Consider the following 115,343-nt stretch of genomic DNA (forward strand, 5'->3'; position numbering starts at 1 on the left):
TTGAACGCGTTCCAGATCGCGTTCGAGGGCCGCCTGAACCCGACCAACCACTGACCAATTCAACAATCCAGATCAGCCGTTAACTTGACACTCCCGATTACACGACGGCGACAGGGACAGAGCCGACATGCGCGCCTCACGGTCAGTCGGCGCGTGGTGGTGTTCGAGTGCTCGGTCGGTCCCCGAGACCGGTGCGATTTGCCGTGACAAGACCGGTCTCATAGGCGACGACGACGAGTTGGGCGCGGTCGCGGGCGTTGAGCTTGGTGAGTAGCCGGCCGACATGTGATTTTACGGTGGCTTGGCTGAGTGTGAGGTGCGCGGCGATGTCGGTGTTGGACAGGCCGCGTGCGATCAGTATCAGGATCTGGCGTTCGCGTTCGGTCACCCCGGTCAGTGTGCGGTGGAACGTGCGGGATGGACGGGGCTGTGCGCCGAACGCGGCGATGAGTCGTCGGGTGACGCTGGGGGCGAGCAGCGCGTCGCCGGCGGCGACCACTCGGAGGGCGGCGAGCAGGTCGGCGGCGCTGGTGTCTTTGAGCAGGAAGCCGCTGGCGCCGGCGCGCAGCGCGCCGTAGACGTATTCGTCGAGGTCGAAGGTGGTGAGGATGAGCACGCGGGTGTCGTCGGTCTTGGCGCAGATCTGTTCGGTGGCTTCGATGCCGGTCATGTCGGGCATGCGGATGTCCATCAGGACCACGTCAGGGCGTTGGGCGAATGCCAGCTGGACGGCTTCGCGGCCGGTGCCGGCCTCGCCGACCACGGCGAAGCCGGGGGTGGTGTCCAGCAGGATGCGGAAGCTGTCACGAAGCAGCGTCTGGTCATCGGCGATGAGTACGCGGATCGGGTCGGTCACGGCTGTCCATCCTGGCCCGACGGGCGGTACGGAATGCAAGCGGACAACGCGAACCCGCCGGTAGGGTGCGGCCCAGCCTGCACGTTGCCGCCGTATGCGGCGACCCGCTCGCGCATGCCGCGCAGCCCGTGCCCGGTTCCGCCGGGTGCCACGGCGGCGGTGCCGTTGTCGACTACTCGGACGGTGACCGAGTCCGCACCGGCCTCGACGCTGACCGTGCACCCGGTGGCTTTCGCGTGCCGGATCACGTTGGTCAACGCCTCCTGCACGACGCGGTACACGACGAGCCGGACTCCGGCCGGCGGTGCCGCCGCGGCCACGAGGTTCAACTCCACCTGGATGCCGGTCTGCTCGGCGCGGTCGGCCAGCGCACGCAGGTCCTCGTCGGAACCCGACGGCATGGCGGGATCCAGGTCCGCGCGGAGCAAGCCTACGGCGCGGCGCATCTCCACGAGCGCTTCCCGGCTGGCGGTCTCGATGACCTCCAGGGCCGTCATGCTTTCCTCAGGCCGTACCGCAGCGACGTGGCGGGCAACGCTGGCCTTCATCGCGATCATGCTCAAGCTGTGTGCCACGGTGTCGTGCATGTCGCGGGCGATGCGTAGCCGCTCCTCCGTTACCGCCCGCGCGGTCCGCTCGTCGGCGATGCGCTCCGTGAGGTGCCGCCGGTGCCGAACCACCCAACCCACCAGCCATGGGACCGCGACCGCCGGCATCGCCACCAGCGGCGCCGCCGGCCACAGCAAACCGAGCGCGACGGCACCGCCGAGCCCTGTGGCCAGCATCGGAACCGACCGGGACGGCGGCATTCCCACCGCTACCGAATACTGGATCAGCGCTACGGCAGCGCACAGGACCGGTGCGGCGTACGGCGGTATCACCCCGCAGGCCAACACGGCGGCGGACGCGGTCAGCGTCACCAAGGCGGCGGGCAGCGGCCACCGGTTGCGGACCGCGACCGGCACGGATACCGCACACACCAGCAGCCACTGCCACCAGGATGGTCGGCCGGCCTCCTGCGCCGCGACCCCGCACACCGCCAGAACGGCGACGGCGGCCGCTGCGTCGACGACCTGCCACCGCATCCGGATCACGTCGCCAAGGTTACCGAGCGCGACCGGTGTTGCCGTCCGACTCAGGGTGCTCATCCCCTGGTAGCAGCTGGGCGCCGAGGCTCAGCCTGGCAACGCTGCCACGGATTGGTGTCCTGGCCGGATGTGCCGTGCCGCGGTGTCGCGGGAGAGTCGATGGCATGATCACGGCGACAGTCGACCGGCAACACACCGCCGAGCCTCATCACGAACGGATCTTCACCTTCCCCGGCCCGTGGTTGGGCGGCGTGTCCCTCATCATCGGGCCGTGCCTGCTGCTCGCCGGCACACTCCTGCGGCTCGGCGTCCCGTTCTTCTTCCCGCACCAACTCGCTGCGTACCAGCGGCAACCCACGCTGATCAGTACCGCGTACGCGATCTTCCTCGCCGGCACCATCGCGCTTTGGCCGGGCATCGTCGTGGTCGCCACACAGGTCGGCGTCACCCGGCCGGCCTGGGCGCTGTGGGGTGGCGGCATGGTGATGTTCGGCCTGTTCGCCCGCGCCTTCCACTACGGCGTCAACACGTTCGCCTTCGCCCTGGTCGACAGCGCGGGCCTGAGCACCGCCACACACGCCGTCAGCTCCTACTACGCCTACCGGGAATGGGTCGTGTCCAGCTTCACCTTCGCCGTGATGCTGGGCTGGATCGTCCTGGCCATCGGGTGTTTCCTGTCTCGCACCCTACGTCTGCTACCGGCCGTCGCGTTGGCGCTGATGTCCGGTCTGATGGTGGGGGTTCTCAAGGGAAGCACGTGGGCCTCGGCCGTCCAGGTCGCCGGCCTTGCCGTGGCTTTCGTACCACTCGGCGTCACGTTCCTGCGCGGGGCCGATATTCCACCATCACGCGTGCTCTGGCGGACGGTACCGCTGCTCCTGCTGTTCGCCCTCGGTTCGGTCGTCCTCGGGCAGCTCGGCTGACGTCGCTTGGCCCGACAGCGTGCATCGACCTGCGGCTCGCCGGGAACGGTTGACCTTCACCCCGGGTCAAGGGGCATGGTCGTGGGTGTGCACGACAACGGGTTGCTGACGATCGGGGCGTTCGCCCGCCGGTCCTGGCTGTCGACGCGCGCCCTGCGCCTGTACGAACAGCAGGGGCTGCTGGTGCCGGCGCTCGTCGACGAGCGGACCGGATATCGCTGGTACCGGCCCGGGCAGCTCGGGACCGCGCGGCTCGTGGCGCGGCTGCGGCGGCTCGACATGCCGCTGGCCCGCATCGCCGAGATCGTCGCGGCGAGCGAGCGGGACCCGCGGGCCGCGGCGGCGCTGCTGGACGCGTACTGGACCGACGAGGAGTACCGGGTGGCGGCGCGGCGCGAACTGGTCGGGCACCTGCGGATTCGGTTGCTCGGCGAGGAAGGGAGTCTGGAGATGTACGAGGTGCAGGTGCGTGAAGTGCCCGAGCAGACGGTGCTCACGGAGCAGCGGCACGTGCGGGTGCAGGACCTGCCGGCCTGGATCGATGCGGCGGTCGGGCGGCTGGTCAAGGCGGCGGCCGGGCACGGCGACGGCATGGCCGGGCCGTGCTTCATCATCTATCACGGCGAGGTCAACGAGGAGAGCGACGGGCCGGTCGAGATCTGCCTGCCGGTCGCGCCCGACCCGAACCGGGCGCTGGAGGCGGCGGTGCGCGTAGAGCCGGCGCATCGGGAGGCGTACACCCGCATCACCAAGGCGCAGGTGGCCTTCCCGCAGATCCTGTCGGCGTTCGACGCGGTGCGGGTGTGGGCCGAGCGGGAGGGCGCGCAGCCGACCGCGGCGCCGCGGGAGGTGTACTTCGCCGACTTCGTCAACGCCGCCCCGGGCGACCTGGTGTGCGACGTATCGCAGCCGATCGAGTAGCGCCGGGTGGGCCGGCCGGTTCGCGCTAGCGGCGGACGCCGCGGACGTCCCACATCCAGACGCCGCCGGTGAGCCGGCCGGGGCCGAACAGCGCGTCGAGCAGGGCGCGCTGCGGGGCGACGGCCGCCTCCGGCGGGGCGAGGATCAGGGCGGTGTGCCAGTAGCCGAGGTCGGCCGCCGCCCGGTCCCGGTCCGCGGCGGTGACGGCCGCCGGCGGCGTGCGCAGCAGCCCGTCGAGGAACCGCCGCGGCGGCCCGACGACCGCGTGCCGGCCAGTGACGCCGCCCTCGGGGCCGAGGAAGTAGCCGTGCGAGAGGCGCAGGTCCAGGCCGGTGGCGGTCGACCACTGCAGCGCCGTCCAGTGCTCGAAGTCGGCGAGTGGCACCACGAGTACCGAATCATCCGCCGCCACATAGGGCCGCCACGCGCCGGTGGTGATGAAGGCCGGCACCGCCGGGCGGTCGAACACCAGCGTCGGCGTCGGCGCCGCCGGCAGCAGGACGGCGGCGACCAGGCCAGCGGTCAGCACCCGCGAGGGGAGCCGGGCCGCGGCGACGGCCAGCGCGGCGATCGGCGCGAGGGCCCACGTGGCGACCTCGCCGAGCCGGGTCGGCAGCAGCGTGTCGAACAGCGGCAGGCGGGCCAGCAGCGCATAGGGGCCGGGGATCCCGGTGGCGCGGCCGCGGACGGTGAGCTCGGTGCCCAGCGACAGCACGAGGAACAGCGCCCCGGTCAGTGCCAGGGAGCGCACCAGCCGGTCGCGCCATCGCCAGGCGACGAACGCGGCCGCGGCGAGCATGAGCGGCCAGCCGAAGTACGCGTGCTGCTCGGCGGAGAAGCCGGGCGCCGGCGGGAACTCGCTGAGCCGGACCACGACCGAGTTGCGGGAGAACGAGGTGACGCCGAGCAGGTCGGTGTGGAACGCGGTCATCTGCTGCTCGCCGCCGCGGTAGGCGCCGGTGCCGAAGAACTGCCACCACAGCGGATATGCGAGGACGAGCAGCGACGCGCCCGCGGCGACGGCGAGGCCGGGCAGGATCGGTCGCCACCGCGGGCCGCGCCACAGCAGCAGGAACACCCCGATCGCGAGCGCGGCGATGAACAGCGTCTCCTCGTTGACGAAGACCTGCCACACGATGAGCGCGGCGAGGATGAGCCCGTCGCGGACGAACCGGCGCGAGTCGAACAGCCGCACGACCCGCCACGCGATGACCGGCACGAGGAACTGCGCGGTGAGGTTGGGGTGGAAGGTGGCGTGGTTGACGACGCTGGGCGCGAAGCCGCCGACCAGCCCGCCGACCCACGCCGCCGGCCGGGAGTCCACGACGTGTCTGGACAGGAGCCAATACCAAGCCGCGGCGGTACCGGCCAGGGCCGCGACGATCAGCACGTCGAACGCGACGCCGGGGCCGAGCAGCCAGGTCACCGGCGCCATCGGGATCCCGAGGCCGAACTGGGTGGTGTTCGCCATCGCGTTGACCCCGACGGGCGCGTTCAGCCGGTCGATGAGCAGCGGGTTGCCGAGGTGGTGCAGGATGCGGGCGGCGTAGGCGAGGTGGTACTCCGCCTGGATGCGGTCCCCCGGCGTGTACGGCAGCCGCTGCCCGGGGTGGGCGAGCAGCCGCCCGCACAGCACGACCGCCGCGAGCAGGTAGCTCGCGACGGCCAGGGCGTCGGCGCGGCGGCCGCCCGGGCGGACCCGGGCGGTCGGGTGCACCCGCGCGGTCAGGGCGTCCAGAGCCACGGCGTCGTCGTGGTCACGGCGCGCAGGCCGAGCCGCTGCAGGATCGGGGCGCTGTCGTCGGAGGCGTCGACCCAGAGGTACCGGATGCCCCGCTCGACCGCGATGCGCGCCCGCTGCGCCACGAGCGCCCGGTAGATGCCCCGGCCGCGCAGCCCGAACAGGGTGGAGCCGCCCCACAGCGACGCAAACTCGGTGCCCGGCAGCACGACCAGCCACGCGGTGGACACGACGGTGGCGCCGGCCTCGGCGACGAGTACGACGATGTCGTCGGGCCCGGAGGCGATGCGGGCGGCAAGGTCGTCGGCGAGCCACGACCAGTCCGAGCCCCACACCTCCGACTGCAGGTCGGCGATGCGTCGCAGGTCGTCCGGCGCGGTGGTGGCGCGGATGCGCACGCCGTCGGGCGCGACGCCGGCGTCGACGAGGTCGGCGGCGAACCCGACGACGACGGTCTCGGCCGGTGCGGACGCGAAGCCGGCGGCCTCGAGGCGCTCAGGCAGGTCGGGCCGGTCGTGACCGTACGTCTTCCACTCGAAGGGGAGGCCCTTGGCGGCGAAGAATTCCACGGCCCGGGCGATGAGCGCGTCGAGCTCGTCGCCGGGCACCCCGTCGAGGTGCTGCCCGAACACGATCCCACGGGCCGGCGTGGCGACCCGCAGGACGGGCCCGTCCCAGGAGGGGGCCCAGTTGTCCGGGAGGCGGTCGGCCACGGTGCCGCGGACCTGTTCGTCGTGCAGGCGCAGCAGCTCTCGGGCGTCGGTCATCACGCGGAGTTTAGCGGGTTGTTGATCGCCGTGCGGTAGTCACACCCCCCGCGTGACCACCGCACGGTGAGTCGATTGTCCCTCCGGGCGGGTGCCGGGGCACTCCCCAGTCCTGGTGACGGGCCCTGCGGCGGAATCGGTGGGGCTTCTGGGGGCACCGCCGCCTCCAGCGCCCGCACAGACCGTCCTTGACGCCGGCCGTGGCCGATCCTGAACGTTGCCTCGGATGGAACCGTACTGAAGTACATGAGTCCGCCGATGGATCCCATCCGTGCCGAGGCACTCTTCGCGTCACCATTGCAACCGTCGGCCAGCCCCACGCCGGCTCAGATCCGAGCGGCCGTCGCGGCGAGCCTTCTCCGCCACGGCGTTCTGGGCTGCGCGACGGTCGTCGCTGCCGAGTTCGGCGATCACCCCGACCAGGCCGTCCGGCGCATGTCCTGGGTCCTCACCGTGATCCCCACGGCCTATGCCGGCGTTGCGCGGCGCGGGCGGCCGGCCCACTCCGCCTTGAGCGCCGTCCAACGTGCCCGACCTCGGCAATGACCGGCCAGGCTCGACCACCTGGGTCCTGGTCGCCAGTAGCGGCCGTTCCGCACACGTCCGAGGAGATCCCAGAACTTGATGCCAAGATCTTCGATCTTATCCCGTCGTTGGTCCGTTGATGATGCCGAGGCGGTGATGTCCCCGGCCAGACAGGCAGCCTGGGCATAGCCGCGTCGACCGGGAACTGTTAGGTGATAACAATGGCCCCTGCTCCGCACACCCTCAGGAACCAGCCGACCCGACGAGACGCCAGGTCTGGTGGGGATTCGGGGCGGCGGGATCGGCGTCCCACTGCTGGATGGCGGTGCCGTCGGCCGTGCCGCCGTCACGGACGTCGAGCAGGTAGTGGTTGGTCAGGTTCGCTATGGAGTAGCGCCCGCCACCAGCCGACGTGAAGCACCAGGACTGGTTGGAGTTGCCCCAGAAGTACTCCCACTGCTGCATCTGGACGCCGTCCGTCCACGTTCCGTCCGGATTGTCGAGCGCCTTACCGGACTTCACGTTGATGAGATGGAAGCAGCCCGATTGTGACTCGGCGATACGCCACAGTTGGGCGGGTCCCGTATTGCCGCTGAGAACGATCATCGCGCCGTCGGCGGTGGCAGCGTCGGCCACGCCCACCCATTTGCCGCTCGTGGCGGCAATCCGGACAACCAGCCCGTCGCGCGGCGCCACGGTCGTCTCGATGGGCGGTGCGGCCGGTGGGTTCGAGGTGACCGGTGAGCGCGGTGCCGCCAGGCCGGACGACTGCGGATTGCCCGGCGACCGAGCGGTCGCAGGTGCGGCCGCCGAGGAGGGTCCGCCCACAAGGGGGGAGCCGGCACGGGGTGTTCCGGTGTCATCGTTGAACGTCGGCGCCGGGGCCCGCCCGTCGAGGACGTGCACGGTGCCGTAAGGCCGGACAGTGATCGGCGGCGAGAGGTCGTCGTGACCCTCGTCGATCAGCGTCTCCAGCACGCGGGGGCGGTCCAGATTGTACGGCCAGGTATTGCGGTACCGCTCGTCGGCCGGATTGGCCAGCGTTTCCTCCCGCTCTGCCAGGAAGGCCTTGAGCCATGCATGCTCGGACACTGTGCCGGGCTCGCCGCCGGCACGCTTGGTGGCCCGGTACCGGATCGCGGGGAGTGCATCGGGATTCGACGTGTTGCCGTGCTGAAGAATCGTGTCGTAGATGACCGCGACGCCCAGTGCCGTGGTCAGGCCGAGGTCGGTGGAGATTTTCATGGCCGGCGTGTAGTACAGGTTCTCCAGGACATCGTCCTGGGCCTGCCGGAACCTGGGGTCCTGGCTGGCAAGGCGCCAAGCGTCGGGTAGTCCGGCCAGCGCGTCGATCGCCGGGCTGTTCTCGTTGCGCAGCGTCGTCAGCGTGGCCAGATAGGTGCGGGACAGAGTGTTGGAACCCACCCTCGCGGTGTAGGTCTGTATCACCTCAAGGGCCTCACCGCCGGCCGTCGAGAAGTCCCCTGTGCCCAGCACGTATCCGTGCGCGTCGAACTGGTTGACCACGCGGGCGTACTGCGGAACGAGCGTGTCGTGCATCAGGACGCTACGAAGCTGCTCGATAACCGCGCGTTGTTCGGCGGTGATCGTGAGTCGACCGCCGAGCCTGCTCACCGCGACGAACGCCACGCCCGCCACGATCGCCAGCACGACTGGCAACAGGAACAGGGTGGATGGACGACGGGGTCGTGCCGCCGGCTGGTCCTGGGTCACCCGATCTCCTCGCCTCGAATCTCTGCCGCCGCAGCGCACGTCGAAACGCTCCCAGACCTTCGGCCGCGGCCCGGAGGAGTGCGGCGGCCGGTCCGGCTCCGACAAGATGATGACAGACCGTGGGTTTGCGTGTCTGGGGAGCGGTTCGCGGGAAGTTCGGCAAGCCGGCGCGAGTCGGCGCCGGCGGTCGAACCGGAGCCACCGAAACCTGCCGGCGTTGCGTTCAGCGGCCCTGGCCCGGCCGTCGGCGAGCACGCCCTGTCGGAGGCGACCGCCACGTGTGACCGTGTTGCAGGACTTCCCACAAGATCACCGGATGGCCGCGCGCCACGAACATGAACTTGACGGCCTGGCCAGTCGTTAAAGGGAGGGTCGACGGAATTCATCGCGGGGTGTGAAATCCTCTGTGTGGTCGTACAAACCGTGCCCACGGCACGACGCGCAACCCGACCCGACTGCCGCGCTGCAGGCAAAGGAGCTGAGCGTAGATGGGATCGAACCACCGATCCGGCGAGGCCATGACACACATCCCGGACCAGATCGACCTGTACCTCACCGGTGCGCTCAACACCGAGGAGGAGGAACGGTTCGAGGAGCACCTGCTGCTCTGCGCGGCCTGCCGGGAACAGGCGGATCGCGCCAGTGAGATCGCCGCTGCGGTGGCCGCCCTTCCGGCTGACGTGGTGGCGGAGCTCGAATGGTCGGGTGTGACCGCTCCCCCTACGACCGCCGACCGCCCGGCTCGACCGGCCACGACCCCGCGTGCAGTGTCGGCTACCAGGCCCGCAGCCCGCCGCCCGCCGGGCCGACCCGGCTCGCGCGGACGCCGGGCGCTCAGTTACGCGGCGGCGCTGCTCGTCGGCGCCGTCCTGGGCGTCGGTGGCATGTTCCTCTACCCAGGGCCCGACGAGGACCGGGTCTCGGTGGGCAGCCAGTCCACCACCGACACTCGCGGTCAGTTCTCCGTGACCACGACCGCACGCGCCGGCAACGCCGACGTCCGGGCGGTCGCGGTGGGGCTGCGCCCCGGGGAGGAATACGACCTGATCGCCGTCGGTCTGGACGGACGCAACTACGTCGCGGCGCACGGAGTGGCCGCGGGCGGCCCGCAGACCATCGTCGGTTCCATTCCGGTAACGCGGGACCAGATCCGTTTCTTCGCGCTGACTCAGGGTGATCTGCTGATGGTCACAGCCGGCTCCTGATGCCCGGTCCGGCCGCACACCGGCGGGATTGAACGGTCCGTGAGTGTCAATCGTTGTGGGCACTGTGGCAGATCGGACATCAGGAAGCATGGTCGTGGTACCGGGCGGCAGTGGGCGGCAGCCGGCACACATGGCCGAGGACAAGCTCGCCCGCCTGCACGCCTCGTTCCGCGAGCCACTGACCGGCTACGTGACCGGACTGCTGTTCGGCGACCGCCCCACAGCCGAAGACATCGTGCAGGAGACCTTCACCAGAGCCTGGCGACACCTCAGCCAACACGACGTGACCGACGTCGCCGTACTGCGCCCATGGCTCTACACCGTGGCCCGGCACCTGGTCATCGACACCCTGCGAGCACGACGCGTCCGACCCTCCGAAGTCACCATGGACAAACTCGGACCGGTCGCCTCCACCAACGACGACGTCGCCCGCATGGTCGAGACCGACCGAATGCACCGGGCACTGCTGAAACTCTCGCCCGATCACCGCACAGTCCTCATCGAACTGTACTTCCACGACCGATCCTTCGAAGAAATCGCCCAACGCCACGGCATACCCGTCGGCACCGTACGCTCCCGCAGCCACTACGCCAAACGCGCCCTCCGAGCCGTCCTGGACGAGCAGCCCGGCTGACACAACTCCCACCACGGCGTGGTGGAGCCGGTCACCAGGTTTCGGCTGGCCGGGCAGATGCCGCTGCACGTGCGGTCGTGGATGTGCCGGTGCGGCACCGTCCATGACCGCGACGCCAACGCGGCCCGCAACCTTCTGGCCGCCGGGCTGGCGGTGACAGCTTGCGGAGCTGATGTAAGACCTCAACGGGAGTCCTCCCGGACGGGGCGACCGGCGGTGAAGCAGGAAAACCCAAGGGCGACCACGGGAATTTCCGTCCTTTAGGGCGGGAAGGATTTCAAGAGGGCTGTCCCGTCTCGGAGGGTGGCGGGGCCGCCGCGCAAGGGGCCGGTCGTCGACCGGCGGCCGCGGGCTGGACCGCAGTGCGCAACCGGACCAAGCCGGCGAGCGTGCTTTGCCGGAAGAACCGTTGGAACAGGAAGAAGACCAGCAGCGGTACCACCATCAACACCAGCGCGCCGGGTGCGATCATGTTGACTACTCCCATCGAATTTCGCCGGCATGCGACTCGAGTGTTGGGGCCCGACGACGGCGCACACCAGAGGCGACCGCCACGTGTGACCGTGTTGCAAGACGCCTCACAAGATCACCGGATGACAGCGCGTCACGGACATGAACGTGGCGCCCTGGCCGGTCGTTCAAACGAAGAACGCGCTACGTCGGCCACGACCACGTGTCTCGAGACACCGCTCGCCGACGTGGTGGCCTCATCGGCCAGCGGCGTGCGGGCCTGGCTGCGCGCGATCGCCGCCCAACTGCGCGCCAGCGCCATGGCGGTTGCGCTGGTGATCTTGTGAGGCATCTTGCAGAACCTTCACACGTCGTGGCCACCACTGGTGCACGGGCGGCGTCGCAGCCAACACTCGTCTGACACGACACGCACGCGACAGGGAGGTGGATGCGCGACAGCGCAGTGCGTGTCCCGCAGGCCGGCCGCGCGGCAGCCCACCTTGGTTCAGAGAGGACCCGCGATGACACCATCCTGGAAGACGCAATCCTCGGCGACGCCCGCAAGCTTCGACTCCACCGACGCCCCGCTCGGCCTGGTGCCCTGCCCCGCCGACGGTGAAGCACCACTCGATGCCGCGCCGTGCCTCATCGAACGCAAAAGGTACTGACCACGCCAGGATCTCCATGGCGGTCCGCGCGGCGTCCCGGCTCCCGATCTCAGACTTCCTCGCGCACACACCGAGAATCGCCGACGGCTGACGAACATGCCGTCAAGGGACTCTCGCATTGAACGGGAATCCGAGTTCTCCCGTTTCGCTATTGCTGGAGACTGACTGAAATTTTTGCGCGAGAGAAACGTGACCCGCGAACCAAAGGTTCAATCCTGTGATGTAAATAACCTCGGATCGAATTGCCTGAACGGCAAGGCGTTCGCGATTGACAATACGATACGGTCCACTCCATGTTCGGTGCGTCCCAACGGTTGATCGCCAACCGATACCTGCTTCTCGAGCTGATCGGGGAGGGCGGTATGGGTCGCATCTGGCGCGCTCATGACACCGTCCTCCGGCGAGTTGTCGCGATCAAGGAGTTGGTACCGCCACACGGCCTGACCGAGGACGAACGGCGGGACATGCAGGACCGAAGTCTCCGCGAGGCGCGGGCAATCGCGCAGCTCGACCACACCAACGTGGTGCGCATCTTCGATGTGATTCGACATGGCGACGACCCGTGGATCGTCATGGAACTGATACCCTCCCGCTCACTGCACCAGCTGATCAATAGCGAAGGACCCATGCAACCGTCCCGCGTGGCCGAGATCGGGCTGGGCGTACTCGCGGCGTTGCGGGCGGCACACCGGGCCGGCGTCCTGCATCTCGATGTCAAACCGGCGAATGTGCTGATCGCGGATGACGGCCGAATGGTACTGACCGACTTCGGGCTGGCGAGAATCTCCGGCGACTCGAGCGTCACGAAAACCGGACTCATTCTCGGTTCGCCGTCTTACATCTCGCCGGAACGGGCAAGCGACGGCATCCTCGGTCCGCCGTCGGACCTTTGGTCGCTCGGCGCGACCCTGTACGCCGCCGTTGAGGGCCGGCCACCATACGTTCGGTCGTCGGCGATCGCGACACTCGCCGCACTCGCCACCGAGCCGCCGCGGCCACCGGAACAGGCGGGGCCGTTGACTCCGCTGCTAGAAGGTCTGCTACGTAAGGATCCGGAAGAACGCATCAGCCCGCAGACCGCGGAGGAACTTCTGCGCCGGGCCGCAGGGCAGGCCCAGAGCAAGCCTGCCGCTGTTGCGGTTGGCCCTGCTGACCGCGCATCCGCCGACCCAGCCGCTGGCGTCGACGCGCGCGTCGAGGAAAAGACGGTTCCCTCTGCCACGAAGGACCATCAGAAGGGCCTCGTACCTTCCCCGCGCCGGAGACGGCTGATCGTCGGCTCGGCCGTGCTGATCCTGCTCGCCGCCATACTGGCGCTGCCTCTGATCAACAGAAGCTCCGCACACTGGGAGAGGCCGCCCCACGTGGGCGTCATCCCGAACGGCGTGGTTGGCGCGTCGCCAAGGTCTGAGCCGGGGACCACGTCCCACACGACAGCAACGAACACGGCCGCTTCCGGATCGCCCGGACGGCCGGGCGCTACGGGGATACCGTCCGATTCATCCGGAAAGCCGGCGGTACCGTCGACGAAGCCGGGCGGTCCCTCCGCGACGCACCAACCGGTAGTCGTGACGACCGGATCAGCAACCAGTGGACTGCCGGAGTACGAGATCTTCGGTATCGGCAGCATGAAGTGCATGGATATCCCGAATGGGAGCACCAGCGACGGGGTGCCGTTACAGATCGTTGATTGCCACCGGACACCGTGGCAGTTATGGACTTTCCCGTCGGATGGGACCATCCGCTCGCTCGGCAGGTGTCTGGACGTCCTCGGGGGTTCTACTCGCGACGGTGCGACGGTGACGATGTCCGCCTGCACCGGCGCCCCGTCGCAGCAGTTCATGCTGAACCGGGCCAATGACCTGGTCAACGTCCAAGCCGACAAGTGCGTCGACGCAAAGGACCGCGCAACCGTCAACTTCACCAAGTTGCAGATCTGGAGCTGCAGCGGTGCGGACAACCAGAAGTGGCACCTCGACTGATCGGCCTACCCGGTCCCGCGCCCAGCCTGATGCTCATGCCGGTGAGGTGACCCGGGCTCGCATCGGAGCCGTACCGCCTGGACCTCGACGACGGCGACCTCGACCTGCTGGCCGCGCAGGCACGGGCACACCACAGTCTTGGCAACGTCTACTCAGCTCGCGCACTGAACATCCCCGAACAGTGCCGTGCCCACCTGCTCGAGGCCGTCGCGCTGTTCGGCGAATGCGGCGATGTGCTCAACCAGGCCCACGCTCACCTGAGATGCGCGCACATCGACGCGCCCGGCGGCGCCGACGACGAGCAGTACCATCTGCGGGAGGCCCTGCGGCTGTACCACTCGCTGGAACGGACCGGGTACAGGGACGCACCGGACTACATCGCGATCGCGTACGTACGGCTCCGGGACTACCACAAGGCGCTGTCGTACGAACTCGCCGCGCTCGATCTGCTGCGCCGCTCCGGCGACCGGCACCGCGAGGCGTGTGCGTGGTCGCAACTCGGTGACATCCGGCGTCGATGCCGTGACCCGCCCCCGAGCCGCCGAACCGGGAGCCGTCAACCGAACGTCAACGTGGCGTTGATCCGCCGTAGACAACTCGATCCTACGTTTCCGTCGCGTAACACATCCGATCAGGGAGGCGGACCGGAGCTGCCGGAAGGCGACGACGAGGGCTGGATCCCTGATGCTCTACCGATCGGTCAACGCCCGGGTACGGGTCGTTCGGGCGGACACGGATCGAGATGTGCACCAAGGTGAACGCGGGGTTGGCGGCACAGACACGGAGGCATGATGGTCGTGGTACCGGGCGGCAGTGGGCGGCAGCCGGCACACATGGCCGAGGACAAGCTCGCCCGCCTGCACGCCTCGTTCCGCGAGCCACTGACCGGCTACGTGACCGGACTGCTGTTCGGCGACCGCCCCACAGCCGAAGACATCGTGCAGGAGACCTTCACCAGAGCCTGGCGACACCTCAGCCAACACGACGTGACCGACGTCGCCGTACTGCGCCCATGGCTCTACACCGTGGCCCGGCACCTGGTCATCGACACCCTGCGAGCACGACGCGTCCGACCCTCCGAAGTCACCATGGACAAACTCGGACCGGTCGCCTCCACCAACGACGACGTCGCCCGCATGGTCGAGACCGACCGAATGCACCGGGCACTGCTGAAACTCTCGCCCGATCACCGCACAGTCCTCATCGAACTGTACTTCCACGACCGATCCTTCGAAGAAATCGCCCAACGCCACGGCATACCCGTCGGCACCGTACGCTCCCGCAGCCACTACGCCAAACGCGCCCTCCGGACCGTCCTGGACGAGCAATCCGGCTGACACAACTCCCAGCCTGACGCCCACCCACCTCACAGGCCCAGATGCGAGCGCAACGCCAACTTGGCGTAGTAACTTCGCGACTTGATCGTGCCGACCGCCACCCCGAACTCCTCCGCCACCTCAGCCACCATGCGGCCCCGGTAGTACAACTCGACGAGCACCACGCGGTGCTCAGGACTCAGCCGCAGCAACGCGGCCCGCACAGCCTGCGTGGTCAACATGCTGTCGATGTCGCCGTCAGTCACCACCGCCCGATGCAGGTCGTCGACCAGAACCTCGGCCGGCCGGGCCCGACGCATCCGCAGCACATCGATGACCAGCCGCCGAGCCACGGTGTACAACCACGGAGCGAACGATCCGACGTCCAGATCCTCGTGCGCGACCAGGTACTGCCAAGCCCGCAGGAACGTCTCCTGGACGATGTCCTCCGCCAACCGGACATCACCGAGAGTGAGCTTCGCGACATAGGTCGTCAGCGGCTTGGCACACCTACTGTGCAGATCGCTCAACCGATCGTCAACGGTCGCCGCCGATGGTTGGACGGCCCTGCCGGACGCTGTGATCATCCGCTTCCCCACATCCTCTGCTGCCGCGGTAGGGCTACCGCCCTGGCCAGCGAGGCGGTCCATCGTTGAAACGAATGGCTCTCGGCCTCCGTTCGAACCGGCGGCGATTCCCTGCGGAAGTATTCGCATGCGCGGCAGAGGAACGGCGGCGCGTGCTGCGCCTGTCGAGCCCGGCACGGGCGGAAGCCGGTTGCGCGGACCCCGCCGGCCCGGGGGGGGCCGACGCTGGTGGCGAACGCAGGGTGGCGCCGCACACCGGACGCCGACCGGAGTCGGGTGTCCGGTGTCCGATCAATCTCAACCGACTCGGAGCAGCTGCCAGGTCTGGTTGGCGTCGGGCATCGCCGGATCCGCACCCCACTGCTGAATCGCCGTACCGTCGTTGCGGCCGCCGTCGCGCAGGTCCAGCAGCGTGCCCGCGGCGAGGTTGCGGATCGAGTACCACCCCGCGCCTACCGGCTGGAAACACCAGGCCTGGTTGATGTTGCCGGCGAACGCGGTCCATTGCTGCATCTGTTCACCGTCCACGCTGGAGCCGTCCGGATTGTCCAGTGCCTTACCGGAACGCACGTTGATGAGGCCGAAGCAGCCCTCACCGGCCGCGATGAGCCGCCACTGCTGAGCGGTCGCCGAGGTGTCGCTCGATGAGACGATCAATGCGCCGTCCGAAGTGGAGCCCCGCGACACGCCGACGGAATCGCCACTCGCCTGGCTCACCACGCGGACCACCATCCCCGCCGCCGGCGCGATGATCCGGACCGTGGCCAGCGGGGTGGTACGCGTCGGCTGCGGCGTGGGGCTGACGGTTCTCGAACCGGCCGGAGTTGGCCGCACGCCGGTCGATTCGGGACTGGGCGCGGTCGCCGGCGGTGTCGGGGACGGCTCGCGCAGTACCGTCTGCTCCCCCGGCGTCTTGGACGGGACGTCACCGGCCGAGGTGTCCGCCGGCGACGACGCGGGCACGGGTTCCAGCGGCACGCCGGTCGTGTCGGCGGTGGGCGCGCCGGAGGTGGTCGCCTCGGCGGAGGAAGGCAGCGCCGATCGCCACCACGGACCGATGGCGGCGAACACCACGGTCACTGCCATCGGCATGACGACCCCCCTGACGAGGGTCCACCCCCACGCCCGGCCGAGCCGCCGAGCCGGCGGTGGCCCCTCATGCCCGGCCTCGTCAGGCCGGCCCTCGCTCAACAGGTCCGAATACGGCGGCCAGTAGTGAGCACGCTGCCATTCACCCGCCTCCTCGTCCACGGGTGCTCCTTCCTTGCCGGATTACCAACACAACGTCGGCACTCGCGCCTAGGTTCAATCGGCCCTACTCGACTTGGCGTCACGCCGTGTTCACTACCCCGAAGACCTCGCCGGAGGCCCGAACCAGGGCAAAGAAACGCACGTACCGCGACGCGACCGGCACGGTACCAACGATGATCATGGGGCCGTGCGACCCCGATGCCGGCCTATGAGCCAATGAGCATGATGCCGGGGCCCGCGCGTCCCGGTCCCTGGTCCGCCGGGTCGATCAGGCGGGATCTGTTCGAGGTCGGCCACGGTTTGCGCCGGGAGGGACGCGACTCGAACAGCGATCTCGCTGTGCAGGTCGGCCGCCGTCCGGCACGCGCCGCAGTGGAACAGGTGCGCCTCGAACCGCGAGTGTACGGGGGCGGGCAGGGCACCCGTCAGGTAAAGATCGACCTGCCCGAAGAGGTGGGCGTCGCGCCAGACGATCCCGTTGTACGGCCCCATGTCCGGTGTTCTCCCTGCAACGAAGGTGCATTCCGGGGGTCTGAGCCAGGTCCGGCCGAACCGGGCTCTGGCCGAGACGAGAGCGACGGCAGTCGGCTGAGGCCGCGGCGGTCTGCGTCACCGCCCGGCTCGCCGCCGGGTTCACCCTGATACGTCAAGGGATGGCCGTCGACGGCGAACCCGATCGGTTCGATCATCCGGACATCTGCGACCGGTACGGCGGGGCCGGTACGGCGCAGTCGGGCGAGCAGCTCGTCGGAGCCTGCGCGACGGCCGGCGCCCAGGTCCGCGAGGTAGACCCGTGACCGCCCAGCCACCGGTTCGACGTCGAGGACCTTGAACCGGCTGCCCGGGGCGAAGATCGCCACCGGCACCCCGTCGCGGACAGTGGCGTCCAAGCGGCGCGCCACCATGGACCAGATGACGTACTCGACCTCCGCGGCCGGATTGACCGTCGAGGTGAGCTGGACCTCGACGAATCCCGGCTCGGTGAGCTCCAGCCCCGGCGTGTAGGCATCGGCGCGGCCGCCGGCCGACGCGAACACCGGCCCGAACACCACCGGCAACTGCCCGAGCGCCAGGACCGCGCCGGTGCCGATGACGGCTGCGGGCGGCCCCCATCGTCCGTCCGCGTCGGCAGGGGCGGCGAGCCCTGCACCACGCAGGTATTCGTTGACGCCCAACCGAACACCGGCGCCGCAGGCCCGGAGTGCGACCAGTTCGGGGGCCGGATCGTCAGTGACCCCGGCACGCCGCCGTGCCTCGCGCAATCCGGTGGCGTGCCGGTGGAACTCGGGGCCCAGCGCATCGACGAGCGCGGCCTGAAACTCGGCTTCGCCGCCGCCGTCAATGACGGGCTGCGGCAAGAACGCCACCGGCTCGGATGGACTCGTGACTCGTACGGGCGCCGGCATCGTCGACCGGGCCGCCAGGTCCGCGAGGCCAACGGCGGCGCAGCCCGCCGGCACGACCGGCCCGACCGGCAGGGACGGCGAGCCGGGCCGGTAGGCGTCGAAGCCGGCCGCGGCGAGCAGGATCCCGGTCGCCGTGAGGGCGAGCGGACCGGCCGAGGCGTAGACCGTCGATCCCCACGCAATGGCCAGGTCCGCCAGCAACTCCGCTGGTCGGGGGCCCTGCGGGCCGGTGAGCACCAAGGGCTGCTCGCCGGGTCCGAGCACAGCGGTGAGCAGATCGGCGAATTCGTAGACGCTGATCGCCGTGCCACCGACGAGGAACCCCTTCCGGCCGATGGCGACCTCGACGACCGCGCCCGCCGCGGCGGGCGCGAAGCCGAACGCCTCGATCCCTTCGAGAAAGGACCAGCCCGCGACGGTGGCCCGGCCAGGGACGGCGCGGCGCCCGGTCGTGAACGGACCTGACGGCACGCCCGGCGGGCCGACCGGCTGGTCATCGCCGACGGCGGGGAGGCCGACGGCGTCGACGGGAACAACAGCGTCGACGGGAGCGACGCCGCCGCCGGGCGCGACCGGAGCCAACCGCCAGCCCGTCCGGCCGAGCACGGGTACGGCCGAGCTCAGCCGCACCGGCAGAACGTCGAGTTCGCCCGGCTCGGTGCCCGCCGGAACCGCTCCCGGTAGCAGCACCAGGCGGGATGCCGGGTCGAGTCGCCGGCTCGCCACCGCCCGGAGCACCTCCTCGGCCGGTACGGGCCGGCCACACCCGCCGACGAAGATCGTCGCGTTGTCCGGCTCCCGGGGGAGGGTGCCGACCACCCCGGCCTGTCCCGGCCGGAGGCCCGGCGGGAGCAGCCACAGCCCGGCAGGCACGGGATGGGCGACCAGGACCGCCTCGACCTGGCGATCCGGCATGGGCAGCGCCGGCCAGCGCGGCCGCGGAGACCAGGGCGGTTCGTTGAGGTCTTCGCCCGGACCGGCGCCGTCGAACCCGTACCACCCCGCCGGCCACCGTCCGGCGTCCGGGCCGCGACCGGCTGCCGCGGCTGATTCCGGCACCGAGACGCAGGTGCCGTCGGAGGCGACGGTGACCGGGCCGAGCGAGCCGATGACGCGCGCACCGAATTGCCAGGCCATGCGCCGGATGCCCGCCTGCCGCGCGGCCCGGTCCGGACCCGCGCCGAGTAGGACGAGCCTGAACCCGTCCCCGGTCGGTTCCAGTTCGGCCACGACGGAAGTGATCAGATCGAAGACGGTGTCCCGAGCCGTGATCTCTGGTGCGGTCACGATGACCGTCTCCCGGTGTGCGCGCCCGAGTGCCGAGGCGACAGCCCGCAACGCACCGGCAGGACTGCGGTCGGTACGCAGCAACAGCGCTCCGGCCAGCGGCTCGACGTGGGCGACGGGCGGGCGGGAGGTCACCGGCTCGCCCCGGCCGCCGTCACCACGGCCGCCCCGTTTCCACCGCGGTCACCGCTGCCACGGCCTGGTGGACCGCGATGGTGTCGATCGGATCCGCCCGGTACCCGGCGGCCCGGATGTGCCATAGGAAGTCGGCCTCCGGCGCCACGGCATACGTACGCAAGTAGTAGGCGACACCGTCCGACCAGACCCATGTGCCGTCCGACCGGCACGTCATCGGTACCACGCCGTGCCCGCTGCCGAGAACGTCGTCCATGACGGCGTCGGTGGCGAGCACCGGGCTGCCGCCGGACAGGAACGCCAGCACCTTGCCGCGCTCGGGCTCGTCGAGACGCTCCCGATCGGAGGCGAAACCGGGCTGCACCCCCGGATCGAAGAGCCTCGCCACCCGAGGCCGGACCGACGTGACCGGGTCGGCCCCGGAGCGACCGGCCCAGACCAGCACCGCGCTGGCGAGTGCCGCGCGCTGGTACGACGGCAGCCGGTCCGCCTCGGCGAAGACCTCCACCTGCGGGGTGCGCTCGCCGGCGTGCACGAGGACCTCCTGCAACCTGGCCGCGATCAGAGCGAGCAGATCCCCATCGGCCGTGGCCTGAATCAGGACCACGCGCCTCGGTGGTGGCCACCCGGACGGCCGGTCCGGCGACCGCCAGACCCGCCATACCGCGCGGGCCGTGCCTTCGGACTCCAGCTCGATCACCTCGGCACAGGTGCGGTCGACCTCGTCAAGACCATCGGTGCCGTCAGGCCCGGCCGGACCGGTGAGCGGATATTCGTCCGCCACCGCCGGTGGCGGTTCGGCGCTGAACACGACAGGCGGGATGCCCGGCCGGGCACCCGCCCGCACGACCGGCGGGACCGAGCCGATGGCCGCCCGAAGCAGCTCGACGTCCGCGTCGGCCAGGGGAATCCGCACCGTCTGGGCCGCATACCCAATCATCGCCGCGACGTCGCCGGTCGCCCCTCGCACGAGCTGGTCGCGTGCGGCACAGAGCAGTTCGTCGGGCACCCATCCGGCGAGGCGTAGCAGCAGCTGATGGAACGCGGCAACCGCCACATCCGCCTCCCGGGACCAGGACTCCGCGAAATCTCGCAGTCCCTACTTCGTTATGCCGGCCGCAAAAGTTCACGTGCGGGCGAAGAATCACTGAACTCGACGACTCGCGGGAGCGTCGTAGTACAAGCACGACTCGACCGGCAGGGGGAATCGTATGGGGATCGTTCGTCGAATCCGTGCTCGCGCCGCAACTGCCTGCGCCGCGACAGGACTCGCGGCCGGACTGAGCATGGTCACCGCCATCCCGGCCGCCGCCGACGACGCGCCGCCCGCCCTTCCCTCGGCGATCAACGGGTGCGTCGGCCCGTCCCCGGTACGGGACGGCGGACAGGTGTCCTGGCCCCTCGCGAGGATGGCCCCGTACCAGGCGTGGTCGCTCAGCCGGGGAAAGGGCGTGGTCGTCGCGATCCTCGACTCCGGCGTCAGCAGCGCCGCGGTCGGCCTGGCCGGAGCCGTCGCGGCTGGTAAGGATGTCGTCACCGGCGGGCCCGCCCAGTCGGACTGCCTTGGTCGCGGTACCGCGCTGGCCGCCATCGTTGCCGCCCGGCCGACGTCCGGCACGGGCGTCGTCGGGATGGCCCCCGAGGCCACCGTGCTGCCGATCCGCATCATCAACCCGCAGGGCAAGGTCACCACAAAAGCCATCAGCGACGGCGTCAACGCCGCGGTGGACGCCGGCGCCGACATCATTCTCCTCGGCACCGGCGACGTGACCAACGCCCAAGCGCTGCGCGACGCGGTCGCGCGGGCAGCCGGCCGGAACATCCTCGTGGTCGCACCGGTCAACGACGGGCCGTCGAACCTTCCGGGACAGCCGCCGCCGGCGTGGTACCCCGCCGCGTATCCGGAAGTCCTCGCCGTGGGTGGCGTCGGCCCCGACGGACGGGCCACCACATCGACCGGTGCCGCCAGCGAACCGGACGTGCTGGCACCCGGGGTGGGCGCCGTCGTGCCCGGCCCCACCGGGCCCGGCCAGTACTCGGTGGGCGGGACGGCGATCGCCGCCGCGTACGCCGCCGGCGCGGCGGCGCTGGTCCGCGCGTACTACCCGGACCTGACGGCCGCCGAGGTGACGCGGCGCCTTCTCGTGACCGCCGAACGCCCGCCGCACGCGGTGGCCGGCACCATCGACCCGTACGCGGCGGTGTCGATGATCGAACCCGACGAGGCGACGCGGACGGTGCACAGGGACGCCAACCCCGTCTCCGTCGCGCTGAGGCCGCCGGCCGACCCCGCGATCGCGCGGGCCCGGCTGGTCTCCATCGCCGTCGCGGTGACGACCGTCCTGAGCGCCGTTCTGCTGTGGACCTGGCGCGCCCGGCGGGCCCGCACGAGATAGCCGACCGCGCACTACCGGCCGGCGAGGTCCACGGGTGGGCTGGCCGGGGTGCCGGGCTCGACGTACGGCGTCTGGATCACCCGGCTCCCGCGGCGGGTGCACAGCAGCGCACGGCCCGGGGGGAGGATCCTCGGTTTGGTGTTGCCCAGCAGCGGGCCCTCGCCAGGCGGGCAGGAGAGCACCACGTCCGGGCTGTTGGTCTCCTGGAGCCGCCGGATGAACGGATCCATGGACATCCGCATCGCGCCGGCGGCCGCCCGGGTCAGCACGACGTGGAAGCCGATGTCGGTGCCCTGTGCCAGGTACGGGATCAGCGGCAGCAGGGGGCTTTCGTGCCCGCCGAGCATGTCGTAGTCGTCGACGAGCAGGTAGAGCCGCGGCCCGGACCACCAGTCCCGGGCCCGCAGCTGTTCCGGCGTGACGTCCGTGCCCGGCATCCGGAGCTTGAGCCCTTCGATGGCCTGTGCGACCGTGCTCCTCGCCGAATCGACCGAGACCGAGTACCCGAGACGGTAGGGCTCGGGTACCCCGTCGAACAAGGTTCGCCGGAAGTCCACGATCATCAGGCGTACCTCCTTCGGGGTGAAGCGCCGCACGAGCGAATCGGCCACGTACCGCAGCAGACTTGTCTTGCCGCTCTGGACATCTCCGAGCGCGGTGAGGTGCGGCAGCTCCTCGAAGTCGTGCCACACCGACTCCAGCCGCTCCTCGTCGATGCCGATCGGCAGCCGCACGTCCCCCTCGGCCATGGGCAGGTCGCGGGCGGGGAGCACGGCGGGCAGGGTGCGCACCCGCGGCGCCGGGGCACCGTCCCAGAAGTCCCGTGCCGCGGCGGCGAGGGCCCGCGAGCCGTCTGCGACGCTGGCCGGGTCGGCGACGCCGTCGATGCGTGGCAACGCACCGAGGAAGTGGGTCTTCTGTGCGGTGAGCCCCCGGCCCGGAAGGTGCGGGACGGTGGCCGCCGCCCGCAGGTCGATCGCCGAGTCGACCGGATCACCGAGCCGCAGTTCCAGCCGGGTGCCGATCTGGTCCCGCATGCCGTGGTGGACCTCCGACCAGCGGGCCGCAGTCAGCAGCAGGTGGACGCCGAAGTTGAGGCCGCGCGCGACGATCTGCCGGATCGCCGTGTCCGCCGCCTCGAACTCCTGCCGGAGGGTGAACCAGCCGTCCACGACGAGGAACACATCGCCATGGGGATCGTCGACGAGGCCAGCGGCTCGCTGACGACGGTACGCCGCCATGCTGTCGATGCCCTGGGTCGCGAACCGCCGCTCCCGGTCGGCGATCAGGGCACTCACCTCGGCCACGGTACGGATCACCCGGTCGGCGTCCAGCCGACCGGCGACGCTACCGACGTGCGGCAGGTCGCTGATCGCGGACAGCGTGCCGCCGCCGAAGTCGAGGCAGTAGAACTGCACCTCGCGCGGGCTGTGCGTCAGCGCCAGCGCACAGATCAACGTGCGCAGCAGCGTGGACTTGCCGCTCTGCGGCCCACCGGCGATACCCAGGTGCCCACCGATGCCGGAAAGATCCGCGACAAGCAGTTCCCGGGCCTGTTCGAACGGCTTGTCCACGAACCCGACCGGCACCGCCAGCGCGCTGTTGCCGGGCCAGCCCACCGCGCGCAGCCCGGCCTCGGGGTCCGGGGCCAGCGCGGGCAACAGATGGTCCAGGGTGGGTGGCCGGTGCAGGGGCGGCAACCAGACCTGGTGGGCGGGCGGGCCCTGGTCGACCAACTGCGCGGCGACCACCTGGAGCACACTGGGCGTACGCTCTTCCTCCGCGCCGGGCAGCTCCGGCGGGTCGGCCGGTTGGCCTGCTTCCGGATGTCCGGAACCGTCCGCCTCCGGGTAGGGGGTGTGCTGCAGCCGGAACGGGACGACCTGGCGCTGGACGACCGCCGGGTCGAGCCGCTTATGCTTCGGCCGGTGCGGCCCGGAGACATAGGCCGCCTTGAAGCGGATCAGCGACGACACATCTGTCCGTAGGTACCCGTGTCCGGGCTGAGACGGGAGCTCGTGGGCATCGGGCACGCCGATGGCGGTGCGGGACTCGATGGCGGAGAACGTACGCAAGCCGATCCGGTACGACAGGTGGGTCTCCAGCGCTGCGATCCGGCCGTCGTCCAGGCGCTGGCTCGCCAGCAGCAGATGCACCGCAAGCGACCGGCCGAGTCGGCCGATCATCACGAAGAGGTCAATGAAGTCGCGGTGCGTGGCCAGAAGCTCGCTGAACTCGTCCACCACCACGAACAGCGTCGGCAACGCGTCCAATTGCTGGCCCTGTCCCCGGGCGCGCTCGTACTCCAGCACCGAGGTGAAGCCGCCGGCCTGGCGCAGCAGTTCCTGCCGGCGGACCAGCTCGCCGTGCAGCGCGTCCTGCATCCGGCCGACCAGCGCCGCCTCGTCGGCGAGGTTGGTGATGACGGCCGAGGTGTGCGGCAGCTTGTCCAGGCCGAGGAAGGTGGCCCCACCCTTGAAATCGACCAGGACGAAGTTGAGGATCTCTGAGGAGTGGGTCATCGCCAGGCCCAGCACGATGGTCCGCAGCAGTTCGCTCTTGCCAGAGCCGGTGGCGCCGATGAGCATGCCGTGCGGTCCCATGCCGCCGAGTGCCGATTCCTTGATGTCGAGTTCGACCGGCCCCCCTTCGGCGTCGATGCCGATCGGGATCCGCAGCCGGCGCGCGGCTGGCCGGGCCGCCCACGCCTGCGTCAGGTCGAGGTTGCTCAGGTCGGCGACGCCCAGCAGCGCACCGAGGTCGAAGTCGGTGGTCAGCGCCTCCGCGGCCGGCTCGGTGGTGATGCTCAGCCGGTACGGCGACAGGATCTGCGCGACGGTACGGGCCTCCGCGGCGGTCAGCTGGTCCGGCCGGGCCAGGTTCGATCGGACCTCGCGCCCCACCTGGTCGTGCTTGACCTGCTCCAGGCCGGACTCGCTGAGGTCGGCCCAGAGCAGACCCCGGGGCACCGTCGAGGGCGGCGTGCCCAGATCGACCAGGACCGCGTTGCGGTAGCCGCCGGCCATCATGCGGGACCCGGCGGGTATCCGGCCGTCGTCGCAGATGACCACCACGAAGGGCTCGTCGCGGCTGGGGGAGGCGCCCTGTTCCCATCGGGGTCTGGCCAGGAACTCCTGACCCAGCAGGCGCTCCACGGCGTCCATGCTCTCGGCGGCGAGCCGGGCCGGCCCGGCCGCGTCCTGTTCGGTCGGATGCTGCACGTGCGGCATCCATTTGATCCACTCCCACGCTCCAGTCGCCGCGTCGGAGAGGCAGAGCGCGATGACGACCTCCTCGGGGGCGTGGAACGTCGCGACCTGCGTGACCAATGCCCGTGCGAACGCGCGCCGTCGCTCGCTGTCGCCGGTGATCCGGATCTGGTGGAAGCCGGGCAGGAACAGTGCCACCGGGAGATCGTCGATCGCGGTATAGGCGTTGATGAACCGCCGCAGCGCCTTCGCCGACAGCGGCTCCAGGTCCTCGATCGGCTTCGTCTGCAGCGGCGCCATCCGGGTGGCCAACCGCTGCCGCCCGGTGCCCACCCGGACCTCGAGAAAGTCCGGGTGGCTCGGGCGGCGCTCCCACCGCCGGGTGGTGAACGCCACCGACCACAGCGCCGACGGGTCGGGATGCCGCCAGTCGGTCGCCTCCCGCTGCTGCTCGATGGATCTGCGGACGCGTTTGCGCTGCTGGGACAGGTAGCGCAGGTAGTCGCGCCGATCGCCGCCCATGCGATGCTTGCGCTCCCCTGCGCTCACCGCCAGCTGACCGACGACCATGCCGAGCATGGCGACGCCCATCAACCCGGCCATGACAAAGGTGAGCGCTCCCCGGCCGCCGCCGATGAACATCATCACCATGACGCTGGACATCAGCATCATCGGCAGGATCGTCATGACGCTGCGCAGGCCGCCGGGGGTGACCTCGGGCAGCGCCGGCGGCTCCTGAAGGCTGATCTCGCCCGTAGGCATCTCCGGCCCGGTTCGCCGCACCGGGCGACGGAACACGACGGTGCTCACGCTCACCTCCATACCAGCGCCCCCTGGGACGCCGTCTTGCTTACAACGCTCGGTGGCGCTGTGGCGGTCACCGCAATGCGAAATTTTGTTTCCGCGGATGAACCCGAGGCGGATTCCTGCGTTGTCTAGGCATGACTGTCGCGGCGACGGGCGAGATGTGCCGCCTCACCGTCTGCGGGCCGGCCCGCCAGGTGGAGGTGGCGGTACCCGTTCACGTGGTCGTGTCCGACCTCCTGCCGGTCCTGGTCGAGCACCTGGGCGAGAACCTGGTCGAGACGGGCCTGCTGCACGGCGGTTGGGTGCTGCAGCGCCTCGGCGCCGCCCCGTTCGATCAGGAGTCGACCATCGCCGCGCTGGGCTTGCACGACGGCGACGTGGTCCATCTGCGACCCAGGTCGGAGCAGATCCCGCCGGTCGACTTCGACGATCTCATCGACGGGATCGCCACCGGCGTGCAGCAGCGTTCCGGCCGCTGGAAGCCGGCGCTGACCCGACGGGCCGCCCTGGCGGCGGCCGCCGTCCTGCTCGGCACCGGCGTGGTTGTGGTCGCCCTCCCCGGGCATCCCCCGCACCGGGCCCTCGCCGCCGGTGTGCTCGCGCTCACTTGTCTCATCGGATCCCTCGTCGCCACGTTCGCCCTCGGTGACAAGCCGTTCGGCGTCGCCTTCACCGGCGCTGCCGTCGCGTACGCCGGGCTCGCGGGGATACTCGCGGCCGATCCGCGCGGCGGCGTGGTGGGCCTGCGGGTGGACGGGCCGGCCCTGTTCACCGGATCGGTGGCGATGCTGGCCACCGCCAGCATCGCCGCGCTGACGATCGCCGCCCGCCCGCTGCTGCTCGCCGTGATCACGGCCGCCCTGCTGACCGTGGGGGCAGCGGCGCTGGGCACCTTCGCCGACCTCACCAGGACAGCGGCAGCCTCCGCGCTGCTGGTGGCGTCCACACTGGCCACGATGCTCGTGCCCGTACTGGCCTTCCGGCTCGCCGGCCTCCGGTTGGCGCCGCTGCCGACCCAGCCCGAGCACCTCCAGGAGGAACTCGATCCCATCCCGAGCACCACGCTGCTGACCCAGGCCGCGGCCGCTGACCAGCTGATGAGCGCGCTGTACACCGGGCTCGCCGTCCCGACAGCCGCGGCCGTCGTGATCGTCGGCATGGCCCCGGGTTGGGCACCGGCCACCCTGGCCGGGCTGGTCGCGCTGGTCCGTTGCCTCGCCGCCCGTCCGATGACCAGCGCGTGGCACCGGCTGGCCCAACTGCTACCCGCAGCGGCCGGCGCCGTCACCCTCGCCCTCGCGTGGGCGGCGTCCGTCTCCCCGCTGTACCGCGCCGCCGGACCGGTGCTCGCCGTACCGCTCGGCGCAGTGCTGCTCTTCCTGATCGCCCGGATCATGCCCGGCCGTCGCCCCACCCCGTACTGGGGTCGCGCCGGCGACCTCCTGCAAACGATCGCCGCCAGCGCGATCCTTCCGGTTTTCCTCGCCGTGCTGAACGTGTACGGCTTCGCCCGTGGCATCGGCGGCTGAGCCCGGTGCAGTCGAGACGAGACCAGGTACAGGCCCAGTCCTACATGCTGGGCCGGCTCACGGCCGCACTCGTCATGGCCGAGCCTGAGGCGCTGGAGAACCCCCATCGGCGCATCCTCACCGGCATGGTCGCCGGGCTGCTGATCGGCGGCCTCATCATGGGCGGGTTCGTGGTCTTCGGCATCCTGAAGCCGGGGGGTGCCAATCAATGGCAGCAGCCGGAGACGCTCATCGTCGAGAAGGAGACCGGTGGCCGGTTCGTGCTGCTCGACGGCCAGCTCCGGCCGGTCTACAACTACACGTCCGCGGCCCTGATCTTCGGCAAGCGGCCCGCTCTGGTGACAGTGTCCGCGGCATCTCTGAAGTCCGTTTCCCGGGGTATGCCGATCGGCATCGTCGGCGCGCCCGACGCACCGCCTGACCCTGCCGGACTGGCGGATCTCGAGTGGAGCGTCTGCGCCCTTGCCGGGACCGACCAGACCGGGGCGACGCAGACCGGAACCCTCCTCATCCTGACCCGGGGTGGCGGCGCTACGCCGGTCGAGGACAACAGCGGCTTCACCGTCACCGCGCCTGGCGGCCGGGTCTTCCTGATCTGGAACGGTCAACGGTTCGCGCTGACGCAGCCGTGGATCCCACGTGTGCTCGGCTACGCCGCGGCGGCACCCCCGGTATCGGCCGACTGGCTCAACCAACTGCCGCCCGGACCGGACATCACGCCCCTCGACGTCGTCGGCCGAGGGGAGGCGGGCCCGGTCGTCGACGGCCGGCCCGCCACTGTCGGACAGGTCTTCGTCGTCCGCGTGGTCGGCGTCCCCGACCGGTACTTCCTGCTGCTCCGCGACGGTCTGAGCCCGATCGGCGCGACGGCGGTCGCGCTGGTGCTCGGGGACCCGGACACCGGCAAGGCGTATGCCGGCTCACCGGTGCGTCCGGTGGAGCTGACCGCGGGCGGGCTCGCCCAGCTGCCGGTGTCGCGGCAGCAGCCGCTCCCGGCCGGGCTGCCCCAGCAACCGCCGGCCCAGGCGGTCCTGCCGGTGAACCAGACGTGGTGCATACGACGGTCCACACCGGACGGTCCGGCCGTGGTGACCATGCAAGCCACCCCGACCGTCACGGTGGCCGGGGACTCGCAGAACATCAGCCGGACCGAGCAGACCGCGACCGCCGTGCTGGCGGCGCCTGGTGTCGGCGGACTGGTTCGCCAGGGCCGCGCCGGGCAGGCGGGCGGGACGAGCTACTTCCTCGTCACCGACGCCGGGGTGAAGTTCCCGATCGGCACCGCGGACGCGGCGAAGGCGCTCGGCTACTCCCTCGAACAGTCCCGGACGGTGCCAGCCGCGCTGCTGTCCCTGCTGCCGACCGGTCCGGTTCTGGACCTCATCCCGGCGACGAGGTGATTCGACCAGCATGCGAGTGACTCCTCTGACGCCTGAAGGCGTCAGCTTCTCAGGCCGCGCGAGCGGCCTGACGGGCAAGCCCTGCCCGGAGAATTCGCGTGGGGGTGACGTCGCGGGTCCGGTGACGGCCGTGGTCGGCGGCGGATCTGGTACATCCACGCGATGCGCCGCGCACCCGGTAGGCGAAAGCTGGGCGGATGGGTGTTCGACGGCAATGGAGCGCCGACATGTCCGCCTGCCTACCGGGCTGGCCCGGCTACGGCTTGACCACGGTGTTCACCGAACAGCATGGGTCTATTGACGTGTACGCGGCCGATCTCGCCCCTCCGGCGTCTACGCCATGACGGTGCGGCAGCGGCCGTGACGGTACCCCGATCGCCGCCGGACATCGTCGACGATTGTCGATGCGATGGATTGGTATCTTCACGCGATCCGCCACATCGCTCGACGCAGTTGACTCGGCCTGGAACCAGCCGGTCCCACTCCACGAGGAGTTCGCGATGCCAGGACCGCGCGGGCCGGGCGCCAGTAGTTACGAGCGTTACGAATCAACCAGGAGGTGCACCCACGATGGGCCACGCCACCCACCCGCCGGAGACCGACCTGATCGTGCCGCTACCCGATGGCGAGCACTGGGACCCGCACACAATCCATACCCACTACTTCAGTTTCTCGATCCCCGAGGCGCGGATCGGCGCCTTCCTCTACGTCCGCTACCAGCCGGCATTCCCACTGTCCCAAGGGGGCGTGGCGATCTTCCGCGGGACTGACAACATCCACAGCCTGGACATCGATCACCTCGACTACGAGATCACGATGCCGTGGCCCCACATCGACGGAAACATCATCACGACCGCGAATGGACTGCGCATCGAGTTCGTCGAGCCAGGGCAAGTTGTGCGCGTCAGCTACGCCAGCACCGACGGGCAGACGAAGTTCGATATCACCCAGACCGCACTGACGCCGTTACTCGTACGCGGCCACGTCATGCCAGGCGAGGAGAACCACCGCGACGACCTGGGCCGCGTGCCCGGCGGCAGCGAGCAGTTCATGCACTGCACCGGTCAGCTGGAGCTCCACGGCGAGCACTACGACATCGACTGCCACGCACCGCGGGATCGATCGTGGCGTCAGGTACGCAAGGAGACGCAGGGCGGAGTGCCGGTTCCCCCTGTGGGATGGTCCCCGATGTACTTCGGCCCGGACCTGATCTTCAACCAGATCAGCTTCGAAGCGCCAGACACCGACCCGGAGTGGCTGGGCGTCTACGAGATGCCTGAGGGCGTGCCGACGCACCACTTCGCCTGGCTGCACACCAACGGCGAGACCAAGCAAATCACCCGGGTTCGCCGCAACGTACTGGAACGGCAGCCGCACACCTTCGCGTCACTGCGCCAGCAGATCGAGGCCGAGGACGAGGACGGCCGGATCTACCGGTTCGCCGGGGAAGCGATCGCGACGGCGACACTCCCCGCCTGGCCCAACGTGTCCCTCCACGACAGCGTCTACCGGTGGGAGGACGAGCAGGGCCGGGTGACCCACTCCACCTACCAGGAGGTCTGGTTCGACCGCTATCAGCGCGCGGTCAAGGCACGCAGCCGCCGGACAGCCCAGGACTGACAGGAGAGAACTCGTGGCACTGGCCAACAAGGACCCGCAAGAGCTCAGCGACAACCTGCGGCGCTGGCTCGCAGCACAGCTACCCGAAGCGACAGCCATCTCCATCGACAATCTCGATGTACCCAGCGCCAGCGGAATGTCGAACACGACGGTGCTGTTCACCGCCTCCTGGTCGAACGGCGAGACGTCGTCGACCCAGGAGCTCGTCGCACGCATCGCACCCGACGGCCCAGCGATCTTCAAGGATTCCGACCTCGGCAAGGAAGCCATCGTCATGAAGGCCCTGGCCAGCATCGGGCAGCCGGTGCCCACCGTACGTTGGGTCGAGGAGGACTCCACCGCGTTGGGGGCTCCCTTCCTCGTGATGGAGCGTGCGAGCGGGAGGGTCCCGGCGGACGACCCGCCGTTCACGGCCACCGGTTGGGTGCTCGAACTCTCCGACGAGCAGCAGCTACGCTTGTGCACGGCGTCGCTCGAGGCACTGGCCGCCATCCACAACGCCGATTGGAAAGATCTCGGGCTCGGATTCCTTGCCCCGCCGGACGGCACGGACGTCTTCGACGCCGAGCTCGCGAAGTGGCGCGAGTTCTACGACTGGGCTCGCGGTGCCGAGGTCAACCCGACCATCGAGGCGGGCTTCGCCTGGCTTGACGCCCACCGACCCGATGACCGGCGCGAGCCCGTGCTCAACTGGGGCGACGCGCGCATCGGCAACATGATGTTCGGCGATGACCTCGCGGTGAACGCGATCCTCGACTGGGAAATGGTGGGCCTCGGGCACCCCGACATCGAGTTGGCCTGGTGGCTGTTCATCTTGCGCCACCACACGGAAGGAATCGGCCTGCCCGTGCCGTCAGGCTTCCCCACCAGGGACCAGGTCGTCGCCATCTATGAGAAGGCCTCCGGCCGCACCATCGACCACCTTGACTACTACGAGGCCTGGGCCGGGGTACGCCTGGCGATCCTCATGCACCGCGCCGGCAACCTGATGATCGATCTCGGCTTTCTTCCCCCGGACGCGCCGATGAGATTCAACAACCCCGCCAGTCAACTGCTCGCCAAACTCATCGGCGCCGAGCCGCCCATTGGTTCAGTCCAGACTTTCATCGGTAATCGCGGATGAGTCAGCCGGCCGCGCCCCGGGGTCCGGCGCCAGCTGCGCCGGGCCGGACCGGAGATCTTCCGAAGGCGCTGCATCGGTATTTGATCACTCGCCCTGGAGTGCATACTCCTGCAGGAGTGCATACGCCATGGTGGCTGCCTTTGCGATGAGGCGCTCTATCCGCGCCTGGGCCTGCCCCGGCGCGGACTCCATGGCGTGACGCGCCTGGTCGTCGAGTGCCTTGAGCACCCATCTGCTCGATGGGGACAGATCCGGATGACCCGTGATCCGGCCGCCCCGCCACATCCTCGACCATTCGGGCAGGAGCATCGGTGGGCGAGGGATGCGAACCTTCCACCGTGACCCAGATTCGGATCTGCTGCCCGCCGGATCCTGCCGTCGGTGTCGCCGTGGGTCCGGCGACCCGGGCGGCGACATCGAAGGACACGATGCCTGCCGGAAGGTTGCGTATCGCCAGCCGGCGGCGGACCAGCAGATCCAAAGCCGCGAGAACCTTGCGTTCGGCGCGAACTCGCCGGGCGTGCGGTCATCGGCCGGCGTTGCGCTTCCCTCGCCCTCGGTCCGGACCACCAGCGGCGGACCACCGTTGAGGTACTGGCGCACCGCGGCGGTTGCGAGGTCGTCGGCCAGCCGTCGCACCCGCGGCCGGCTCCCCAGCTCCACCAGCCCGTGCGCGGGGTCCCGTGCCGACGATACCCCGGGACCACGGCGACGCGGCGGACAAAGCCGTCCGGACCATGTCAAGCCCCGCCACCGCCCAACGCTGTCACCCTCGACACCCTTGATGCGCCGGCCGGGGATCAGCGTACCGATCACCGCCGCGTGGCACGCCAAAGAAGACCTCCTCGACCTGCTCGCCACCGCCCGTACCCACCCGGACCGGGAACAGGTCCGCGACCTGCTGCACCGGTTCTACCGCCGCTGCGCCGACGCCGACCTCCCCGAACTGGAGCGCCTGGCCACGACCGTCGAAACGTGGTGGCCCGAGATCCTGGCGTTCCTGCACACCGGGATCACCAACGCCGGCTCCGAAGGCACCAACCGGGTCATCAAAACCATCGCCCGCGACGCCTACGGCTTCCGCAACCCCTTCAACCAGCGCCTACGAACCCGAACCGCCACCACCCCGCAAAGCCCGCGGGCATCTCGACCCCCGCTAACTTCGTAGAGCCGGTAAAGTCCCGATCTGCGACGAGGTCCACACCCGCGGCCACGGCCGCTACGACATCCGCCGTCTGCAGGTCCTCACCGTCGCCCCGGCGATCGGCCTGGACTTCCCGCACGCCGTACAAGCCAACGCCAGAGGCCCCCGACGCCCGCTGCGCCTCCTCGGCCTACTGACATAGCGCAAAGCGGTCAAATATCTACCTTGCAGAGGCCCTGATCGACTGGCTGACCGCGCGCGACCAGGCCTGGCGCGACGCGGCCCGGTTCGACGCCATCCGACATGTGCACAACCTTCAAATTCGCGGTGCGCCGAGGCTGAGCACGCCCCGACCGTCAGTCGTCACAGTGACCTTCGGACCAGTTCGGCGGTCTTCACTCTGCCGGTGCCTTCCGATACGGGCCGGTTTAACCTTCGACAAACCAAATCCTCCCGGATCAGAAGGCACTTTCGCGTTCACGGACCACGAAATGGGCAGCCCTAACGAGAAGCTGGGGTTAACGAAAGGCCGAGGTTAAAGATACAACCACTGACTGCATCGCCAATCTGAATTGTCCCACCATGAGGTGCAAAGCTGCATCTTCACGCCGTAATCGCTCCAGTAGCTAGCGGAGTTAGAACTCCCATCGGAGTCGGCCCCCAAATACACGTCGTATTGACCGCCCCAACTGTATCGCATAGTGACGACGAGAACTGCCTTTCGGCCGTCCCAAGAGCCGTTATAGACCCAGGTCCAGAGGTGAGCGCCATTTCCGGGGCAAGTGTCGGCTTGAGCTTGATTATTGCCATCAAACGAATAGATTGTGGCGACGTAACAACCGCCCGCTGCCGCAGGGGAGGCGGGCAACGCGGCCAGGCCAGTTGCGGCCACCAGCGATGCCAGCGCCACTCCGATTCTGACAAACGGCTTTCTGCTGAGGATTTTCACGACGGTAGTCCAATCTTCTGAAGTCTTTCGTGTTTCGCATTGTCGCTCGCCACGTGCATGGGCGGGGGGCTGCCACGACGTAGCCTATGTGGTTCTTGGCATTGGGGATCACGTGGCGAGATTTAGTGCGATGTAACGGATCCAATCACGCCGTCACGGCGGGGTCGGCTGATTGTTTCCGATCAGTGGCTTTGCATTCCTATTGCGTATTGCCCCAACTTACTGTACGTAAATGGACCTGGGAAACGTAAACACCACCACCACCCTCCTCGTAAGTCGCAGAATTTGAACTCCCATCTGAATCCGCCCGAGCCGTCCTTTCGGTCGTGCCGAGTGCCATGCTCCCGCAGGTGCCGATCGCCGCACTGCCAATGCTCAGGGGGAGTTCCTCGGAACGGCGCTGCCGCGCCTCTCGCCATGCGAGACGGCTGCTCACATCCTTCCTGGAGTAGATTGGCTGGATCTAGATTTGCGCTATTTAACTGCGTCGGGTGGTGCGGCGAATCGCGTGAACGTACCAACTCGCCGCATCGACCGTCATTGACCACAGCCGGCTGGACCAGCGCGACGGCGTGGGACGCAAGCAGTCGGGGACGGCTCGTGCGGCCGGCGGTTGCCGCACCGCCATGGCGTGGGCGCAGGCGGCGGCCAGATCGGCCGCCTACGCGTCAGCCAACCCGTGCTGTTCGATCCACCGCGTTCCTGTCAAGCACTCGCCTACCACCAGGTATCAGGTGCGCGGTGATCGCGTGGAAGTACCAGATCCGCCGCCGACCACGGCCGCCACACCGCCGTTGCCATGACGACGCCAGCTGCTGGCCGCAGCGGCTTGTGTCTGGGTGTTGCCGGCTGTTGTGACATCTTGCTTCGACAACAACATGATCTACGAGAGCTACGGACATCTATCGCCAGAGTCCACAGTGGACGCCAGCCAATCTCAGACCCCGCCAAAGTTCGAAGAGCCGGCAACGTCATCGGCGAAGTCGATCGCCTCGGCGAGTGAAACACCCACGGGGATGTACGGTGGCAGGCGTTCTGGTGTGTTGAGCCAGGTCAACAGCGCGTGCAGGCCACGGACCATACTCACCCCGACCGTGAACTGAGGAGATACGGTCAGCGGCCGACCGGGATCACGGTTGATGACATGAAGCTTCGGCCGCGGACTCATCGGGCACCTGCTGCCACATGCGGGCGGGCCGCGCGACGAGTTCCTGCGCTCGACGCATCCCGGGCCAACGGCCGTCGGGTCGACGTCCTTGAAGACCTCCTGGAAGCCCGCGCCACTCGGCCAGTGGCGGCTCGGCCAGGACCGGCGACGAGCGCGCGCCCCCACCCGAACCATCCGACCGACCGCGCACCGCATGATCGGGCTCGGACGAAGGCTGGAATGCCGGGGGCGACGGGGGCTCAGCATCCTGGGGAGGGACATCCCCCAACGGCTGCGCGTCCTGATCCGGCAGGTGCTCGACCGAAGCGTCCGCGTCCGCATCAGCCTCGACGATGTCCTTTGCCGATGGCTGTTCCAGCACCGCATCAGGCGCGGGAGCCAACTGCGGCGCTACCGCGTCATCGACGGACCGCGCAGCCACCTCCATCGCCTCCCGTCGGCACGTGTTCCGGACGCGGCGGCGGGAGCGCCGTGGGCAGCAACCGGCCGAGCAACCCGTCATCTCCGCTGCTTCGCCAGCAACTCCTCGGCCCAGTCCGTCCTCCGCCCAGCCCGGTACCGGTGCCAACCGTCCCACGCCTCCACGACGCCGTCCGGGAAGAGCTCGACATCTCCGACCGGGACGATGACCTCCAACCCGTCCCACGACACTGCGGCCGCGAACGGCAAGGCATGTTCTGACCGAGACGTGGTCGCGCCCGACCAGACGATCCGAACCGAGGAGATCTGCGGCTTCGCGAGCAGCTGCCACAGTGCCCGCGCGACCTGCCCGTGGTCGGTCAGCAGCGGATCGACAGTAATCGTGAGCCGGTCGCGGTCGATCGGAACACGCAGCAGCGACCCTGGCAGCGCCGTGCCCGCGGGCTGCAGCACCAACCCCGCCGGGGTACGGCGCACCGCCAGGCTAGCGGACTCCACCTCGATCTGCGGCGGTATGTTGAATAGCAATCGCTCCCAGCGGAACGGTGGAAACCAGGACCACCCACCAATGTCGCGTGACGCCGACCCGACGAGATCGCGGATGCCCAGCGCCCGCCGCAACGCCGCATCATCCAGAACCTGTGTCCCGAGATCGGTCCGGACGCCCTCGGGCGACACCATTTGCCAACCGGTCTCCGAGCGCAGCCCACCGTCCTGTTCGGACACCGACCCGAACCGCACCGGCCGGATTACCAGCACCCCCGCATGGAGGCTGGCATCGGCGGCGGCCGCATCCCAGGCGGCGAGCACGGCGGCCCGGTCGGCCCGCAGCAGCGCGGCGAGCGCGGCGGCCCGGTCGCCCCGCAGCAGCGCGGCGAGCGCGGCGGCCCGGTCGCCCCGCAGCAGCGCGGCGAGGGACTGCCGCTGCCCGTCGGGCGGCGGCGCCAGGACGATGAACAGACCCGGGTAGCCAGCGGCAACCGCGTCGTACGCCGCCCACACCGGCCCGGTGCGCCGGGACCCCACCCACAGCGTGTGGCCGGCACCCGTCACCCCGGCGATCATCGGCGGCGGCCACGCGGTCTGCGCCCAGAGTTGGGCGACCTGTTCACGGGCGAACCCGGCATCGGCCGGGAGGAGGTCGAGCAACTCATCCCGTTCGGCCGGGCCGGCGGGTTCGTCGCCAGCCAGCAGGTGCTGCCCCGCCAGCTGCTGACGCTGCGGAATCGGGTGGTCAGGGTCAGCGGCGACGTCGGCCAGCGCGAGGATCAGCCGGAGCCTGGCCTGGAGGACACCCAGGTCCAGATCCCCGCCCCAGAACGGCAGCCTGACGTACACCTCGCCGTCGAGCCGCATCTGGGTCAGGTGTCCGGTGACGTACGGGCTTGGCTTCCTCTCGGCGCCGGGGTAGTACCGGCTACCGGTTGGGGACGCCAACCTCAGCAGGGCGTCCTCGTGAGCGTCGATCAGCTGGATGAACCGCTTCACCAGGTCGGCGTCGTGTATGAAGTCCCGGGCGCTCACAAGCATCTCGAACCCGGTCGGCAACACCACGCCGCCCGCCAGCTGGATGATCGCCAGCGTCAAGGCCACGTCGGCGTGGTGGCGTCGGCTCAGTAGCGGCGACGCCAGCATGGCCTCTGTCTGGCCGTGCCCCGGCCGGACGAGCAGGGACCAGTTATCGGTGTCGTCCGGGTATGTCCGCCCCGATACCGGCGCGCGGAGTCCAAGCCGGTGCAGGTCGGACAGGATGGCGTCCAGCCGGTCGGGCTCCGGCACGGTGAACATGATCCTGAGCGCGTGCCCGCGCTCCGAGTCGCCCGGCTGCGGGATCAGCGACACGTCCAGCGCGGACTGCTCGGCGACCCAGGTCACCAGTTCCCCGCTGGTCGCCTGCACCTCGGTATCGGTATCGGTCAGGTCGCGGGCCAAACGTCCGCCCGGTGTCGTCGCGTACCCGAGGTCGGCCACGTCGCTCTGAAGCGCCTGCCAGGTGCCGCCGTAGACAACGAGGTCGTACCGGTGAGGCAGGACTTGAGCGCCGACCGTGGGCACGAACACGGTACGGACCTTGTTCAAGAACAGCACCCGGTTCAAGGAGCGCGCACGAAGGCTGGCCAGCGCCGCTTCGTCAAAGACCGCGCCGTCGGCCGGAACGATCCGTACCGGCCGCGTCTCGTCACGCAGCTCGTCCAGCGGCGAAACGTCAACTCCGCCATCGCCGACGTGTAGGAACAACGTGCGCAGATCCGTCCGGTTCTGGGCCACCCAGCGGCTGCCCGTCTCCGCCAGCGGACGAGCGGCCGAGGCCCACTGCCCGGCCGGCGCCGGTTCCGTTCCAGCGGTCGCAGCTCGCTCCTCGTCCCCGTCGGACATCGATGGCACAGAGGGCGGCGGTTCGACGACCGGCCTACGCAGCGGTTCAGCGGTCACGGACGGAGTCGCTGCCGGGACGGGGGGCGCACGTGGTGGCGGTGGCTCGGGCGAAGACTGGGATGCTGGGGCCAAGATCGGGCTGAACAACTCCTCGGCCAGCCGGGCATCGCCCGGCGGCGGGGAGTCGGTGCGCGGTGGCGCGTCGGTCGCGGCGGCCGATGGGGCATGCTCCGTCCGGGGTGGCTGGTACGGAGGGGGCGAGGGGGGCTGCGACGGGTTCGTCGCGTCGTGGTCCGAGTCGGGTGCCGGCGGCCGGCTGGACCGCTCGCGCTGCCGGTCTGCGGATGGCTGCTGGAGGTTGCGCAGTGCCGGCAGGTAATGGTTTGTCGTCTGCAGCAGGTGGAGGGCGCGGGCGGGCACGCCGACGGGCACGCCGACACGGTTTCTCGTGAAGTCATACACGTGGATCTCCACGTCCAGCAGGCGCGGCGCCATCTGCAGCAACGCATCGAACGGGGCGGTGTTCCACTCGCCCGGCGTGCGCAGCACCGCCAGGAACGCGAAGTAGGCGGCCCGGTCCCCGGCCCAGTCTCCGGCCCAGTCTCTGGCCATCTCCAACAGGAGCTGGGTCTGGATGTCGTCCGGGCTGCCGCCACCCCGGACGTGCTCGTCCAGCCGCTCAGCCAGGTAGGCGCGCAACTGCGCGGGGTTGTCCATCGCCGCTATCCGCGCCACCGACGCCGGCGTGGCGTCCCCCAGGTGTTCCACCTCATCAGCGGCCGCGGCGAGCACCGACGCGAACCAGCAGTCCCCGTCCGGCGCCACCCATTGTCCGTACCGGCCCGCCACGGCCAACGCCTCCCGCTGCGGCTGGTTCAGCTCGTTCGGATCATCCGGCACCGCGTACCGCTGCACCGTGCCGCCTACCCTGAGTGGTACGGGCAGCTGCCCCGGCCGGAAGTCATCCAGCACGCTGCGCAGGATGTCCGCGAGGTTCGCGTCGTCCTGGTGTATCACCAGTCCAGCGACGTCGGCCGCGTCGACCCGGCGACCGATCCCGGCGGGCAGCGACTCGCTGTCCCGGACGCCCGTCGCCTGTGCCAGCAAGCCCCGCAGCGTCGCCGGGTCCGCCCGCTCGATGAGCTGATCGACATCGTTAGCCGCGACCCACACACCCGCACTCGGGCTGACCGCGTCGGGACGCACCGCCGCGTCCCAGAGGATCGACACATTCCAGCGCTGCGGCGTGCGCGTCCGCCCCTGCGCGTCCAAGACCGTCCGTACGGGCCTCGCCTGACCTGTCAGCAGTCCGGCCAACTCGCCGACCGGTACCGTAGTGACCACCTGCATCCGCGTGACCTGGCGCTCCAGCAGGAGCCGCAGCTCGTCCGCGGTCACCCCGGCGTAGTCCTCGGCCACGTCCGGCGCCTCGAGCACGTCTCCCCAGGTGCGCGCAGCCGGGCGGGAACTCGTTGCCGTGTCCTGCGAGCTGGGCGGCACCGCCGAACCGGCCACACCTTCGGCCAGCGGCGACTCGGCCAGGACCGACGACGAGCGCACGCGCAATGCCGGCAGGAAGTGCCCGCCAACCAGGACGAGATGCAGCGCCGGGCCGTCCCCCATCCCGTAGCGCACCACCCTCCCATCGGCTCCGATGACGTGCAGCCGCACCCCGAGTTGCGCGGCGAGCCGGTGCAGATCGGGCCGCCAGAGCTGCGCGGCGAGCCGGTGCAGATCGGGCCGCCATCCGAGGCCAGCAGCGGCGTGCAACCGGTCGTTGGTCCCCGGCACCGCAGTGACGCTCATCGTGGCGACCTCCCGCACCCGCCGTGTGGCGTCGCCGGCGTCCTGGGCCGCGCGGATGACAGCCTGCGCGAACGCCTCGGGTCCGGGCTCGATCCAGCCCGCGAAGCGCCCCAGCCCGGCCAGCGTGTCGTCCTGGGCATGGCTGAGCCTGGCGTCTGCCGGGATCGGTCGGGGCGCATCGGTGCGCAACGCCGGCAGGAAGCGCCCACCAACCCGGACGAGATGCAGCGCCGGGCCGTCCCCCATCCCGTAGACCTCCACCCCCCCATCGGCTCCGATGACGTGCAGCGGCACCCCGAGCTGCGCGGCGAGCCCGTCCAGGTCGGGCTGCCCGACCAGGACGGCGGCGGCGTGCAACCCGGCGGCGGCGTGCAACCCGGTGGCGGCGTTCCATGGCACCGCAGTGACAGCCGTCCCGCCGACCTCCTGGGCCGCGCGGATGACAGCCTGCGCGAACGCGTCGGGTCCGGGCTCGATCCAGCCCGCGAAGCGCCCCAGCCCGGCGAGCGCGCGGTCCTGGGCGCGGCTGAGCCCGGCGTCTGCCGGGATCGGTCGGATGCGCAACGCCGGCAGGAAGCGCTCGCCGACCCGGACGAGATGCAGCGCCGGGCCGTCCCCCATCCCGTAGTACTCCGCCCTCCCATCGGCTCCGATGACGTGTAGCGGCACCCCGAGCTGCGCGGCGAGCCCGTCCAGGTCGGGCTGCTCGCCCAGGCCGGCGGCGGCGTGCAACCCGGCGGCGGCGTTCCATGGCACCTCAGTGACAGTCATCCCAGCGATCTGACGCACCCGTGGTGTGGGTTCGCCGACGTCCTGCGCCGCGCGGATGACAGCCTGCGCGAACGCGTCGCGTCCCGGCTCGATCCAGCCCGCGAAGCGCCCCAGCCGGGCGAGCGCGCGGTCCTGGGCGTGGCTGAGTTGCTCGACCGCCTCCGTCAACCACCCCAGCGACTCGCTGCGGTGGCGACGGGCGGCGCCGATCGCGGCGTCGAGATCACCCTCCCCCGCCCGGTACTGCCCGACCTTGTCGGCCACGATCAGGTCACGGGAGCGCACAAGCCAACCACCCCCAACCTCGCGGGTGGCCACCATCATCCCCACCGCCAGCAGACGGTCGACGAAGGCCCCAGCCAGCCTTGCGTCCGCCTCGACGGCAACCACCAGCTGCCAGTCCTGCCACGCCGACTCGTTCGCCTCGACCAACCGGTCAACGAACCCCTTCGGACCAAGCCGCACCGGCCCACCGTCGCCAACGGTCCCGTCCTCGCGCACCCCACCCGCGAAAACACGCACGACCCCACCCGCATCGGGCCACACCCACGACGGGTGCTCGGCGGAGATCGAATGGCGTGGTCTGGTCCGCACGACAACGGACCGTCGAAGCTGCTCGTGCGTCAAGCCCTCGCGGTGGATGGTGGGAAGCTCGTCCGCTCGGGAGGCGGTACTGAACTTGATGAACTGGCGCCACTCATCTTTGGTGAATGCTCCCGGCGGATAGGCCAAATTGATAATGGGCTCAAGAGTCGCGGCAAGTACATGGGCGGGCCGCTGGTCGACGGCCTCCGTTCCGGCATTGAACCGTCCACCGTCTCCCTCACCCTCCACGATCACCTCGATGCCGCGGCCACCGAGCTCGGATTCCTCAACCGCGCGCCCGTAAATCCGTTCCACCAGCGCGGTCCACCCCCGCCACCCGTTATCGGGTCGCTCGCTTCCTGCCGGGACCGGAATCAACTCACCGATTTCGGCTGGCGTGGCCGGCGCGGCGTGCTGCAGCGTGTCGATGATCCCGTCGAGACTTGCGATGGCACTAGCTTCGTCTGGTTGCACGTCGCCGGCGTGCCGTGCCGTCTCCCGAAGCGGACGCAGCGCGTCGATGAGGGCCTGAACCTTCGGACTCCAGACGATCGGGGCGGGATCGCTGATCGGGGCGACCAAGCGGATGCGCCCAATGACGGTGGCGAACACATCGTCCGTGCCGAGCCTCGCCCGCCCGTGGTCCGGGCGCCAATACAGCACCCGCAATGCGGCGACGAGCCGGTAGGCCAGGACCGTCCACGATCTCGTCGGGGCCTCAGTCCCGGTGACCGCTGCCGGGTCGTCGGTCAGGCCCTCACGCCGGAACGCGGTTCGAACCACCTCGGCGACCGTCTCGACGGTGGCGTCGACATCTCCGGGGGACAGGGTCTCCCAGTATTGGGGGCTTCGGATTTCGAACAACGCCAGCGGGTGACCAACGATAGTGTCATCAAGACTGAGGTACGCATCCTCCATCCCTACCGCTTCGGACGGGGAGAGCGGGCGCCGCGGCGCCTTCTTCAGGGCCGCGAGGAGGACCTCCCCATGTGTCGGCGGGTCCTGGCCCGCGCCGGACACTGAGAGGACCAGGTCAAGCAGATCGTCGGGATGTTGTTCACGGCCGACAGAAGGCCGCGACACGGCCCGGCGCTGTCCCTCGGTCAGATCGGGCTCGTGCCAGCGGTAATGCGCCACGAGGAAATCGATGATCTCATCGGTGCGGGAATCGAAGAAATCCCGCACCGGCTCGGGCAGCGCTGAGAGCATTTCCGGAAAGGAGGTCCGGGGCGCCAGGCAAAACCCATTCTTCAAAATATCTCCGCTGTCGTGCGCATGCAAACGGGCCGCCAGGATGGTGTAGAGCAGTACGCCATACCCCCGCACTGCATCAAGGGCGCTTTCGTCCGGAGCCCGCACGACCAGGTCGGCCAACACGTGCATGGAATCGTCGGCCGGCAACGGCCAGCCGCGCCGCCAGTTGAGGTAGCGCGAGGCGAGGTCATCGGCGAAGACGGCCCCTTGCCCGACCGAAAAAGCCGCAGAGTAGTAAGGCGGTAGGCGGTTCGGCGTGTTCAGCCAGGTCAACAGCGCATACAGGCCACGCACCATGCTGACCCCGACCGTCACCTGAAGATTGACCGCCGGCGGCCGACCGGGATCGGGATCAACGACGGTGGCCGCTTTCCCGTGCTCGCTGACGGTGTAACCATTCTCTTCCCGGAAGATGTCGCTGAGCCGCATTCCGCCAGGGACCTCCGACACACGGGACAGACGACCTCGGATGTCGGCGACGACGGCAGCCACCTCGCGCCACAGTGGACGACCAAGATGCTCTTCGCCGGGCAGGATCGCCGCCGGCGGCGTAACAATCTCCAGCCCAGGGCGAAGTTCATACTCCCCGATAGCGGCACCCGAGCCTTCTGCCAGCTTTTGGAATAGATCGGCGTGACCCCAAAGCCCTCGCTCGATGTCGTGATAGTGCGCAATGTTGTCGTATACAATCTGCACCCCGGTCTGAAGATGCTCCACGAGGTCCGCCTCGTCAGGCGAATAATCTGGATCGAACTCGAGTAGGTACTTGCTCTCTTCGGTCTCCGTTCCCACGGCGCCGCCGGGTAGCTCCGCAAGTCCGTCGCGGTTGATAATGCGCATCGCGATGGCGTTGGCGTAGTCGCGGATGTTGTGCAGCCGGTGCGATCCCGTGGTGACCAGGTCCCGCCAGTCGGCATACACGTCGGCCTCGTCGAGGTCACGCAGACCGCGGGCCCGGCTCTGCCGCGAAACGTCGGGGTGGCCGTTGACGGCGTCCGTCAACATCCCAAGCGACTCATTGCGGTAGCCACGGGCGGCGCCAACCGCGACATCAAGATCACCCGCCGGGTACTCCCGGACCCGGTCGGCCGCAGTCAGGTCACGGGCCCGCACACGCCACCCACCCTCACCGTCGCGGGCGGCCACCATCATCCCCACCGCCAGCAAACCGTCGACGAAGGCCGGCGCCAGCCGCGCATCCGCCTCGACGGCAACCACCAGCTCCCAGTCCTCCCACTCCGACTCGTTCGCCACGACCAACCGATCAACGAACTCCCCCGGACCAAGCCGCGGCGACCCCGCGGCATCGACCAGGCCGCCCTCGTTCATCCTGTCCGCCGAAACGCGCGTCATCCCATCCGCACCGGGCGCAATCCGCGACGCTTCGGCTTCGGCCGCGAGGGGTACAGGGGTGGGGCTGCTGGCTGTGCTGGTGGAGGCGCCCACCGGCACCGGATCCGGAACCCGCGACGGGTCCGGTGACGGCGTCGGCGTAGGCGACCGGGTCGGGGCGAAGTCATTCGGCTTCTGCGGCACCGGCACCACATGACCAAGATCCTCATGGCGGACCCGCCGCGCCCACGCCACCAACTCCACACCATCACCCGACGTACGGGAACGCACCTCCCCACCCCCGGACAACGACCGCACAAACACCGTCCACCCACCACCACCCGACCCCTCCGGCACCACCACGATCAAACCGGACGCGGCAAGCCGACCAGCGAACGTCGCCCCCGAACCATCCACCACCGGCAACACCACCACTGGAGCACCATCCACACCACCACCCTCAACCGTCCGAGCCGACAACCAGCTCGCATACCCATCCGGCCCGACCGGACCATCCCCAACCACCAACACACCATTTCGCACCACACCCTCAGCTACCGCCGATCCCCGACCCAGCACAGCAACCAGGCGGTACGCCTCCATCAACGCCGGGTTGTCGTACTCCACCCGCGCCGCCATCACCAACGGCGAACCCGACCCTCCGTCGAAACCATCCATACCGAACTGACCGAGACCATCCATACCGTCCGATACACCGTCACCCGAGATGATTGCGAGTTCTGGGTTGTCTTGACCGAGGACGGGTTGGTCATCCCGCACCACCCCACCAAGCAACCCCGGCGACGGCTCACGCCGAAGCACACCCTGCGGAGACGGAGGCCGCGGCGCATTCACGACCGGATCCCGGCCCGCCGCAGCGCCCAGAGATATCGACTTATCGGCATTCATGATGTGGACGGCGGCGATGGTCAGCACGGGCGCCCGTTGTGCCAGCTGCTCCTTGGTCAGCAACTCCACGTTGGCGTACTTCGGGTCGCCGATAGCGAACATCTGCAGTCCGCCGATCAGAACCGCGCGGACGTAGCCGAGGTGGAGGTCGGTCAACTGCAGTAGGACCCCGCCCACGCGGCGCACCTCCTGCCACAGGGCGGCGAGTCGGTCGGTGCGCGACGCCGGGTCGGCCAGCCAGGGATCCATGGCCGTGTCGGGCGGGGCCTGCTGCTGGATGAGGTGCGGCATCGCGCGCTGGTACAGCGCTTCATCCACGCCGGTGAACCGCCGGGCTCCTCGGTCCAGGCCGAGCGGTAGCGCGAGGAGCCCGCTCATCATGTGCTGGTCGCGAACCCGCGCCTGGGTCAACACCGGCACGTGGGCGGTGTCGGCACTACGGCGCGGCAACGTCAGTGGCGCCAGCTTTTGCATGATCCGACTCCACCGTACCGTCTGCTCGTGCAGCACGCGCCGGGCGTCGGGCCGGCTCGGCTCGTCCAGCAGCGCGATGACCAGCTCGGCGATCGCGTCGAACTCGGCACGCGCCTCGGATAGGCGCTGCTCGATCAGTTCACGAACTGTTCTCGGGCGCACGGGACCGCGGTCCATCTGTTCCAGCACCGGCAAGCGGGCGGACAGCTGGTCCTCGATCGCCGCCGCGACTGCTCGGCTCAACCACAGCAGCCCGGCGACGGTCGGGACGTTGGCGCGCACGTGCTGGTTGACCGCCGCCGCAGCACACGTGTTGAGGAAGAACTGTTCCTCCGCCCCGACAGCGGCGTAACGGGCCTCCCCAAGCAGCGGGCTGGCCAGAATTCGCTTGAACAGCGGGTCCGCGGCAAGCTCGGCGCGAGAAGCCGCATTGAGATTCAACAGCGCCAGGCGAGCCAACCGCCGCGGCAGCGGTTCGTCGCTGCGGTAACCGATGCTGGCCATGACGGCGAGTTGCGCCGGTGGCGGCTCGGCGTGCAGGTCGAGGGCGGCCTCGGTCAACACCTCGATGACTCGGCCCGGGGCCACCGATTCGAGTTCGCGCAGGTCATGCCGGTATGCCGGGACCGGGGTGTTGCGCACCCGCACCCGGGCGATGCGAGTGGGCACGGCGGACACCGCCAGCAACAGGTCATGGACCAAGGCGGTCACCTCACCGCGCAGCGGTGCCGGCAGGCCCGCCACGACGCCGTCCACCTGGGCGACGGCATCGCGCATGCCCCCAGACAGCGCCTGGTCCAGGTAGTCGACGTTCTCATCATCGCCGGCGTGGGCGGTCAGCTCGTCCACGAGCGCCCGAATGCGGGCGGGGGACACGGCCAGGTGGGCAAAGCCGCCCACCGCGCCCAGGTACCTGTCGACGAACGAGCCGGCATCAAACCGCGGTCTGCGCGTCAGATCCCTGTGGTTGCCCTCGGCCGGTCTGCCGCCGACCGGTGCCACGGGGCCGCCCCGGTCATCCACAGTGGACCTTGCGCCTGGTCGCCGCCCGCCGGTGTAGGCCCGCGGTGGCCGGGTCGACAGCGGTGGCTGGGCTGACAGCGATGGGGACGGCGGCGCTGGCGCAGGTGGCGGCGATTCCCCTGGCGCCCGCGCCGACACCTGCCCAACCGGATCAATGTGACTTGGGGGATTAGCATCCTCGGACACGTACTCGACCGAGGTGTCCGCGTCGGCTGGGGCGGCGGAGGGGTCGGTCGGATCACCGAGCGCCCCAGGAGCCGAGGCCAGCGGCGCCACATCCAGCTCGCCGGTGCCGATGCTGAACGCCGCCTGGGCAGCTTCGGTTGTCCCGGGCTGGTTTGCCTCCTTCTCGGGATGCGAGGACTGCGGTGATGGCGGCGAATGGGCTGACGGCGGCGGGTCCGATTGAGGTGGCTGGTAAGGCTGGGGTGGCTGATGTGATGGCGGTGGCCGGTGCGGAGGCGTCGATGCACTATCGCCTCCCGCCGACGTCACCCCCGGACCAGCCGACGGCCCTTTAGGACGCGCCACCACCCACCACCCGAAATCCAACGACCACAACACCAAAAGGTCGTCGTCCGTACGATCCTCCGCCGGGTCATAAAGCTGGAAGAGCCCGTCGGGCTGGACCACCGCCGCCCGCTCCCGACCATCCCGACCTCCGAACCAGATCCGCGAACCCACCGGCAAATTCCGCGGCGGCTCGTCAGCCTCAACCGGATCCGACACCACCAGATCCCGCATACCAGCAAACTCATCCCTCACCCGCAACGCCCGCCGCTGCATCGTCAACCCGCGGAACGCATCGGCCTCGCCCCGGTGCTCCTCACCAACCAACTCCCCCTGCCCCGGCCCACCCGAACGGGCATGCGGATGCTGCAACCACAACAACGACCGGTACGAATGAGACCCGGACGGCAACGGCGGACCAACCGACCCAGACGGAGGCGGCGGCGGAGGCGGCGGCGGATCAACCGGCGTCCACGCAACGTGCTCAGTCGGCAGACCGCCGCCGTTTCCATCGCCCGCCGCATCGGAGTCACTGCGCTGATGCTCCTCAGGCTTTTTCCTAAGCGAATGACTCAACGCAGACCCAGAGGACGGACCAGCAACCGGCGGCAACCCGGACGACCGCCGGAGCGGACTGCCAGACACAGCGGCGGAAGACGTCCCGCCTTCGGCCAACGTCCGACTCAACCTCAACGGAATCGACGGCGAAGATGGGAAAGCCGGATCGACCGACCTCTGTCCACCATGTCCAGCGGCCAATGGTGGCTGAGCCGACTGGGGCGGCGGGGCCGACCGGGTCGCGTCGGAGTCCTGGCCGGGTGCCTGCGGGCTGGTCCGGTCGGCGGCTGGTCGCTGGTCCCGACGGGTCGACCATGGCCACAACGTCCCGAACGTGTCTGTCCAGGTGCGCGTGGGCGGGCGGGAACTCGTTGCCGTGTCCCGCGGGCTGGTGCTGGAAGCCGGCGGCGGAGGTGGAGCCGGATCAACCGGCGTCCGCTCAACGTGCTCAGCGACTGACGGTGGTGGCGGGGCTGACGGCGGTGTCTGTTGCGGAGGGGCCGACGGGGTCGCGACGGGGCTTGGGACGGGTGCCTGCGGGCTGGCCACGGGCGTGTCGGGCACTGCCCGTGATGGCGGCCGCCCGGAAGACTCGGGCACTGGCCGGGTCGCCTCCTGGCGCGGCCGGACCCGGGTAGGCATCAGATGGTCCATCTGACTGGGGGCAAGCACCAGGATGTGTGTCCAGCCCGGAGACACAACCGCCCTGCCGACTCCCTCGGAAAGCGTCGAAAGTTCGACACGAACGCTGCCGCCCGACAGCTCAGTCGCCCACCGGAAAATCCGGTTCAGGACTGCGTAGTAGAACTGACCCGCCCTATCGTGGTACTGCCCCGGCGTTCGAAGACTCCCGGCAAACTCGTCGATAGTGACCATGTGGTCCCGGCCGTCATGGAACCCGTATTCCCTCAGGTCCAGCGGCCCGCCCTCGCCGAGCCTCGGCCCACCCTCGCCGGGCATGAACCGCGGGGCCATTCGCTGCACAACATGACCCACGAATGTCCGCAACGCGACCGGGTTGTCCATCGACCCCGGACTCGGAGCCGGCAGATGAGGCGCCCGTGCCGCCAGCTCCCGTGCCACCAGCCGCATCGCCTCGGTGACTGTCTCCGGCGTGACCGTCACAATAGTCGCCGCGAACGCACAATCACCGCCGCCCGGAACATCACCCACCTGCAGACCGTTCGCCCCCAGCCACTCCTGCTGGTAAGGCCCCGGCGCGTACAAGCCATCAGGCAACGCGCGAGAGTGCGGGTTGGGCCGGCCCTGCTCATTCGGGACCTGCCACCACCACGGCGGCGGCGGCGGAACATCCTGCGAGGACGGAGCCGGAACGGGCGGCGAGACAGCCGCCTCGTCGCCGTCGAACCACCCCGGCTCAAAGTAGCCCTCGCCCCCCTCATCGATCCACTCACCCTCATCCTCGGCCAACGCCTCGGCGGCGACGGACGGCGTCGCCTCGGGCCGGGTCACGGCCGCCGAGACCCCACCACCACCTGGCAACCAATCAGCCGTCAACGACGGCGGTGCCTGCGGCGCGGAGGACTGAGCGATCGGTGCCGCCGGAGTCTCGCCGACCGGCTCCTGGACGGTGGCGCGCTGCTCGGCCTCGACCCGCGCATGCTGCACCGGCGACTCGGGTCGCTGAGCAAGCGACGGTTCGACGACCGGCCCAGGCGGCTGCTCAGCGGTCACGGACATAGACGCTGCTGGGGCGGGGGGCTCATGTGATGACGTTGGCTCGGACGAAGACTGGGATGCTGGAGACACATCCGCGCGCAGCGTGGCGAACCCGCCGTTGACCGAGGACACCGGACGGATCCGCAGCGCCGGAAGATGATGGTCTCTCGTGTGCACCACGTGTAGCACTGCCGGACTGGTGGGAGCGTTCGGGTCCCACAACCCGCCGAGGTGCGTATGGATGCTCACGCCCAACATGCCTGGGGCGTGCTGAAGTAGCAGGTCGAACAGGCCGTGGGCCCAGCGACCCGGTGTCACCAGCTGTGCCCGGAAGCGGTAATAATCCACCGGGCCGAGCGCGGCGTTCCGCAGCTGGGCCACAACATCTGGAGTAGCGTCCAGCCGCCGGGCCATGTGGCGTCGCAGTTCCACGACAGTCATGCGGGCGATCCGCGTGACCTGATGAGGTACCCCGATTTGATCGCTGGCGTCGCGAGCCGCGGCGATCACCGAGGCGAACCAGCTGTCCCCGCCAGGCTCGGTCCAGTGGACGAACCGGTTCTCATCGGCGAACGACTGCCGCTGCACGTCAGTGAGTTCGTTCGGGTCGTCGACCATCGGCCGCTGCGGCATGGTGCGGCCCTGGCGGATCGGCACCGGCAGCCCCAACCGACCCGGCCTGATCGCCAGAATTTCTCTCAGTTGGCGTACCGCGGGAGAGTCGCGGTCGGTGGGATCTATCACGATCTCGGCGATGTACTTCGGTGGGTTTGGGACCCCAGTGATCCAGGCGCCGAGCACATGGAACTTCTCGCCGGGGTCATTGGCGAAGCCTGTCGCCTCAGCCAGCAGCCCCCCGAGGAAGAGGATCGGAAGGTGGGCGATGAGATCCTCGACGTCGTCGACGCCAAACGAAACCCCTTCGTGCAACTGGGCGTGGGTGCGCACATCGGTGTGCCAGACAACGAACGCCCGTCCACGGCGTGGTTGGTCGAGCGCCAGTCGGCCGCCTGGTAGGTCCACCCGCCCTGGTGCGCTAAGGTTCGCCGGCGCGTTGAAATCTTCTTGTTGGAGCGTCTGTAGCAAGGAACCCAGCGACAGCTCGGTGATCAGCCGCATATTCCGGCGGACATGTTCGCTGACCAGCACCTGCAGATCCTCGGGCCCCAGGTCGGAGTAACGATCGGCCGCAGCCTCGCCGAGCCTCCTCGCCAACTCCGGTTCGGCAACCGGGGTCACGAAGGTGATCACGGACCCTGGCGACCGGAGCCGGGAGCGAACCTGCTGGCGCATGGCGAAGCTCCCGAACACCACAATGTGTAGCTGCCCGCGGGCTGCCCGGCGAATCTGTTCGAGATCGCGTGCCACGTCATCCAGCAACGCATCGGTGATGGACGAGCCGGGCGCGCCAAGGAAGACGGTGAGTTGGCCCGGGTCGACCTCGTGGCCCAGCACGACGGCGCGCTGATCCTCATCCGGCTCGCCCTGGAAGTACCAGGTGGCCTGGGGTAGCTCCCGACGCTGGCCGCCGCTCGGCAGTTGCAGCGCGGCCAGCGACCGATGCGACGATGGCTGGTAGGCGCGACCGAGCCCCGGCAGGTCCGGCAGAAGGGCTTCGACCCGCTCGTCTCCATCCTCCCAGAATCGGTGCAGACGGATTACCCGCTCGTCTCTACCCTCCCAGAATCGGTGCGGACGGATTCCCAACTCGTCTTCGCCTGTCGGATCAGTCTCGTCTTCGTCTGTCCGATCAGTGACGACGACCTGGCCACCGGGATCCGTCGTGAACCGTTGAACCCGCGCTCCGAATTGGTCAGCGATCCATTGGATCAGGTTGTCATCGAGCCCCCTCCTCTCGCGTTCGGGGCGTACGGGAATTTCGGCGCTTTCGGCGCGTTCTGCGAGGTCGGCGAGGAGGGCCACCAAGTCCGGCGCGACCTCGTCTTCTTGGACCGGTGGGAGCTGCAGCCGGATGGCATCCGCGATCTGTAGGCCGAGGGACCGGCCGGCTGGCAGGCCGACGGAATGGCCGATCGGACGGGCCCGGCGCAGTCCGACCGGGAGCTCGGTGACGGTGCCACCGATCTGCTGGTAGACGCCATGCTCGTCTACTGCCCACTGGGGCTGGTCGAAGATGGTGCGGGTCTCCGGCGCCGGAGGGATCCGACGCGGCGGCACTGGCGATGCGCCGACGGGTCCGGTGGCCAGATAGCGACTCGTCTCGGGCGACTGGATCACAACCTGGTGACGATCGTCGAGGACACCGTCGTCGCCCGCGTCGCCGCCGAACACCTGAGCCTGGGTGTTGGGTGGTCGCTGTTGCAAAATGCGCAACTCCAACGGCCGAGACCCGAGCGTCGAGTTGTTGTCCGCCAGCTGACTGGCCAACCGCAGGACCTTGATGGTGATCAGGCTGAAGTCATCGGCTCGCCCGGAGACGAACCCACCCAGGTCCCGAAGGTCTTCGACCAGTTGGGCTCGGGTGTCGAATCCCGTGGGATCCTCCTCCGGGTCCGCCTCGACCGGATAACGATCCAGGTTGAGTTGCTGTCCATACGTGGTACCGAAGGCCCGTTCGACCACGTCGGCGAGGAACATCCGCAGATCCCACCCGGTGACAGGTCGATCGTCCAGGTGCAACGGCGGCATGTTCAGGGCTCGCGTCAGGACGGCCATCGCCTCCTCGACCAGCTCCGACCCTAGGGTCCTGACCACCGCTTGGAAGAAGCTGCTTTCGTCGCCAGGTACCTCAATTGCGGTGAGGTGCAAAGCCCTCAGCCGGTTCCGCACCGCCTCGCCGTACATCTCCTCGCGAGACCGGACCTGAGGCGGAGCGGGCAGCGAGGAACTCGGCGCCATGGGTGCCTGGCTTGTCCGCCGGGACCTGGACGGTGAGGACGGTGAGGACGGACTCCCGGGCGCGCTCCCATCGAGGTTGAACACCAACGGCCATGGCCGCGACGGCCGCGGCGAGACGACCTCCCTCACCGGCACGCCGAGGGGTGGCGTGGGTGCCGCGCTTGTGGTCGGCTGCTGGGTGGGGACGGTGCCGTCAGTGTCCACGACGGATCTCGCCGTCGGCTTGGTCCGCTTGGGCAGGGCCCGGAGCGACGCCGAGGGTTCGCCATCGTCCCGCTGGTATTGGTCCAGCAGGACGCGAAGGCTGACGATGATCTCGTGTAGCTGGCCGACGTTGGCGCGTGCGCGGCGCGCCTTGTGGCCGTCCACCGTTCGCTGTCTGTCCGCTGGCGTTTCGGGGTGGCTGTCGGGGTGGCTGTCGATATGCGCCTGGACCTGGCGCAACACCTCGTCGTATTGTCGCGGCTGCTCGCTTTGACTAGCCGGTGCTTCGCTAGGTGTTCGATCCCGGTTGGGTGGTGGTAGTGGTGGTTCGGGTCCGGGTTCGAGTGTGCCGGTCTCGGTCGGTAGTGGTGCGGTGGTGGCGGTGGCCGCGTTGATGTTCTCGTTGATCGGTTCGGTGGCCAGGTAGTGGTCGCCGACGCGAAGAATGGTCAGGAATCGGATCATCGGGACGTCGTGTGTCCCGGCTCCCGGGCCGCCGTCGCTGTCCAGGACCATCAGTGGCAGGTTGAGCAGGCGGGCGGCCCTGGCCATCGTGGCGGCCCACAGCCGCTCATCGGCCGCCGCCGGGCGATGCTCCAGGTCGTCGAGGAACTCACGAAGGGTCGACGGGCGCCCTGCCGGGGTACCGGCCGCTTCGGTGATGATCTCGTTGGCGATCGCAGTCGACTGTTCCAGCCGTTGCCGCAGCAATCTTCGCAGCTCGGCCGGCGTCAGATTGCGCAGGTATTGATGCGGCGCCGCCTGAGGATCGCGGCGGCCGGACTCGATGACCGCGGCGAACCATGCATCGACACCGGTCGGGACATCCACCGCCCGCAGCCCGCGGATCGCCAGCAACTCGGCCTGCGCCGCAGTCGGCACGATGGGAGGCTGCGGCCGCACCGTGGCCAGCAGGTTCTGGAGTCGTTCGTAGTAGTTCAGGAGGTTGACCAGGTTGTCCGGCCGACGGGCCCGCCGCCACTCCCGATCATGGTTGATCAGACCCCGCACCACGTCCGCCAGGTCGGTTCTCGCCGGTCCTGTTAGCCCGGCTAGTGCCGCCCGGGCCTGGAGCAACAGATCATCACGGTTGCCCACGAATTGCTCGACGCGACGGTAAAGGGGATGCTCACGCACCGTCCCCATCAGATCACCGGCCGTGCGGACCCGCCTACCGCGGGGCAAAATCACACGGTCATAGTGGTCCGGTAGGCGGGGATCGTTTTTCGTGCTCCGATACCACAGGTACGCCGCGGGCGACAGATCCGGGGCACCGACATGTATCGCACCCCGCGGGCCCAACACCGTAAACGCGACACCGAACGCCAGCGCGGCCAGCTGCGGCACCAGATCGCCCTCCGGGCCATTCCACTGACCCGGACTGCGAACGAGCCGCAGCACTCTGTTCCGGTCGCGTTGGCTGTCCCGGATGACGTCGAGCAGCGGGCCCCCATGCGCCATCTCGTGCTCCAGCCGCTCAGCAAGAAAGTTACGCACCTGCTGCGTCGTCGGTGCTTGGCCGAGGCGCATCTCTCGGCGGATCCGCGGTTCGAAGGCACCGATAAACGCCTCATAGAAACAGTTGCCATCCCCCCCGACGCGCTCAATCATCTCGGTGAGTGCGCTGCTGAGGTGCCGGACCATCGCCGGTTGGCTCGGGGTGCCGCCGGGGATCCTGCCCAGATCCATTCGGGTCGTCCTCCGGCGCGGGTGTTGGTTCATATCCGCCACCGCGCTCAGGTGCAGGCTCCGGTACCGCGCTTCTGCGGCACGAAGTTCGCGCCGAAACTCGCGATTCACATCCTCCAACTCAGACCAAAGCCGACCATACGTGTCCTGCGGCGCGAGATCCCGCGGCGCTTGCGGCTGGCCCAAGAGGACGGCCTTCGTCCGCCGCCAGATCGTCCTCCGGGCCGCCGGGACCGCGGGGGGCGGCACCTGCTGGCTGGGCCGCTCGGGCTGATGGTCGGCGACCGTTCGCTGAGAGTCGTGCAGTGCCGGCATGTAATGGTTTCTCGTCCGCACCAGGTGGAGGGCGTCGGGCGGCGCGTCGCCGGGGGGTACATCGGGGTCATGCACGTGGACCGTCACGCCCAGCAGGTCCGGCACTCTCGCCAGCAGCCAATCGAACCCGTTATGGGTCCACGCGCCCGGCGTGCGCAGCAGCGCCCGGAACTCGAAGAAGCCGGCCCAGCCCCTGGTCAGCGCCAGCAGGGTCTGCACGTCCTCCGGGTTGCGCAGGACGTAGTCATCCAGCCGATCAGCCAGGTAGTCGCGCAACCCCGTGGGGTTGGCCATCCGCGCTATCCGCCGCACCGCATCCGGCGCGTCGTTCGGGCGGCGTTCCACCTCATCAACGGCCGCAGCGAGCACCGACGTGAACCATGCGTCCCCATCCGGTGCCGTCCACCGCCCGTACCGGCCCGCCGCGGCCAACGCTTCCTGATGCTGCTGCTCGTTGAGCCCGTTCCCACCCGGTACGTTCGGATCATCCGGCACCGTGTAGCGCTGCACCGTGTCGCCGACCCTGACGGGCAGCCCCGCCCCGTGGGGAGCCAGCAGGCCGCGCAGGTCATCCGTGCGGTCCGCGTCGTCCTGGTGCATCACCAGTCCGGCGACGTCAGCTGCGCCGACCTGGCGTTCGATCGTGGCGGGCAGCATGACAGGCAAGGCCGACAACTCGCTGGCGCGGCCCATCGCCTGATCCAACAAGCCCACCAGCGTCGCCTGGTCCTCGACGAGTTGCTCGACGATCTGCTCGACGAGGTCGATATCGGCAACCGGAACCCACGCACCCGCACCGGGGCTGACCATCGCGCGGGGGCTGACCGTCGTATGGTCACGCACCGCCGTCGTGTCCCAGAGGATCGACACATGCCCGGCCAGCGGCAGACGCGCCCGCCCCCGCGGGTCGAAGACCGCCTGTACGGACGTCACCTGATCGCTCAGCAGCCGGGCCACTTCTCCGACCGGTAGCCAGGTGACCAGCTGCATGTTCTGCCTGACATGCTGCTCCAGCAGGTGTCGCAGGTCGTCCGCGGTCAACCCCAACCCGGGGTAGTGCTGGACCACCGCCGCCCCGAGCACGTCTCTCCAGACGTCCCGCGGCGAAGAGGGCGGCCGATCCGGCACGGCGGACGCCGTGGCCGCCGAAGGCCGCACCGGCGCTTCGGCCGACGGGAGCCCGGCGCCCGGTGCCACGGGGTCGCCCCGCTCCGCCTCGGGTGTGCTGCTCGCCGCCGCGGCCAGCAGCGCCGGTTGATAATAGCTGTCGATACGCACCAGGTGCAGCGCCGCCGGGCCGGTCGGTGCGCCGTCCCACCGACCATCGGGGTGCAGCACGCGGACCGGCACGTTGAGCAGACGAGGCGCCAGCCGGAACAGGTCGTCGAACCAACCCTGCACGTAGCCACGCGGCTCCAGCAGTGTCCCGAGAAGGCCGGAGTTGTTGGCTTCAGCTACTTGCATCAACTGCGCGACCTCTGGATCCGTACCGCGCAATAGCTGTAGCTGCTCGTGCAGTTGCTGCCGCAGTTGCGGGACGGTCATGCCAGCGATCCGCGCGACCTCCTCATTCGGTACGCCAACACCATTGCGGACGACATCGCCGGCCGCAGCGATGATCGAGGCGAACCATGCGTCCCCATTCCGCTCGATCCATACGGTGAACCGGCGCTCCGCGGTCAGTGCCCCTTCCTGCGCCTGGTTGAGCAAGTCCGGAATCGTTATCTCAAGAGGCTGCCGCCGGATCGGTACTGCCCGCCCCTGGGGATCTTCCGTCAACCGATCAGCCAGACGACGCTCCCCTTCAGGATCCTCATTCTCTGGGTCGATCACGATCTCTGTGATGTCGGCCGCACGGACCCGGGTGCGGATCTGAACATTCAAAGGCCGGTAATTGTCGTGAAGGTAGCTGGTTGCCTCCTCCAGCAGTCCCCGCAGGGTGTCGCCATCGACATTCGCGATGAGACCCTCAACGTTGTCGATCGATATAAGTGAGCCGGACGCAGAGCGAGTCCGACTGACGGAACGCAAGTGGTTTCCCCAGATGATCAACGCACGACCTGGGTCGGGGTGATCCGTCGGGGACGCGGCATAGGTCGCCCAGATGAGGGTTTCTCCTTCGTTGTTCAGCCAGGTCTCCACGTCGGCCAGCGGCGCCTGGCTGACCAGCCGCAGGTTCAACCGGAGGTGCGCGATGAGCAGTGTCCGCAGATCCTCCGCGGCGAGGGGGGACAGTCCATGCGCCGCAGCGGCGAGCCGGGCGTTTTCCCTCGCCCGCGGGCTCCTCCAGGTCGCCGCCGGCCTTGACTCGACCTCGGCCAGCAGACGTTGCCACATCTGCAGCGGGGGCGGCACAGCCCGGGGCGCCACCACGGGTGCGAATCCAGTCGCCGGACCCGCGGGCGATGCGACCGGCGGCCGGGCGACGAGATAGACGGCGCCGTCTCTCCACTGAGTGTGCAGAGTGTCCAGTGGCATGATGCGCTGGAAGCCATGCAGACCCGGCATGTAGACAGTGGCCAAGGCCAAGGTGGCGTGCACGCGCACGGCCCGCGTCGCGTCTGGGTGGCCAATCCAGATAAGGGTACCTGCCGGCAGCTGCGTGGTCGGCGGCTCCGTCGTCGGGTCATCGATGGCCATGTTCGGCAGCGCGGTCTGCAGATAGCGGCGGACGGCGGCGGCCTGTTGTTGCAGCCGCTGCCGCTCCAGCCCCTGCGCCCAGTCGTCGATATTGACCGGGTCACTGGCGTGGACCAGCCAGTGAGCGGCGGCGGCGACCTGGGGATAGCTGAAACTCTGCGGCGCAGACGCCCGACGCGGCGGCGTTGGCGGCACCGGGTACCCGCGGCGTCCCCCGACGGTGGGCGAGGACGGAGAATCCCCGTTCCCATCACCCGATAGCGTCCGGGATATCCGTAGCCCGGGCGGCCTGGGGCCCCGCCGGCGCGGGGTAAACGTCAGTCCCTCGAAGGCGGTCGGGTCCGCGGACGTCCGCGAACCGAGGCCGGACGTGGATGGAGCGGTCGCGTCAGGCCGAGATGCCGAATCTGGGCTGGCCACCCGTGGCGGGGTGGCTGGGGGCGACGACAGCATCCACGCTGGTGGGACCGGCGCGAGGCGCTGCGGAACGATGGACCCATCACTTCGGCGTGCCGAGCTCGACCTTGTCAGCGTGGGAGCCTGGGGCGGCGCGCTGACCGGCAAATCTTGCTGCGACGATGACCGTGAGGGAGCCAGGGAAACGCCGCCGGGCACGGACGCATCCCCAGAATACACATCAAGATCCTGCGGCGACTCGCTCCTCAAGGCCTCCGGAAACACGTCGCCCGACCGAGCTGACGGTAACCCGCCGGTTTCACCCAGCAACTGGCCTAACCTGCGGACGAACGGATCTGGCGTGGCCGAGCCGCCCGCACCTGGCGGGGCCCAGGCAGCTGCGGAGGACCGGCGGGAGCGAGGAGTGTCTGACACCAGCCGGGCCAGGCGGGGATGGTGCTGCGGGTGAACCGCGGGCATGTAATGGTTCTCGGACTGCACCAGAACGAGTCCGGGGCCCGTCTTCGGGCCGTTTGTCTGCGCCCGGCCGTGGGCGTCGATGACGGTGATACGGAAGCCGGCAAGCTCGCCCGCCAGGCCAACGAAGTGGCGGAACAACGGATGTCTGTCCTGCCCACGGGTGAGCAGATGCTTTCGGAATTCCTCGACATCCTCTTCGGGGTGTAGTTTGGCGAGCCGGTCGCTCAACTCTCGATTGTTGCCGAGGTGGTTGGACATCCACTCGCGCAGCTGTCCCGGGTTCAGAACCGAGATCGTTTCGAGGAGAGGTTCGAGCATCCGCCCGTCCTCGGTCGCCCTCCTGACGTGGTCCATGGCAGCCCGGATAACCGCCCGGAACCAGCTGTCTCCGTCCGTCGGGGTCCACTCCGCGCGCAGACCGCGCTTCTGGAGCTCGCCCAGTTGCGCCTCGGTCGGATCGTTCGCGGTCCAGGTCGGCCGCGGCGGCACAGGCCAATCCTCGCGAACCGGCGGGATGGACTCAGGCAGGACCAGTCGCTGCGCGGCGAATTTTTCGGCCGCGTCGTAGCCGTTCCGCAGCAGCGCCTCGGCGACGAGGTTTACGGCCATCCCCCCATCGCTGAACAGGAATTCGATCTGCCGCCAGGGGCGCATGATCAGGAATTGCCGCGCCCCGGCCTCCCCCGGGTCGACAAAGCGAACCAACTCGCCACGTCTCGGCAGGCGCAGGGCGACGCGCCGAATGACCTCGGCCGCATCGTCCTGCAGGTACTGCATGGACTGCGGGCCGACGTCCTGCTGGATCTCAGCGAACATGCTGCCCGGGGCGACGAAGCTGGAGCCACGGCGGCGGGGGCCGGCCGTGCCCACGCTGAACAGGCGCGAGCCCCGTCGGGAGACTGCACCCTGGTCCCGCACAAGGGGCAGAAAACCTTGCCGTGTCCGGGCCAGGAACAGCTCAGGTGCCCCTGGACTGTCCATCTCCCCGTACTTGCTCAGGTTTCCGTCACCCTCGACGATCGTCATCCGGAATTCCAGGATCCCGGGCAGATACCTGAGCAGAGGCTCGAACAGGGCGTCGTCCCACCACCCGGCGCGGTCCAACGCCCGGCGCATCCGGCCGTATTCGTCGCTGCCCATATTCCGTTCCATGACATCGACGGTTTGGGGCAGCTCATCGAGCAGATCTGCGATGGCCCGGCGAAAATCGATCGCCCGCCAGTCGGAAATGGTGCGGGTCACGACGTGGTTGGGCTGATCGGCGGCCGCCAAAACAAGCGCCGCGAACCAGGAGTCACCGTTGTTGGGCACGGTCCGGGGGCTGCGCCCCAAGCCCCGCACTTGCGCCTCCTGCAGCTCGTCCATCTGGGCGACCAGATCGCGGGCGTCGGCCAGGTGGGCCGGTACATGCGGTCGGCTCGGGGCGGGATAGTACTGATGGACTGCGGGGTTAGGCTGGTAGAGGTAAATCGTAGAGCCATCAGGTAGCCCGGACACGGCCTCGTCGCCGTCGGGGCCAAGGATGACGACCCGCACCCCGAGCACCTCCGGCGTGAATGCGAGCAGCTCATCCAGGGCCGACGACTGTTCGAGTTGTCCCGTCTCCTCGAAGATTGGACCAGCGTCGATAAACCTGCTTGGGAACCACTCGCCGAACTGATTCGGATAGGCCCTACTCAGTTCGTTGAGCAAGCGGCGGCGCAGTGCTGTCTCGGTCACCCCACCGAAGACGCGAGTCTCGTCGGTGGGTCCGGTCGGCCGCAAGACCGCCTCGAACCAGCTCATGGGTTCGTGGGCCACAATGTGCCGGCCGCGCTCCTGCAGCCTGATGCCGGCGGCGCTCGTTGGAGACGCAGCCAGGACCGCCAGTGGAGGCTCAAACGAAGCCTCCACCGGCGGCTCAATCGGAGCCTCCACCAACGGCGCGGCCGGAGCCTCCACCAACGGCTCAAACGAAGCCTCCACCAACGGCGCGGCCGGAGCCTCCACCAACGGCGCGGCCGGAGCCTCCACCAACGGCGCGGCCGAAGCCTCCACCAACGGCTCAAACGAAGCCTCCACCAACGGCACGGCCGGGGCGCTGGCGGCCTGCTGCGGAGTGGAATTTATGAGCTCCTGCACGGCCTGGCGGAATGTCTCCTGCCGAGTCCACGAGTCGCGGTACAGTGCTTCGAGCTGCTGTGGGCCCTCGGGGCTGTCTAGAAGCCTGCGGACATCCTCCTCTAGCGGATGACCTTCCAGCTCCAGGTCGTCGAGCAGCCGTTGGACGGCTCCCTCCCACGAAAATATGTAGCCGTTCACGGCCTGGTGGAATGTCTCCTGCCGGGTCCACGAGTCGCGGTGCAATTCTTCGAGCCGATGTCCGCCATGGGGGCTGTTTAGAAGCCAGCGGACAATCTCAGGTAGCGTCTGGCCGTCAATCTCCTCTCGCGGATGACTCTCCAGCTCCAGGTCGTCGAGCAGCCGTTGGACGGCTGCCTGCCATGGCTCCGGCTCCCCGCCTATGCCGATGCGGTCCACTCGGCCTGACGGATCGATCCGGTGAATGATCAGCTCGGTACCACGCTCAGTATCACCCAGCGTGGAATCCATCGACTCCAAGTGCACATGGACGCCCATGCGGTATGCGACACTGCGGGCGATGTACAGCGGGTCGAGACCCATGATGGCGTACACGGTCGGTCTCGGTTCCAGCTCATAGCCCGGCCCTGCCAAGGCTCGCACGGCCTCGTCGTTCATCAGGCTCACGAGCAAATCCACGATGTCGGCCGCCTGATCGCGCTGGGCCGGCCTGGCACCGCTAGCCTTCCATTCCTCTTCCAGCTCCCTGACTCGCTTCAGGAGCGAAGGCTTCGTCCGGTCTCCCCCCGTGGACTGGTCTTCCGGCGTGGACTGGTCTTCCGGCGTGGACTGGCCTTCCGGCGTGGACTGGCCTTCCGGCGTGGACTGGCCTTCCGGCGTGGACTGGCCTTCCGGCGCGATCTGGGTCAGTATGTGCACGACGGCACCGGCCACCCTGACCCGGTCAACCTCCCGGACCGCCAGTCCCAACCCGGTGACTAACCCGAAGTTCCCCCCGAAGTACCCCAGCTCACCGAGGGCCCAATTCGCCACGGCTGTGTACGTCAGGTGCGTGCGCCACGCTTGATCGGTGCGCAGATAGATGAGGCTGGGGTCACGTTGAACCGCCTGGAATCCGCGGACCAACTCGTCGACCACGTCGGACGCAGTCGCATTCAGCTCGGCGGCGCGCATCAGGTGCAGGTCCAGATCGAACTCCACTTCTTGGGCATATACCACGCCCTCGGCGGGTCCATCCTCTGTCCAGCGCGCGCGGCGTCCCTGTGGGTTCCAGAGGCCCGGCTGGCCCTCTAGAGGCGTGTTGATCTGGCGACGGATATCCATGTCAGCGGCTTTCACCGGCCCGAACCAGCGCATGGTGGTCCGCCCGAACGCGTCGGCGGACTCCGTGCGTGCCTGGATACCATGGTTCTGGTACAAGCGATGGGCCACCCGGTCAAGGATCCGAGCCGCGTAATCAGCGTTGGGCTCGCGCCGATCGACCGTGAGCACGACGGCCGGCACGTCGCGCGGGTCGTCGATGTTCTGGTCCGCTCGGGCCCCAGCGGTCGTTCTCAGCCGGCGGTGGCCGCGGACTACCGCCGGCGGCCGACGCCACCGGCGGCGGGCACCGGCCAACTCGCCGGGCAACTCGCCGGCCAACTCGGCAGCCAGTTCCGCTACGGCCCGGTCTTCCGCCGTAGCCCGGGCGTTCGCCGCGGCCCGGGCTTTCGCCGTACGGGCCACCGCGGCCCGGGCTTCCTTCGCGGCCCGGGCTTCCGCCGCGGCCTGGGCTTTCTTGCGGGCCCGGATTCTCTTCTCTTCCCGGAATTTCGCCGCGGCCCGGGCTTCTGCCGCGGCCCGGGCTTTCGCCGCGGCCCGGGCTTTCACCGCAGCCCGGGCTTTCGCCGTGGGGGCCACCACGGACTCGTCTTGCGCCACGGACTCGTCCTCCACCACGGACTCGTCCTCCACCACGGATTCGTCTTGCGCTGCGGACTCGTCCCCCACCACGGACTCGTCCTCCACCGCGGACTTGTCCCCCACCACGGACTCGTCTTGCGCCGCGGACTCGTCCCCCACCGCGGACTGGTCCTGCGATAGAGGAGCCCATGCCTGGGCGCGCTCGCGCAGGTCCTTCCGGGGCACCGACGCGTCGACCGGCGGCAACGCCGTCGTTATGTCCTTGCGGCTGGCCTGTTCACGGGACCTCTCCAGTTCAGCCCGCCATGCCTGCACGTCCTCCTCGAACATTTCGACATAGACCTCGCCAGTAACCGCAGGACTGACATTCGAATCCACGGATTTCGGAGAGTTCAGCAGACCGTGCTCGGTCAGGACGCCCTCGAAGGAGAACCGCCCTTGCAGCCGGACCAGATACACCGGCCCCTGCTGCTTCACGTGCTGCTCACGACGTGGGTTGTCGGAGATCCCGCGGGACTGGTTCTCGGTGGTCTTCCGGTTGGCACTGGTGTCTCCAGTAATGCTGGACGGACCCGACAGCGCAGCGATATCGTCGACCGCTATCGGCCCCCCCTCGTTGACCCCGGCGCCCACCGTTGGTGCCCACAGGTCGGTACTCGCATTGCTCGAATTCGTGCTCAGAAATTTCGCGTAGCGACCGGTACCGGTCCCCTTCAGCGGCGCCACGATCAACAGGTCAGTAAGCTCACCCGTCATGGTCAGCGTGACCCGCCACCTGGAGTGACCTGGCACGAAGAGATCCTGAGCCAGTGTGAACCGCCCGCCGTTCAACGCGCCGGGACCGCCTAGGGCTTTGGGTAGGTGGTTGGCCAGCTGGGTGCGGGTCAGCAGCATGGGCAGCGACAGGCTGGTTCGGAACTCGCTGCTATCGGCCTCCTTGCCCAGCAGTTTGCGGAGAACGCGTTCGGCCGTCGGCAACGCGTCATCCAGGAAGGCCGCGGTCACATATGAGTCACCTGTCAGAGGGGGCAGCCGGAGGTAGTTCGGCACCGGCGCCGGGCCAATCAATGGTTTCGCTTCACTGATCGACCGCGGAATCTTCAGGACCAGAGAGCCATTCGCCGTGTGGACCCTGTTCGGGCTGTTCGGGCCGCCTTGGAAACCCTGACGGAACAACGCCATGAGCGCGTTGTTGAGTGGGCGACCGGCCATCTTGCGCACCTCGGCCCGGACGGTGAGCGTCACGCCGATGAACGCCTTGCGGTAGCCACCCCAGTCGTACACGGTCTGCTCGACGATGTTCTCGTCCGCTCGCTTCGTGCTGCGGTGCCGGCCGCTGGCGAACTGCAGATTGGGGCCACCGCCGAACTGCGACGGCTGGGGGCCGGAGGGCGGATGCGGTCCCACGCCGCTGAAGCCGAATCTCACCGGCGTGATTGACTGCGTGACGTCCCGGCCGCGGGCCCGACTCAGTTCGGTGTACCCGTGCCCATAATTTTCCAGGCCGCTCTCCGGGACGAACTCGAGGTAGTTGACCTGGCCGACGAGGGTGAACTTGACCTCAACCTGGACGATGCGCGCCCCCAGCCATCCGTTGGCATCTACAAGGTAGAACCGCAATCCGTTGTCGGAGAGCATCTCCTCGAGCATCGGCTGGTCACGGTGGCCGGCGAAGATTGCCTGCAGGGCGTCCACGCCGCCCTGCAGGCGCCCGATGGTCGTGCGGGGCCCTCTACCCCACGCCCACCAGACCTGTGCCGTCTTGAAACTGTCAATTCCGTGGGCCCCCAGCAGGCCGGGCGCGGCCTCCTCGATCGCCTCGTGGATGACATCGAAAGTCGTGGTCGGGCTCAATCCCCCCGACACAACGTCTGGGCCCTCAGCGTCCGCGGGAAGCACGAGCCAGGTCCCGGCCACCTGAGATTCGCCCTGAACGGGATGCGTCGACTTGACTTCGGGGGCCGCCGTCGTCCCGGTTGGCGCAGGCGTCGCCGCTTCGTCGCTGAGGATGAGGAGGGGGTTGAGAGTCAAGATCTCGGGGTATCGCTTGGGGTCGCCGAGCACCTTGGCCGCGATGTCGCCAAGCGACTCAGGCTCACTCACCCAATACACAGGGGGGCCGGACAACTCGGTCCGGTATAGATCGAGCCTGTCCACGCCGGCGTGACCGACGGCGCGTGCACCTCTGCGCGTTAGGTATGGCGGAACCCACGCTGACTCGGCTGATCCCGGCTTGGTCAGCGTGGTGACGTTCAGGTGTGTTGGCGTCCGGACCGGCGGCGGCTCTTCCTCGGCTTCCTTCGCTGCATTCGACCGGTCTTTTGGTTGATTGTTGATGAATTGTTTTTTGAACCTGAGACGGATTTGCTGCAGGGCGGCCTCATCCTCGATCCGGCTGAACCCGCTGCGCTGGAGCCAGCCGAGGCGCGTGGCAGCAGCGGCACGGGTCATGGAATACGGATCGTCATCAACTCTGCCGCCGTGCCAACGGATTAGCACACGGGCGATCACAGAGCTGTTCAGGGGCGTCTCGCCAGAGCGCCAGCGGGACAGCACATCCGCCAGTTGGACGTCCGGAATATCAAGGTTATTTTTGCTGTACTCATCGAGTGCGTCCGGTTCTGACAACAGATAGATGACGCTACGGTCCTCGATCGGGTCCGCCTTGCGGGTCTTGTGGAAGCCCGGCAATACCTTCACGCGCTTCTCGGTCGAGCCGCTCACCTCGAAGGTCGCTGTGGTGCGGAACGCGTAGGCCCGCTGGAAGTTGAGTTCGAGGAACTCCTTGCCGCCGGTCTGCCGCATGCCCTTCGACTCTGATGTGGCCCAGCTCTTGCTGGCCCCTGATCCGCCGCTCAGGCCCGGTCCAGCGATTCCGGTGGCTCCGCCGGCCTGGACATCGATCATGTTCACCGTGGCCCCCTTGGCGGTGCGCGTACTCTGGGATGCCTGGACCAACACGAGTTTGATCAGACCGAGCACGTACTTGTCCGTCGTGGCCCCGGCGAACTCAGAGCCCGAGAGGCTTGCGTTGATCTTCAACGCGCCATACTTGTCGTAAATGAACTCACCCTTGAACAGCGCGTCGGTTGAGTACTGCCCGGCCAGGATCTCCTGGAAATGGGCGGCGACGGCGTTACGACTGGTGAAGTTGACAATCTGCTGGTCGCTGACGTGGCCAGGCTCACCGAACTCAGGTAGTACCTCCCGGGCCGCGTGTTGCAGGCCGGTGGAGTCGATGTAGTAGATCACCGCCTGGTCCAACACACCAGCGTTTGTCGTGCCCTTGGAGGGGGCCGACTCCGCCGATGGTCGTCCGGGAAGGGCTGGTAGGGAGACCGCCTCCGACGAGGACGAGGTGGCCGACGCAGGGACCTGAGCGGCGTTCTCACCACCGCCAACAACCAGGTCAGGCTCCTTCGGCGGGGCAGGAGCCTGGTCGGTGTCCCGCGCTGCGCCAGCGCCATGGTCAGTTGCTGGCGTGCTGGCGTTGAAGTGCGGGACGAGCTGAACAAGCACATCGGTCGAGATCTTTGGTGACTCCTGGGACGCTATCGGAATGCTGCCGTGATACTCGATCTCGACGGTGTACGTGGTGGGTAGCATGAACTCGTCGAGGTCGCCCGGATACTCCAGTAGCTCCGGCCGGTTGACGATCGTGGAGACCGACTCCTCGGCACCCATCGTCCAGCCGTACTCGGCGCTGAGGCCGAGGTTCTGCAATTGCACCTCGGGCAAGCGTTTGAATTTCAGACCAAGCCGGCCGCCGAGATTGTACGTCTTGCTGCCGCCGGCGCTCTGCCCGGCAATGTCCAGGCCCATCGACAGGTTGACCAGGTGGAACTCGCCCGTGCGCCGGATGAAGCGTGGCGCCTTTTTGGGGTCAAGACTGGTGAGATCCTGTTGCGCCCGGATGGTGACCCGGGCGCTGTCGATATTGCCGTCGTACGTGCCGTCGAACGTGCGCCGCACGGTGAATGACACGCCGTCCTGTAGCGTCTGGTCGAAGTGGCTCTCCAGAGCAGCCCTCGAGACCATCTTGTCCACTAGGTCGAGATTGCGCAGCCTCTGGGATCGGCCGGCCTTGCGCCGCAGCTTTTGGGGGGCGGCGCGTTCGCCGGCCGCCCGGACATCCCGGAGGCCTTCTTCGGCACCACGTGGCGCCGCGGCTCGGCGAACCACACCCCGGCGATCCGCGGCCCGGTCGCGCCGCACGAGCCGTCGTCGCGCCTTTTCCGGAGCGGCCCGTTCGCCGGCTTTCTGGACATCATGCACGCCTTCTTCGGCACCACGTCGAGTGGCAGCCCGACGAGCCGCAGCCTCGCGAGCCGCAGCCCGACGAGCCGCAGCCTCGCGAGCCGCGTTCGGGCGAGCCACAGGCCGGACGGGCCACTCGGGCCGTCGTGGCGTTTTGTAAGCGAACGGGTAGTCCGCATGGGGTGGCAGGAACCGGGTCCGGCGGAGTTCCTCGACGACCCAGTCGCGCAGGTCTTGTGCCACGCCTGGGTCCACATTGGCCAGTCCCTGCCCGAGGCCGCGATTGTCCAGGACGTGTTGCGGTGGGGCGACGTCACTGACCGGTCGGTCGGGCTTGTCGTAGCGGATCTCACTCGTGGCGTCGGCCAAGTTGCCACTGGCGGGTGGGTTGACCAGTGCCTCACGGTCGACCGGGAACCCATGCTCGAACGCCTCCCGCTCCGGCGCGCGCAGCAGCGCGGTCACCGGCACGTCGGGGGTCTGGTCGGGCTCGCGGTCCGGCTCGTTCCGGATCGACACCTGGGCGCCGAGATGAAGCTTGACCTCGTATGCCGAGGTGTAGCCGGCGTACCGGGACACCACAACCCAGAGTCCGATCCGGTTGGCCGACAGGCCGTCGGTGTTGGTCGCGCTCCACCCGGCGTATATCGCGGCTCCCAGTCCCACCCCCGGCGCATCCGGACCGGCGCTGATGGTGCCCGTCACGGAACTGGAGTTCGCCAGTGTGAAGCCGGTGCCGTATGCAGTGATCGCGGTGCGGACCCGCTCCAGGTGCGCGACCTTGCTGGTCGCACCGAGCCGGGTGCGCGCGTACAGCGTTCCACGGATCACGATTTGGGCGACCGGTTGGCCGGCATCGTGCAGCAGGAACCGGTACCCATCCCTCGAGTTCACCGCCGTGTCGAGGTGGGTCTCCACGTTCCACAGCTTCTGCATCAACTCGGTGCGAATCGTGTTGACCTGATGCGTGGGCACTGTCTTCGGCATCAGGTCGGGGCGAACCGTGTCGACCTGGCTGCGCCGCCAGCGCATGCCGGCGCTCAACTTCTCCAAGATCTGTTCGTACAGCGCCGGCAGTCCGGTGATGCCTGAGACGAAGAATGTCGGGGGTACCTTGCCGACCAGTTCCTCCTTCACCTCCCGCGCGAGGACGACATCCTTCGGCGCCTCGGAAAGGTATTGGTCTGGGATCCACAGCTGCAACCGGTCGTCGTCCGGCGGCGTCAACTGCTGTTGCTCCCCACCCGCCACCATCGGCCGGAAGGACCACCGCGGCTCGAATGAGTACAACGTGGATGGTCCCCGGGTGTCCTCCACATGGCCGACCTCGGCGTCGAGGGCGGCGGAACCAGTGCGGCTGACTGAGTTGGCCGTGCCGCCCAACGACACACCGATTCCCATCGCATTGAGCACGCCGGGGGCAATGCCGAGGGAGGCATTGAGCGCGGCTGACACCCGCGTCGCGCCGGCCTGGTGGGAGGTGCTCTCGTTATAGCCGCCGGTTTGGAAGGTTCCCTGGATGACCTCGTTGGAGATCACCCCATCGGACTCGCCCTCCTTCTTGACCGGCGAGACCACTTTGCGCGGATTGATGGCCTCCAACTTGATCAGTACATCCAGGTTGCCGATGGACAGAATGAATCCGCCCGCGGAGATGGCCCGGTAGTTCGACAGCAGTCGCTGCGGTACCGCGTTCCACTCCTCGTCGTTCCGCTGCTGGTCGTCACTCATCTGGACGTGATGTTCGACGGCCAGTTGCTTCAGCTCGTCGACAAGTTGCCTCGTGTGCGGCAACTTCGACTTCACCACTCCGATCCCGACCGCCAGCCGATGGATCTGCGGGGTGGACTCGGTCGCCGGCAGGGGGTCCGGAGCAGCCGGCGGCGCCGCCGGCGGGTCCGGAGCGGCCGGCGGCGTGGGTGCCAGAGCGTCGCTCAGGTCGGGGTCCGCGCCGCCGCCCTCGTCGCCGGCGAACGGCAAATCCCAGGGATGCAGGATGTCGGCGAGTTCCTGGCCGGTGAGCGGTGGGGGCGGCTGCTCGTTGCCACGCTGATCCCCGCTGTCGCTGTGCGACGAGGTCACCACCCCGCCGGGCGCCGAATCGTTCAGCACGGTCGGCATCACGTGTCCGTCCGCGCCGACCACCAAGTGGACCGACGACCGGTCGCCCTCGCCCGTCCAGCCCGACGGCTCGACCTCGGCGACGCCGTCGGGCCCCACCAGCACGACCCGCACCCCGAAGACATCGGCGACCGCCCGGGCCAGCAGGAGTTCCGGGTTCACCCCCGTGGTCGGTGTACCGGCCGTGGCCAACTCGCGCAGCAGGGACAGGATCGCCGTCCGGTGCTCTGCAAGCATTTCGCTGGACGTGAAGTCCATCAACGGCCAGGTGTTGCCGGCCGCCGCCAGATCGGCAAGGAGCAAGGCGGCGAACATCCCACGCAGGTCGGTGGCGCTCCAGTTGGTGAGTCCGAGCAACCGCGCCTGCTCGTGCCGGCCCGCCTCCTGCAGGGCGGTGAAGAAGGCGTCCGGGCCGGCCGGTACCGCCACGGCGGCGCGGCCCTGACGGTGGAGGTACTCGCTCTGGAAAGGGCTGAGACGATTGGGGTCCGCAGCGCGCGCGGGCCGCTCGACCCAGACCGGAGCGGCACCGGCAAGCGGCACCGGCTTCGCCTCGGCCGCGATGGCCTTTCGTACCCGGCTGATCGTGTCGCCCAGACCGGGCCCAGCCGCCAGATCCGCAACATTGTCCTGGACCGCCCGCTGGAGGTTGTCGGCCAATTCGGCGACCGGCGGGAGACGGAGGTCGTTCAGGCCGGACAGGCCGGCCAGGAACGGGCCGGCGTCGCGCAGCAGATCCGCGTCGTTGAGCAGGCCGACCGGCTCGGAACTCTCCACGAGCCGGGCCACCCGGCCCGCGCCGGCGACGGACAGCAACGCCGGCAGCGCCTTGGCCGGCGCGGTGCCCAGCACGCCACGCGCGTCCCGCACGATCGTCACCATCGGCCGGTCGCCGGCGCCGGGCGACTGGTCGGGCGCCTGGCCGGGCGGCCGCGGCGCGAACACGACGACCTGTCCGTCATGGCGCACCAGCTGGATGTCGGTGAGCAGCGTGACCGCCACCGCGTTCAGGACCACCTCGATGCTGTCGGCGTCCTGCGCCGCACCCTGGCTCAGCGCCGGGGGGATCGCGTCCAGCGGGAGGCCGACGGCGATCCAGTCGTTGATCTTCGTGACCGTGTCCGCGTCCGGCGCGGTCAGCCCGAGCAGGGGCCAGTCTGGCGCTCGCTCCTTCCGGTCCTGGGTAAGGACCTGGCCGACAAGTCCAGCCCACACCCCGGCCGGTGCGGTGACCGCCGTGCGAATCGCGTCGTCGCCCATGTATACCGCGGCCTGCGCGGCCACGATCTGGTACACGGTGTCGCCCGGCTCTGCGGCCACCGCGTGCAGCCCGAGATCGGAGAGCTTCGCGGCGGCGGCAGCGCTCAGTGTCTGATCGGACTCCAACACCTGCCAGCCGGACCACGAAACCTGCTCCTGCTTGTCCTTCAGCCCCGGTTCCAGCGGGTCGACACTGGTCGGATCGGTGCTCGGGGCCGGAAGGTCCTCTCCCCCGCTACTGAGGGAATCAAAGACCGACGATGGCTCGGTCGACGCGTCGGTATCCCGGGATGCCCGGCTGGCGTCGCCGGCCGACCCGGCGCCCGCCGGCACCGCGTCATCGCTCAGGGCCGCCCGCGGCGGGCCGATGAGGCGTGCAGGGTCGACCGGCGCTGCCTCCGGCTCGGATCCCGCCGTCGTCTCAGCCTCGATCGTGTCGACAGCCACGATCTGCGATGGTGGCTGGTCGACGGTCGCCTGCTCCGATACGGGCTCGGACGGGTCTGCACTCGGCCGCAACGGCAGTTCGAACACTGGTCCGGTGGACCCCAAGGTGCGGCGGCCGGCCGACACCCACCAGGCGCCGGGGGCGCTCGCGAGGTCCGCCGCGCCGAACGCGGCACGCGGCGCGTCGGCACCCCCCGCGATCAGCCGCCACCCTGCGCCGATTTCGACCGCGGCGGTCGGCGCGGCAACGGTGCCCGGCACCCGTCCGGCCATCGTCTCGACGACCGAGGGCCGGTCCGGGCTGGCCACCGTCGCCGCCGGATCGGTGAAGACCACGATGTCCGGCATGCCGCCGGGCATCGTCAGCAGGGTCCTGACGAGGTCGATGTCGCTCGCCGGGCCGTACGGGGTCTGTACGGTGCCCGAGGCGGGGTCGATCGCACCGTCGATGACGAGCATGGTGGTTGCCGGGTCCACCTGCTCGGCCAGGTCGGTACCGGCGGCGAAGGCCCGCTGCACCGCTTCGGTGGCGGCCGGCGCGGAGCCGGGCAGGACGTACACGCCGGGGGCCGCGGGGACGGCCAGCATGCCCGGAGGCGGCAGGTCGTTTCGGGCCGGGGTGGCCGGGCCGGGTACCACGACGGTGTCCAGGCCTGTTGCCAGTTCAGCCAGGCGGGTGCGCACCGACGCCGGCATCGGGGTACTCGCGTCGATGGCCAGGCGCGGCGCGGCGGTACCGGGCAGGCTCTCGTGCAGTGCGGCCAGCACGGCGGGGCCGTGCCCGGGGTGCGCCCAGGCAGTGCGGTCGCCGGTGTGCTCCAGGAACCAGCCGGCGCCCAGATCGATCCGGGTGTGCTCTGGTGCGGGCGATGGCGTCGCCTGGTCGGGCGGCAGGACGTGGTAGCCGACGGCCAGTGCCGGCAGGGTGCGCCGGCCGTACGCGTCGACCGGGACGACCTGCGGGTCGGGTGCGACCGGCCCGGCCACGTCCGCGGCGGGCACGAAGAGCGCCGCGTCGGGAATGCCGCCCAGCATGCGACGGGCATGCGTGAGCAGCCGGTCCACGGTACGCGGCCGGGCCGCGGGCAGGCGCAACTCGATCGAGCGGTGGTCGGTGTCCCGCACCCCGGCCAGGTAGCGGTTCACGGCACCGCCGGCGATCGAGCCGACCACCGTGAGGGCGAGGCTGCCGGGCCGTGCCAGTTGGCCCCGCAGGTGCGCCGGGACGCGGACCTCGTTCCCCCGGTACAGCAGCCGCCCGCCCGGCAGAGTCTGGACCTTCAGGTCATCCGCCACCGCCACCGGGGCCGGGTCGAGGTTCGGGTCGAGGTTGACGATCACGGGTACGTCTGTGGGCACCAGCGCCCGGATCTCGGACAGCAGCAGCTCGTATACCTCGGCCGGGATCGGCACGCCCGCGCCGCCGATGACGACATGTGGTTGGTCGGACCTGCCCGGCGGTACCGCAGGGGCAGCGGCACCGATCGGATGCAGCCACACCCCTCTGGTCGTCTCTTCCAGCAACCAGCCCGGCACGGCGGGCATCGCGAACGCTCCCGGACGACCACCGACCGGTTCGAGTCCGTGCGGTACCGCCATCGGGGCCTCGACCGGTCGCACGCGGACGTACCGCGCCAACGCGGGCAGGGTGTCGCGGCCGTCGTCGCCCAGGCCGACGAAACGACCATCGAGTCGCGGCACGGCGGCGAAGGCGCCACGCGGCAGGACAAGATCGATCTGGTTGGGCAGTCCTCGGGCGAGCCAGGCGGCCAACCGCTCGGCCCGGCCCGGGCGCATCGTCGAGCCCGGCCGGCCCATCCGCACCGTCACCCCGCCCGGCACCCGGCGAAGCCCTTGCAGGAACCGCCGGACCACCTGCATGTCACGCACCGACGGGTCGACCAGCACGGACAACCCGGTGCCCGGGGCCGGGACCGCTTCGGCGAGCGACTCGGGCGTCGGCGTCGCGGCCCCGCCGAACAACACGATGCCCCCGGGCACCCGGGCGATCCGGTACCCCGGATCAAGCCCGTTGGTCAACCCGGTGAGGCCCGCATCGATACCGTGCTCGATCAGCCGTGGCTGGGCCCAGTCGGGCTGTTGCGCCATGATCCGGTCGATCTGCACCCGCACCGCGGCGGGCATCCGCGCTCCCTGCGCGTGAACGTGGATGACCGGGCCGGTTCCCGTATCGCCCCGGCCGTTCCGCTCGGGGGCCACCGATGCGGGATGGACACTCAGGCCGGCCGGGGTCTGCTCGATCTGCCAGCCGTAGTGCAGCTGGTAGGTCCCCGGGGTGTCCCCGGGCTGGAGCCCGAACGGGGCACGGGCCGGAGCGGGTGCACTGGACGGATGGACGTAGAACTGGTCGGCGAACTCGTGGAACGTCGGCCGATTGAGATGATCAACAGCCTCAACGCGGGAATCGCGCCTGTACGGCCCGGTGAGCGCGCCCGCGGGTACCACCAGCGCGGTCTGCTGACCGATGCCGTCCAGAAGCCGGTCGGCCAGTGTCCGCCATCGCCGTGCCGAGCCCGGCTGGGGCGTCCAGTTGAGCACTACGGTGACCGGGCGCGCCGTGAAGTCCGCCGGCAGACCTTCCAGGAACCGCCGGACCGCCGCCGCGTCACCGACCGATTCATCGACAACGACGACGCTTCGGTGCGGTGACCCGCCGGTCACCTGCCGGGCCGGCGCACTCCCCCGGTACAGCACCACAGCGTCGTCCCGGATGCTGACGCTCAGATCCGGATCGAGGCCAGCGGAGATCCGCTCGATCTGCGCGGCGTACGCGGTGCGTCGCCGCTCGTCCTGCGCCGCGAACGCCGCCGTGTTCCGTTCGATGTTCTCCCGGACCTGCGCCGTGACATCTGCGCCGCCGGACCGTCTGTGCGCAGCCCGCAGGCGCCTGGCCAGCCTGATCTCGGCTCGCTCCTGCGGTGTCAGGCGGTGCCGGCCGACCGGCGGTACGCCCCCGGCGGCAGCGCGATTGGCCCGCACATCGACGCCGACCAGGATCCGGCGGACGTGTTCAGCCAGCGACAACGGCTTGGCCCGCCGGTTCGCCGCCCGCGCCTGCGCCTGGTACGCCGCCTCGTCCGCGGCGAAGTTCGCCTCGGCCTGGGTCCGGCGGGCTGCCAGCCCGGCCGCGGCTTTGCTGGGCAGAGTCGTCTGCGCCGCGAGGCGCTGCCGCCGCATCGCCCGCAGTTGCTGCCGGCGCAAGTCGCTGGCAATGGCGACACGGGCCCGCTCGTTCGGTGTCAGCCGGCGCTCGCCGGCCGGTGGCACCTCCTGCTGCTGCATCCGCTTGGCGGCCGCCTGACCGGACAGCGTCGTCACCGGCGGCTCGCCGGCCGGGTCAGCAGGCCGCACCCGCGTGGGTACCCCGGTGCGGACCTCGCGGATGTACTGCTCCACGGTCAACGCCCGCTCCGGCTGACCAGCCTGCCGAAGGCTGTCCCGGAACCGTTGATCGGCCCGATCGAACCCTGTCTGCGCCCAGTTCGGGGCCGCCGGCTGGCTCGGGGCCGGCTTCGCCTGCGCCGGTGCCGCCTGATCACCGCCGTCGGCCGGTGTGGCGGTACCGGCCTCGACGGCCGAATGCTCGGGCAGGACGGTCGGCTGCTCGGCCTCGCCCAGGCGTACCCCGCGACCCGGAAAACGCTCGGTGTTCTCCACGGCCGTGGTGTCCACGGTCTGCGTCGTCGTCGCCGGTGCGTCGTGGGCCGCGGTGTCCGTCGCGGTGTGCGACACCTCGGTCGTGTCCGTGCTCGGCTTCGGCTCCAGCACCGTCTGGGTCGTACCGCCGCTGTTGCTGATCACCCCGCCGGCCCCGCCCGAGCCAACAAACGTCGGTGGCGCGGGCGTCGGCCGCGGCGGCTCTGCATTGGCAGCGGGACCCGGCTTCGGCACGGACACGTTGCCGGGTTCAACCATCTGCACATAACCGACGACAGCACCACCGGGAGGAAGATCGTCAATGGTCGCCGGCCGCGCACCCGACCCCTGCGGCGGCCGTTGAGCCCGCTCAGCGGCCGCCGAATTGGCCCACGCCCGGGGCGTCTCCTCCTGCTCAAGGGATATCGGCCGCCCAGCTCCATCGGATTTCTTCGACGAAACGGCAACAGCATTCTCCGCAGCCCCCGGCAGCGCTTTGATGCTCGCGGGTTGGTCTTCGGGCTTCGCTAGTCCTTCATCTCCGTGACCTGTTGCCTGGTCCACAGGGGGGATCTGATGGGGGGCCTTGCGGAAGCGGCCGATGAGTCTGGTCAGGTTGTTGGTGATGCGATGCCCGCCGAGCTTGATCCGCCGTATTTTCGCCAACGATCCGGAACTCGTTGCCTGGCTCTTTGCCTTGGAGGCCGGCTCGCTCGGGCCAGCCGGCGCGCCAGCCGGCGCCGTCGTCCCCTCGTCCGACAGCGGCACATCGCTGTTCGCCCGTTTCCTGGAACTCGATGTGCCTGTCCAACGAAGACGCCATTTCCCGCGCTTTTCCCTGCCGCTGCCCTGCGGCGTATCGCCGGGTGCGGGCGCTTGCACAGACCCCACCTCATCGGCGGGCCTGCCGCTACGGGCGGGGTCGTTGGCGTAGGTGACCAGATCGTTCAGGGTGAGCGGGCCGGACGGCGGCACCTGATAGCTGAACCCCTCCGTGTCCTGCAACGTCATGTCGGTGCCGATCGCGGCCAGCACACAGTTGGTCAGGAAGTCCCCGCGCCGCTTCCGCAACGGGTTGACGTACGCTATCCGGCCCAGCCCCACGTCGGCCAGCTCACGGGTGCCCCGCGGTCCCAGGACCACGCGGCTCGGACCGGCGAACAGACGACCCGGACTGGCCGGGGCGATGGGGGGCTCAGTGTTCGAACCAGTCGGCCGGTCAAGCAGAGCCGCGTCCGCGGCCTGCTCCTCCGCTCTGGCCCGCTCCTCCTCGATAGCTCCGGCCTGGACTTCCTCGACCCCGCGCATCACCGACCCCGCCCGGTCCACCAGCTCGCCGTACTGCTGCGCCAACGTGTCGACGCTGACGAACTGCGGACCATGCGCGCGCAGTTCGACGACGACCAGCGGCATGGCGGGCAGTTCCGTGTCGAGAGTCTTCATGTGGGTACGAATCTCCAACGCCTGACGCTGGTCGATCAGATCGTTGGACGTCCCGAAGGTACTGCCCAGGTATTGGCCCACGGTGAATTCCTGGACGTCCTCCGGCACCCGGGCATCAAGGTCGCGCAGATCCTCCTCGCCAGGCTCGAAGTCCTCCGTCAGCAACCACTCCGAGTTGCGCTTCTCGTAGTGGCGGAGGAGCCGGGTGATCAGGTGTTTTGCCTGTGTTTCGACGTAGGCCCGCACCGGCGGTGGCAGCGCCGCACGGACCGCATACAGCGCGGTCCGCACGGCGGCGATGGTGAAGTTCTTCGGAAGGTTCCCCCTAGTGAGCGCACCGGCGATGATCGCGGCGGTCTGCGTGTACGCGAGGGCGAGGAAACCGGACAGGGCGTCCGCTTCCAGGTCACGTCTTTGCGGATCCTGGACAGTTGCCGGGCGTCCGTGGTACTCAGCCACGATCTCGTCGGCGAAGTTCAGCGCGTCGCGCACCTGCTTCCTGCCATATTCGGCGACGGGGTGCGGATTTTGGGCTTCCCTCGCCGCATATGCGAGCAGCTCCCGGATCCCGGCCACCGGCACCCCGACCGTGTACTGGGGTTCGAGGTCGCTTTCAGGGTCGCGGCCCTCTACGGGGGTATTGTCCTGAGGACCGATCACGATTCCTTCTGCGTCCGGTTGGACGTAAAAACCCGGCTGATTCTCGAACGCCTTGGCCAGCGTCTTGTCTGCCCCCGCTCGCAGCGCCGCGATCGCGACGCGCGCGGACTCCAGCGCGGTGTCGACCCGTGCTTTTCGGGTCTCGAGCGGCGACACGGCCGTCGGCAGCGACACCACCTCTGCGATCCAACGATTCCCGGAGCGATCCACAACGATCTTGACGTCTGGGCCCAGGACGAGGGGACCCAGCCCCCAGACACGCTCCTCGTCGCGGTAGGGCACCTTCAGGATGGTCCGGGTCTCGGCCTCGAAGCCGGCACCGGCCGCTTTCTTTGCGGTCAGCCCCTCCCCGCGCACTGGCTCACCGTCGACGGTGAGCCCATCGGTGAGCGGCAGGAACAGGACCTCGGCGTCGTCTGCGAGGCTGTCGTACAGGCGGCCGACCTGCCCGTCGACGAACACCGTCCCCGTCTCCAGACGCATGGCGTTGAGCACATGACCGGGTTCGCCTTCGATCGCGACGAACCCCCGCCCGCCCGGACTGCCGGCGTTCAGGGCCTGCCGCACCTCGCCGGCGGTGGTCCGCACAAACCCCACCTCATCGGCGGGCGTGCCGCTGCGGGCAGCGTCGTTGACACCGGCCGCAGCGGTGGGGTTGGCGGTGGTAGTGGTGACGCCGGGTGCTGTGCTCTGGTCTGTCGTGGTCGTCGCCGAGGTGGGGTCTGACCACCACTGGTCGCCCAATGGGTTGTGGTCGCGGACGGAGGAGGTGTCGGAGTAGTCCGAGGGGTCGGAGGTGAGCACGGAGGAGGTGTCGGAGAATTCGGTGTCGGAGAAGTCGGAGAGGGCCTGGCTGGATGTCGCTGAGGCGTCCGAGTTGATCGACCAGTGTGCCGGGTAGGTGTTGTCGAAGGAGTCCACGCTGGTCGCGGCGGGGGTGTTCGCGTATACCGACGAACCGTCGTCGGAGAAGTCGAACAGGGCCTGGCTGGTTGCCGCGGAGGCGTCCGAGTTGATCGACAAAGCGTCGAAGGAATCGATGTCGTCGAACGACACCGTTTTGGCGGTGTGTTCGTCGATGCTGTCGTACGCGGCGGGTGGCGTTTCGGGCGGCGGGCGCTCGTCTTGCAGGTCGACGGTGTGTGTCGGCTGTACCGGCGCTGCGTCTGGCCCGGGCGGGGCGTTGGGCTGGTTGGATTGGTGCATCCCCATCCGCTCGGCGATGTCGTCCTGCAGGTCGGCTACCAGGTCCCGGACCCCTCGTGCCGCGTCGTCGAGCTCCGCCAACGCCTCCGGCGGTGGCGTCTCCCCCTCCATCTGGGCCGCCTCGACCGCCTCGGCGGCGTGCTCGTACCGCACGATCGCGAGCTGGACGTTCTCGTTGTGGGTGAGCTGGAACAGGTCGTCGTCGGGCGACAGGTAGTACTGCACACTGCCGGGCTCGCCGCTACGGGCCGCCCGGTTCTCCGCCTGAATATCGATGTCCCGCGACATCCCGGACCGGGCAGTGACCCGCACCTGCAGACCACCATGCTGCTTGGCCGCCGCGCTGAGCCCGATATCCACACCACGCGCACCCTGCATATTGATCACAAGCACCTTGCCGAGGTCACCGGCCTCGTCGATGACCTTCGCGAACGCCTCCGCCCGGTGCACACCCTGCTCCAGGAACCACTTCGCGTCGATCGCCGTGTGCTCCACGCCGCGCTCGGTCAACAACTTCGACACGTCCGCGACCAGGTCGTTACGGTGCGCGAGGATCAGCTGCGGCTGCCGGCTACCACCCTCCTGCTGCATCTGCCGGGTGTCATCGGCGATATCGGCAAGCTTCGCCCCGAGCTCCGGACTCACCCGGTCGTCCGCGGTCACCAACTGCGACGTGTAGTACCGCTGGATCTCCTCAACCTCGCCGGAAAGCTTGAGCTCGTCGTGGAAGAACTGCCCGTGCCCGGCCGCGGTACCCGAGGCGCCGGTCACCCGGTCGTACCGGTCGCCGTTGTACAACTCCTTCGCGCTGATACTCTTCGACGTCTCCGTATCCGCGCGCAACGCCAGGCCGTGCTTGGCCTCGATCGCCTGCGCCAGGCCACCGTTCCACCGCGACTCGGTCGACGTCTCCGGGTCGTACAACACGTCATGAGTCGCCTGGTCGATGATGTAGATACTGCCGTCGTGCACGGCGTAATGAATGTTCTCGTGGTACTCCCAGTGAGCGGTCGCGGCCATGTCCAGGTGCTTACGCTCCGCCTCCGTCAACACCCGGTCCAGTCCCAGCAGGTCGGCGACCTTACGCTGCCCGGCCTCGGTCAACCCGGCCGGCCCACCACGCTGATCCGGCTGCCGGCCGAAATCCTCCGGGCCGAGCCGCCCGCTGCCCAGGTGGCGGGCCAGGAAGTCCTTGGCCCGGTGGACCGCCGTCACGGTGTCCTGCGTGGCCGGCCCGCGCGCACCGTCGCTGAGGATGTAGCTGGTGTTCGCGTACCGCAGCGCCTCGTCGACCTCGTCGATGGAGGCGATCTTCCCCGGGATCGGGTTGCCCTTCAACGCGGCGAACCCCACGTCCTGATGCGTACCGACATAGATGGTCGGCCTGCCCTGCACCGGCGCGACAACCTTGTCCGGGTTCATCCGCACCACGTCAAACCCGAACGGTTCCAGATGGCTGCGGAACCGCTCGAACTCGCGGTCGGCCAGGTTACTCCGCGTCGTGATCACCTGAACGGCCTGGCCGCCGTTCTGCGCGGCCTGCCGCGCGGCGTCCACGAAGAACAGCCACGACTTGCCCTCACCGGCCGCCATCTGCACGAACTTGCCCTCACCGAACGCGTTCGCCGCCGCGATCTGGGTCCACCGCAGATGCACACCCTTGGCCCGGTACACCGCCTCGTAGATCGCCGCCATCGCATCGTCGCCCGTACCGTGCAGCAGCATGTCCCGCAACACCGCATCGCTGAGCGCACCCAGATCCGAGCGGGCAGCAACGTCATACAACAACCGGGCCGCCTCATACGACCGGTTCGCACCCGCCAGCCACGCCTCGAACTCCACCGGCTTGACCGCCGACGGGATCTGCGCCCACACCCCACCCTCGGCCGTACCCTCAACCTTGACGAACGTGTGGAACCCCAACTCCACCCCATCAACCGAAACCTTGCCACGGTACGCAACCGGGTCGCCGGTGACCTGATCACGCACCACCTCGCTGCCGGGCTTCAGCACCGCGGTCTTCTCATCAGCCAACCGAAGCTGCACCCCGTCGGGGAGCTTCTCCATCCGGATCTCACCGGGGTTCTCCCGCGGCCGGGACCACTGGCCGTCAAGACCCCGATCGTGGCTGACCCCGTCCGGTGTCACCACCAGCTGCAGCTCACCCGCACCGTCGAAGACCGCCTTCGAACCCGCGGGCACGTCGATGCTCAGCTCGTGACCGCCGACGTCCAGCCCGGCCGTGAGACCACCGTCGTGCTGCGCCGCATACCAGCCGTCGGACCCCAGCACCCAGCCGGTACCCGCCGCGGACAGCTCCACCGGCCGGTCGTGCACCGCCCAACCGCCCACCACATGATCCGGACCGCCCGCCGCATCAACAGGCCCGGGCACCCCGGGCACGTGGCCGGCGACCGCCGGCTGCGGGCCGCTCGCCCCGACCGTGTCCACCGCCCCGGACACCGCCGGCACCTCCGCCGAGACGCCGAAATGGACATCCGCACCGCTCACCGCAACCGGCGTGCCCGGCCTGCCGGGCGTACCGGCATCGCCCCGACCGGCATCGCCCCGACCGTCCAGCACCACCGAGCCGCCCTTGGCGTCCACCGCGAGCACCTGGACCCCCGGGAATGCCTGCCCGGATACCGAGGAGGCGTCCACGTCGATCGACGACCTGCCGGAGGAATCGACGTCGTGGGACGGCACCGTACTGGAGGTCGTGCTGGAGGTCGTGCCCGACTTCACGCCAGAGGTTGTGCCAGCGGTTGTGCCAGTGGTGCTGGCCGTGGCGGCGGGGGTCGGGCCGGGTGTGCGGCTGGCTGTGGCGGCGGGGGTGGGGCTGCTGGCTGTGCTGGTGGCGGTGAATGTGCCGGTTGGGCTGGTCCGGTCGGGGGATCCGGCCGTGACGGCGGTGACGGTGTCCGCTGTGGGCGGCTCTGCGGTGTCGGTGGCCCGGCTTGACCACCATCGGTCGGTGGCGGTCAGGGAGGTGTCGACGCTGGTTGGTGTCCTGGCCGGCGTGGTGCTCTCCGAGCCGGATCTAGCCGGTGGCATGCCGGGCGTCTGACCCGGCGAGGTGGCGTGCGTATTGCCCGGCGAGGTGGCGTGCGTATTGCCCGGCGACGTGGCGGGTGTATTGCCCGGCGACGTGGCGGGTGTGGTTGCGGGTGGCGTGGCGGGTGTGGTTGCGGGTGGCGTGGCGGCTGCGGTGATGGGGTTGGGTGACCATGCGTCGCCCCGCCTGTCCTGGCCGGGGAGGGAAGAGGTGTCGGTGTAGTGCGAGGAGCCGGAGGAGAGGATGGAGGCGGTGTCGGAGCCGTCGGTGTGGGTGAACGAGGGGTTCCACCGCACGTCGTCGATGTGTGTGTCGGCGAACGGATTGTCCATCTGGGTGGTGGAGTGGGCCGGGATCGTCGCACCGGGGGTGGTGGTGCCGGTGCCGCCGGTGTCGGTGGGCATGGTTGTGGTGAGCCTGGTTGTGGTGGGCGTGGTTGTACCGGGCGTGGTTGTACCGGGCGTGGTTGTGGTGTGGGTGGTGGTAGGGACTGGGATGTCCGCTGGTTGGGAGTGGTCGGGGGTGGTTGGTGTAAGGGTGGTTGATGTGGGGGTGGTGGGTGGGGGTGTTGTGCTGCTGTGGGTGGTGTGGGGCGGCGGGGTGTGGGCGGAGAGCATGTGGTTGAGGTGTTCGCCGGCGTTTTCCGCGCCTCGATTGCTGCCTGCGCTGAACGCGGCCGAGCTGGCGGTGCCACCGCTGACCTGGAAGCCTTGCTGGTTGACGACGCCGACGGTGCCTTCGGCGACGACCTCGCCGACGATCTCCCCGCCGATCCCGCTGACGAGCAGCGGTGAGTTGGTGACTTGCCGCTGCAACCAGTTCGGCTGGGCGACCTCAGGCGAAGGGATCGGCGGGGGAACCCGCGACGGTTTCGGCGAGGGCACCGGGTCCGGGATCCGCGACGGTTTCGGCGAGGGCACCGGGTCGGGGATCCGCGACGGGGTCAGGTCCGGTACCGGGGTCCGGGTGACCTCATGGGGTTTGGGCAACGGAATGCGGTTCGGCTTGTTGGCCTTGGCCAGCAGCTCGCCGAAGCCGTGGAAGGCGGGACCGAGGGCGGCCATGACGACGCCGGCGATGGTGCCGTCGCGCACCGACCGCCAGAACTGCTCCTCGTCGAACCCGTTGCGGTTGCCCAGCAAGATCTGGATCTTCTGGACGACCAGGTCCATCAGACCCTGGGTCACCGCCTGGTTCCCGGCCGCCAGCACCGCCCCCAAAAGCAGCCTGGCGAACACGTTCCGGATCACGAACCGGAAGATCGCCAGCCGCAGCGCCAGCCACGTCATGGCCCCGATCGGATTCCACAGCGCATACCAGAAGGCGAACACCAACTCGCCGACCATCTGCGCGGTCGCAGCGTGGATCTGCATCTTCTGGTACTGCACCTGCGTCGACGAGTCCGCCATCGTCTTGGACACGTTGCCCAGATGCGTAGAGGAGGTGGTGATGTACCCCGGCGTCTTGACATAGCTGTCCATGCTGGCCAGGAACGCGTCCTTGGACTTGCCCCCCAAACCGTCGCGGGTCCGGCGCACCGCCGCAGCCAGCACAGGCAGCGACTCCGACAGCGACTTCGACGCCGAGTCCAGCGCGTTGCTCAGCCTGGACAGCTTGGCCTCATCCGTACCAGGCCACTGCTCCCCAGTGAAGTAGTACAGGAAGTTGGCATACTTGTCCGGCAGCTTAAGACCCACAGTCGGCGCCTCCTTCCCGCAACGCCGGCGCCTTCACGGCGCCGGCCATCAGTGTTTCGAACCCGTACCGTGGAAATCTTCCGAATGAGTGCCGTTGAAATCGGCGTATTCCCTGTTGATTTCCTCCACGTTATTGAGCATGTCTGAGAGGAATTTCACCTGGTCGGCGTCACCATGAGAGAGGTCGCGAAGCTCGGACAGCAGAAAGTCGATGTACTTCATCTGGTTGTCCACTGCATCGATGATCGTCCTGTCTGACTGGTCGCGAATTTCGTCGGCAATTGGCCAGCAGGCCGCGAACTCGCTCTTCAGCTCGTCGATCACGAGCTGTAGTTCCCGTCCGTACGCGTAGAACGTTGCGCCGTCCAGCTTCTCGGTATCGGCCTGGATAATGTTGCTGAAGGGGTTGAGGGCCATGTCCTCAGCCCCGTTCCGCGGGCGGCGTGCCGAGGTCAGAGGGGACCTGCCGCATTATCTCGCGCATCATTTCATCGATGTCCGCCGTTCCATTGAGCATGCCGGCGATCGGCACGGCTGGGGGAAGCACGGCGGAGAACATCGACGCGAGTTCGGCCATCGCCTGCTTGCGCGCCTGTCCGATCGTCTCAACCAGCAAGGCGCTCAGCTCGGCAGCGGGCATCGATCGGTAGGCTCGAGAGTGGAACTTGACGTCGAGCACCTCGCCCTGTGCGTCGACGACGACCGAGACCGCCCGGTTCTTGGACTTCACCGTGACCGTCCGACCGGCCAAGTCGGTGTGTACCTGACGGAGCGCCTCTTGGCTTTGCTCCAGTTCGGTGTAGGCCCGTTCGAGGTCGTCTTGCCATGACGTGGACATGTCGTTCGCCTTCCAGTTGATCTATCGGTTCCCGCGCCCGCGAGTGGGCTCGTACGTGGGCTCGGGCTTGCGGGGCTGGGCCGGCCGGCGGGTCGGCTGGGTGGCGGACTCGGGCTCGTAGTCCTCCCGGCCGATCACCGCGGCCGTGACATCCAGGTCGGTCCCCCAGACGTCTTCCTCCTCGGTCAGCCAGGTGTTGCGTTCGCGGTCCTTCTCGTTGTCCTTGCCACCGGGATTGCCCATCGGGGGCATGTACGGCATGCCACCCATGCCGCCCACTGCCCCCGGGCCGCCGCCCGGCGCCGGGGTCGGGATCGCCATGGCACTGGACAGCCCGCCGATGTTCTCGCCGCCGGACACAAACGCTCCGCCTGCCACGGCCGCGGCCGGGAGGTTGGCGATCGGCGAGGGCGTGTATCCCGGTGGCGGCGTGCCCAGCGGTCCAATGTTGAAGCCACTGCCGGAGCCACCTGAATCGAGGCTCCTGAGCCCGCCAGTGCCGGAGCCGCCGGCGCCGAGACCATTCGGATCAAGGCCATTGAATCCGCCGGCACCGATGGCATTCGGATCAAGGCCCTTGAACCCGCCGGAGCCGATGGCATTCGGATCGAGCGGAAATGGTGTACCCGAGCCGCTACCGATACCAGCGCCGGACTCGAGGTTGTCGTCGAACCCCGCACCCACGACACCGGGCCGCCGGTTGTCGCCGCTGCCGCCGCCCGACCCACCCGGACCGGGCCCGCCGGCTCCGATGAAGCTACCGATGCCAAACCCGGAGCCGACGAGGCCAGGCCCATCCAGGCCAGGCCCGTCGAGGCCGGGGCCGTTGAAGCCGCCGAAACCGCCGGAGCCAGAGCCAGAGCCGAAGCCGTCCACGCCCGAGCCGTCCGTACCGCCGCCGAAATCCGCCCCGCTGACCAGACTGTTCGGAGGGGGCGTCACGCCGTCCGAGCCGCCGAACTCAGACGGCGGCAACTCTCCGTTCGAACCGCCCGTCCCAGGCGGCGGAAGCTCGGAACCACTGCCGCCGGTCGGGGGCAGCTCGCCGTTCGAACCGCCCGTCCCAGGCGGCGGAAGCTCGGAGTTACCTTGGGACGGCGGCGGCTCGTTAGGCCCTTTTTCGTCCGGTGGCTTCAGACCTGGATAGGGCATGTGCGGCAGCTTGATCACGCCACGCGACAACACGTTCAGCAGATCGTTGTAGGCGGTGATCAGATTTCCGGTCGCCGCCCGCGAGTCGGTGTCGAGTTTCTGCCAACGCTGAATCCACTCGTTCTTCAGATCGCTATTCAGCCGCGTCCACTCGGATTGCTGAATAAGGTCATATTGGGTGTTGGCGGACTGGGTGAAGATATCCCCGAAGTTGAAGTACCAGGCGGCCAGCGGATCAACAGTAGCAGCCGGCTTATTATTGCGAGCGGTGTCGTCGACCTGGCGCTCCATCGACTTGAGCAGGGCGTCGACCATGGTGTTCGGGTTGTGGTGCTGGTACGCGAGGAACGCGTCCCAGACCTTCGTCATGCTGTCGCGGAAGGCGACTATGGCCTTCGCCGTATCCTCCAGCCGGTACGTCCAGTTCGGTGCTGCCCCCGTACCCTCGATGTTCGCGGCGAGCATTGTCATCCCGAGCGCCATGTCGCGCATGGCCCACGAAAAGGCGTCAGCGGCGTCACCTTCGGCCACCCCACTGTCGTCGATCTCCTTGTACACCGAGTTGAGCTGCTTCTGGCCATCGCCCACGAGGTAGCGCCACACGTTCCGGAAACGCTCGGCGACCTCATTGAACATCGCCGGATCGAGATACTGGTTGCTGCCGATATTGTTGATAATCGACTGATTTGCAGTGAGCAACAGGTCGACCTGCTTGGACGGCGAGTCCTTGCCATCCCCCGCTTGCGTGCCCTCGTAGAAGGGGACTTTGGCCCGAATGAGTTGGTAAGTGAATACCGAAGTGTTGCCGCTGTATCGGCGCCATCGATAGAGCGTGATCTCGTTCCAGTTACCCTGCCCCGGCCCCTGCGGCATCCAGTGGTTCCACGGGCTCTGCGATGCGTCCTCCGTGGTCCCCGTGAACGCCGTGTCGAGGGTCATCCAGTTTGGGTTCGTCACGCGAGAGGGATCAACGTCATCCTGCATACCGAGGATGTCGCGGACTGCGGGATGCCAATCCAGCGGTGACGTCATCGTGATCCCCTCAATTCAGGTTCGCCCGAGGGCCCTTGTCAGGTCGTGCCCGGCAGGCCGGCACGGCCCGCACCTCCACGAGGGTCGCGGTAGGTACGGCCGTGCCGGCCACATCGGCGGAGCCGTCTACTTGCTGCTGGTGTTCCAGGATGGGGTGTTGGTGAAGTGATCTATCGGTTTCCGCGCCCGCGGGTGGGCTCGTACGTGGGCTCGGGCTTGCGGGGCTGGGCCGGCCGGCGGGTCGGCTGGGTGGCGGGCTCGGGCTCGTAGTCCTCCCGGCCGATGACCGCGGCCGTGACGTCCGGATCGGTTCCCCACACCTCTTCGTCCTCGGTCAACCAGGTATTGCGTTCGCGGTCCTTCTCGTTGTCCTTGCCACCGCCGGGGTTGCCCATCGGGGGCATGTACGGCATGCCGCCCATACCGCCCGCAGCGCCCAGACCGCCACCCGGCGCCGGGGTCGGGATCGCCATAGCACCGGGCAACCCGCCGATGTTCTCGCCACCGGACGCGTACGCCCCGCCCGCCACAGCCGCTGCCGGGAAGTTGGTCAGCTGCGAAGGCGTGTACCCGGGCGGCGGCGTGCCCAGCGGTCCAATGCTGAAGCCACCGGGCCTCTGCGGTGTCAGGCCACTGCCGGAGCCGAGACCCTTCGGATCAAGACCCTTGAAACCGCCGGAGCCGAGGTCGTTCGGATCGAGCGGAGCTGGTGTATTCGCACCGATACCCGCACCGGACTCGATGCCGTCGTCGAGCCCCGCACCGGCACCACCCGGCCGCCCACTGCCACCACTGCCAACGCCGGCCCCACCCGGACCGGGCCTACCGGCTCCGATGAAGCCACCGATGTCCGACCCGGAGCCACCCAGACCAGGCCCATCCAAGCCAGGCCCGTTGACGCCAGGGCCATTGACGCCGCCCGAGCCGTCGAGACCGCCGGGGCCATTGAGACCGGGGCCGTTGAAGCCGCCCGAGCCGTCCACGCCCGAGCTATCCGGACCGCCGCCGAAATCCGTCCCGGCAACCAAGCTGTTCGGAGGAGGCGTCATACCGCCCGAGCCGCCGAACTCAGACGGCGGCAACTCTCCGTTCGAACCGCCCGTCCCAGGCGGCGGAAGCTCGGAACCACTGCCGCCGGTCGGGGGCAGCTCGCCGTTCGAACCGCCCGTCCCAGGCGGCGGAAGCTCCGAACCACTGCCATCGGTCGGGGGCAGCTCGCCGTTCGAACCGCCCGTCCCAGGCGGCGGAAGCTCGGAGTTACCTTGGGACGGCGGCGGCTCGTTAGGCCCTTTTTCGTCCGGTGGCTTCAGACCTGGATAGGGCATGTGCGGCAGCTTGATCACGCCACGCGACAACACGTTCAGCAGATCGTTGTAGGCGGTGATCAGATTTCCGGTCGCCGCCCGCGAGTCAGTGTCGAGTTTCTGCCAACGCTGAATCCACTCGTTCTTCAGATCGCTATTCAGCCTCGTCCACTCGGATTGCTGGATGAGGTCATATCTTTTGTTTGCGGCTTTGGTGAAGATATCCCCGAAGTCGAAGTACCAGGATGCAAACCGGTCGCCGCCGGAAAGATCTGCCGGTTGGGCGTCGACCTGGCGCTCCATCGACTTGAGTAAGGCGTCGACCAGGGTGTTCGGGTTGTGATGCTGGTACGCGACGAACGCGTCCCAGGCGGCCTTCATCTCCTTTTTGAAGGTAACTATGGCCTTCGCCGTATCCTCCAGCCGGTACGTCCAGTTCGTTGTTTGCCCCGTGCCCTCGATGTTGGCGGCGAGCATTGTCATCCCGAGCGCCATGTCGCGCATGGCCCACGAAAAGGCGTCAGCGGCGTCACCTTCGGCCACCCCACTGTCGTCGATCTCCTTGTACACCGAATTGAGCTGCTTCTGGCCATCGCCCACGAGGTAGCGCCATACCTGCCGGAAACGTTGGGCGACCTCGTTGAACATCGTCGGATCGAGAGACTGGTTATTGCCAATATTGTCGATAATCGACTGATCGGCAGTGATCAGCAGGTCGGCCTGCTTGGACGGCGAGTCCTTGCCATCCCCGCCTTGCGCGCCCAGGTAGAAGAAGACCCAGGCCCGGATGAGCTGGAAGGTGGTGTGGTATTGGTATGCGCCGCTTGTGAGGTGTTCCGTGCGCAGTCGATAGAGCGTGATCTCGTTCCAGTTATCCTTGCCCGGCCCCTGCGGCATCCAGTGGTTCCACGGGTACGCACCGGTTTGACCTGGCCCGGGCGACTCCCAGTTCTCTGTCCAGCCTCTGGTCTCCCAGTACGACATATCGAGGCCAATCCAGGCTTTTTCGCTCACGCGAGAGGGATCAACGTCATCCTGCATACCCAGGATGTCGCGGACTGCGGGATGCCAATCCAGCGGCGACGTCATCGTGATCCCTTCAATTCAGGTTCGCCCGAGGGCCCTTGTCAGGTCATGCCCGGCGGGCCGGCACGGCCCGCACCTCCACGAGGGTCGCGGCGGGTACGGCCATGCCGGCCACATCGGCGGAGCCGGCTACTTGCTGCCGGTGTTCCAGGATGGGGTTTTGGTCAGGAAATCCTGCGCGGTGAGGTCGTTCAAGCTTTCCGTGTCGTTGGTGACGGCGATGAACATCTTCAGCTGGGTGGAGCGCAGGCTGGCCGTCTCGCGGATCTCCGTCAGTCGGGCGTCCAGATCCGCGCCGGTCTTGGCCACCGCCGCATTCACGTTGTTGCCCAGCGTGAAGTTGTTGTGCCCGGGTTTCAGGACGATCGTCTTGATGTCACCCTTCGGCGAGTTCACGACGTCCTGGGCGATGGTGTCGTTGATTTTCGCCGCGTTGTCAAGAAAGGCTTCGTCGACCGTGATTCCCACGTTCTCCTCCGTAACGGTTCAGGGCACGTCCAGCGGTCCGTGCCGACGGCGCCCGCTGGACGTTGCCACGCGAACAAAGGGCTCCTAGACATTGCCTCCGAACAGGGACGCACCCTTGCTGTCCGCGATGTGGTAGTTGTCGCGGATGGTGTCGATGGCGACGGCGCCCTTGTCGAGCGCCGCCCGCATCTGGTCGAGGCCGTTGTTCCAGGTGTTCTGCGCCTGCTGGTAGGAATTTGCCGCGTTTCCGGCGTTGGTGGCGATGAACTGGTTGACGTATCCGTTGAGGTCCTGCAGTGCGGCCTCAATGGACCTGGTGACGCCGCGCAATTCCATACCCGAGTCGAGCAGGCCGTTCGGGTTCAGAGCATAAGTCGCCATGAGTGCGACTCCTCCCTAGTTGATTAGGCGAACCACTTGGCGTTCGTGGCTGCCTCGTCCTCGGTGTTGGTCGAGATGTTCAGGTGCTGCGTCATCGCCGTCTGCAGTTGCTCGAGACCGGAGCGGACCTGCTGCACGCCGCCGATCCATTCGGCGAGGGAGTTGCGGTAGGTGGTTGCGGCGACACCGGTCCACTGCACGGAGCCGCTGACCGCGTCCACCGACTGGATCGCGGCATTGACTTGCGCCATCGTGGTTTCAAAAGCGTGGAGTGTCGCGGTGATGGTGGCGTCGTCGACGGTATTCGCCAACGGATTGGTCATGGTTGCTCACCCTTCGTTCTTCGTGGACGTTGGTGCCGGTTCGATCCGGCGGATGTCAGCGGCCTCACCTCCTCGCCGGCGCGTCCAGGCGCGGTCTCACCACGCCGGCCCGTGGATCGAGGGCGGTGGCGGCTTCGATGAGGTCGTCGAAGTCGACCAGTGGGATCTGCTCGGACCGCGGCCCCAGGTGGATGACCGGCAGTGGGTCGCAACCCACGACATGGGCAGGCACTGACACCCCGGTCTGGCGGGTCGGCCCGCAGACGGTGAGGCGGCACATCTCCCTGGTGGCAGCCATGGTCATGGCGTAGACAACGAAGAGAGGCGCGGCCAGGTTCATCAACTGGAAACGAAGATGGAACTTCCGTGATCCCCGAGGAGCGTCATGCGAGATCAGCCTTCGGGAGCCGCCGGCGCCACCCGAGGTCACGCCCGATGGCCTGCGCAGCGTCATGACGATCCTGATGAACCCGACGTCCAGGGCATCCGTTGTGTCCGGGACCAGTCGCACGACCTCAGCGTCGGGCCGAGAGGGGGAACGCTTGACCAGCCCGGCACCGCTTCCGGCCAGGCCGCCCTCGCAGGCGCCCGAGCCGTCGGCCCAACCGGATCAACCGGGCCGGATCAACGACACGCCCGAGACGCTGACCTCCCGGGCGACCGTACTCGATCCAAGCCGGTGGTCGAACCGGTGGCGCGAGCTGCCCGGGCTTCCGGCGACCCACCCGACGGCCCAGCCCGCGGCCAACCTCCCGGCGTTGTCCGGCCCGGTTCGCCCCGCGCCCGGGGCCGGCGCCTCGGCCCGGCCCAGCCCGGTTCGTCCCGCGCCTGCGCCCGCGCGCGCCGCTCCCCCGCCGTCGAGCGTTCCACAGTGGATGGACCCGGCCACGTGGGGCAACGAGGACCGCGCCCGGCTGCGCCGCGTGCTGACCGACCGGTACGACGCGTACGCCCGTATCGTCACCCGTACCCTTGCTGAGGAGCCTGGGCTGCGGGCCGCAGGCGGCGGTGCCGACCTGGTCACCGACCTGGTCGCGCTGTGCGCGTATGCGGCCGAGCGGCAGTCGGTGAACTCCGTCCTGCGCGGGGAGGTCGAGCACCCCGCCGGGCCGTACAGCCTGATCGCCCGCGGCGCCACGAGCGGACTCCGCCGCCTGCCCACGGTCATCGGCCCGGTCTACGCCACGAGCGATGCGGCGGTGGGGACCGTCTACCGCGCCGGTGACGAACTCGTCGAGCCGGCCTTCGTCGACGTCCGGCTGACCGGCGGTGCCGGCCCGGCGTCCGCGGTCGAGTACGTCATATGGTCGGTGAGCGCGCGCCGGGTCGACCGGTTCACACCGGAGGCACAGCCCACCGCGACCTTCCCGCCGGGAAGCCGGTTCGCGGTCCTCGCCGTCGACGATCCGGCCACCGACGGCCGGCTGCGGGTCCTGCTGCGGGACCGCAGCGGCGAGCGACCCCAAGCCGCCGGGCGGTGGGACGAGACATTGCAGCGGCTCCGGCAGAGCACCGTCGGCACCGGCAGTGGCCAGCACACGGGCACCTTGGGTTTTCCGCTCGGCCTCGATCGATGGGGTAACCCGTTCGCACTCACCACCGGAGGTTCACCGGCATGAATCAGAGTGTGGTGTCGGTGTCGCACACCGAACCGGGCGGGCTGCCCCGCATCGCCGACGCGCTGGCCGCCGCCGGGCCCGGCGTGACCGTCGTGCTGCAACCGGGCGTCTACTACGAGGAACTCCGGATCGTCGGCGACGTCACGCTGGCCGCCGAGGACGGTCCCGGTACGGTCACGCTCCGCGCGCCGGACGGCGTCGCCGTGTTCGTCGGCGCCGGCTCGGTGACCCTGCGCGGCGTCACCGTCGTGGGCGGCAGCGAGACCTTTCCCGCGGTCCAGGTCAACGGCGGCTCCTTGACCATGACGGACTGCGACCTGCGGGCCGACGGGCTGGTCGGGCTGCACGCCAGGGGCGGCCGCCTCGACGTGCGCAACTGCGTGGTGCAGAACGACTCGGGCGCCGGGCTGCTGCTTGAGCAAGGGGCGATCGGGACGGTCCAGTCGTCGACCGTACGCGACACCGCGGGTCCTGGGATCGTCATCGCCACCGGCGCCGACCCGCAGCTCGTCGATTGTGTGATCACCGGTGGCCAGGGGCCGGGGGTGCTCTCGACCCGCAGGGGCCGCGGCAGCCTCCTCGACTGCGAACTCACCGCGATCTCGGGTCCGGCGGTCGCCGTCGAGGACGGCGGCGCGGTCCGCCTGCGGCAGACGACCGTCCATGACACCTACGGGCCGGGCCTGGTCGCCACCGGCGGCTCCCCCGTGCTGGAGAATTGCGTCGTCCAGGCCGTCGACGGGCACGGGATCGTGCTCGCCGGAGACACCGACGCCAGGCTGACGCGCTGCCAGGTCGAGGGCACGAGCGGCCACGCGGTCCTCGCGCTCGGCAACAGCGCCGGCCATCTCATCGGCTGCTGGTTCGGCGAGACCAGCCTCGCAGCGCTCGCGTTCACCGACACCGCCACGCCGACCATCGAGGACTGCCGCATATCCAGCGCAGGCGAGGTGGCGGCGCTCTTCGACGGTACGGCGCGCGGCTCGCTGGTCCGTTGCGACGTGCGCGGCGCCCGGACCGGCGTGCTGATCCGGACAGGCGCCGATCCCGTGATCGAGGAGACGCTCGTCGCCGACTGCTCCGAGTACGGCGTACAGAGCATCGATGGCGGGCGGGGCACCGTGCGCAACTCGACCATCGAGAACTGTGGTGTGGCCGGCGTCCGGCTCGCCGACGCGCGGATGACGCTCACCGACGCGCGGCTGCGTGGCGGGCGGCATGGCCTGGTCGTCGCCTCGGACGGGCAGGCGACCGTCGACGCCTGCGAGATCGGTACGGCGAGCGTGGCCGGAATTCTCGTCGAGTCGGCCGGTGATCTCCAGCTGCGACGCAGCCGGGTACGCGGCGGCGCCGCCGTGGGCGTCCGGTTCGGGCCCGGCTCCCGGGGCGCGCTCGTGCAGTCCCAGATCTTCGACAACGGCACCGACGGGGTGCTGCTGGAAACCGCCGAACCGGTCGACCTCGCCAGCTCGTCGATCACCGGCAACCGCGGGGAACAGATCCGCCGGGTGAACGCCTCGGACCTCACCACCGCACGGGGCACGGGACCGCGGCCGGACCCGTCGGCACCGGTCGTGCGCCAACCGGGCCAGCCGGCCACGCCGAACCACCAGGACCAGCGGGCGCAGGCGATGGGCACCACGCCGAGCGGTACCGACGCGGCCGAGCCGTTCCTCGCCCAGTTGCACGGCCTGGTCGGCTTGGCCGCCGTCAAGCAGGAGGTGGCCACCCTGGTCGGACTGCACCGGGTGGCCCAGCGACGGGCGGAGGCCGGGCTGCCCCGGCCGCCGATGTCCCGTCACCTCGTCTTCGCCGGCGCGCCCGGGACGGGCAAGACCACGGTGGCACGCCTCTACGGCCAGATCTTGTCGGCCCTCGGCGTCCTGTCGGCCGGCCAACTCGTCGAGGCGTCGCGGGCGGACCTCGTTGCCGAGCACATCGGCGGCACCGCGGTGAAGACGACGCAGAAGTTCACCGAGGCCCTCGGCGGGGTGCTGTTCATCGACGAGGCGTACACGCTGAACCCGATCGATGGCGGCAGCGGCCACGACTTCGGCCGGGAGGCCGTCGACACCCTGGTCAAGCTGATGGAGGACCATCGCGACGAGGTCGTCGTCATCGTCGCCGGCTACTCGCCGCAGATGCGGCAGTTCATGGCCGGTAACCCTGGGCTCGCCTCGCGCTTCTCGCGCACCGTCGAGTTCGACAGCTACACGACCGAAGAGCTGGTCACCATCGTGGACCATCTCTGCAGCACCCACCACTACGTGCTCGAGTACGACACCCGCGCCGCCCTGGCCCGATTGTTCGACGCGATGCCCCGGACCGAGTCGTTCGGCAACGCCAGGGTCGCCCGGAAGATCTTCGAGGAGATGATCGGCCGCCAGGCGTACCGGCTCTCGGCCGAGGGGGCCTCCAGCGGGGTGGAGCTGGCCCAGCTGCTACCGCAGGATATCGACGCCCCTCAGGCCGCGCCCCGAGGCGCCGATGGCGACCGGGGCTCCGAGGTGGACGGCCTGCTCGCGACGCTGAACGGGATGATCGGGCTCAGCGCTGTCAAGCGCGAGGTCGCAGAGCTCATCGACCTGCTTGCCAACGTCTCGGCCCGGATCCGGGCCGGCCTGCCCACCCCACCGGTCTCCCGCCACCTGGTCTTCTCCGGACCACCCGGGACGGGGAAGACCACGGTGGCCCGGCTCTACGGCCGCTTGCTGGCCGCGCTCGGCGTGCTCAGCAGCGGACAGGTCATCGAGGTCGCCCGCGCCGACCTCGTCGGCGAGTACATCGGACATACGGCACACCGGACCAGGGAGGCGTTCGACCGGGCCCGCGGCGGCGTGCTGTTCATCGACGAGGCGTACACCCTCAGCCCGCCCGACGCCCGCAACGACTTCGGCCGCGAGGCGATCGACACGCTGGTGAAGCTGATGGAGGACCATCGCGACGAGGTCGTCGTGATCGTCGCGGGTTACGACGAGGAAATGGCCTCGTTCCTCGCCGCGAACGCCGGGCTGGAGTCACGATTCACCCGGCACATCCACTTCACGCACTACACCCCGGACGAACTGGTCGCGATCTTCCAGAACCTGGCCGGCGCGAGCGGGTACGAGTGCCCTTGGGAGACCCTCGACGCGCTGCGGACCCACTTTTCGGCGGTACCGATCGGACGCGCGTTCGGCAACGGCCGGTACGCCCGCCAACTGCTCGACATGGCGGTCACCCGGCAGGCCGGCCGACTGCGCGGACGAACCGATCCGTCGGTTGCCGAACTGCAGGTGCTGCAGCCGGTTGACATCACACCCGTGCCGAGACCGTCGGGTGGAGCGGTTGCGGACTCCGCTGTTCCCGGACCGGTGCACGGCGCCGGTGGAACCACAACGACCGGAAGCGATGCGGCTCTGACGATGGCCCCAACCCGCCCACGCCGGCCTAGGATGGCGCCACCCGCCGGGACATAGCTGGGCATGACCTGCCATTTTCTGATGGAGAACGCCACCCGGGCGGGTGGGACGACTCGTGGGCGGTGGGATTCACGCAGGACAGGGTCTGGCCCGCGAGCGCATGTTGATGTAGGACGAGCAGGTGATGCTGCGGGGTCGAGGCCAGGAAATCCGCCGCGTGGTCCGCGTTATGGAGGATCTCTCCGAGCGTGGCGACGCGCGCATGGTCGTGGTCACGGGCGAGCCCGGCATCGGCAAGTCCGTGTTCCTCGCCGAGGTCGGGCGCCGCGCGGCGGAGCTGGGGTACGTGATCGGCAGCGGCAAGGCTGAGGAGCTCGATCAGATCGCGCCCGGTACGACCCTGCTGTCCACGCTGCAATCCGGCGCGCGCCCGTTGCTGTCGTCCGGCGATGTCGCGGCCCTGTTCGAGCTGCGGGAGCAGCGCTACTGGCTCGTCGAGCAGCTGGCCACGTTTCTGGAGGCACGCGCGGCCGCCTCCCCGCTGCTGCTGACGGTCGACGACGTGCAGTGGGTAGACCCGCTGAGCCGGTTCGGCCTGCGGATCCTGCCTGCCCGGCTGCGTGGCTCACCGGTGCTGTTCCTGCTGGCCAGCAGGGGAGGTGACGCGGGGCAGGAGATCGCCGCCGCCGCGGGCCGGGTCGTGCCGGTTCAGCAGATACGCTTCGGCCCGCTCGGCCCGCAGGACATCGAGCAGATCGTCCAGGACATCCTGGAGAGGCCGACCGATCAGCGGGAACGCGCCGTGCTGCAAGGCGCCGGCGGCAACCCGTTCCTGGTGGTCGAGATGCTGCGCGGCATCAAGGCCACGGGGGGTCTTCCGGCCGACGGCCCGCCGGCCCCGATCATGCTCGCCGTACGCGGCCGGCTACGCGCGCTGCCCGTCAGGACCCTGCGGTTCCTTCAGGTTGGCGCCGTCCTTGGCCGCCGGTTCACCCTCGCCGACGTCGCGGCGCTGCTGCGCACGTCAACTACCTCGCTGCTCGACGACCTAGCCGCGGGCATCGCCAGCGTACTGGTCGACGACGGCGAACGGATCGCGTTCCGGCACGATCTGGTCCGCCAAGCCGTCTACGCCGACATCCCGGCCTCGGCACGCAAGGCGCTGCACCGGGCGGCCGCGGCTCGCTTGATGGCTGCCGGGCGCGAACCGATCGACGCGGCACAGCACGTGCTGCTCGGCGCGGCCCCGGGTGACGCCGGCGCGGTGAGCCTGCTGCGCCAGGCGGCGTCCGATGTGCGCCAGATGATGACCGGGCTTGCCGCCGACCTGATGCTGCGAGCTCTGGACCTGACCAACCCTGCCGGTCCGACACACCCGCAGCTCGGCGTGGAGGCCATCCGGTTGTTGTCCGCGGCCCACCGTAGCCAGGAGGCGCTCGACCTTGGCGACCGGCTGCTGACCGCGCGCCCCAGCGCGGTCGAGCGCGGTCGCCTGATCGTGGATCTGGCGCGTCCATTGTGGAACTTGGGTCTGGTTGCCGAGCTGCACCGGCGGGTCGATCAGGCGCTGGAGGAGGGCGGGTCCTCGCCGCGGACGGCCGCCCGGCTGGCCGCGGTGCGGGCGCTGGCGCTGTCTCGAGGCGGCGATCTGGACTCGGCGCGGGTGGACGGCGAATCCGCGCTGCAAAAGGCCCGGCACGCCCAGGACCGCACGGCCGAGACCACCGCGGTGTGGGCACTCGGCGAGATCGCGTTGAACGCCGGATTCTGCCAGCAAGCCCTGGAGCATTTCGTCCGGCTGCGGACCCTCGATGCATCGTTCCGGACGGAGGAGATCCTGGCGCTGTTGCATCTGGACGCCTTCGAGACCGCCGAGCAGCGCCTGGCCGAGGCCCGCAGGGGCTTCGAACTCGGCGGATGGCAGCCCAAGATCGCCGCCCTGACGTGGGCTCACGGCCTGTACAACCTGGGGCTGGGCCGGCTCGATGACGCGGAGGCGCACTTCCGGTCAGTGACCGAGCTCGACACGGAACTGCAGGAACATTCCTACGACGTGGGCTGCCACCTCATGCTGACCTGGATCGCCGGCCTGCGTGGGGACGACACGGCGGCCCGGTCGTGGTTCGCGGCCGCCTCTTCGGACCTGGCCGTGCGTCCGACACCCGGTGACCGGGCGTTCGTCGGGTTCATGGAGGCCTGGCTGGCCGACCGTGACGGAGACGCCGACACTGCCGTGCGTGTGATGCGGCGGGAAGGCTTCACGGACAACCTGATGCGGTGGCGGATCCTTCGTGTCCGGGTCGCCCGGGCGGTACGCATCGCGCTGAACGCCGGCGACCGGGAATTGGCCCGGGCACTCGCCGAGCAGGCACAGGCGTATGCCGCGCGTAATCCCGGCGTCGTGACGGCCAGTGCGCTCGCGGCGCAGACCGCGGGGCTGGTGCACGGCAGCATCGATCTGCTCGGCCAAGCCGCCGAGGCGCTGCGCGAGGCACCGCGTCCGCTGGCCTACGCCGACGCGGTCGCGGACTACGGCCAGGCACTGTTGCGCCACCGCCGGCGGGCGGACGGGGTGACCCTGCTCAACCAAGCCCTGGATGCCTACGCCGGCATCGGCGCCCGGGCGGAACTCGCGCGGGTACAGCACATACTGCGGGCGGCGGGGGCCCGCCGCCAGGCCCGTCCACCGGAGCGGCCCGCACTGGGCTGGGGCGCGCTGACAGCGACGGAGCGGCGGGTGGCGCGGCTTATCGCCGAGGGCCACACCAACCGGTTGGCTGCCGCCGAGTTGTCGATCTCCCCGCATACCATCAACACGCATCTCGGCTCCGTGTTCCGCAAGCTCGGGGTGACGTCGCGGGTCCAGCTGGCCCGGGTGGTGCTCCGGGAGGAGACCGGTCGCCAGTCCGTGCGGGGAGGATGACGGTATCCCCGGCTGGCGTTGGGGACGAGCGTCACCGCGGACAGGGGAGTGCCGAGGACTCAGCTCACAGGCACCAGCCGCCACTGTTGGTTCGGATCGTCGGGCAAGGCCGTCCACTGCTGGATCACGGTCCCGTCGGCGGTGTCGCCGTCCCGCAGGTCCAGGGCCATCCCATTCGCCCGATTGACGATCAGCCGGTAGCCGGCTCCGACGTCCACGAATTGCCACTGTTGGTTGTAGTTGCCATTCCCGATGATGGTCCACTGCTGCATCTGGGTACCCAGGTCGCTGGAGCCGTCGGGGTTGTCTAGAGCCTTGCCGGTGCCGACGTTGACGATGTTGAAGAACCCGGACCCCGCGTCTACCAGCCGCCACCGCGCCGCCGGGCCGCCCGTGCCGATCGCCACGATCGGGGCGCCGTCCGCGGCTGAGCTCGACGACACACCGAACGACTTGCCGCAGACTCTGCTGGAGAACTGGAACTGCTGCGTCGTCCGGGCGCCGTTCGCTGCAATGGACGTGGGCCTATCCTTGCTCGGCCGGGCTGACGGGCCCGGCCCGGACGTGGCCAGAGGGGACTGCGGGCTCGATATACTCGGGGACGAAGCACTGTTGGGCGTGGGTGTCGCCTCCGTGGGCGGAGCCTGGGATCGGTCGGACATTGCGGTGGGCTCGACCTGCGGCGGCTCGGCAGCGGGCCCGGCCGCGGAATCCGTCGTCGGGTTCGGTAGCCCGGCGAACGCCACCGACGTCACCGACACCACGACGACGACGAGCATGGCGATGGCGATCCGGTTGGAGCCTGTTCTCGTCGCCCCTGACGTGCCTCGCTCCCAGAACCGTGCCCGGCTGAACCCGCGCCGCATGGCCGCGCGGAGGGAGATCAGCGGGTCCGCCGGGGCTCCGGAGACCGGCATGGCACTGTCCCGGCGGGACGCCGTGCCGTCTTCCTGTCCGTCGACGACCTCGTGCCGGGCGGCGTTCAGCCGGGTGGTGTCGGGTGGCTCGGTCGGAGACGTTTCGGCTTGACGGTGCCAGAACGTCGCCTGATCCCATCCCGCGTCGTCCCAATCCGCCGACGCGTTGTGGTCTCGATCATTGGGCATGCTCAGCCCCCGCTCGATCGGTAGCGCATGTCCATAAGACGTACGACCGGAGCGGGGAATTCAAGGGCTTCTGAAGCGATTCGGGCGCTGGTCGCGGACACCGGCCTGCAGACCGACGAGGTGTGGCTGGGGCTGGCCGATCGCGGGGTGCGGCTGCTTCGACTCTCGTACCGCAACCGCACCCCTCGCCCGACGAACACGTGCTCAAGCCGATCCGCCTTCCGACCTCAGCATGCGCGACCGTCGTTGACGCAATCGACGATCAACGCCATCAGGTCGTCCGCCATCACATTGTCGAAACCGGCATGGTCAGTCTCCGGTCTGTGGTGCTCCCCCGGGAACGCGTCGAGGGCGAAGGCCCGACCAGGTGGGACGGCGGAGTATGTGAGCGTGATAACGAGCTTCGGGATGGCACGTGTGCCGGCCGGGCATGCGCCGTTCTTGTCAGGGTAGGCGGTGTGGCTGCGGGTGTCGTTGCTGTTGAGATCCTTGCCGTTCCAACAACTCGGGAACTCGATGACGCGCTGCACGGCGCCGTCCGGGCACAGCGGGTACTTCATCGTGAACCGATCCTTGAACCCGGCGCACGTCCACTGGGCGAGAGCGTATTGCAGGTTGCTCGTGATGGCCTTCGCGTTCCCTTTCCACAGGCGCAGGAACCGCGGCATCGCCACGACCTTCGACTGGGCGTTTCCGAGAAACTCCATCCGCACGTCCGCAAGGGGGAGGATGCGGCCGATGTTGCCGTCCTTGCCGCCACCCACCTGTTCCGAGTCCGCGCCGACCTTGGTGATATCCCGAAGCACCGGCCAGAAGTACGACGACTGGTCGGCGAGCCGGCAAGATGTGGCCGTCGACGCGGCGAGACTCTGGTCGGTGGTGCGCCAGTCCACCGACTGGTTGCCGAGGTAGTCGTGCATGTGGTGCGCGCCGCTCTGTTTGCCCGGCACCACGATGAAGTTGTCGGGGTTGTAGAACCCGTTCTCGTTGCGACCGCAGTCGTGCCGGTAGCTGCCGGTCGACGCGTTCGGGCCGGCCGGTGGATTCTGCGTCCCCGGGGGCACGTCGAGGATGTTGATGTAGTCGCTCGCCGCCGGTGCGTCGTTGTGCTTGTGCGCCGCGTCCGCGGCCGCCGCCGTGTCCGGAAGACCGGACGCCGGAGGTCGGTCGTCCCGGAAGGCCCACCACAGACCGACCGTCGTCACCAGAGTGAGGACGACCACCCACACCACGGTGCGGCCGGACAGCGAGCGACCGCGTCGTGGCTCACCATGTTCCAGGGGCGCCTGGTACTCGCGCGGGCGGTCGTACCCGACCGGACTCTCGTCCCTAGTCGGATCTCCTCCACTCAAGGACCATTGGCGCCTCGGGGGTGCTTGGTAACTCATGTCGCATCACCTCTCTCGATGGGCTACGGGTAGTCGCCCGATGTGTCGTATCGACGGGCCGGCCTCTTGTCAGGGCACCGACGACGACGGTGACGGCCAGCATCAGCCAGATCGCAGCTGGGCGAATGCCGTCATCGCGTTCCAGTCCCGTCGTCGTCAATCCGGCCGCGCGCGGCGGCGTCGGGAGTTCCTCGTACCGGACCAGGCCGCTGCCCTCCAGGTACGCCATATGCCGCAGCACCACGCTGTTGGCGGTCGCGGAGAATGTGCGGATCACGTCGTTGCGCGTACCGGCGCGGATCTCCGCGCTCGCAAACAGCAATTCGCCGTCCGCCACACGGAGCTGCTTGACGAAGGTCCGGTCGAAGTCCGCACCGGTGGCGGCGTCGAGCTTGGTCAGCGCTTTCTGCTGTTCGGCGTTCGGCCGGGCGGGCAGCGGCACGTTCAGTCGCTTGGCGGCGGACAGGACCTCCCGGTTGAGTTCCCTCGCCTCGTCGGTGATCAGGTTGCCGGTCTCCTTGACGTGTGCGCTGGCCGCGCGCTGCTGCGCGAGGATGCCCGCGAGTTGCTTCCAGAGGACGGCCTGGCTGAGGCATACAAGGAACTCACGGTCGGCCGCACCGAGCCCGCCTTCGGTGGTCAGCTCGACGCCGTCAAGCGCATCCAGGCTGGGCCGGCAGCCGGATCCGCCACCGGCCTTGACCGTTGGCGGTGCCGTGTGGCTTACCATCCCGGTGCCGTCCAGGTAATCGAGATGACGTGCCACGTAGGCGTCGGCGGTGGTCGCGAAGGCACGTACCGCGTCGTTGCGGGTGCTCGCCCGCACCGCGGCGATCATCGGGAACACCCGCTCGTTCGCGGCACGAAGCCGCCCGACGAATACTCGATCAAACTCCTCGTCACGCGCGGCCGCCAGCTCGTGGAGGGAGTCCTGCTCCTCGGCGGGCGCCGCGGCGGGTAACTCCACGCCGACCTGGGCGGCGACGACGCGGACAAGGCGGTCCAGATCGCCGTGCTCGGTGGCGAGTTTCTCGCCGATCTGCCGCACCTGTTCGTCGCCTCCCCTGTCGCGCGCGGTGACGCCGGCCGGATGCGCCAGCAGACTCAGCAGGCGGACCTGGACCAGCAGGTCTCGGTCGGCCGTGCTGAGGTCGTCCGGCGCGGCCAGGGTCGGCCTGGCGAGGGGAATGGCCCAGGCCGCGGCGGCGACGAGACTGGCCACCGCCTTGACGAGGTGGAGGTGCTTCATCGCCATGCCTCCGGGGGGAGATGCCGTAGTGGCCTAAGCCCGGAAGATTTCGTTGCCCTCGACTCTGATCGCCACCGCAGGCAACGCGCCGACCGCCGGGCCGTTGCGTACCGCGCCGTCGGCCAGATCGAACTTGCTGCCGTGGCAGCTGCAATTGATCGTGCCGTCCTTGACATCGGCCAGCGTGCAACCGTAATGGGTGCAGCTCGCGGTGAAGCCTTTGATCTCGCCCTTGGTGGGCTGGGTGAGCACGACCTCCGCCTCAGCGAGCACCACGCCACCGCCCACCGGAACGTCGGCCACCTTGGCGAGCGGGGCACCATCCTGGGCCGCCGCCTTCGCCGGTTCGGCGTCCGTTGCCGGATGGGTGTGCTGGTTTGCCGGCTCTTCACCGCCTCCGCACGCGGCTACCGTGGTTGAGACGCCCACCGCGCCAGCACCCATGAGAATTGTCCGCCGGTTGACACCGCCCATTGGGCGACCTCCTCGTTGTCGTTGTGCCAAGGTGTGCTTGGCTGAATGCACCCGGATCGCACCGGACCGCCGAAAACGCGAACCGTATGCCTGCACACTACGAACGGGACGAATGGCTGGTTCAATCCGCAAACAATCGATTTTTGCAACCATGCCTCGTCATGGGACCACCGGCTACGAATCCCAGATCGGACCGAATGCAGGGATACCGAGTCGTTCGATTCCAGATACGACCTGCCACGTTACCTTCGAGCTCGCGATGCAGATGACCGCCTCCGCGTCGGTACGTTTCAGGGCTTCGTACGCCAGGGCGAACACGTCGGGTCGTCCCAGTTCGTCGGTGTTCCAGATCGTGGCGTCCGGCTGGACGGCGAGGATCTCGTTGACGAGTTCGTCGCCGTACGTCTTCCGTGGATTTTTCGTTACCCACACCAGGTGCCCCGGCACGTTGTTGGCCATGAGATGCGCCAACATGGGGCCGATACCACTGCCGGTGGCAACGAAGACAACTCGTTTGAAAAGGTGCCGGACGTTGGCCATGCCCGCGGTTGGAACTCCCCGCACCCATACGTGGGACGGTGGATTAGCGATGAACGCTGACGTCCAGTCGCCGGCACGCGAAATGGCCATGCGGTAGCCCAGCGGCCTGCTGCGCGGCGCCGGGATGTTGGCGAATGTGTGCCAGCCCCACAGCGGATGCAGGCTGATCGGCCTGACCGATCCCACGAACGGTTTCACCCCGTGGTCGTCGAACCGAACGACGGCGACATGCGATGACGGTCGCTGCACCGTGATGGGTACCCGGCGCAGCCGTAGCCACGGCAGTGTGGTCGACAGCGTGCTTGCCAGCATCAGCCAGATCGAGGGTGAGGTCACCACGGCATCGACCACCGAATGCTCTCTCGGCTGGGCGGTCACCACCAGGATCGTGTTGATCCAGGCGAGTACGAGGACCGTCCAGCCACCGAGCCGATGGGTCAACTCGAATCTGTCGTGAGACTTTGTTCTTGCCGACGGGCGAGCGCAAATGACCATCACCAGCAGGAGCAGCACCAGGGCGTACGACGTCACCAGACTCGCGGGGATCGCGGGACTGCGCAGCGCCTCCCTGGTGTGCGATGCGACGAAGAGCAAATACCACACCGTGCCCGAAACAGACATTCCGACGTGGAGCCCGCCGAAGTGGTACACCTTGGCGAGCGCCCACCGTAGTCTCAACGGCCAGTTCGTCGGCGCCAGGGTGGCGAGCCGGCACACGAAATTGACGACGTGCTGCTGCCGTACGATGACCGCGCACGCCAGGTTGGCCTGCGCAAGGGTGAGCAGTGTCGTCGAGTCCGACCACGCCGCGTTCCTCGTCACGAGCCACAAGGCTCCCGCATTGATCAGAATAACGCCGATAACCAGCCGGTTGTAATGCATGAAGCGTGGCTGTCGCAGGGTTCTCCGGGCAGCAGCGGTGATGCTGTCCGGCGCACGGTAGGCAAGTTCGTTCGGTGTGGGAACGGCAGTGGTGTAACGAATCGGACGGATCGGCTCATCTATGGAGACGGACACTGCCCTGGCTCCCGTCAATCTAGACACCGCTGTTTTCTCCGAAGGTGGATGCGCTTCACCGCCGTGCGTCCCCGGGCGGAGATGGTCGACCCACCACAACGGATGGCGTTGAAGAGCGGTTCAAACGAAGGTGGAACAGACTCTTCGTACCCTGCTGGTAGGTGTCCCGGTCCATGGCGGGGCACACTTGGGGTGCCGCCGGTTGAACCAAGGCACGGTTGTTCTCCGTTATAGCTTCCATGCGATCCAGGCAGGTGAGCGTCGCCCTGCACCATGTGCTGCTTCGCGTCGCCGGATGGGCACCGGACGAGATCGTCTGCACGGCTCGGGAGTGGCTCGCGCAGGGCCGGGCGACCGAAGTCGCCCGAACGGTGGTGTTCTTGGCCTTGGCCGGGCGCATACCGATGACACCGGTCGACCTCGATGTGCTCGAGGCGGTCCTGCGTGACGATGCGGCCAACCACGATCTACTGGCCGATCTTGACGTCCTCACGGCGGCGGAGCCGTGGTGGTACGCGATGTCGCCCGTATACCTGAAGCGCCACGGCGAGGAACCAGAGGATGTCCCGCACAGCCTTGACCTGACCACGGATCCGGCTGACGTCCACCAGTTGGGTGCGGTGGACGCGGCCGCCGTCGCAGCGGTGACCGGCATCGAGGTGGACGGCAGGGTTGAAGGGCTGTGGCGGGCCTGGCGATTTCCGGTGGCGCCGTCCCCTTGGCCGCCGCCGCGGAGGCTCTATCTCGTGCAGGCCGCCGATCCGGAACCGCTTCCGATGCTTACCGCTGCGCTGCAGCGGGCGCTTGCCCTGGCCGGCGAGGCCGTGCCCCAAGTGGAGGCGTTCACAGATGCCGACGACCTGCCCCCGTATCAGCGGATGGCGTTGGCCCATTCCGCGTTGCTCTGGACGACCCGGCCGACCAAACCCATCCGGATCGCCGAGCTCTTCGATCCCGTGGACGAGGTCGGCGGTCCGGGTTTCGCCGCCGACCGGCCCAGGCTCGACGGTCGGGAGCGCGGTGACGTGTTGGCGTATCTGGAGGCGGCAAGCGCGGTCCTGACGACCACGGCGCTCATGGACGACGTCGTAGACGGGCGGCGCCGCGGCGTGGTGCCGATGAGCATTCGCACCGACGGAGAGTGGATCTGGACCGACGCGGTCTCATACTACCTGCGCAACTATGGGCTGGCTCCCGACTCCGAGCTGCTGCAGCACATCCGCACCCGCCGGTACGACTTTCCGGAAGCGGACGCCGTGGCGGTCCACCGCGCCTTGGCGGCGCTGCAGGCGCAGGCGCCGGGTGGGAACCCATGATGAGTCCCTGGCGCTTCCGCCTGGGTGCCAAACGCGTGATCGTCGACGAGGTCGGCCGGGCGTTGCTGCTTCGCACCGCCGGCGAACCGGCCACCGCGTTGACCGCCATGACCAGCGCCCTGCCACCGGAGCCTGGGCGGATCGCCGTCGTCACGGCGCCGTCGGTCACGGTGCGGTCCGACTACCTGCAGCTCGTCGGGCAGATCATCCATACCTTGATGCAAGGCGACGACGTCGGCGTGCGGCTCGTCCCTCTGGGACACGCTGCGGCTCTGTCCGCTGTCGAACCGCATTTGCGCGCCCTGTCCGATGGCCTCGGCCGCGAGGTGGTTGCCCCTCTCGGATCGCTGACCGTCGCCATGGACGGCACGGTCGCCGTAGCGGCGCCCAGCTACACAGGCGGCGGTTGGGTGAGCTACGCCCCCGGTGAACCGCCGCACTACGAGCCGGCCTGGTTTCCCCAACCGGCCTGGGCGGAAGACCTGGCGCCGGAAACAGCCGGCGTCAGCGCATGTGGCGCGGCGGCCACCTACCCCGTGCCGGCCGGATACTGGATTCTGCCGCGCGGCGTTACGCCGGGGCGGGCGGGCACAGCCTCCAGCATTTCACCCGATCCCACCATGGCAACGGTGTTTCTCGGCGGCTTCGGAGAGCTGCCACTCGCATTGGACGACGTGATCTTGTCCTTGGCCGCATTGCCGTTGCCGGACCGATATCGGCTGGTGCTGTTACCAGGAGCGTTGAGGACCAGAGAGGACGCCGCCTACCTGCGCGAGTATTGGGATCCGCCGGCGCAGATCATCGCCGCGGTGCCCGTCTGGTCGGAGGGCAGCACATGGAGTTTGGCCTTCGTCGGGGCCACCGGGGGCCTGACCGGGCGGCCACCCCTCGGCGATGCTCGTGCCGGTTTGCGACGAGGCCTGCGCGGTGTCGAGGATGCCCTGCCGGCCTTGCTTGCGCCTGGGCAGCGGGACCCCGATCGGTTGCGCACGGGCGTGCAAACGGCAGCCGGATGGTCGTTTGTCACCGAATCGGAGCCGGTGGGTGTGGTGCCGACGCCGGCGGGCTTCGTGGTCGAGGTGAACATGGACGCCACCGGATTCCGGGTGTGCGGCGATTCGGTCACGCCGGGCACGCTGGCGGACCTGATCGCTGCGGTGTGCCCGCCACGCCGCCGCACTGTGGTGGTCGTCGCGCACGGCACGCCACCAGCTGGCCACGTCGCCGACTCGTTGTTCGGCGCCCTCGCGAGCGTTCTCAGCAGAGCGGTCATCGCCGCCGACTCCGACGTTTCGATGTCCCGAACCGGGTTGATGTACACCTCGGGACAGTTCTGCTCCTGGCACGGCCGGCCCACACTACCGGGAGCCGAACCGCATGTCCGCCGGTCGGTAACGCTTGGCGACACCCTCCCGCCGCTGCCGCCCCCGGTTCCCTCAGTGCCGGGCCAGTCCGCGCTCACTGCGCGACATGCCCCTCCAGAGCAGGTGGACGTTCCGCCCCCGGTCGTCATGACGGCGGCGAAGCGGGCGGTGACAACGCCTGCCGAGCCGCAGTGGGCAACCGAGAGATCCTGCGATACGCAGGACCGGCTGCGTCTACGGCAGGTGCTCGACGGCAAGTACGAGGCGCACGCCCGTATGGTCGTGCGTCAGCTGTTCAGGGACCAGGGAGCGCAGGATGCACGGCCTTCCGCCGCCACGTTGAGCGGACTGGTCGCCGTGCGGGCGTACTGCACCACCGAACGCGACACCATCAACGGCGAGCTGCGAGGTGCCGGGCCGGTGCGGGGTGAGGCGGCGTCGACGCTGATCGCTGAGTGTGCCATGTACGGTCTGCGGCAGCTGCCTATCGTGTCCGGCCCGGTCTTCGCGACCTGCCCGACCCCGATCCCCATGACGGCGTACGAGACCGGAGCCGAGCTCGTCGAACCCGCATTCGTCGATGTCGGACTGTCGCCCAACCACGGGCCCGGCGACGGCGTCGACTACCACATCTGGTCCCTCAGCGCCCGCAAGCTAGGTTCGATCGCTCCGGATGGGCGAACTACCGCGGTGTTCGCCGCCGGAAGCCGTTTCCTGGTGCTCGGTGTCGCGGAGGGTCCGGAGCGTCCGCGGGTCATGCTGCTCGAGCTTGACGCGCCCGCTGGCCCTCGCGAGGACGTGCCCGGCGCCGGCCCGCCGACCGAGGCCATTGTGGAGGTGTTGCGTCACGGCCGACTCCCGGCCGGCAGAGAATCCGGGCCGGGTCCGGGACCGCTGGCTTTCCCAGTCGGCCTGGACGACTCCGGGCAGCCGTACCGGCGTCGCGACCACAGGCGCCGCGCGGCGGGGGTGCCGGCCATCGAGCTTCGACGGCAAGCCCTGGGAGGAACGGTGAGCGCTGCGGCGCTGACGCCGGCCGGGGATGAGCTGCCGTCGAGTCGTCGGGTGGGTGTGGGTCGCGCGCCTGCCGGGTTGGTACCGGCAGGGCCGGCGGAGGCGGAGACCGGTGGGGTTGTGGTGGTGTCGGCGGTCGGCGTGCGGGCCGAGGTCCGGGTCGCCGCGCCCGCCCGGACGCGGTGGCTCGACCCTTGGACGCTGGAGCCGGGCGCGGTGCTGCCGGCAGTACTCGGTGAGGACGGGCAGCGGCGGCTTTTTCTCGACCTGGCGACCGTGCCCGGTGTGCTGACCGTGACCGGAGCTCCGGCGCTGTGCCGCCGGTATGCGCTGGGGATCGCCAAGACGATGTCCGGTTGCGGCTGTCAAGTGACCGTGGTCGGTGATGCCTTCGACACCGTGGTTCCGCCGGGTTGGCATCGACGACCGGACTTTCCGGAGATCGATGCCGCGGACGCGGGCTCCGGCATCGTCATCACGGAAGGGTTGCGAGGGGGCAGTTTTCATCGTGCGCGCAGCTTGTCCCGTCGTACCGGTGGCCGATACGTCGCCGTGGTGATCGGCGAAGTCCTGCGCTCGCCATGGTCGGTAAGCATCCTCGGGACTGCCTCGTGATTGCCCGCAATGGACGAGGCTATTGCAAACGTAACGGTGACGCAGAGCGAGGAGAGTCTTGTGGAGAGCCAGTCCCCCGAATTTCATCTGGTACTGGCGACGCTCGGCTTCGTGTCCTTGGGGCTGCTGTGGCTGGGCGTCGTGACGGGGTTCCTGCTTCACGGCTCGTGGCGGCCGCCGTTTCTCAGCGCGCTCCACGCAATCCACCGGGCGACCGCGGGCCTGGGACTGAGTCTCGGTGCCGTGCATGGCATCGGGCAACTGGCGCTGCCGGGCGGTTCCATCACGATGACCGAGCTCGTCGTGCCGTTCACCGACTCGGATAATCGCATTGGCACCGGGGTCGCCGTCGTCGGGTCAGAAGTCCTCGCCGCCGTTGGGCTATCCGTCATCATCCAGCGGCGGTTGGGGCCCGCGCGCTGGCGCGCGCTACACCTTTTCTCGTACGCCGCGTTCATGCTCATTGTGGCGCATGTGCTCATCTCGGGCACGGATGTCACGCCCGTCTGGGTATGGCTCCCGATACTTGGCGGGTGGCTCGTGACCGTGGCCTTGTGGCTGGCGACGGTGTCGCGGCTGAGCAAGCCGCGGCCAGGCCCGTCGCCCCGGATATGGTCGGTGGCCGAGAGCCTGCCCGAGCGCGGCGACAGCCCGGACGTATCCGTGTCGATCACGCTCGCCGGCCGGCCGGCCCTGCAGAGTGCTGCACCACCTGAGATCGATGTGCCCCGGCACGGCGACATCGGCGCCGTGCCGGGGGTACGGCGACGACCACCCACATCGCGCGGTGATCGTTGAGGGGCAACGCCTTCCCGGATCTGGCACCCAGATCGCGATCGGATGGCAACCGCATGGGTTGGGGTCCGCCGATCCGGCCGCCTTGGCTTGGGTTGGCCGGACCGGCGGAAGACTGGCTACTTCACCGAACCCGCCAGGACGCCCTGCACGAAGTACCGCTGGAAGGCGAAGAACACGATCAGCGGCAGGAGCATGGACAGGAACGCGCCGGGTGCGATCACGTCGATGTTGGAGGAGAAGGTGCCCATCTGCTCCTGCAGAACGTAGGTGATGGGCTTGCTGGACGCCCCGGCGAAGACCTTGGCGACCAGCAGGTCGTTCCAGACGAACAGGAACTGGAAGATGGTCAGCGAGGCGATCGCGGGCCAGCCGATCGGCAGCACCACCCGGGTAAAGATCATGAACTCGGTGCCGCCGTCCATGCGGGCCGCCTCGAGCAGGTCGCGTGGGATGCCGATGAAGAAGTTGCGGAGCAGGAAGATGGCGAACGGGAGCCCGAACGCGACGTGGAACACGACCACGCCGGCGAGCGTGCCGAAGATGCCGAGCGCGCCGAACAGCTTCGCGTCCGGGATGATCGCCATCTGGATCGGTACCACGATGAGCGCGACGACCACGGCGAAGAGCGCGTCGCGGCCGCGGATGTCCAGCCACGCCAGGGCGTAGGCGGCCAATGCCCCGATCACCACTACCAGGACGGTGGACGGCACGGTGATGAGCACGCTGTTCCACAGCCCGCCGATCATGTCACCGTTGTCCAGGAGCTTGGCGTAGTTGGCCAGGGTCAGCTCGCTGGGCTTTGTGAGGACGTGCCACCAGCCGGTGGCGGCGCTGGCCGAGGCCGGACGCAGGCTGGCCACCAGCAGGCCGGTTGTGGGCAGCAGCCAGATCAGCGCCGTGACAACGACGATGGCGTACATCAGGCCGCTGCCGAGTCGTGTGACGATCCGGGAGACCACACCGCGTCGCGGCGGGCCGGTCACGGCGGTGCCGGCCGGCTCGATCGTCGGCACCCTGGCTGTGGATACGAAGCTCATCGGTCCCTGTCTCCTCGCAGCCGGCGGACGTTGTACAGCATGGCGGGCAGCACGAGCACGAAGAGCAGCACGGCCAGTGCGCTGCCAAGGCCGGTGTTCTGGCGCGCGAAGGCGGTCTGGTACATCTGCAGCGCCACGACATTGGCGCGGTCCTGGGTCACCGGGTCCGGCGCCAGGATGTACACCAGGTCGAAGATCTTCAGCACGTTGATGACCAGCGTGACCAGCACGACCACCAGCACCGGGCGGACCAGTGGGATGGTCACCCGCCGGAACACCTGCCACTCGGTGGCGCCGTCGACCCGGGCGGCCTCCAGCGCGTCCCGCGGGATGGCCGCCAGGCCCGCCGAGATCAGTACCATCGCGAAGCCGGCCCAGATCCAGATGTAGGCGGCGATGATCGCGGGCGTCACAACGCTGCCGCCCAGCCAGGTGACCCCGTTGAACGGGGGCGCGAAGTTCGACGCGGCCAGCCGGATCGTGTACCCGTCACCGAGCAGCTGGGGAAACACGAAGCGCCCCGCCGGATCGGTCCGGGTCGTGGCGACCACCTTGCCGTCGCGTACCGCCTCGACGACCATGCCGGGCAGGCCCTTCTCGGCCGCGTCGACCACACCGGGCCGGCCACCGCCGCCGGGACTGAAGTCGAGCCAGACCACGCCCCGCAGGCCGGTCCCGTCGACGTCAGGCGCCGCGTTGACCGCCTCGGCCGGGACCCGGTCGGGCGGGAGGCCGACCATCGGCAGCAGGACCGGTGCGGTCGCGGCAGCCGGCTTCGCGGTCTGCACGGCACCGTCCACGGTCACCAGCCCGGCTTCCTCGCGTGGACTCGTCCCGTAGTACTTCGACGGCGGCTTGAACACGTCGTGGACCGACACGATCGCGGCGTTGAGCGCGCCGCGGTCCTTGTCCGCCTCGTACACCAGGGTGAACGTGACGCCGGCCGCGAGGAACGAGATGGCCATCGGCATGAACAGCACGGTCTTGAAGGCGGTAGCCAGCCGGATCCGCTCGCTGAGCACGGCGAACATCAGCCCGAGCGCGGTGACCGTCGTCGGGGCCACGACGACCCAGATCACGTTGTTGATGATGGCCCGGCGGGTCGCCGGCCCGGTGAACATCTCGACGTAGTTGTCCACGCCGACGAAGCGGGTGCTGTCGGCGTTGAAGAAGCTGTACCAGACCGTGGCGACGATCGGGTACGCCACGACGGCGGCCAGGATGACCAGCGCCGGGCCGAGGAAGAGCGCCGTGATCAGGCCGGGGATCTCCCACCGGCGCCCTCCCCGCCCCCGCTGCCGGGCCTTGCCGTCCGGCGCGTCCGGCCAGCGGGCAAGGACGCCACCCTGGACCGGTACCGTGTTGCTCGCTGCCGGTGCGGCCTTGAATGCGCCTGCCGGCTCGGACGCGCGCGCCATTAGTTGCTCCCGAAGTCCTTCTTGGCGGCGTCTTCGAGCCTGCCCGCCAAGGCGTTCACATCCATTGCCGGGTTGCCCAGGAACTCCTGGAGCAGTTTCCATTCGTCGGCGTTCGTGCCGCCGCCGAAGGACGCGGGGGCCAGGTCCGACATGTCGAACTTGATCACGTCGGCGGTGACGACCAGTTTGGCCAGTCCGCGCACCGTATCATCCGGATACGCCGACGGATCGACGGTCTTGTTCGGGGTGATGAACCCGCCGCCCCTGGCGAAGATCTCGGCCGACTCATTCGAGGCGAGGTACGCCATGAGCGCCATCGTCGCCTTGTCATCCTTGAGCGCCACCGCCTGGTCACCACCGACCACCACGGACGGCTTGGCGCCCTTGATCGACGGGAACGGCAGGTACTTGGCCGTGTCGCCCACCTTGTACTTGCCCGCTTTGGTGATCTCCGAGCCGACGAAGTCGCCCTCGCACAGGATCGCCGCCTTCGGCTTCTCGCCGAACACCTCGGCGACGGACTGCGAGAAGTCGATCTTCAGTGCGCCGGCGTTGCCGCCGTCGATCATCCGCGGCGTCGACCACAGCTGCCCGATGATCTTCAGGGTCTCCACCACCGTCGGGTCGGTCCACGGGATCTGGTGCTTGGACAGCTTGTCGTAGTTGTCCGGGCCGCCGACCTGGATGTAGACGTTCTCGAAGACGTCGGTCAACGTCCAGGCCGACCCGCCGGGCACCGCGAACGGCGTGATGCCGGCGTCGGCGAGCGTCTTGGCCGCGGCGACGAACTCCTCCCAGGTCTTCGGCTCCTTCACGCCGGCCGTGGCGAACGCGTCGGTGCGGTACCAGCAGATCGACTTCTCGGCGGCCTTGAGGTAGAACCCGTACACCTTCCCGTCGACCGTGCCGAGGTCCTTCCAAGCGGGACTGTAGTTCTTCGTAACGGCGTCGAGCGCCTCGCCACTCAGCGGTTTGAGGTTGCCCTTCTTCGCCAGTTCGGCGACGGTGCCGGGCTGCGGGACCAGCGCGATCGACGGCGGCGTGCCGCCGGAGATCTTCTGGTTGAGAAACGACGCGACGTCATCGCCGGCGGAGGTGTAGACGGTCTTGACGCCGGTCTTCTTCTCGAAGTTCTCGAGCACCTTCTTGAAGTTGGCCTGCTCCACGCCCGACCACTTCGCCACGACCTCCACGGTGCCACTCAGGCCCGGTGTGGTGGACGTTTCGGATGCGGCGCCCCCGCAGCCGGCGGCGGCAACCGCGACCGTGGCCAGCGCTGCGGAGAGCTGTGCCATGCGTGCCATGAAAGGTCCCTTCTTGCGAGTGTGCCTTGTCAATCCGGAACCCTCGCCTGGGCCCGGCGAGGGGGTCGGCGGTGGATCGCGCCGCGGGTCGCGCGGATCAAAGGATCGACCGACCGGTGTCCAAGTCGAATACGTGCAGGCGAGCGGTGTCGACGGCGACCTCGACCACGTCGCCTTCGCGGACACGAGAACGTGGGCTGAACCTGGCGACGAGCTCCGTCAGTGGCCCGGTGGCCTCGACTGGATCGAGGCCGGCGTCGCGGGCGAGCTCACGGGTGTCGTCGGTGACGACGCCGGGCACTGCGAGTCGGAGATGCACAAGCAGTTCGGAACCGAGCGCCTCCACCAGATCGACGCTGGCGTAGAGCGCCGCCCCGCCGGCCGGTACGAGGAGTGCATCCTGCATGTCCTCCGGCCGAATACCTACGGCGACCGGGCGGTCGAAGTACGCCCGCACGCCCGGCCGGACCTCGAACAACGCGGGATCGACCCGCAGGCGCAGGTCGCCGATCACGAGCTTCACCTTCCCCGCCGACATCGTGAAGACGCCGGTGACCAGATTCATCGCGGGCGAGCCGATGAAGCCGGCGACGAACATGTTGGCGGGCCGGTCGTAGAGTTCCTGGGGAGTGGCCACCTGCTGGAGCACCCCCTGCTTCATGACCGCCACACGGTCGCCGAGCGTCATGGCCTCGGTCTGATCGTGCGTGACATAGATGGTCGTCACGCCAAGCCGCCGGGTCGTGCGCCCGATCTCGGCGCGCATCTGCACCCGCAGCTTGGCGTCCAAGTTGGACAGCGGCTCGTCCATCAGGAACGCCTGCGGCTCACGGACGATCGCCCGCCCCATCGCGACCCGCTGACGCTGCCCGCCAGACAGCGCCCGCGGCCGGCGACGCAGGTGGTCCCGCAATCCCAGCGCCGCTCCGGTCGCGGCGACCCGGCGCTCGATCTCGGCGCCGGGCACCTTGCGCAGCTTCAGGCCGAAGGCGATGTTGTCGTACACGTTCAGGTGCGGGTACAGGGCGTAACTCTGGAACACCATCGCGATGTCGCGGTCGCGGGCCGGCACCCGGTTGACCACACGGCCGCCGATACTGACGAGGCCCTCGCTGATGTCCTCCAGCCCGGCGACCATGCGCAACGCCGTGGTCTTGCCACAACCGGACGGACCGACGAGCACGAGAAACTCCCCGTCGGCGATGTCCAGGCTCAGCCCGTCAACGGCCCGCGTCCCGTCGGCGTACACCTTGCTCACCTCATCGAGCCTGACCTCCGCCACGGACCACTCCCGATCTGCTGGGTTCGTCTGGGTTCGTCCGACGGCCGCCGCGCGTTCACAGATAGGCTGCGGTCGACCGTCGAATGCAATTGGTGTGGCGAGTGTTGTCGCCTTAACAAGGCGGTGACCAGACCGCGTAACGATCCGCAACAGAAACGACGTCTTCCTCACAAGATCGCCATCTGGAGCCGGGGAAAGACTCGCCGTTGATGTCCGTTTCGCCGTGATTGCTACGGCTCTGGTTCCTATACGGAGGTAAACGGCACCCTCCGCCGTTCTGGCGGCGCATTCATCTTTGCAACATCTGGGCCGACGTCGAAATCAGTGAGCGGAGATTTACCGAATCGTGACTGTCTTCCGGCGCATTTCCTGGCACGGTAGACGCCAACCCGTCGCGAACGGCCGATCGTCGGCACCCGCTCGTCCGCGACCACCAGTCACCGGTTACGCCCCCGCCCCTCGGGCCATCCAGCACGTTCCCGCACGCTCCCGCACACCGTTGCCCCACCCATCTGCTCCGCCACCGTCGATGAAGCCGGGTGTGCCTGCCGCCAGCCAACAGGGTCGAGAGGAGTACGCCGTGGCGCCACCGCCAGCCGACCAACGGCGACCGGCCGCCGGATACGCCGTAGGCAGCTCCGGTGTCTCCGCCGGATCGGACTCCTCGGGCATCGCGCCGCTGACGGGCTACACGGTGGCGCTGGCGACGGAGCAGCGGCGGCCGGCGCTCGCCGCCCCGCTGGAGGCGGCCGGCGCAAAGGTGGTCCCCGTGCAGGCCCTGCGGGTCGTCGCCCAACCGGACGAGGACGAGCTGCGCACGGCCACCGAGCAGTGCCTGGCCGCGCCGATCGAGGACCTCATCATCACCTCACCGTTCGGGTTCCGATCGTGGCTCGCGTCGGCGCAGCGGTGGCACCTCGCCGACCCGCTCACTGCCGAATTCAGCCGCGCCCGGCTGCTGGCCCGTGACGGGGCCGCGGCCGACAGCCTGCGCGAACTCGGCCTGCGCGAGATCTGGTCGACCGCGGCCGCCTCGACCGAGGAGCTGCTGCGGTACCTGCTCGCGCACCCGATCGCGGGCCGGCGCATCGTCGTGCAGGTCGATACGCCGTCGTTGCGGGACGTGTGCCGGGCGCTGCGCCAGCAGGGCGCCGACGTGGTGGAAGTGCCGACCTACCGCACGTTCCCGCCGAGCCACGGCGAGCAGCTGCGACGGCTGGCCGACCAGGTCATCCGCCGGCAGATCGACGCGATCGCACTGACCAGCCCGGAGGCGACCGAGAACCTGCTCGACCAGGCCGAGCGCGACCAGCGCCTGCCCGAACTGCTCAACGCTCTGTGCGACCAGGTGACCGCCGTCTGCCTCGGCCCGCTCACCGCGGCGGCGCTGGTCGCCCAGGGAGTGCGACCCCTGGTCGGGCCGGTCGGCTACACCGACGACTTCATCACGACACTGATCGCCGTGCTGCCGGCCAAAGCCGTACGTATGGCGCTGGGACCGCACCGGGTGGAGATCCGGGGCCAGGCGGTGATCATCGACAACCGGCTGATCCCGGTCCAGCCGGTCCCGATCGCGGTGCTGCGGACCCTGGCCCGCAGCCCGGGCCGTGTGATGTCGTGCGCCGACATCCGCCACAACATGCCGACCGGCGCAGCCGTCGACGACCACGCCATCGAGATGGCCATATCCCGGCTACGCCGCACCCTCAACGGCACGCAACTGATTCACACGGTCATACGCCGCGGCTACCGGCTCGCGTCCTGACCGACCCGCGGATGCCCGTCGTCGTCCGGGTAGCGGACGCCGTGCGGTAACGCTTCGAGTGGAGCAGCTGCCGCGCCACCCGGCGGTCGCTACTGCGCGCGGTGGCCGCTGCGGACGAGCTGCATACGGGACGCGAGGTCGAGCTTCCGTAGCACCCGCGACACGTGGGTCTGCGCGGTACGCCGCGACATGTACAGCTCGGCGGCGATCTCCGGATTCGACAGGCCGTCGGCGACGAGGGCCGCGACGCGCTGCTCGGTGGGGGTGAGCGCATCCCAACCGCTGGCCGACCGACGGTGGAGACTGCGAGGACCGCGGCGCACGCCATGTGCCCGCAGGCGGGCATCGGCACGACGAAGATCCCAGCTGGCCCCGAGCGACGCATACCCTCGGGCGGCCTCGTTCAGCGCCTCCCGCGCCGGCAGCGGCTGCCCGGCCGCGGCGAGCCGGACAGCCGCCTCCTCGCGGGCCCCGGCCGCGAACAGCAGCCAACCGCGCTGCGCGGCGGCGTCAGCCGTCCGCTGGATCGCGGGAACATCGTCGTCAAGCAGCGCCCGGCACAGCTGGGCGACGATGACCTGGCGCGGCAGAGCCACCGGGGCGGCGGCGTCCGCGTCAGCGCGGTCCGCGGCCGCCCGGGCGGCGCCTTCGTCCCCGGCGGCCAGCGCCACGCGCACCAGGTCGGGCAGCCACATGTACCGTTCCTTGGCGTCGAAGCGCATCTGCGGGTCGAGCCACACCGCCAGCTCGGCAACGGCGGCCGGCAGCTCCCCGTCGGCCTCGGCCCGGATGGCCCGGGCGGCGACGAGGTACCCACTGAGGATGCGCACGTCCCCGGCGGTGATCGGCAGCTCCGCGACCGCGGCCACGTGCCCACGCACCTGTGCCCAGTCCTCCCGATGCCCGGCGATCAGCGCCGCGACCCCGTGCCGCACCATCGTCACACCGGGCTGCTGCGCCGGTGGCATGGCGTCGAGATACGCCAGCGCCTCGTCCCAGTCGCCGAAGTCGAATGAGCCCATGGCCGCGGCCGCCTCCAACCGGCCGATCCGGCCTGCGCCGACCCGGCCGGCCACAATGAGGCTCTCGTGGACGGCGGCACGGAACTCCTCCGGCCGGCCGAAGTTGTTCAGGGCGGCCAGCTTGTTGTTCAGCAGCAGCAGCCGCAGGTCGTTGGACTCGGCGTCCCAGCCCAGGCCGGTCAGCGCGTCCTCGAGATGGGCCAGCGCCTCCTCCAGCCCGCTGCCGTGGGCAAGCACCAGGCGGCTGTACGCCACCGCCACCCGGTCGGCCAGGGCAGTGCTCTCGGCGAGCGCCCGCACCGCGGCGGCCCGCCCCTCGTGGTGACGGCCCTCTTTGGTCAGCACCCCCGCCGCCCGGGAGCGGATCCGGGTGCGCCACAGCGCCGGCAGCCGCGGGTCGTCCACGGCCGCGGCGGCGATGTCCAGGGCGTGGGTCGTGCGCCCCAGCCGGCTGGCCGCCCGCACCCGGTACAGCAACATCCGTCCCCGCACTTCCGGGTCGTCGGATGCGGCAGCGTCGGCCGCGGCCGCCTCGGCCTGCTCGTCCCGCCCGATCGCGAAGGACACGACGGCCAGCCGCACGCCGAGCGACACCAGCCACCCGGCGGCAGCCGGGCTGCGCAGCGCCCGCGTGAGCAGGTCCACGGCCGGTTCGGGCGCCGCGAGCAACGCCGCCTCCGGCAGCTGGGCCAGCCACTGGGCTGCCCACCGGTCCAAGATGCCGCCGCCGGCGAGCAGGTGCCGGGCGACGACGTCGACGTCCGCGCCGGTACGGGCCAGCACCCCGGCGAACTGGGCGTGCAGGCCCGCCCGCAGCGGCGGCGCCAGCTGCTCCTCGAGCGCGCTGCGCACGAGCTCATGCCGGAACGCCAGGTGATCGCCGACGGCGACGAGGGTGCCATCGCGCAGGGCCTCGTCCAGCATGTCGACCAGATCGGTGGGGCGGCGTTCGAGTACGGCTGCGAGCTGCGGTACAGCGAACCGCGCGCCGAGCAGCGCAGCGGAGCGCAGCACCTCCCGTGTCGACGGGCTGAGCCGGCTCAGCCGCCGGTTGATCGCGGCCGTCAGCGAGCCGGGCCGGCCCCCCGGCGCCGCGGGGTTCCAGCCGGCCACCAGCTCCTGGACGTACAGCGGGTTGCCGCCGGCGTCGTCGAGCCCGGCCGCGAGTGCCGGGTCGGGCTCGTGTCCGATCAGGTGGGTGGCCAGGATGGTGACGCT

At 69.0% G+C, this 115,343-nt stretch carries 55 protein-coding genes (1 of these 55 running past the window's edge); 21 read left to right on the plus strand and 34 right to left on the minus strand.

What is annotated here, in order from left to right; genetic code table 11:
* Positions 1 to 142: 142 nt before the first annotated feature.
* Positions 143 to 856 (minus strand): response regulator, encoded by a 714-nt coding sequence (locus ACGFI8_RS29820; RefSeq protein WP_392809944.1) that lies wholly within the window; start codon positions 854 to 856, stop codon positions 143 to 145.
* Positions 853 to 1,941, minus strand: coding sequence for a sensor histidine kinase (locus ACGFI8_RS29825; RefSeq protein ID WP_392810097.1), 1,089 nt, complete (start codon positions 1,939 to 1,941; stop codon positions 853 to 855). Before ACGFI8_RS29825 ends, ACGFI8_RS29820 begins: the two co-directional genes overlap by 4 nt.
* 167 nt (positions 1,942 to 2,108) lie before the next feature.
* Here ACGFI8_RS29825 and ACGFI8_RS29830 point away from each other — a divergent pair, with 167 nt between their 5' ends.
* Entirely contained in the window at positions 2,109 to 2,867 is a 759-nt protein-coding gene (locus tag ACGFI8_RS29830) for a hypothetical protein (protein ID WP_392809946.1), read from the plus strand.
* 81 nt (positions 2,868 to 2,948) lie between these two features.
* Complete coding sequence (locus ACGFI8_RS29835; RefSeq protein ID WP_392809947.1) at positions 2,949 to 3,788, plus strand: MerR family transcriptional regulator; 840 nt, start codon at positions 2,949 to 2,951, stop codon at positions 3,786 to 3,788.
* 25 nt (positions 3,789 to 3,813) lie between these two features.
* Here ACGFI8_RS29835 and ACGFI8_RS29840 read toward each other — a convergent pair whose 3' ends face one another.
* The 3 genes from ACGFI8_RS29840 to ACGFI8_RS29850 all read right to left on the minus strand — a co-directional run bounded on the left by ACGFI8_RS29840 (position 3,814) and on the right by ACGFI8_RS29850 (position 8,555).
* Positions 3,814 to 5,532: a hypothetical protein gene (locus tag ACGFI8_RS29840; RefSeq protein WP_392809949.1), complete on the minus strand. Its 1,719-nt coding sequence runs from the start codon at positions 5,530 to 5,532 to the stop codon at positions 3,814 to 3,816.
* The gene (locus ACGFI8_RS29845) at positions 5,514 to 6,296 is read right to left on the minus strand and encodes a GNAT family N-acetyltransferase (RefSeq protein WP_392809950.1); all 783 of its coding nucleotides are present in this window, start codon (positions 6,294 to 6,296) and stop codon (positions 5,514 to 5,516) included. Before ACGFI8_RS29845 ends, ACGFI8_RS29840 begins: the two co-directional genes overlap by 19 nt.
* A gap of 768 nt (positions 6,297 to 7,064) precedes the next feature.
* Positions 7,065 to 8,555 carry a chitosanase gene (locus tag ACGFI8_RS29850; protein WP_392809952.1) on the minus strand — a complete coding sequence of 497 codons (1,491 nt, stop codon included), beginning with the start codon at positions 8,553 to 8,555 and terminating at the stop codon, positions 7,065 to 7,067.
* A gap of 488 nt (positions 8,556 to 9,043) precedes the next feature.
* Here ACGFI8_RS29850 and ACGFI8_RS29855 point away from each other — a divergent pair, with 488 nt between their 5' ends.
* The 5 genes from ACGFI8_RS29855 to ACGFI8_RS29875 all read left to right on the plus strand — a co-directional run bounded on the left by ACGFI8_RS29855 (position 9,044) and on the right by ACGFI8_RS29875 (position 13,494).
* Positions 9,044 to 9,760 (plus strand): zf-HC2 domain-containing protein, encoded by a 717-nt coding sequence (locus ACGFI8_RS29855; RefSeq protein ID WP_392809953.1) that lies wholly within the window; start codon positions 9,044 to 9,046, stop codon positions 9,758 to 9,760.
* Between the two features lie 88 nt (positions 9,761 to 9,848).
* On the plus strand, positions 9,849 to 10,394 hold the full coding sequence (locus ACGFI8_RS29860; protein WP_392809954.1) for a sigma-70 family RNA polymerase sigma factor: 546 nt from the start codon (positions 9,849 to 9,851) through the stop codon (positions 10,392 to 10,394).
* A gap of 57 nt (positions 10,395 to 10,451) precedes the next feature.
* The gene (locus ACGFI8_RS29865; protein ID WP_392810099.1) at positions 10,452 to 10,658 is read left to right on the plus strand and encodes a zinc ribbon domain-containing protein; all 207 of its coding nucleotides are present in this window, start codon (positions 10,452 to 10,454) and stop codon (positions 10,656 to 10,658) included.
* 293 nt (positions 10,659 to 10,951) lie between these two features.
* Positions 10,952 to 11,191, plus strand: a complete 240-nt coding sequence (locus tag ACGFI8_RS29870) for a hypothetical protein (protein ID WP_392809955.1) — start codon at positions 10,952 to 10,954, stop codon at positions 11,189 to 11,191.
* Positions 11,192 to 11,805: 614 nt separating this feature from the next.
* Positions 11,806 to 13,494: a protein kinase gene (locus tag ACGFI8_RS29875; RefSeq protein ID WP_392809957.1), complete on the plus strand. Its 1,689-nt coding sequence runs from the start codon at positions 11,806 to 11,808 to the stop codon at positions 13,492 to 13,494.
* Between the two features lie 152 nt (positions 13,495 to 13,646).
* Here the strand turns inward: ACGFI8_RS29875 and ACGFI8_RS29880 are convergent, their stop codons facing one another.
* On the minus strand, positions 13,647 to 13,805 hold the full coding sequence (locus tag ACGFI8_RS29880; RefSeq protein ID WP_392809958.1) for a hypothetical protein: 159 nt from the start codon (positions 13,803 to 13,805) through the stop codon (positions 13,647 to 13,649).
* A 480-nt stretch (positions 13,806 to 14,285) separates the two neighbouring features.
* Between ACGFI8_RS29880 and ACGFI8_RS29885 the strand changes: the two genes are divergently transcribed.
* Positions 14,286 to 14,831 carry a sigma-70 family RNA polymerase sigma factor gene (locus tag ACGFI8_RS29885; protein ID WP_392809960.1) on the plus strand — a complete coding sequence of 182 codons (546 nt, stop codon included), beginning with the start codon at positions 14,286 to 14,288 and terminating at the stop codon, positions 14,829 to 14,831.
* Positions 14,832 to 14,860: 29 nt separating this feature from the next.
* On the opposite strand, the gene ACGFI8_RS29890 is transcribed toward ACGFI8_RS29885, so the two are convergent.
* From ACGFI8_RS29890 to ACGFI8_RS29910, 5 genes are all read right to left on the minus strand, one after another.
* Positions 14,861 to 15,340, minus strand: coding sequence for a sigma-70 family RNA polymerase sigma factor (locus ACGFI8_RS29890; RefSeq protein ID WP_392809962.1), 480 nt, complete (start codon positions 15,338 to 15,340; stop codon positions 14,861 to 14,863).
* A 354-nt stretch (positions 15,341 to 15,694) separates the two neighbouring features.
* On the minus strand, positions 15,695 to 16,648 hold the full coding sequence (locus ACGFI8_RS29895) for an RICIN domain-containing protein (RefSeq protein ID WP_392809964.1): 954 nt from the start codon (positions 16,646 to 16,648) through the stop codon (positions 15,695 to 15,697).
* A 177-nt stretch (positions 16,649 to 16,825) separates the two neighbouring features.
* Positions 16,826 to 17,140, minus strand: a complete 315-nt coding sequence (locus tag ACGFI8_RS29900; protein WP_392809965.1) for a zf-HC2 domain-containing protein — start codon at positions 17,138 to 17,140, stop codon at positions 16,826 to 16,828.
* A complete protein-coding gene (locus tag ACGFI8_RS29905; RefSeq protein ID WP_392809967.1) occupies positions 17,074 to 19,476 on the minus strand; it encodes a hypothetical protein in 2,403 nt (800 codons plus the stop codon). The genes ACGFI8_RS29900 and ACGFI8_RS29905 overlap by 67 nt, the downstream gene beginning before the upstream one ends.
* Before the next feature lie 19 nt (positions 19,477 to 19,495).
* A complete protein-coding gene (locus ACGFI8_RS29910; RefSeq protein WP_392809969.1) occupies positions 19,496 to 20,533 on the minus strand; it encodes a hypothetical protein in 1,038 nt (345 codons plus the stop codon).
* Positions 20,534 to 20,762: 229 nt separating this feature from the next.
* Between ACGFI8_RS29910 and ACGFI8_RS29915 the strand changes: the two genes are divergently transcribed.
* A complete protein-coding gene (locus tag ACGFI8_RS29915) occupies positions 20,763 to 21,872 on the plus strand; it encodes a S8 family serine peptidase (protein WP_392809971.1) in 1,110 nt (369 codons plus the stop codon).
* A gap of 11 nt (positions 21,873 to 21,883) precedes the next feature.
* On the opposite strand, the gene eccCa is transcribed toward ACGFI8_RS29915, so the two are convergent.
* Entirely contained in the window at positions 21,884 to 25,903 is a 4,020-nt protein-coding gene (gene eccCa / locus ACGFI8_RS29920) for a type VII secretion protein EccCa (protein ID WP_392809973.1), read from the minus strand.
* 119 nt (positions 25,904 to 26,022) lie between these two features.
* Here eccCa and eccD point away from each other — a divergent pair, with 119 nt between their 5' ends.
* The 4 genes from eccD to ACGFI8_RS29940 all read left to right on the plus strand — a co-directional run bounded on the left by eccD (position 26,023) and on the right by ACGFI8_RS29940 (position 31,560).
* Complete coding sequence (eccD, locus tag ACGFI8_RS29925) at positions 26,023 to 27,417, plus strand: type VII secretion integral membrane protein EccD (protein WP_392809975.1); 1,395 nt, start codon at positions 26,023 to 26,025, stop codon at positions 27,415 to 27,417.
* Between the two features lie 5 nt (positions 27,418 to 27,422).
* Positions 27,423 to 28,817, plus strand: a complete 1,395-nt coding sequence (gene eccB, locus ACGFI8_RS29930; RefSeq protein WP_392809976.1) for a type VII secretion protein EccB — start codon at positions 27,423 to 27,425, stop codon at positions 28,815 to 28,817.
* A 570-nt stretch (positions 28,818 to 29,387) separates the two neighbouring features.
* Positions 29,388 to 30,437, plus strand: a complete 1,050-nt coding sequence (locus ACGFI8_RS29935; protein ID WP_392809978.1) for a hypothetical protein — start codon at positions 29,388 to 29,390, stop codon at positions 30,435 to 30,437.
* A 13-nt stretch (positions 30,438 to 30,450) separates the two neighbouring features.
* Positions 30,451 to 31,560, plus strand: a complete 1,110-nt coding sequence (locus ACGFI8_RS29940) for a phosphotransferase family protein (protein ID WP_392809979.1) — start codon at positions 30,451 to 30,453, stop codon at positions 31,558 to 31,560.
* Positions 31,561 to 31,644: 84 nt separating this feature from the next.
* Here ACGFI8_RS29940 and ACGFI8_RS29945 read toward each other — a convergent pair whose 3' ends face one another.
* Positions 31,645 to 31,788 carry a hypothetical protein gene (locus ACGFI8_RS29945; protein ID WP_392809981.1) on the minus strand — a complete coding sequence of 48 codons (144 nt, stop codon included), beginning with the start codon at positions 31,786 to 31,788 and terminating at the stop codon, positions 31,645 to 31,647.
* A 556-nt stretch (positions 31,789 to 32,344) separates the two neighbouring features.
* Here ACGFI8_RS29945 and ACGFI8_RS29950 point away from each other — a divergent pair.
* A complete protein-coding gene (locus tag ACGFI8_RS29950; protein WP_392810101.1) occupies positions 32,345 to 32,728 on the plus strand; it encodes a transposase in 384 nt (127 codons plus the stop codon).
* A 511-nt stretch (positions 32,729 to 33,239) separates the two neighbouring features.
* Here ACGFI8_RS29950 and ACGFI8_RS29955 read toward each other — a convergent pair.
* From ACGFI8_RS29955 to ACGFI8_RS30005, 11 genes are all read right to left on the minus strand, one after another.
* Complete coding sequence (locus tag ACGFI8_RS29955; protein ID WP_392809983.1) at positions 33,240 to 33,653, minus strand: hypothetical protein; 414 nt, start codon at positions 33,651 to 33,653, stop codon at positions 33,240 to 33,242.
* A 937-nt stretch (positions 33,654 to 34,590) separates the two neighbouring features.
* Complete coding sequence (locus ACGFI8_RS29960; RefSeq protein ID WP_392809984.1) at positions 34,591 to 34,821, minus strand: hypothetical protein; 231 nt, start codon at positions 34,819 to 34,821, stop codon at positions 34,591 to 34,593.
* Positions 34,822 to 35,319: 498 nt separating this feature from the next.
* Entirely contained in the window at positions 35,320 to 80,889 is a 45,570-nt protein-coding gene (locus tag ACGFI8_RS29965) for a hypothetical protein (protein WP_392809986.1), read from the minus strand.
* A 48-nt stretch (positions 80,890 to 80,937) separates the two neighbouring features.
* The gene (locus ACGFI8_RS29970; protein WP_392809988.1) at positions 80,938 to 81,306 is read right to left on the minus strand and encodes a hypothetical protein; all 369 of its coding nucleotides are present in this window, start codon (positions 81,304 to 81,306) and stop codon (positions 80,938 to 80,940) included.
* 4 nt (positions 81,307 to 81,310) lie between these two features.
* Positions 81,311 to 81,727: a YbaB/EbfC family nucleoid-associated protein gene (locus ACGFI8_RS29975; RefSeq protein ID WP_392809989.1), complete on the minus strand. Its 417-nt coding sequence runs from the start codon at positions 81,725 to 81,727 to the stop codon at positions 81,311 to 81,313.
* Positions 81,728 to 81,748: 21 nt separating this feature from the next.
* Positions 81,749 to 83,911 carry a hypothetical protein gene (locus ACGFI8_RS29980; RefSeq protein ID WP_392809992.1) on the minus strand — a complete coding sequence of 721 codons (2,163 nt, stop codon included), beginning with the start codon at positions 83,909 to 83,911 and terminating at the stop codon, positions 81,749 to 81,751.
* Positions 83,912 to 84,081: 170 nt separating this feature from the next.
* Positions 84,082 to 86,304 (minus strand): hypothetical protein, encoded by a 2,223-nt coding sequence (locus tag ACGFI8_RS29985; RefSeq protein WP_392809994.1) that lies wholly within the window; start codon positions 86,302 to 86,304, stop codon positions 84,082 to 84,084.
* A 126-nt stretch (positions 86,305 to 86,430) separates the two neighbouring features.
* Positions 86,431 to 86,769 carry a hypothetical protein gene (locus tag ACGFI8_RS29990; RefSeq protein ID WP_392809995.1) on the minus strand — a complete coding sequence of 113 codons (339 nt, stop codon included), beginning with the start codon at positions 86,767 to 86,769 and terminating at the stop codon, positions 86,431 to 86,433.
* 84 nt (positions 86,770 to 86,853) lie between these two features.
* Entirely contained in the window at positions 86,854 to 87,150 is a 297-nt protein-coding gene (locus ACGFI8_RS29995) for a WXG100 family type VII secretion target (protein ID WP_392809997.1), read from the minus strand.
* 23 nt (positions 87,151 to 87,173) lie between these two features.
* Positions 87,174 to 87,473 carry a WXG100 family type VII secretion target gene (locus ACGFI8_RS30000; RefSeq protein WP_392809998.1) on the minus strand — a complete coding sequence of 100 codons (300 nt, stop codon included), beginning with the start codon at positions 87,471 to 87,473 and terminating at the stop codon, positions 87,174 to 87,176.
* A 64-nt stretch (positions 87,474 to 87,537) separates the two neighbouring features.
* Positions 87,538 to 87,984: a hypothetical protein gene (locus tag ACGFI8_RS30005; RefSeq protein ID WP_392809999.1), complete on the minus strand. Its 447-nt coding sequence runs from the start codon at positions 87,982 to 87,984 to the stop codon at positions 87,538 to 87,540.
* A gap of 364 nt (positions 87,985 to 88,348) precedes the next feature.
* Here ACGFI8_RS30005 and ACGFI8_RS30010 point away from each other — a divergent pair, with 364 nt between their 5' ends.
* The 3 genes from ACGFI8_RS30010 to ACGFI8_RS30020 all read left to right on the plus strand — a co-directional run bounded on the left by ACGFI8_RS30010 (position 88,349) and on the right by ACGFI8_RS30020 (position 95,416).
* Positions 88,349 to 89,092 carry a hypothetical protein gene (locus ACGFI8_RS30010; protein WP_392810001.1) on the plus strand — a complete coding sequence of 248 codons (744 nt, stop codon included), beginning with the start codon at positions 88,349 to 88,351 and terminating at the stop codon, positions 89,090 to 89,092.
* Positions 89,089 to 92,550, plus strand: a complete 3,462-nt coding sequence (locus tag ACGFI8_RS30015) for a right-handed parallel beta-helix repeat-containing protein (protein WP_392810003.1) — start codon at positions 89,089 to 89,091, stop codon at positions 92,548 to 92,550. Before ACGFI8_RS30010 ends, ACGFI8_RS30015 begins: the two co-directional genes overlap by 4 nt.
* Positions 92,551 to 92,677: 127 nt before the next feature.
* Positions 92,678 to 95,416, plus strand: coding sequence for an ATP-binding protein (locus tag ACGFI8_RS30020; RefSeq protein WP_392810004.1), 2,739 nt, complete (start codon positions 92,678 to 92,680; stop codon positions 95,414 to 95,416).
* Between the two features lie 59 nt (positions 95,417 to 95,475).
* Here ACGFI8_RS30020 and ACGFI8_RS30025 read toward each other — a convergent pair whose 3' ends face one another.
* From ACGFI8_RS30025 to ACGFI8_RS30045, 5 genes are all read right to left on the minus strand, one after another.
* Positions 95,476 to 96,522: an RICIN domain-containing protein gene (locus tag ACGFI8_RS30025; RefSeq protein ID WP_392810005.1), complete on the minus strand. Its 1,047-nt coding sequence runs from the start codon at positions 96,520 to 96,522 to the stop codon at positions 95,476 to 95,478.
* A gap of 227 nt (positions 96,523 to 96,749) precedes the next feature.
* Positions 96,750 to 97,745, minus strand: coding sequence for a DUF1996 domain-containing protein (locus tag ACGFI8_RS30030; RefSeq protein WP_392810006.1), 996 nt, complete (start codon positions 97,743 to 97,745; stop codon positions 96,750 to 96,752).
* Between the two features lie 106 nt (positions 97,746 to 97,851).
* Positions 97,852 to 99,165 carry a DUF4142 domain-containing protein gene (locus ACGFI8_RS30035; protein WP_392810007.1) on the minus strand — a complete coding sequence of 438 codons (1,314 nt, stop codon included), beginning with the start codon at positions 99,163 to 99,165 and terminating at the stop codon, positions 97,852 to 97,854.
* A gap of 27 nt (positions 99,166 to 99,192) precedes the next feature.
* Positions 99,193 to 99,633, minus strand: coding sequence for a Rieske (2Fe-2S) protein (locus ACGFI8_RS30040; RefSeq protein WP_392810008.1), 441 nt, complete (start codon positions 99,631 to 99,633; stop codon positions 99,193 to 99,195).
* Positions 99,634 to 99,807: 174 nt separating this feature from the next.
* Positions 99,808 to 101,190, minus strand: a complete 1,383-nt coding sequence (locus ACGFI8_RS30045; RefSeq protein WP_392810009.1) for a hypothetical protein — start codon at positions 101,188 to 101,190, stop codon at positions 99,808 to 99,810.
* A gap of 254 nt (positions 101,191 to 101,444) precedes the next feature.
* Between ACGFI8_RS30045 and ACGFI8_RS30050 the strand changes: the two genes are divergently transcribed.
* Genes ACGFI8_RS30050 through ACGFI8_RS30060 form a run of 3 tightly spaced genes read left to right on the plus strand, consistent with a single transcriptional unit; the run spans position 101,445 to position 106,297 of the window.
* A complete protein-coding gene (locus ACGFI8_RS30050; protein ID WP_392810010.1) occupies positions 101,445 to 102,506 on the plus strand; it encodes a hypothetical protein in 1,062 nt (353 codons plus the stop codon).
* Between the two features lie 35 nt (positions 102,507 to 102,541).
* The gene (locus ACGFI8_RS30055; RefSeq protein ID WP_392810012.1) at positions 102,542 to 105,499 is read left to right on the plus strand and encodes a hypothetical protein; all 2,958 of its coding nucleotides are present in this window, start codon (positions 102,542 to 102,544) and stop codon (positions 105,497 to 105,499) included.
* A gap of 9 nt (positions 105,500 to 105,508) precedes the next feature.
* Positions 105,509 to 106,297 (plus strand): hypothetical protein, encoded by a 789-nt coding sequence (locus ACGFI8_RS30060; protein WP_392810013.1) that lies wholly within the window; start codon positions 105,509 to 105,511, stop codon positions 106,295 to 106,297.
* Positions 106,298 to 106,413: 116 nt separating this feature from the next.
* Here ACGFI8_RS30060 and ACGFI8_RS30065 read toward each other — a convergent pair whose 3' ends face one another.
* From ACGFI8_RS30065 to ACGFI8_RS30080, 4 genes are all read right to left on the minus strand, one after another.
* Complete coding sequence (locus ACGFI8_RS30065) at positions 106,414 to 107,334, minus strand: carbohydrate ABC transporter permease (RefSeq protein ID WP_392810015.1); 921 nt, start codon at positions 107,332 to 107,334, stop codon at positions 106,414 to 106,416.
* A complete protein-coding gene (locus ACGFI8_RS30070) occupies positions 107,331 to 108,752 on the minus strand; it encodes an ABC transporter permease subunit (RefSeq protein ID WP_392810017.1) in 1,422 nt (473 codons plus the stop codon). Before ACGFI8_RS30070 ends, ACGFI8_RS30065 begins: the two co-directional genes overlap by 4 nt.
* Positions 108,752 to 110,056 carry an ABC transporter substrate-binding protein gene (locus ACGFI8_RS30075; RefSeq protein WP_392810019.1) on the minus strand — a complete coding sequence of 435 codons (1,305 nt, stop codon included), beginning with the start codon at positions 110,054 to 110,056 and terminating at the stop codon, positions 108,752 to 108,754. The genes ACGFI8_RS30070 and ACGFI8_RS30075 overlap by 1 nt, the downstream gene beginning before the upstream one ends.
* Before the next feature lie 97 nt (positions 110,057 to 110,153).
* Positions 110,154 to 111,509: an ABC transporter ATP-binding protein gene (locus ACGFI8_RS30080; RefSeq protein ID WP_392810021.1), complete on the minus strand. Its 1,356-nt coding sequence runs from the start codon at positions 111,507 to 111,509 to the stop codon at positions 110,154 to 110,156.
* 409 nt (positions 111,510 to 111,918) lie between these two features.
* Here ACGFI8_RS30080 and ACGFI8_RS30085 point away from each other — a divergent pair, with 409 nt between their 5' ends.
* Positions 111,919 to 113,103 (plus strand): uroporphyrinogen-III synthase, encoded by a 1,185-nt coding sequence (locus tag ACGFI8_RS30085; RefSeq protein ID WP_392810022.1) that lies wholly within the window; start codon positions 111,919 to 111,921, stop codon positions 113,101 to 113,103.
* A gap of 89 nt (positions 113,104 to 113,192) precedes the next feature.
* Here ACGFI8_RS30085 and ACGFI8_RS30090 read toward each other — a convergent pair whose 3' ends face one another.
* On the minus strand, positions 113,193 to 115,343 hold the 3' portion of the coding sequence (locus ACGFI8_RS30090; RefSeq protein ID WP_392810024.1) for an ATP-binding protein. 600 nt of this gene lie beyond the right edge of the window; only the last 2,151 of its 2,751 coding nucleotides appear in the window; the start codon falls outside the window, past its right edge; the stop codon is at positions 113,193 to 113,195.

Origin of the sequence: Dactylosporangium sp. NPDC048998 (assembly GCF_043197855.1) — a bacterium.
In the GTDB taxonomy this organism is placed as follows: domain Bacteria; phylum Actinomycetota; class Actinomycetes; order Mycobacteriales; family Micromonosporaceae; genus Dactylosporangium.

Excerpts from the sequence above, each read along its gene's own strand:
- ACGFI8_RS29980 (WP_392809992.1), bottom strand. The coding sequence starts at position 83,911 with ATGACGTCACCGCTGGATTGGCATCCCGCAGTCCGCGACATCCTCGGT.
- ACGFI8_RS29970 (WP_392809988.1), bottom strand. The coding sequence starts at position 81,306 with ATGGCCCTCAACCCCTTCAGCAACATTATCCAGGCCGATACCGAGAAG.
- eccCa (WP_392809973.1), bottom strand. The coding sequence starts at position 25,903 with ATGGAGGTGAGCGTGAGCACCGTCGTGTTCCGTCGCCCGGTGCGGCGA.
- ACGFI8_RS29960 (WP_392809984.1), bottom strand. The coding sequence starts at position 34,821 with ATGAGTCCGCGGCCGAAGCTTCATGTCATCAACCGTGATCCCGGTCGG.
- ACGFI8_RS29875 (WP_392809957.1), top strand. The coding sequence starts at position 11,806 with ATGTTCGGTGCGTCCCAACGGTTGATCGCCAACCGATACCTGCTTCTC.
- ACGFI8_RS29865 (WP_392810099.1), top strand. The coding sequence starts at position 10,452 with ATGCCGCTGCACGTGCGGTCGTGGATGTGCCGGTGCGGCACCGTCCAT.
- ACGFI8_RS29985 (WP_392809994.1), bottom strand. The coding sequence starts at position 86,304 with ATGACGTCGCCGCTGGATTGGCATCCCGCAGTCCGCGACATCCTGGGT.
- ACGFI8_RS29830 (WP_392809946.1), top strand. The coding sequence starts at position 2,109 with ATGATCACGGCGACAGTCGACCGGCAACACACCGCCGAGCCTCATCAC.
- ACGFI8_RS30070 (WP_392810017.1), bottom strand. The coding sequence starts at position 108,752 with ATGGCGCGCGCGTCCGAGCCGGCAGGCGCATTCAAGGCCGCACCGGCA.
- ACGFI8_RS30025 (WP_392810005.1), bottom strand. The coding sequence starts at position 96,522 with ATGCCCAATGATCGAGACCACAACGCGTCGGCGGATTGGGACGACGCG.
- ACGFI8_RS29880 (WP_392809958.1), bottom strand. The coding sequence starts at position 13,805 with ATGGTACTGCTCGTCGTCGGCGCCGCCGGGCGCGTCGATGTGCGCGCA.
- ACGFI8_RS29915 (WP_392809971.1), top strand. The coding sequence starts at position 20,763 with ATGGTCACCGCCATCCCGGCCGCCGCCGACGACGCGCCGCCCGCCCTT.
- ACGFI8_RS29825 (WP_392810097.1), bottom strand. The coding sequence starts at position 1,941 with ATGCGGTGGCAGGTCGTCGACGCAGCGGCCGCCGTCGCCGTTCTGGCG.
- ACGFI8_RS30075 (WP_392810019.1), bottom strand. The coding sequence starts at position 110,056 with ATGGCACGCATGGCACAGCTCTCCGCAGCGCTGGCCACGGTCGCGGTT.
- ACGFI8_RS29935 (WP_392809978.1), top strand. The coding sequence starts at position 29,388 with ATGGGCCACGCCACCCACCCGCCGGAGACCGACCTGATCGTGCCGCTA.
- ACGFI8_RS29975 (WP_392809989.1), bottom strand. The coding sequence starts at position 81,727 with ATGTCCACGTCATGGCAAGACGACCTCGAACGGGCCTACACCGAACTG.
- ACGFI8_RS30015 (WP_392810003.1), top strand. The coding sequence starts at position 89,089 with ATGAATCAGAGTGTGGTGTCGGTGTCGCACACCGAACCGGGCGGGCTG.
- ACGFI8_RS30040 (WP_392810008.1), bottom strand. The coding sequence starts at position 99,633 with ATGGGCGGTGTCAACCGGCGGACAATTCTCATGGGTGCTGGCGCGGTG.
- ACGFI8_RS29845 (WP_392809950.1), bottom strand. The coding sequence starts at position 6,296 with ATGACCGACGCCCGAGAGCTGCTGCGCCTGCACGACGAACAGGTCCGC.
- ACGFI8_RS30065 (WP_392810015.1), bottom strand. The coding sequence starts at position 107,334 with ATGAGCTTCGTATCCACAGCCAGGGTGCCGACGATCGAGCCGGCCGGC.
- ACGFI8_RS30010 (WP_392810001.1), top strand. The coding sequence starts at position 88,349 with ATGGACCCGGCCACGTGGGGCAACGAGGACCGCGCCCGGCTGCGCCGC.
- ACGFI8_RS29855 (WP_392809953.1), top strand. The coding sequence starts at position 9,044 with ATGGGATCGAACCACCGATCCGGCGAGGCCATGACACACATCCCGGAC.
- ACGFI8_RS29900 (WP_392809965.1), bottom strand. The coding sequence starts at position 17,140 with ATGGGGCCGTACAACGGGATCGTCTGGCGCGACGCCCACCTCTTCGGG.
- ACGFI8_RS30060 (WP_392810013.1), top strand. The coding sequence starts at position 105,509 with ATGGACGAGGCTATTGCAAACGTAACGGTGACGCAGAGCGAGGAGAGT.
- ACGFI8_RS29885 (WP_392809960.1), top strand. The coding sequence starts at position 14,286 with ATGGTCGTGGTACCGGGCGGCAGTGGGCGGCAGCCGGCACACATGGCC.
- ACGFI8_RS30000 (WP_392809998.1), bottom strand. The coding sequence starts at position 87,473 with ATGACCAATCCGTTGGCGAATACCGTCGACGACGCCACCATCACCGCG.
- ACGFI8_RS30020 (WP_392810004.1), top strand. The coding sequence starts at position 92,678 with ATGCTGCGGGGTCGAGGCCAGGAAATCCGCCGCGTGGTCCGCGTTATG.
- eccD (WP_392809975.1), top strand. The coding sequence starts at position 26,023 with ATGACTGTCGCGGCGACGGGCGAGATGTGCCGCCTCACCGTCTGCGGG.
- ACGFI8_RS30035 (WP_392810007.1), bottom strand. The coding sequence starts at position 99,165 with ATGGCGATGAAGCACCTCCACCTCGTCAAGGCGGTGGCCAGTCTCGTC.
- ACGFI8_RS29950 (WP_392810101.1), top strand. The coding sequence starts at position 32,345 with ATGCGCCGGCCGGGGATCAGCGTACCGATCACCGCCGCGTGGCACGCC.
- ACGFI8_RS29860 (WP_392809954.1), top strand. The coding sequence starts at position 9,849 with ATGGTCGTGGTACCGGGCGGCAGTGGGCGGCAGCCGGCACACATGGCC.
- ACGFI8_RS29995 (WP_392809997.1), bottom strand. The coding sequence starts at position 87,150 with ATGGCGACTTATGCTCTGAACCCGAACGGCCTGCTCGACTCGGGTATG.